The sequence below is a fragment of the Nonomuraea spiralis genome (assembly GCF_014648435.1).
GTDB classification, from domain to species: Bacteria; Actinomycetota; Actinomycetes; order Streptosporangiales; family Streptosporangiaceae; genus Nonomuraea; species Nonomuraea spiralis.
In genome coordinates this window covers 55,444-170,786 of the sequence record NZ_BMRC01000002.1, presented here as the reverse complement: position 1 = coordinate 170,786, position 115,343 = coordinate 55,444, and the positions used below count along the sequence as shown (strand labels likewise).

Annotated in this window: 98 protein-coding genes, 1 other RNA gene and 2 pseudogenes (2 of these 101 only partly in view); 58 read left to right on the top strand and 43 right to left on the bottom strand. The window is 71.9% G+C overall.

What is annotated here, in order from left to right; genetic code table 11:
* Window positions 1–916: the 3' portion of a sensor histidine kinase gene (locus IEZ27_RS04670; RefSeq protein ID WP_189646080.1), read on the top strand. It extends 287 nt beyond the left edge of the window; 916 of the gene's 1,203 nt are visible here — the last part of the coding sequence; the start codon falls outside the window, past its left edge; the stop codon is at window positions 914–916.
* A gap of 115 nt (window positions 917–1,031) precedes the next feature.
* Window positions 1,032–1,904 carry a D-alanyl-D-alanine carboxypeptidase family protein gene (locus IEZ27_RS04665; RefSeq protein WP_189646079.1) on the top strand — a complete coding sequence of 291 codons (873 nt, stop codon included), beginning with the start codon at window positions 1,032–1,034 and terminating at the stop codon, window positions 1,902–1,904.
* Between the two features lie 19 nt (window positions 1,905–1,923).
* On the opposite strand, the gene IEZ27_RS04660 is transcribed toward IEZ27_RS04665, so the two are convergent.
* From IEZ27_RS04660 to valS, 5 genes are all read right to left on the bottom strand, one after another.
* A complete protein-coding gene (locus tag IEZ27_RS04660; protein ID WP_229823258.1) occupies window positions 1,924–2,565 on the bottom strand; it encodes a DUF3710 domain-containing protein in 642 nt (213 codons plus the stop codon).
* 64 nt (window positions 2,566–2,629) lie between these two features.
* Entirely contained in the window at window positions 2,630–3,070 is a 441-nt protein-coding gene (dut, locus tag IEZ27_RS04655) for a dUTP diphosphatase (protein WP_189646078.1), read from the bottom strand.
* A complete protein-coding gene (locus IEZ27_RS04650) occupies window positions 3,067–3,621 on the bottom strand; it encodes a PaaI family thioesterase (protein WP_125646408.1) in 555 nt (184 codons plus the stop codon). The genes dut and IEZ27_RS04650 overlap by 4 nt, the downstream gene beginning before the upstream one ends.
* A gap of 11 nt (window positions 3,622–3,632) precedes the next feature.
* A complete protein-coding gene (locus IEZ27_RS04645; RefSeq protein WP_189646077.1) occupies window positions 3,633–4,877 on the bottom strand; it encodes an AI-2E family transporter in 1,245 nt (414 codons plus the stop codon).
* Between the two features lie 136 nt (window positions 4,878–5,013).
* Window positions 5,014–7,521 carry a valine--tRNA ligase gene (gene valS / locus IEZ27_RS04640; protein ID WP_379478596.1) on the bottom strand — a complete coding sequence of 836 codons (2,508 nt, stop codon included), beginning with the start codon at window positions 7,519–7,521 and terminating at the stop codon, window positions 5,014–5,016.
* 78 nt (window positions 7,522–7,599) lie between these two features.
* On the opposite strand from valS, the gene IEZ27_RS04635 reads away from it, so the two are divergent.
* On the top strand, window positions 7,600–7,884 hold the full coding sequence (locus tag IEZ27_RS04635) for a DUF4235 domain-containing protein (RefSeq protein WP_125646414.1): 285 nt from the start codon (window positions 7,600–7,602) through the stop codon (window positions 7,882–7,884).
* Here IEZ27_RS04635 and IEZ27_RS04630 read toward each other — a convergent pair.
* Genes IEZ27_RS04630 through IEZ27_RS04620 form a run of 3 tightly spaced genes read right to left on the bottom strand, consistent with a single transcriptional unit; the run spans window position 7,817 to window position 11,754 of the window.
* Entirely contained in the window at window positions 7,817–9,250 is a 1,434-nt protein-coding gene (locus tag IEZ27_RS04630) for an alpha,alpha-trehalose-phosphate synthase (UDP-forming) (RefSeq protein WP_189646075.1), read from the bottom strand. The two genes, IEZ27_RS04635 and IEZ27_RS04630, sit on opposite strands and share 68 nt — an antisense overlap.
* Before the next feature lie 9 nt (window positions 9,251–9,259).
* Complete coding sequence (locus tag IEZ27_RS04625; RefSeq protein ID WP_189646074.1) at window positions 9,260–10,810, bottom strand: FAD-dependent monooxygenase; 1,551 nt, start codon at window positions 10,808–10,810, stop codon at window positions 9,260–9,262.
* Complete coding sequence (locus tag IEZ27_RS04620; protein ID WP_189646073.1) at window positions 10,807–11,754, bottom strand: MBL fold metallo-hydrolase; 948 nt, start codon at window positions 11,752–11,754, stop codon at window positions 10,807–10,809. Before IEZ27_RS04620 ends, IEZ27_RS04625 begins: the two co-directional genes overlap by 4 nt.
* Window positions 11,755–11,929: 175 nt before the next feature.
* On the opposite strand from IEZ27_RS04620, the gene paaI reads away from it, so the two are divergent.
* Together paaI and paaK are read left to right on the top strand one after the other, a co-directional pair.
* Entirely contained in the window at window positions 11,930–12,298 is a 369-nt protein-coding gene (gene paaI / locus IEZ27_RS04615) for a hydroxyphenylacetyl-CoA thioesterase PaaI (protein ID WP_125646491.1), read from the top strand.
* Entirely contained in the window at window positions 12,295–13,593 is a 1,299-nt protein-coding gene (gene paaK / locus IEZ27_RS04610; RefSeq protein ID WP_189646072.1) for a phenylacetate--CoA ligase PaaK, read from the top strand. Before paaI ends, paaK begins: the two co-directional genes overlap by 4 nt.
* 34 nt (window positions 13,594–13,627) lie before the next feature.
* Here the strand turns inward: paaK and IEZ27_RS04605 are convergent, their stop codons facing one another.
* The 4 genes from IEZ27_RS04605 to IEZ27_RS04590 all read right to left on the bottom strand — a co-directional run bounded on the left by IEZ27_RS04605 (window position 13,628) and on the right by IEZ27_RS04590 (window position 17,123).
* Window positions 13,628–14,431, bottom strand: a complete 804-nt coding sequence (locus IEZ27_RS04605) for a hypothetical protein (RefSeq protein ID WP_229823256.1) — start codon at window positions 14,429–14,431, stop codon at window positions 13,628–13,630.
* Window positions 14,432–14,522: 91 nt separating this feature from the next.
* Window positions 14,523–14,822: a DUF4193 domain-containing protein gene (locus tag IEZ27_RS04600; RefSeq protein ID WP_020542847.1), complete on the bottom strand. Its 300-nt coding sequence runs from the start codon at window positions 14,820–14,822 to the stop codon at window positions 14,523–14,525.
* A gap of 340 nt (window positions 14,823–15,162) precedes the next feature.
* Window positions 15,163–16,431 (bottom strand): sensor histidine kinase, encoded by a 1,269-nt coding sequence (locus IEZ27_RS04595; RefSeq protein WP_125646495.1) that lies wholly within the window; start codon window positions 16,429–16,431, stop codon window positions 15,163–15,165.
* Between the two features lie 38 nt (window positions 16,432–16,469).
* Window positions 16,470–17,123, bottom strand: coding sequence for a response regulator transcription factor (locus tag IEZ27_RS04590; protein ID WP_125646423.1), 654 nt, complete (start codon window positions 17,121–17,123; stop codon window positions 16,470–16,472).
* 223 nt (window positions 17,124–17,346) lie between these two features.
* On the opposite strand from IEZ27_RS04590, the gene IEZ27_RS04585 reads away from it, so the two are divergent.
* Window positions 17,347–17,511 carry a hypothetical protein gene (locus IEZ27_RS04585; RefSeq protein ID WP_185845215.1) on the top strand — a complete coding sequence of 55 codons (165 nt, stop codon included), beginning with the start codon at window positions 17,347–17,349 and terminating at the stop codon, window positions 17,509–17,511.
* A 57-nt stretch (window positions 17,512–17,568) separates the two neighbouring features.
* On the opposite strand, the gene IEZ27_RS04580 is transcribed toward IEZ27_RS04585, so the two are convergent.
* Entirely contained in the window at window positions 17,569–18,357 is a 789-nt protein-coding gene (locus IEZ27_RS04580; RefSeq protein ID WP_189646071.1) for an inositol monophosphatase family protein, read from the bottom strand.
* On the bottom strand, window positions 18,357–20,333 hold the full coding sequence (locus tag IEZ27_RS04575; RefSeq protein WP_189646070.1) for a S9 family peptidase: 1,977 nt from the start codon (window positions 20,331–20,333) through the stop codon (window positions 18,357–18,359). Before IEZ27_RS04575 ends, IEZ27_RS04580 begins: the two co-directional genes overlap by 1 nt.
* Window positions 20,334–20,450: 117 nt before the next feature.
* Between IEZ27_RS04575 and IEZ27_RS04570 the strand changes: the two genes are divergently transcribed.
* On the top strand, window positions 20,451–21,410 hold the full coding sequence (locus IEZ27_RS04570; RefSeq protein ID WP_189646069.1) for a ferrochelatase: 960 nt from the start codon (window positions 20,451–20,453) through the stop codon (window positions 21,408–21,410).
* On the opposite strand, the gene IEZ27_RS04565 is transcribed toward IEZ27_RS04570, so the two are convergent.
* Window positions 21,401–22,585 (bottom strand): lytic transglycosylase domain-containing protein, encoded by a 1,185-nt coding sequence (locus IEZ27_RS04565; RefSeq protein WP_189646068.1) that lies wholly within the window; start codon window positions 22,583–22,585, stop codon window positions 21,401–21,403. The genes IEZ27_RS04570 and IEZ27_RS04565 overlap by 10 nt on opposite strands.
* A 92-nt stretch (window positions 22,586–22,677) precedes the next feature.
* On the opposite strand from IEZ27_RS04565, the gene IEZ27_RS04560 reads away from it, so the two are divergent.
* The 3 genes from IEZ27_RS04560 to IEZ27_RS04550 all read left to right on the top strand — a co-directional run bounded on the left by IEZ27_RS04560 (window position 22,678) and on the right by IEZ27_RS04550 (window position 25,980).
* On the top strand, window positions 22,678–23,880 hold the full coding sequence (locus IEZ27_RS04560) for an MFS transporter (protein WP_189646067.1): 1,203 nt from the start codon (window positions 22,678–22,680) through the stop codon (window positions 23,878–23,880).
* 100 nt (window positions 23,881–23,980) lie between these two features.
* A complete protein-coding gene (locus tag IEZ27_RS04555; RefSeq protein WP_229823253.1) occupies window positions 23,981–24,658 on the top strand; it encodes a polysaccharide deacetylase family protein in 678 nt (225 codons plus the stop codon).
* 44 nt (window positions 24,659–24,702) lie between these two features.
* On the top strand, window positions 24,703–25,980 hold the full coding sequence (locus IEZ27_RS04550; protein ID WP_189646065.1) for a D-arabinono-1,4-lactone oxidase: 1,278 nt from the start codon (window positions 24,703–24,705) through the stop codon (window positions 25,978–25,980).
* A gap of 34 nt (window positions 25,981–26,014) precedes the next feature.
* Here the strand turns inward: IEZ27_RS04550 and IEZ27_RS04545 are convergent, their stop codons facing one another.
* On the bottom strand, window positions 26,015–26,923 hold the full coding sequence (locus IEZ27_RS04545) for a hypothetical protein (RefSeq protein ID WP_189646064.1): 909 nt from the start codon (window positions 26,921–26,923) through the stop codon (window positions 26,015–26,017).
* Between the two features lie 112 nt (window positions 26,924–27,035).
* Here IEZ27_RS04545 and IEZ27_RS04540 point away from each other — a divergent pair, with 112 nt between their 5' ends.
* Together IEZ27_RS04540 and sepH are read left to right on the top strand one after the other, a co-directional pair.
* On the top strand, window positions 27,036–27,986 hold the full coding sequence (locus tag IEZ27_RS04540; protein ID WP_189646063.1) for a protease inhibitor I9 family protein: 951 nt from the start codon (window positions 27,036–27,038) through the stop codon (window positions 27,984–27,986).
* 161 nt (window positions 27,987–28,147) lie between these two features.
* Window positions 28,148–31,171, top strand: coding sequence for a septation protein SepH (gene sepH, locus IEZ27_RS53650; RefSeq protein WP_229823250.1), 3,024 nt, complete (start codon window positions 28,148–28,150; stop codon window positions 31,169–31,171).
* A 111-nt stretch (window positions 31,172–31,282) separates the two neighbouring features.
* On the opposite strand, the gene IEZ27_RS04530 is transcribed toward sepH, so the two are convergent.
* Both IEZ27_RS04530 and IEZ27_RS04525 read right to left on the bottom strand, forming a co-directional pair.
* Entirely contained in the window at window positions 31,283–32,836 is a 1,554-nt protein-coding gene (locus IEZ27_RS04530) for a PH domain-containing protein (RefSeq protein WP_229823249.1), read from the bottom strand.
* Complete coding sequence (locus IEZ27_RS04525) at window positions 32,833–33,354, bottom strand: PH domain-containing protein (protein WP_229823246.1); 522 nt, start codon at window positions 33,352–33,354, stop codon at window positions 32,833–32,835. Before IEZ27_RS04525 ends, IEZ27_RS04530 begins: the two co-directional genes overlap by 4 nt.
* 722 nt (window positions 33,355–34,076) lie before the next feature.
* Here IEZ27_RS04525 and IEZ27_RS04520 point away from each other — a divergent pair.
* From IEZ27_RS04520 to IEZ27_RS55805, 5 genes and pseudogenes are all read left to right on the top strand, one after another.
* Complete coding sequence (locus IEZ27_RS04520; RefSeq protein WP_185845216.1) at window positions 34,077–34,589, top strand: YbhB/YbcL family Raf kinase inhibitor-like protein; 513 nt, start codon at window positions 34,077–34,079, stop codon at window positions 34,587–34,589.
* 198 nt (window positions 34,590–34,787) lie between these two features.
* The gene (locus tag IEZ27_RS04515; RefSeq protein WP_189646062.1) at window positions 34,788–36,221 is read left to right on the top strand and encodes a hypothetical protein; all 1,434 of its coding nucleotides are present in this window, start codon (window positions 34,788–34,790) and stop codon (window positions 36,219–36,221) included.
* 80 nt (window positions 36,222–36,301) lie between these two features.
* On the top strand, window positions 36,302–38,515 hold the full coding sequence (locus tag IEZ27_RS04510) for a SulP family inorganic anion transporter (protein WP_189646061.1): 2,214 nt from the start codon (window positions 36,302–36,304) through the stop codon (window positions 38,513–38,515).
* A 33-nt stretch (window positions 38,516–38,548) separates the two neighbouring features.
* Window positions 38,549–39,565, top strand: a complete 1,017-nt coding sequence (locus IEZ27_RS04505) for an NAD-dependent epimerase/dehydratase family protein (protein ID WP_189646060.1) — start codon at window positions 38,549–38,551, stop codon at window positions 39,563–39,565.
* Between the two features lie 144 nt (window positions 39,566–39,709).
* A pseudogene (locus IEZ27_RS55805) lies at window positions 39,710–40,033 on the top strand (DUF7144 family membrane protein); the annotation flags it as partial.
* 89 nt (window positions 40,034–40,122) lie between these two features.
* Here IEZ27_RS55805 and rnpB read toward each other — a convergent pair.
* The 4 genes from rnpB to IEZ27_RS04485 all read right to left on the bottom strand — a co-directional run bounded on the left by rnpB (window position 40,123) and on the right by IEZ27_RS04485 (window position 43,446).
* Window positions 40,123–40,513, bottom strand: an RNA gene (gene rnpB / locus IEZ27_RS04500) — RNase P RNA component class A.
* Between the two features lie 145 nt (window positions 40,514–40,658).
* Window positions 40,659–41,906, bottom strand: coding sequence for a bifunctional RNase H/acid phosphatase (locus tag IEZ27_RS04495; protein ID WP_189646059.1), 1,248 nt, complete (start codon window positions 41,904–41,906; stop codon window positions 40,659–40,661).
* The gene (locus tag IEZ27_RS04490; RefSeq protein WP_189646058.1) at window positions 41,903–42,643 is read right to left on the bottom strand and encodes a zinc ribbon domain-containing protein; all 741 of its coding nucleotides are present in this window, start codon (window positions 42,641–42,643) and stop codon (window positions 41,903–41,905) included. The genes IEZ27_RS04495 and IEZ27_RS04490 overlap by 4 nt, the downstream gene beginning before the upstream one ends.
* A gap of 2 nt (window positions 42,644–42,645) precedes the next feature.
* A complete protein-coding gene (locus IEZ27_RS04485) occupies window positions 42,646–43,446 on the bottom strand; it encodes a Nif3-like dinuclear metal center hexameric protein (RefSeq protein WP_189646057.1) in 801 nt (266 codons plus the stop codon).
* A gap of 117 nt (window positions 43,447–43,563) precedes the next feature.
* Here IEZ27_RS04485 and IEZ27_RS04480 point away from each other — a divergent pair, with 117 nt between their 5' ends.
* The 10 genes and pseudogenes from IEZ27_RS04480 to IEZ27_RS04435 all read left to right on the top strand — a co-directional run bounded on the left by IEZ27_RS04480 (window position 43,564) and on the right by IEZ27_RS04435 (window position 54,147).
* A complete protein-coding gene (locus tag IEZ27_RS04480; protein WP_189646056.1) occupies window positions 43,564–45,027 on the top strand; it encodes a flavin-containing monooxygenase in 1,464 nt (487 codons plus the stop codon).
* Between the two features lie 75 nt (window positions 45,028–45,102).
* Window positions 45,103–46,131, top strand: a complete 1,029-nt coding sequence (locus IEZ27_RS04475; protein WP_189646055.1) for a dipeptidase — start codon at window positions 45,103–45,105, stop codon at window positions 46,129–46,131.
* A complete protein-coding gene (locus IEZ27_RS04470; RefSeq protein ID WP_189646054.1) occupies window positions 46,128–47,189 on the top strand; it encodes a M20 family metallopeptidase in 1,062 nt (353 codons plus the stop codon). Before IEZ27_RS04475 ends, IEZ27_RS04470 begins: the two co-directional genes overlap by 4 nt.
* A 134-nt stretch (window positions 47,190–47,323) precedes the next feature.
* Window positions 47,324–47,737, top strand: a complete 414-nt coding sequence (locus tag IEZ27_RS04465) for an SSI family serine proteinase inhibitor (protein WP_185845217.1) — start codon at window positions 47,324–47,326, stop codon at window positions 47,735–47,737.
* 76 nt (window positions 47,738–47,813) lie between these two features.
* Window positions 47,814–48,602: a GNAT family N-acetyltransferase gene (locus IEZ27_RS04460; protein WP_189646053.1), complete on the top strand. Its 789-nt coding sequence runs from the start codon at window positions 47,814–47,816 to the stop codon at window positions 48,600–48,602.
* 61 nt (window positions 48,603–48,663) lie between these two features.
* Window positions 48,664–50,100: an Nramp family divalent metal transporter gene (locus tag IEZ27_RS04455; RefSeq protein WP_189646052.1), complete on the top strand. Its 1,437-nt coding sequence runs from the start codon at window positions 48,664–48,666 to the stop codon at window positions 50,098–50,100.
* A 39-nt stretch (window positions 50,101–50,139) separates the two neighbouring features.
* A pseudogene (locus tag IEZ27_RS55450) lies at window positions 50,140–51,105 on the top strand (zinc-binding dehydrogenase); the annotation flags it as partial.
* Window positions 51,106–51,117: 12 nt separating this feature from the next.
* Window positions 51,118–52,011: an NADP-dependent oxidoreductase gene (locus IEZ27_RS55445; protein ID WP_189646477.1), complete on the top strand. Its 894-nt coding sequence runs from the start codon at window positions 51,118–51,120 to the stop codon at window positions 52,009–52,011.
* Between the two features lie 16 nt (window positions 52,012–52,027).
* Window positions 52,028–52,987: a helix-turn-helix transcriptional regulator gene (locus IEZ27_RS04440; RefSeq protein WP_125640187.1), complete on the top strand. Its 960-nt coding sequence runs from the start codon at window positions 52,028–52,030 to the stop codon at window positions 52,985–52,987.
* 35 nt (window positions 52,988–53,022) lie between these two features.
* Window positions 53,023–54,147, top strand: a complete 1,125-nt coding sequence (locus IEZ27_RS04435) for a C45 family autoproteolytic acyltransferase/hydolase (RefSeq protein WP_229823238.1) — start codon at window positions 53,023–53,025, stop codon at window positions 54,145–54,147.
* On the opposite strand, the gene IEZ27_RS04430 is transcribed toward IEZ27_RS04435, so the two are convergent.
* From IEZ27_RS04430 to IEZ27_RS04420, 3 genes are read right to left on the bottom strand one after another with little or no spacing between them, the layout of a single operon-like run.
* Window positions 54,108–55,616 carry an AMP-binding protein gene (locus IEZ27_RS04430; protein WP_189646051.1) on the bottom strand — a complete coding sequence of 503 codons (1,509 nt, stop codon included), beginning with the start codon at window positions 55,614–55,616 and terminating at the stop codon, window positions 54,108–54,110. The genes IEZ27_RS04435 and IEZ27_RS04430 overlap by 40 nt on opposite strands.
* The gene (locus IEZ27_RS04425) at window positions 55,617–56,660 is read right to left on the bottom strand and encodes an acyl-CoA dehydrogenase family protein (RefSeq protein ID WP_189646050.1); all 1,044 of its coding nucleotides are present in this window, start codon (window positions 56,658–56,660) and stop codon (window positions 55,617–55,619) included.
* Window positions 56,657–57,823, bottom strand: coding sequence for an acyl-CoA dehydrogenase family protein (locus IEZ27_RS04420; protein WP_189646049.1), 1,167 nt, complete (start codon window positions 57,821–57,823; stop codon window positions 56,657–56,659). Before IEZ27_RS04420 ends, IEZ27_RS04425 begins: the two co-directional genes overlap by 4 nt.
* Before the next feature lie 159 nt (window positions 57,824–57,982).
* On the opposite strand from IEZ27_RS04420, the gene IEZ27_RS04415 reads away from it, so the two are divergent.
* From IEZ27_RS04415 to IEZ27_RS04400, 4 genes are all read left to right on the top strand, one after another.
* Window positions 57,983–59,338, top strand: a complete 1,356-nt coding sequence (locus tag IEZ27_RS04415; protein WP_189646048.1) for a sensor histidine kinase — start codon at window positions 57,983–57,985, stop codon at window positions 59,336–59,338.
* Window positions 59,339–59,349: 11 nt separating this feature from the next.
* Entirely contained in the window at window positions 59,350–59,949 is a 600-nt protein-coding gene (locus IEZ27_RS04410; RefSeq protein ID WP_189646047.1) for a TetR/AcrR family transcriptional regulator, read from the top strand.
* 69 nt (window positions 59,950–60,018) lie between these two features.
* Entirely contained in the window at window positions 60,019–60,993 is a 975-nt protein-coding gene (locus IEZ27_RS04405; RefSeq protein ID WP_189646046.1) for an AurF N-oxygenase family protein, read from the top strand.
* Between the two features lie 41 nt (window positions 60,994–61,034).
* Window positions 61,035–61,832: an SDR family NAD(P)-dependent oxidoreductase gene (locus IEZ27_RS04400; RefSeq protein WP_189646045.1), complete on the top strand. Its 798-nt coding sequence runs from the start codon at window positions 61,035–61,037 to the stop codon at window positions 61,830–61,832.
* Window positions 61,833–61,907: 75 nt separating this feature from the next.
* Here IEZ27_RS04400 and IEZ27_RS04395 read toward each other — a convergent pair whose 3' ends face one another.
* Window positions 61,908–62,684 (bottom strand): class I SAM-dependent methyltransferase, encoded by a 777-nt coding sequence (locus IEZ27_RS04395; protein WP_189646044.1) that lies wholly within the window; start codon window positions 62,682–62,684, stop codon window positions 61,908–61,910.
* Between the two features lie 51 nt (window positions 62,685–62,735).
* Here IEZ27_RS04395 and IEZ27_RS04390 point away from each other — a divergent pair, with 51 nt between their 5' ends.
* Together IEZ27_RS04390 and IEZ27_RS04385 are read left to right on the top strand one after the other, a co-directional pair.
* On the top strand, window positions 62,736–63,416 hold the full coding sequence (locus IEZ27_RS04390; RefSeq protein WP_189646043.1) for a copper resistance CopC family protein: 681 nt from the start codon (window positions 62,736–62,738) through the stop codon (window positions 63,414–63,416).
* Window positions 63,413–64,462 (top strand): CopD family protein, encoded by a 1,050-nt coding sequence (locus tag IEZ27_RS04385; RefSeq protein WP_189646042.1) that lies wholly within the window; start codon window positions 63,413–63,415, stop codon window positions 64,460–64,462. The genes IEZ27_RS04390 and IEZ27_RS04385 overlap by 4 nt, the downstream gene beginning before the upstream one ends.
* Here the strand turns inward: IEZ27_RS04385 and IEZ27_RS04380 are convergent.
* From IEZ27_RS04380 to IEZ27_RS04370, 3 genes are read right to left on the bottom strand one after another with little or no spacing between them, the layout of a single operon-like run.
* Window positions 64,420–65,604 (bottom strand): hypothetical protein, encoded by a 1,185-nt coding sequence (locus tag IEZ27_RS04380; protein WP_229823236.1) that lies wholly within the window; start codon window positions 65,602–65,604, stop codon window positions 64,420–64,422. The two genes, IEZ27_RS04385 and IEZ27_RS04380, sit on opposite strands and share 43 nt — an antisense overlap.
* Before the next feature lie 43 nt (window positions 65,605–65,647).
* Entirely contained in the window at window positions 65,648–66,445 is a 798-nt protein-coding gene (locus IEZ27_RS04375) for a class I SAM-dependent methyltransferase (RefSeq protein ID WP_189646041.1), read from the bottom strand.
* Between the two features lie 10 nt (window positions 66,446–66,455).
* The gene (locus IEZ27_RS04370) at window positions 66,456–67,697 is read right to left on the bottom strand and encodes a cytochrome P450 (RefSeq protein WP_229823554.1); all 1,242 of its coding nucleotides are present in this window, start codon (window positions 67,695–67,697) and stop codon (window positions 66,456–66,458) included.
* Between the two features lie 202 nt (window positions 67,698–67,899).
* On the opposite strand from IEZ27_RS04370, the gene IEZ27_RS04365 reads away from it, so the two are divergent.
* From IEZ27_RS04365 to IEZ27_RS04355, 3 genes are read left to right on the top strand one after another with little or no spacing between them, the layout of a single operon-like run.
* Window positions 67,900–68,307, top strand: a complete 408-nt coding sequence (locus IEZ27_RS04365) for a PaaI family thioesterase (protein WP_229823234.1) — start codon at window positions 67,900–67,902, stop codon at window positions 68,305–68,307.
* Window positions 68,308–68,367: 60 nt separating this feature from the next.
* Complete coding sequence (locus IEZ27_RS04360) at window positions 68,368–71,025, top strand: alpha/beta fold hydrolase (RefSeq protein WP_189646038.1); 2,658 nt, start codon at window positions 68,368–68,370, stop codon at window positions 71,023–71,025.
* Window positions 71,022–71,870 carry an ABC transporter permease gene (locus tag IEZ27_RS04355; protein WP_189646037.1) on the top strand — a complete coding sequence of 283 codons (849 nt, stop codon included), beginning with the start codon at window positions 71,022–71,024 and terminating at the stop codon, window positions 71,868–71,870. Before IEZ27_RS04360 ends, IEZ27_RS04355 begins: the two co-directional genes overlap by 4 nt.
* Here IEZ27_RS04355 and IEZ27_RS04350 read toward each other — a convergent pair.
* Entirely contained in the window at window positions 71,863–72,369 is a 507-nt protein-coding gene (locus tag IEZ27_RS04350; protein WP_379478595.1) for a VOC family protein, read from the bottom strand. The two genes, IEZ27_RS04355 and IEZ27_RS04350, sit on opposite strands and share 8 nt — an antisense overlap.
* 882 nt (window positions 72,370–73,251) lie before the next feature.
* Here IEZ27_RS04350 and IEZ27_RS53640 point away from each other — a divergent pair.
* Both IEZ27_RS53640 and IEZ27_RS53635 read left to right on the top strand, forming a co-directional pair.
* Window positions 73,252–74,325, top strand: coding sequence for an ATP-binding protein (locus tag IEZ27_RS53640; RefSeq protein WP_229823233.1), 1,074 nt, complete (start codon window positions 73,252–73,254; stop codon window positions 74,323–74,325).
* Window positions 74,283–75,368, top strand: a complete 1,086-nt coding sequence (locus IEZ27_RS53635) for a tetratricopeptide repeat protein (protein ID WP_229823232.1) — start codon at window positions 74,283–74,285, stop codon at window positions 75,366–75,368. Before IEZ27_RS53640 ends, IEZ27_RS53635 begins: the two co-directional genes overlap by 43 nt.
* A 72-nt stretch (window positions 75,369–75,440) precedes the next feature.
* On the opposite strand, the gene IEZ27_RS04340 is transcribed toward IEZ27_RS53635, so the two are convergent.
* A complete protein-coding gene (locus tag IEZ27_RS04340; protein ID WP_125640140.1) occupies window positions 75,441–76,391 on the bottom strand; it encodes a terpene synthase family protein in 951 nt (316 codons plus the stop codon).
* 166 nt (window positions 76,392–76,557) lie between these two features.
* Complete coding sequence (locus IEZ27_RS04335; protein WP_229823231.1) at window positions 76,558–76,947, bottom strand: ankyrin repeat domain-containing protein; 390 nt, start codon at window positions 76,945–76,947, stop codon at window positions 76,558–76,560.
* Between the two features lie 86 nt (window positions 76,948–77,033).
* Here IEZ27_RS04335 and IEZ27_RS04330 point away from each other — a divergent pair, with 86 nt between their 5' ends.
* Both IEZ27_RS04330 and IEZ27_RS04325 read left to right on the top strand, forming a co-directional pair.
* Window positions 77,034–77,933, top strand: coding sequence for a proteasome assembly chaperone family protein (locus IEZ27_RS04330; protein ID WP_125640135.1), 900 nt, complete (start codon window positions 77,034–77,036; stop codon window positions 77,931–77,933).
* Window positions 77,934–77,986: 53 nt separating this feature from the next.
* Window positions 77,987–79,027, top strand: coding sequence for a Gfo/Idh/MocA family oxidoreductase (locus IEZ27_RS04325; RefSeq protein ID WP_189646036.1), 1,041 nt, complete (start codon window positions 77,987–77,989; stop codon window positions 79,025–79,027).
* A 21-nt stretch (window positions 79,028–79,048) separates the two neighbouring features.
* Here the strand turns inward: IEZ27_RS04325 and IEZ27_RS04320 are convergent, their stop codons facing one another.
* Window positions 79,049–79,840 (bottom strand): tyrosine-protein phosphatase, encoded by a 792-nt coding sequence (locus IEZ27_RS04320; protein ID WP_189646035.1) that lies wholly within the window; start codon window positions 79,838–79,840, stop codon window positions 79,049–79,051.
* Between the two features lie 64 nt (window positions 79,841–79,904).
* On the opposite strand from IEZ27_RS04320, the gene IEZ27_RS04315 reads away from it, so the two are divergent.
* A complete protein-coding gene (locus IEZ27_RS04315; protein WP_189646034.1) occupies window positions 79,905–80,852 on the top strand; it encodes a hypothetical protein in 948 nt (315 codons plus the stop codon).
* A 12-nt stretch (window positions 80,853–80,864) separates the two neighbouring features.
* On the opposite strand, the gene IEZ27_RS04310 is transcribed toward IEZ27_RS04315, so the two are convergent.
* Together IEZ27_RS04310 and IEZ27_RS04305 are read right to left on the bottom strand one after the other, a co-directional pair.
* Window positions 80,865–83,381: an ATP-binding protein gene (locus IEZ27_RS04310; protein WP_189646033.1), complete on the bottom strand. Its 2,517-nt coding sequence runs from the start codon at window positions 83,379–83,381 to the stop codon at window positions 80,865–80,867.
* Between the two features lie 72 nt (window positions 83,382–83,453).
* Entirely contained in the window at window positions 83,454–85,565 is a 2,112-nt protein-coding gene (locus IEZ27_RS04305; protein ID WP_229823229.1) for a M6 family metalloprotease domain-containing protein, read from the bottom strand.
* Window positions 85,566–85,675: 110 nt separating this feature from the next.
* Between IEZ27_RS04305 and IEZ27_RS04300 the strand changes: the two genes are divergently transcribed.
* Together IEZ27_RS04300 and IEZ27_RS04295 are read left to right on the top strand one after the other, a co-directional pair.
* Window positions 85,676–86,833 (top strand): PucR family transcriptional regulator, encoded by a 1,158-nt coding sequence (locus IEZ27_RS04300; protein WP_189646032.1) that lies wholly within the window; start codon window positions 85,676–85,678, stop codon window positions 86,831–86,833.
* A 60-nt stretch (window positions 86,834–86,893) separates the two neighbouring features.
* Window positions 86,894–87,913, top strand: a complete 1,020-nt coding sequence (locus tag IEZ27_RS04295) for an amidohydrolase family protein (protein ID WP_189646031.1) — start codon at window positions 86,894–86,896, stop codon at window positions 87,911–87,913.
* On the opposite strand, the gene IEZ27_RS04290 is transcribed toward IEZ27_RS04295, so the two are convergent.
* Window positions 87,906–88,325: a MarR family winged helix-turn-helix transcriptional regulator gene (locus IEZ27_RS04290; protein ID WP_189646030.1), complete on the bottom strand. Its 420-nt coding sequence runs from the start codon at window positions 88,323–88,325 to the stop codon at window positions 87,906–87,908. The two genes, IEZ27_RS04295 and IEZ27_RS04290, sit on opposite strands and share 8 nt — an antisense overlap.
* Window positions 88,326–88,396: 71 nt before the next feature.
* Between IEZ27_RS04290 and IEZ27_RS04285 the strand changes: the two genes are divergently transcribed.
* The 3 genes from IEZ27_RS04285 to IEZ27_RS04275 all read left to right on the top strand — a co-directional run bounded on the left by IEZ27_RS04285 (window position 88,397) and on the right by IEZ27_RS04275 (window position 92,189).
* Window positions 88,397–90,130, top strand: a complete 1,734-nt coding sequence (locus IEZ27_RS04285; RefSeq protein ID WP_308427255.1) for an ABC transporter ATP-binding protein — start codon at window positions 88,397–88,399, stop codon at window positions 90,128–90,130.
* A gap of 105 nt (window positions 90,131–90,235) precedes the next feature.
* Window positions 90,236–91,777 (top strand): gamma-glutamyltransferase family protein, encoded by a 1,542-nt coding sequence (locus IEZ27_RS04280; protein WP_189646028.1) that lies wholly within the window; start codon window positions 90,236–90,238, stop codon window positions 91,775–91,777.
* Between the two features lie 85 nt (window positions 91,778–91,862).
* The gene (locus IEZ27_RS04275; RefSeq protein ID WP_229823225.1) at window positions 91,863–92,189 is read left to right on the top strand and encodes a DUF5709 domain-containing protein; all 327 of its coding nucleotides are present in this window, start codon (window positions 91,863–91,865) and stop codon (window positions 92,187–92,189) included.
* A gap of 33 nt (window positions 92,190–92,222) precedes the next feature.
* Here the strand turns inward: IEZ27_RS04275 and IEZ27_RS04270 are convergent, their stop codons facing one another.
* From IEZ27_RS04270 to ppgK, 3 genes are all read right to left on the bottom strand, one after another.
* Window positions 92,223–92,876 (bottom strand): HAD family hydrolase, encoded by a 654-nt coding sequence (locus IEZ27_RS04270; RefSeq protein WP_189646027.1) that lies wholly within the window; start codon window positions 92,874–92,876, stop codon window positions 92,223–92,225.
* A gap of 34 nt (window positions 92,877–92,910) precedes the next feature.
* Window positions 92,911–96,783, bottom strand: coding sequence for an ATP-dependent RNA helicase HrpA (gene hrpA, locus IEZ27_RS04265; protein WP_189646026.1), 3,873 nt, complete (start codon window positions 96,781–96,783; stop codon window positions 92,911–92,913).
* 113 nt (window positions 96,784–96,896) lie between these two features.
* Window positions 96,897–97,625, bottom strand: a complete 729-nt coding sequence (ppgK, locus tag IEZ27_RS04260) for a polyphosphate--glucose phosphotransferase (protein ID WP_189646025.1) — start codon at window positions 97,623–97,625, stop codon at window positions 96,897–96,899.
* A 119-nt stretch (window positions 97,626–97,744) separates the two neighbouring features.
* On the opposite strand from ppgK, the gene IEZ27_RS04255 reads away from it, so the two are divergent.
* Together IEZ27_RS04255 and IEZ27_RS04250 are read left to right on the top strand one after the other, a co-directional pair.
* Window positions 97,745–98,866, top strand: a complete 1,122-nt coding sequence (locus IEZ27_RS04255) for a TIGR03118 family protein (protein ID WP_189646024.1) — start codon at window positions 97,745–97,747, stop codon at window positions 98,864–98,866.
* 234 nt (window positions 98,867–99,100) lie between these two features.
* Complete coding sequence (locus IEZ27_RS04250; protein ID WP_125640095.1) at window positions 99,101–99,463, top strand: hypothetical protein; 363 nt, start codon at window positions 99,101–99,103, stop codon at window positions 99,461–99,463.
* Window positions 99,464–99,514: 51 nt separating this feature from the next.
* Here IEZ27_RS04250 and IEZ27_RS04245 read toward each other — a convergent pair whose 3' ends face one another.
* Entirely contained in the window at window positions 99,515–100,093 is a 579-nt protein-coding gene (locus IEZ27_RS04245; RefSeq protein WP_229823224.1) for an HAD family hydrolase, read from the bottom strand.
* Window positions 100,094–100,219: 126 nt separating this feature from the next.
* Here IEZ27_RS04245 and IEZ27_RS04240 point away from each other — a divergent pair, with 126 nt between their 5' ends.
* Genes IEZ27_RS04240 through IEZ27_RS04225 form a run of 4 tightly spaced genes read left to right on the top strand, consistent with a single transcriptional unit; the run spans window position 100,220 to window position 104,670 of the window.
* The gene (locus IEZ27_RS04240) at window positions 100,220–101,038 is read left to right on the top strand and encodes a DUF4253 domain-containing protein (RefSeq protein WP_189646022.1); all 819 of its coding nucleotides are present in this window, start codon (window positions 100,220–100,222) and stop codon (window positions 101,036–101,038) included.
* 53 nt (window positions 101,039–101,091) lie between these two features.
* Window positions 101,092–102,609: a hypothetical protein gene (locus tag IEZ27_RS04235; protein WP_189646021.1), complete on the top strand. Its 1,518-nt coding sequence runs from the start codon at window positions 101,092–101,094 to the stop codon at window positions 102,607–102,609.
* Window positions 102,606–103,025, top strand: a complete 420-nt coding sequence (locus IEZ27_RS04230; RefSeq protein ID WP_189646020.1) for a hypothetical protein — start codon at window positions 102,606–102,608, stop codon at window positions 103,023–103,025. The genes IEZ27_RS04235 and IEZ27_RS04230 overlap by 4 nt, the downstream gene beginning before the upstream one ends.
* A 25-nt stretch (window positions 103,026–103,050) precedes the next feature.
* The gene (locus IEZ27_RS04225) at window positions 103,051–104,670 is read left to right on the top strand and encodes an MFS transporter (RefSeq protein WP_189646019.1); all 1,620 of its coding nucleotides are present in this window, start codon (window positions 103,051–103,053) and stop codon (window positions 104,668–104,670) included.
* Window positions 104,671–104,714: 44 nt separating this feature from the next.
* Here the strand turns inward: IEZ27_RS04225 and IEZ27_RS04220 are convergent, their stop codons facing one another.
* On the bottom strand, window positions 104,715–105,509 hold the full coding sequence (locus IEZ27_RS04220; RefSeq protein WP_189646018.1) for an SAM-dependent methyltransferase: 795 nt from the start codon (window positions 105,507–105,509) through the stop codon (window positions 104,715–104,717).
* Window positions 105,510–105,751: 242 nt separating this feature from the next.
* Window positions 105,752–107,008 carry a Scr1 family TA system antitoxin-like transcriptional regulator gene (locus tag IEZ27_RS04215; RefSeq protein ID WP_189646017.1) on the bottom strand — a complete coding sequence of 419 codons (1,257 nt, stop codon included), beginning with the start codon at window positions 107,006–107,008 and terminating at the stop codon, window positions 105,752–105,754.
* A 221-nt stretch (window positions 107,009–107,229) separates the two neighbouring features.
* On the opposite strand from IEZ27_RS04215, the gene IEZ27_RS04210 reads away from it, so the two are divergent.
* From IEZ27_RS04210 to IEZ27_RS04190, 5 genes are all read left to right on the top strand, one after another.
* The gene (locus IEZ27_RS04210; RefSeq protein ID WP_189646016.1) at window positions 107,230–107,970 is read left to right on the top strand and encodes a hypothetical protein; all 741 of its coding nucleotides are present in this window, start codon (window positions 107,230–107,232) and stop codon (window positions 107,968–107,970) included.
* 471 nt (window positions 107,971–108,441) lie between these two features.
* Window positions 108,442–108,642 (top strand): hypothetical protein, encoded by a 201-nt coding sequence (locus tag IEZ27_RS04205; protein WP_125640069.1) that lies wholly within the window; start codon window positions 108,442–108,444, stop codon window positions 108,640–108,642.
* 37 nt (window positions 108,643–108,679) lie between these two features.
* A complete protein-coding gene (locus IEZ27_RS04200) occupies window positions 108,680–109,420 on the top strand; it encodes a maleate cis-trans isomerase family protein (RefSeq protein WP_189646015.1) in 741 nt (246 codons plus the stop codon).
* Window positions 109,417–110,601 (top strand): FAD-dependent oxidoreductase, encoded by a 1,185-nt coding sequence (locus IEZ27_RS04195; RefSeq protein WP_189646014.1) that lies wholly within the window; start codon window positions 109,417–109,419, stop codon window positions 110,599–110,601. The genes IEZ27_RS04200 and IEZ27_RS04195 overlap by 4 nt, the downstream gene beginning before the upstream one ends.
* 70 nt (window positions 110,602–110,671) lie before the next feature.
* A complete protein-coding gene (locus IEZ27_RS04190) occupies window positions 110,672–112,420 on the top strand; it encodes an RNA polymerase sigma factor (protein WP_189646013.1) in 1,749 nt (582 codons plus the stop codon).
* Window positions 112,421–112,451: 31 nt separating this feature from the next.
* Here the strand turns inward: IEZ27_RS04190 and IEZ27_RS04185 are convergent, their stop codons facing one another.
* Complete coding sequence (locus tag IEZ27_RS04185) at window positions 112,452–114,374, bottom strand: Xaa-Pro dipeptidyl-peptidase (protein WP_189646012.1); 1,923 nt, start codon at window positions 114,372–114,374, stop codon at window positions 112,452–112,454.
* Between the two features lie 75 nt (window positions 114,375–114,449).
* Here IEZ27_RS04185 and IEZ27_RS04180 point away from each other — a divergent pair, with 75 nt between their 5' ends.
* On the top strand, window positions 114,450–115,343 hold the 5' portion of the coding sequence (locus IEZ27_RS04180; protein WP_189646011.1) for an ADP-ribosylglycohydrolase family protein. Its footprint extends 111 nt past the window's final position; the window shows 894 of its 1,005 coding nt (coding positions 1–894); the start codon lies at window positions 114,450–114,452; the stop codon falls past the right edge of the window.

Here is a 115,343-nt window from a genome sequence, read left to right as displayed (position 1 = left end):
GGCGGTGCAACCGTACGGGGACGACGGCACGCAGGCGGTGAGCACACAGATCTCGATGGGCTCGGAGCTGCGCGGCCTCTACGCGCTGGACCGGAACATGGCCAAGGCCGGGCTGCTCGCCCTGGCCGGGGTCGTGCCCGTGTCGGTGCTGGCGGCCGAGCTGCCCAACCGGCGGCTGCGGCGGGTCGCCCGTACCGCCCGCCGGATCGCCGGCGGCGACCTGGCGGCCCGCATCGGCGCGCGCGGCCGGGACGAGATCGCCGGGATCTCCGCCGCCGTGGACTCCATGGCCGCGAGCCTGCAACACCGGCTGCTGGCCGAGCAGCGTTTCACCGCCGACGTCGCCCACGACCTGCGGACCCCGCTGATGGGCCTGGTCGCCGTCGCCGAGCTGCTGGAGGAGGGCGAGACCGCCGATCTGGTACGCGACCGGGTGCGGGTGCTGCGCACGCTGGTGGAGGACCTGCTGGAGGTGTCCCGGCTGGACGCGGGCGCCGAGGTCGCCGAGCGCGTACGGGTGCCGCTGGCCGACCTGGCCGCGGAGTCGGCCGCCCGGGTGGGGGTGACGGCCCGGGTGCTGGCGGCGGGGACCCCGGTGGCCGAGACCGACCCCCGCCGCCTGGACCGCGTCCTGGCCAACCTGGTGCTGAACGCCCATCGGCACGGCGCGCAGCCGGTGGAGATCACGGTCGGGGACCGGCTGATCGAGGTCCGCGACCGGGGGCCCGGGTTCCCGCCGGAGTTGCTGGCCGAGGGGCCGAAGCGGTTCCGTACGGGGGCGGCCGAGCGGGGGCACGGCCATGGGCTGGGGCTGACGATCGCGCTGGGCCAGGCCCGGGTCATCGGCGCCGAGCTGACCCTGTCCAACGCCCCGGACGGCGGCGCCGTCGCAACGCTGCGCCTCCCGGCGGGCTGACAGCCGGCCGAGCGCGGACGGACGCGCCGGCTGATGCACGGCTGATACGCGGCCGAGCGCGGGCGGATACGCGGCCACGGCCGGGCGGACATGTCGGTAGCCGATCGTGTCCGGTATGCGACGTTCTTTCATGCTTCTGCTGCTGGTGAGCGTTCTGTCGGGCTGTGCGACCGTCCCGTCCGCCTCCGGGGGCGTGCCCCTGCCGTGGCCCGCCGAGGGGCAGGCGGCGGTCGAGGTCGAGGACGTCGGCAGCCTGGGCGTCAGCGGCGATCCCGCCCCGGTGCCGATCGCCAGCGTGACGAAGGTGATGACCGCCTACGTGATCCTGCGCCGCCACCCACTGCGACCGGGCGACGAGGGCCCCCCGATCACGGTGGACCGCATGGCCGCCGAGGAGTCCTACTCGCGGCTGGAGTCCACCGTGCCGCTCAGGGAGGGCCGGACCGTACGGCTGCGGCGGCTGCTGGAGCTGATGATGGTGCCGTCGGGCAACAACGTGGCCCGCCTCCTGGCCCGCTGGGACTCCGGCTCCCAGGAACGCTTCGTGACGCGGATGAACGACGCCGCGCGCCGCCTCGGCATGTCGGGCAGCACGTACACGGGCGCCAGCGGCAACGAGGACAGCACCGTCAGCACCGCCGCCGACCAGCTCAAACTGGCCAGGGAGGCGATGCGCGACCCGGTGCTGCGCGAGGTGGTGGCCCAGACGGACACGTCGGTCCCGGGCGAGGCCAGCCGGCTGCCCAACACCAACACCCTGCTGAACAGGCACGGCGTGATCGGCATCAAGACCGGCTCGGGCACCGCCGCGGGCGGCAACCTGATGTGGGCCTCCCGCGTACGGTGTCACCTCGTGCTCGGCGTGATCCTCGGCCAGGCCGCCCACACCAACCCCGCCGCGGCCAAGGCGGCGGCGCTGGAGGCGGGCGGCAGGATGAGCGCCGCGGTCGAACGATGGCTGACCGGACGCCCCGCGACCTGTGCCTGAGGCCCCGGACGCCGGTGAGTCAGCGGGTCTCGCTGATCTCCGGGCCGCGTTTGAAGGGGCTGAACGCCGGGCGTTCGTCCGGCTCGCCGGCGGCCTGCCGCTCGTGCGGACGGCTCAGCGTGATGGGCTCCTCGCGGGCCATCGGCTCGTCACCGCGTACGACCACGACGTCCTTGACGAAGTCGATGAACGCCCCGGAGACGCGCTCGTCGAGGGCGCCGGGGCCGGTGATGGCCGCCAGGAGGAACCAGCGCGGGCCGTCGACGCCGATGTAGCGGGCCGCCCTGACGTCGCCGTCGATGTTGACCTCGCCGGCCAGCTCGGTGCCGAACGGGCCCTGCCGCTCCTCAAGGGTCTTGGCCTGCGCCATGATCTTGGTCTTGACCTCGTCCCACAGGCCGGCCGTGCGCGGCGCGGCCAGGGCCTGGAGCTGCAGGGAGCTGTCCTCGTACAGGACGACGACGCCGACGTGCTGGTCGCCGAGCGAGGCCAGCCGTACGTCGAAGTCGGGGTTGTGCGGCAGCCGCAGGCCGCCGAGGTCGATCCTGTCGGTGTCAGGATGGGGCTCGTCGGCGTCCCACGGGCCGGACTCGTGGGTGGGGGCCGCGGGCTCCTGATCGGCCACCGCTTCCGGCTGCTCACGACGACGACGTCGGAACACGTTCCTCACTCTCCCTGTTCGCGGGGGCCGTGACCCCTGGCTGGCTTGCTTCGGGCCGGCTGCTTCAGCGGCCCGTCGATCCGAATCCGTTGGCGCCGCGCATCGAACCGGGCAGGCGTTCGACCTCGTGGAAGGCCGCGCGCTCGACCCGCTGGACGACGAGCTGGGCCACCCGGTCGCCCCGCCGGAGGCGGAACGGCTCCTTGGCGTCGGTGTTGATCAACGTCACTTTGATCTCGCCCCGGTAGCCGGCGTCGACCGTGCCGGGGGCGTTGACGAGCGTGACGCCGTGGCGGGCCGCCAGGCCGGAGCGCGGGTGCACGAACGCCGCGTAGCCGTCGGGCAGCGCGATCGCCACGCCGGTGCCGACCACGGCCCGCTCGCCCGGCAGCAGCTCGACGTCCTCGGCCGCGTAGAGATCGGCGCCGGCGTCGCCCGGGTGGGCGTACGACGGCACCGGCAGCCCGGTGTCGAGCCGCTGGATGAGGACCTCCACGTCGCTCAAGGGTTCACCTCGAAGTCCTGGTGTTCGGCGGCGATGGCCGCGAGATCGCCGTGCTTTGCGAAGTGTTCCATGCCCACCTCGATGAACAGCGCTGCCGCGCGGACGGCGACCGGCCCGTCGGGAGCGCCGACGCGCCCCTCAGCCTCAAGGTACGCCTTCCTGCCCGTGATCCCGTTGCACCAGGCGCGCAGGTGGAGTGTCGTGCCCACGGGAACGGGGAGGAGGTAGTCGGTCTCCAGCCGTGCCGTCACGTACGGCTTGTGGAACAGGTAGACGGACATTCCGATGACTTCGTCCATCGCGGCGGCCAGCACACCGCCGTGGGCGAGCATCGGCGCGCCCTGGTGGGCCTCCCCCACGGTGAACTCGGCCTCGACCGTGACGCCGTCGGGCGTGGCCGCCTTCAGGTGCAGGCCGGTCGGGTGGTCGTCGCCGCAGCCGAAGCAGCGGCTGTAGTGGGCGCCGAGGGAACTGCCCGCCGCCGGGGCGGCGGGATGGGCCGCGGGCGCCGAGGCGTCCGGCGGCGGTGTGGTGAGGGAGGAACGCGTCACGGGTGACGAGGTTACTCTCTGCCGCCCCCCGGCTCGCCCTCGACACCGGAACGGGACCACATGCCCTGCCCCACGGCCTCGCCCCCCGACGCCTCGCCCCGCCCGGACAGCGGCTCCCCGGACGGCGACCTCCCGGCGGTCGGCGGCTCCCCGGACGGCGGTTCCCCCGCGGGCGGGGGGTGTTCGGGCGGCGGCGGTAGTGCGGGCGGTTGGTGCCGCAACTCCGGCAGCGCCCGGTAGATCACCGCCGCCACCGGAACGGCCACGGCCGCCCCGGCGATGCCCGCCAGGATGCCGCCCACGGACAGCACCAGGATGATCGCCAGCGGGTGGAAGTTGAGCGCCCGTCCCACGATCAGCGGCTGGAGCACATGGTTCTCCAGCTGCTGCTCGACGATCAGGATCCCCAGGAAGATCAGCGCGTAGACCAGGCCCTTGGCGCCCAGGGTGACGAGGGTGGCCACGGTGCCGGCGAAGAAGATGCCGACGATGGGGATGAAGCTGGCGAAGAAGATCAGCACGGCCAGCGGCGCCCACAGCGGCACCCCCATGCCGGCCAGCACGATGCCCATGATCAGGCCGTGCACGGCCGCCACAGCCACGGTGCCCTGGACGTAATGGGACAACGTGGTCCAGGCCGCCCGCCCGGCCCGGTCGACGCGCGGCGACATCGAGCCGAAGGCGCGCAGGAACCATCCCCAGATCCGGTCGCCGTCCTTGAGCAGGAAGAACGTCACGAACAGGAGCAACACGATGGACGCGAGCACCTCGACCGCCACGGCGCTGGCCGACAACACCGTGCCGGTGATGGCGGTGCGCTGGGCGTTGACCATCGTGGCGATCTCGTCGACGTACCCGGTGATCTGGGCCTGTTTGAGGTGGAGCGGGCCGGTGATCAGCCACTCCTGGACCGATCGCGCGGTGGCCTGCACCTGCGTGACCAGGTTGGGGAACTCCTCGCTGGCCCGCGCCCCGACCAGCCAGCCGGTGCCGGCGAGCACGGCCAGCGCGACCAGCATGGTGATCCAGGTGGCGTAGATGGGCCGCAGGCCCGCCTTGCGCAGGCTCTTGGTCAGCGGGAACAGCAGCGCGGTCAGCAGCAGCGCGATCGCCACGGGCAGCGCCACGAAGGTGAGCCTGGCGATCGCCTGGACGAAGAAGTAGACGACCACGCCGACGAGGATCAGGCATCCGCACCAGGCGGCCATCTTGGCCAGCACGGGCGGTACGAGTGTGGTGGGGCGGTCGATCTGCACGTGTTCAAGACTGGCACGTCCGCGCCGGTGATGCGCGCCGATAACCGCGCGGGTGTGCGACGGGCCTGCTCAGAGCCCGATGGACGGACGGCGAGGCGCACTCCTCGTGCCTCGCCGTCCGCCCGGGGCCCGGGACTCAGCCCAGGTGCACCTCGACCGTCAGCACGTCGCCGCCGTGCAGGACGAACTCCTCGACGTTGCCCGCCGCGCACAGGTCGTCCTGGGCCTGCCGGACGAGGCCGGCCTCCGGCCCCGAGACCGTGAGCCTGGACACCTCGGCCCGCATCGACAGCTTGGCCTCGGACTTGGCCTTGCGCACCTGGCGCAGCACCTCGGAGGCCACGGCCAGCACCGCCGGGTCACCCGCGCCGCGCTCGGTCGCCGGCCAGGCCGCGCGGTGCACCGAGCCCTCGCGCCACCACGACCACACCTCTTCGGTCACGAACGGCAACACCGGCGCGAACAGCCTCAGCAGCGTGTCGAGCGCCTGCCGCAGCGCGGCGTGCGCCGAGGCGGCGGCCGGACCGGACTCGTACGCCCGCGCCTTGACCAGCTCCAGGTAGTCGTCGCAGAAGGACCAGAAGAAGCGTTCGACGGCCTCCAGCGCCCTGGTGTGGTCGTAGGACTCGTACGCCTGCGTGGCCTCGCGCGCCATGTCGGACAGGGCGGCCAGCATCGACAGGTCGACGGGCTCGGTGACCTCGCCCTCGCTGCCGGCCAGCCCGAGCACGAACTTCGAGGCGTTCAGGATCTTGATCGCCAGCCGCCGGCCGATCTTGAGCTGGCCCACGTCGAAGGTGGTGTCCACGCCGTAGCGGCCGTTGGCGGCCCAGTAGCGGACCGCGTCGGAGCCGTGCTGCTCCAGCAGGTCGAGCGGGGTGACCACGTTGCCCTTGGACTTGGACATCTTCTTGCGGTCGGGGTCGAGGATCCAGCCGGAGATCGCCACGTCGCTCCACGGCAGCTCGCCGGACTCCAGGTGGGAGCGCACCACCGTCGAGAACAACCAGGTACGGATGATCTCGTGCGCCTGCGGGCGCAGGTCGTAGGGGGACACGCGCCGGTAGAGGTCGTCGTCGGTCTCCCAGCGGCCCGCGATCTGCGGGGTCAGCGACGAGGTCGCCCAGGTGTCCATGACGTCGGGGTCGGCCATGAAGCCGCCGGGCACGCCCCGCTGCTCCTCGGTGTAGCCGGGCGGCACGTCGGAGGACGGGTCGATCGGCAACGAGTCCTCGGCCGGCAGGATCGGCGCGTCGTGGACCGGGTGACCGCTCTCGTCCAGCGGGTACCACACCGGGAACGGCACGCCGAAGAACCGCTGGCGCGAGATCAGCCAGTCGCTGGTCAGGCCCTCGACCCAGTTGTCGTAGCGCACCCGCATGTGCGGCGGGTGCCAGCGCAGCTCGCTGCCGCGCTCCAGCAGCCGGGCGCGCAGCGCCTGGTCGCGCCCGCCGTTGCGGATGTACCACTGGCGGGTGGTGACGATCTCCAGCGGCTTGTCGCCGCGCTCGTAGAACTTCACCGCGCGCTGCACCGGGCGCGGGTCACCGTCGAGGTCGCCGGACTCGCGCAGCAGCTCCACGATGCGCTCGCGGGCGCTGTGGACGGTCTTCCCGGCCAGCTCCTTGTACGGCTCGGGCTCCACGCCGTCGGGCGGCTCGGGCAACATCCGGCCGTCCCAGCCGATGACCGGCCGGGTGGGCAGGTGCAGCTCGCGCCACCAGGTGACGTCGGTGATGTCACCGAACGTACAGATCATCGCGATGCCGGACCCCTTGTCGGGCTCGGCCAGGTGGTGGGCCAGGATCGGCACCTCGACGCCGAACAGCGGCGTCAGCGCCGACGTGCCGAACAGCGGCTTGTAGCGCTCGTCGTCGGGGTGGGCGACCAGCGCGACGCAGGCCGGGATCAGCTCGGGCCTGGTCGTCTCGATCCAGACCGGCCCGCGCTCGCCGTAGAAGGAGATCCGGTGGAAGGCGCCGGGCCACTCGCGGTCCTCCAGCTCGGCCTGGGCCACGGCGGTGCGGTAGGTGACGTCCCACAGCGTGGGGGCCTCGGCGAGGTAGGCCTCGCCCCTGCCCAGGTTGCGCAGGAACGCCCGCTGCGACACCGCGCGCGACTCGTCGCTGATCGTGGTGTAGAGCAGGTCCCAGTCGACCGACAGGCCGACCCGCCGCCAGACCTCCTCGAACGCCTTCTCGTCGATGGCGGTGAGCTGGTGGCACAGCTCGACGAAGTTGCGCCGGGAAACGGAGATCTCACGTTTGCCCGGCTTGTCCGGTGGAACGAAGTCGGGATCGTACGGCAGCGACGGATCGCAGCGCACCCCGTAGACGTTCTGCACCCGTCGTTCGGTGGGCAGGCCGTTGTCGTCCCAGCCGATGGGGTAGAACACCGACTTGCCGATCATCCGCTGATAACGGGCCATGATGTCGGTGTGGGTGAAGGAGAAGACATGACCGACGTGGAGCGAACCGGACACGGTCGGCGGCGGCGTGTCGATCGAGTAGACCTGCTCGCGCGGCCTGGACCGGTCGAAACGGTAGGTGCCCTGCTCCTGCCAGCGAGCTACCCATACCTGCTCCAAGCCGTCAAGTGCGGGTTTTTCCGGCATGGATGCATGGCGTAGTCGCTGTTGAGTCATGCCTCCTTATGGTACGGCTTCGGGGGCCCGGCAAGCGTTAGAGACTAGTGTTCGTTACATAGGGGAAGGGAGTTCGGCATGGCGGAGGACAAGCCCGACATCGCCTGGCGGGTCATCGGCGGTCTGGTGGGCATGGCGACCGCTTGGGGGATGAGAAAGCTGCTCGGGTTCGTCTGGGTCAAGGCGACCGGCAAGGAGCCGCCCCTCGACGACGACTCGCCCGAGGTCAGCATGGGTGAGGCGATCGGTTACGCGATCCTCACCGGCGTCGGGATGTCCGTGGCGCAGATCGTGGTCAACCGGACCGCCAAGAAGCGCTACGACGCGTGGAAGTCTGTGAAGCAGGTGTCTCAAGGGCACTGAGGAACTCACTCGCCCAGCGGTCCACGTCGTAGGTGGCCACCCGGCGGCGCATCGTGCGCATCCGCCGGGCCAGCTCGTGCGGCGTGGCCCGCATGGCGGCGATCATCTGCCGCTTGACGTCCTCGATGTCGTACGGGTTGACCAGGTACGCCTGCCGCAGCTCGTCGGCGGACCCGGTGAACTCGCTCAGCACCAGCGCCCCTTGCAGGTCGTGGTGGCAGGAGACGTACTCCTTGGCCACCAGGTTCATGCCGTCGCGCAGGGGCGTGACGACCATGACGTCAGCCGCCAGGTAGAGCGCGGCCAGCTCGTCGTGGCCGTAGGACTGGTGGAAGTACTGGATCGGCTGCACGCCGATCTGGGCGTGCTCGCCGTTGATCCGGCCCACCTGGAGCTCGATGTCGTCGCGCAGCTTGCGGTACTCGTCCACACGCTCGCGGCTCGGGGTGGCGATCTGTACGAAGACCGCCTCGTTCGGGCGCAGGCTGCCGTCCTTGAGCAGCTCGCCGAACGCCTCCAGGCGCTGCCCGATGCCCTTGGTGTAGTCGAGCCGGTCCACGCCGAGCAGCACGTGCTCGGGGTCGCCCAGCTCGGCCCTGATCTCCTTGGCCCGCGCGACGACCTGCGGCTCGCGTACGAGTGAGTCGAGCTGCCCGAAGTCCACCGAGATCGGGAACGCCTGCGTGGTCACCACCCGGTCGTCGAGGAAGATCTCGTTCCCCTTGTACGGCAGCCCGAGCAGCCGCCGGCACAGCCTGCGGAAGTTCGAGGCGCCGCCGGGCAGCTGGAAGCCGACGAGGTCGGCGCCGAGCAGTCCCTCGACCAGCTCCCTGCGCCAGGGCAGCCGCCAGAACAGCTCGACCGGCGGGAACGGGATGTGCAGGAAGAACCCGATCCGCAGGTCGGGCCGGAGCCGGCGGAGCATCGCGGGCACGAGCTGGAGCTGGTAGTCCTGCACCCAGACGACGGCCCCCTCCTCGGCGGCCTCGGCCGCGGCCGCGGCGAAGCGCTCGTTGACCGATCGGTAGGTCTCCCACATCTCCCGTTCGAACACCGGCGGCGCCACCACGTCGTGGTAGAGCGGCCAGAGCGTGGCGTTGGAGAAACCCTCGTAGTAGAGCTCGACCTCCCGGGCGGACAGCGGGATCGGGATGAGGCTCATGCCGTCCTGCTCGAACGGCTCAAGCTGCTCGTCCGGAGCCCCGTGCCAACCGGCCCAGGCGCCGTGGCGGCGCTTCATCACGGGCGCGATGGCCGTCACGAGCCCTCCCGGGCTCCTGCGCCACGAGGCCGTTCCGTCTGGCCCGATCGCGCGATCGACCGGCAAGCGGTTCGCGACGATCAGAAACGAGCTACGGCCGGTCACGCAGTCCTCCTACGGCTCAGGTGGTGGAGAGCCGCAGGCGCGGCTCACGGCAGCCGCGACAGCGTCCGGCCCCGCGTGGGGAATGATCGCGGCGATGTGGGCATCTGGCCTGATCACCCATGCTTCGTCCGGCCGCGCACCGAGTCTTTCGGCGAGCGAGCCGGTCGCATCCATCTCCGTGAGCTCGCGGACGGCGAGCGGTGCCGTAATGACCTTGCCCAAGACCTGCACAAACAAACTCGAATCGCACATATCACCCAAAAGAACGAGGAAACCATCCCGGCAGATCTCCCGCAGCCGTCCCTTCGCCAACGGCACGTCCGGAAGGATCACGCCGGGGGCCGGTTCGCACAGCGCGCCCTTCGGCGGCCGGCCCTTGAACGGACGTTCCGGCTCGGGCGTGGTGAGCGGCGAGTCCACGTACCAGAAGGGCTCGGCGAAGCGGCCCGAGTCCACCTCGGCGACCAGCCCGCCCTCCAGCACCTCCCGCCGCCGGGCCCGGTCCCGGTCGGTCCTGGGCGCGAGGAAGCGCATGGTGGCGCCGGTGACCTCCAGGTTCTCCCGCGCCGCCGCGTGCCGCTCGGCGTGGTACGACTCCAGCAGCTCCGGCCCGGCCCAGCCGTTGAGCGTGAAAGCCAGCTTCCAGGCCGCGTTCTCGGCGTCGGGCACGCCGGAGTTGAGCCCCCGGGCCCCGAAGGGCGCCACCAGATGGGCGCAGTCGCCGGCCAGCAACACCCGCCCGACCCGCATCCGCGAGGCGATCCGCGAGTGGAACCGGTAGGTGCTATGCCAGATCACCTCATACGCCCGATCCCCCACAATTTGCCTGATATTTCGCGAAATATCGGCTTCTGTTGGGATGAAGTCCGGCGCGATCTGCCAGTCGATCCGGTACGTCCCGTTCGGGCAGGGATGGATGAGGACCTGGCGACCCGGGTTCCAGGCGGGGTCGAAGTAGAAGCGCCGCTCGTTCTCCCAGCCGGGCAGGTCGGCCTTGATGTCGCAGATCAGGAACTGGTCCTCGAACGCCTCGCCGTCGAAGGAGACGCCGATCGACCGGCGTACCTGCTGGGCCCGCGCACCGGCGCAGACCAGCACGTAGGGGGCGCGCAGCAGCCGTTGACCGCACTGGACCTCCACCCCCGCGGGGTCCTGCACCAGCCCGGTGACCTCGTGGTGCCAGCGCACCTCGATCAGCGGCTGGTCGGCGATGACCTCGTCGAGCAACTGCTCGGTACGGGCCTGGGAGATGTTCACGCACGGCGGCAGCGGGCCCTGGCCGTCGAAGGACCAGGAGAACAGCTCGCGCTCGCGGAAGTACGTGCGGGCGGTGGTCCAGGCCAGCCCCTCCTCCGCCACCCGCCCGGCGCCCGCCGCGGCCCAGATGTCCAGCACGTCGCGCTGCTGGCAGATCGACTTCGAGCCGCCGCCGTCGCGGGCCGGCCGCCGGTCGAGCACCAGGGTCCGGATGCCCCAGCGGGCCAGCAGCAGCGCGGCGGTCTGCCCGACCGGGCCCGCGCCGACCACGATGACCTGCGGCCCGGACTCCTCCGGTCTCATGACTGGAGCTCGTCCCAGACTTCGCGGTCGCGTTCGGCGGTCCAGATGCGCGGTCGTTCGACGCCGTGGAGCTCGTCCCAGAGGCGGGAGACGTTGAAGGGCAGGCAGTGCTCGAAGATGGGCCAGCCGCCGTAGCGCGGCCGCAGGGCCCGATGGACGCGTTCGAACGCCTCCTTCAGCCCGCTCGACGCGCCGACCTCGCGCAACATCACGGTGAGGAAGTCGCGGCTCTGGGCGATGGCCGCCTCGACCCCGGCCTTGCCGTGGGCCACCGCTCCCCTGCCGCCGATCAGTGTCTCGGCCCCGAACGAGGCGACGCGGTCGAGCGTGCCCGTCGCCCATTCGCGGTGGAAGGCGTCGCCGGTGTAGAGCGCGGCCTGCGACTCCACCAGGTCTCCGGCGAACATGATCCGCCGCTCGGGCAGCCAGGCCACCAGGTCGCCCTCGGTGTGGCCGCGTCCGCAGTGGGCCAGCACCAGGTCGCCCCTGCCGCCGCCCAGGTCGATGGTGAAGGTGTCGCTGAAGGTGGCCGTGGGCCAGGTCAGGCCGGGGATCGAGCCGGGGTCCTTGAACAGGCGGGGCATCCGGGCGTACTCGCTGGCCCAGTCCTGCTCGCCGCGCTCGGCGATCAGCTCGCGGGTCTTGTCGTGGGTCACGATGACGTCCGCGCCGAACGCCGAGGCGCCCAGCACCCTGACCGCGTGGTAGTGCGAGAGCACGAGGTAGCGGACGGGTTTGCCGGTGTGCTCGCGCAGGCGGGCCAGCCAGTCGCGGGCGGCTGCGGGGGTGGCCAGCGCCTCGAAGCAGACCAGGAAGTCCTCGCCCTCGATCGCGCCGACGTTGGGGTCGCCCTCCGCGGTGAGCGCGTAGACGCCTTCGGCCAGCACCTCCAGGGACTGCCGTTTCTCACCGAGATCCGCCGACGAGGCGAACGGCTTGATCATCGCTCCTCCTCACGCGCCGAGGTCCATCCCGCCACCAAACCAGGACATACCCCACAAACGGCTCTTCCAGCTGCGCACGCGCGTCCTCCCTTGACAGTGCTCGGCAGGACGGTGAAGTGTTTACCGAACATTCGGTCAGTAAGCAAGGGAGACCTGTGTGGACAGCGCGCGGCGCATGATGGACGCCGACACCGCCTCGGCCGCCCTGGGCATCGAGCTGGTGGAGCTGGCCGACGGCCGCGCGGTGTGCCGCATGACCGTGACCCCGCAGATGATCAACGGACACTCCCTCTGCCACGGCGGCTACGTCTTCCTGCTGGCCGACACCACCTTCGCCTGCGCGTGCAACACCCAGGGCCCGGTGACCGTGGCGGCCGGGGCCGAGATCACCTTCGTCGCCCCCGCCCACGAGGGCGACGTGCTGGTGGCCGAGGCGGCCGAGCGCACCCGGTACGGCCGCAGCGGCATCTACGACATCACCGTACGCGGGGCCGGCGGCCGGGTGGTCGCGGAGTTCCGCGGGCGCAGCAGGGAGCTGAGATGAGGCCCTTCCCGCCACCGTCCCCCGAGGAGCTCGACCCGGTCGAGCGTGTGTCCAGGGACGAGCTGATGGCCCTCCAGCTGGAGCGCCTGCGGTGGACGCTGTCCCACGCCTACGACAACGTCCCGCTCTACCGGCGCAAGTTCGACGAGCACGGGGTCCACCCCGCCGACTGCCGGAGCCTGGACGACCTCGCGCTCTTCCCGTTCACCACCAAGGAGGACCTGCGCGAGTCGTACCCGTTCGGGATGTTCGCGGTGCCGCGCGAGCGGGTGGCGCGCATCCACGCCTCCTCGGGCACCACGGGCCGGCCCACGGTCGTCGGGTACACGCAGGGCGACCTCGACGTCTGGGCGCAGGTGATGGCCCGCTCGATCCGCGCGTCGGGCGGCCGTCCCGGCGACGTGGTGCACGTGGCCTACGGCTACGGCCTGTTCACCGGCGGCCTCGGCGCCCACTACGGGGCCGAGCGGCTGGGCTGCACCGTCGTACCGGTCTCCGGCGGCATGACGGCCCGGCAGGTCCAGCTCATCACCGACTTCCGGCCCCGGGTCATCATGGTCACGCCGTCGTACCTGCTGGCGCTGCTGGACGAGTTCGCCGCCCAGGGCCTGGACCCGCGCGAGAGCTCGCTGGAGATCGGCATCTTCGGCGCCGAACCCTGGACCGAACGCATGCGCGCCGAGATCGAGGAACGCTTCGACCTGCACGCGGTCGACATCTACGGCCTGTCCGAGGTGATGGGCCCCGGCGTGGCCAACGAGTGCGTCGAGACCAAGGACGGCCTGCACGTCTGGGAGGACCACTTCTACCCCGAGACCGTCGACCCGTTCACCGGGCAGCCGGCGCCCGAGGGCGGCGAGCTGGTGTTCACCAGCCTCACCAAGGAGGCCATGCCCGTCGTGCGCTACCGCACCCGCGACCTGACCAGGCTGCTGCCCGGTACGGCCAGGCCCGCCTTCCGGCGGATGGAGAAGGTGACGGGCCGTACCGACGACATGATCATCCTGCGCGGCGTGAACGTCTTCCCGACCCAGATCGAGGAGCTGGTGCTGCGTGTGCCCGCCCTGTCCCCGCACTTCCAGCTCCACCTGACCCGCCCTGACCGGCTCGACGTGCTCACCGTCAGGGTCGAGGCGCGGCCCGGCGCGGGCGGCCGGGAGGAGGCGGGCCGCGAGCTGCGCCACGCGGTCAAGGCGAACGTCGGCGTGAGCGTCGAGGTCGAGGTGGTGGATCCCGAGACGCTGGAGCGGTCGGTCGGCAAGCTCAAGCGCGTGGTGGACCGGCGGCACGACTGACGGCACGGCCCCTCGGGCCACCCGTCGGCGCGGGCTACGGGCTCAGTTCGTCGGGGGAGTCGGACGACGGCAACGACGGGCCCTTGACGCGCAGGTCGGCGCGGATGGCCTGGCCGAGCTTCCCGGTCGCGACGCGGTTGAGCGCGCCGCCGGCGACGGCTCCCGTGAGGAACGGGCCGAACGTGGTCAGATGACGCCCGAGCGTACGCATGAGGCGGTTGCGCAGGGCGGTCTTGGTCGCCGCGCCGAGCGCGAGGGAGACGGACGCGGGGGCGAGGGGGTCGATCCCGCGCTGCCTGGCCCAGGCGGCGGTGAAGGCGACGGCCCGCTGAGTGCCGGTGCCCTGGACGCGGACGCCGTAGACCTCGTGCAGCTCGGCCAGCAGCTTGACCTCGATGGCGGCGACGACGATGGTCTCCGCGACGAGCTGCGCGGGGGCGGAGAGCAGGAGGGGTGGTGCGGCGAACTCGGCCGCCGCGAGTGCTCCGCCGATGGCGCCGACCGTCATCGTGGCCTTCTGCGCGGTGCGCACCAGGTCGTCGGCGAGTTGCTCGCCGGTCAGGCCGTGATGATGCTCGGACAGGGTGTGGAGGTCGCGGATGGGGATGCGGGGCGCGATGGTGAGGAAGACGTCGGCCAGCCAGCGGCCGCGGCCGACGCCGGTCTCGCGAGCCCTCTTCGCTCCCGTCGACAGGGATCTGGCTAGTCGGCCGAGCAGCCTGCGCCGCTCGGCCGGCTCGAGCTCACCTGGCTGGGTGAGCCTGCCAACGAGCTCGCCGACCTCCTTGTCGGGGTCGGCGATCCCGTTGTCAGTTTGCTGGTTGTCCTTCTCGGCCACGCGATGCCTCCGTCCGTCTTGGTCGCGACCGCTCAGGGTAGGCAGGCTCGGTTCCTTCGGTCCCTCACCCTGAGCTCCTTCGCCCCAGCGGTCAGGCGGCGCACTCCCGGCAGACCTGCTGGCCGTTCTTCTCGGAGGCCAGCTGGCTGCGGTGGTGCACCAGGAAGCAGCGCGAGCAGGTGAACTCGTCGGCCTGGCGGGGAATCACCCGCAGGGAGAGCTCTTCGTTCGACAGATCCGCACCGGGAAGCTCCAGCGACTCGGCGAGGTCGGTCTCGTCGATGTCGATGCTGCCGGACGACTTGTCGGTACGCCGCGCCTGGAGCTCTTGGAGGCTGTCCTCCCCCAGGTCGTCGTCTGTCTTACGCGGGCTGTCGTAGTCGGTAGCCATTGTGCTTACTCCATCCCCCTCATCTATATGTCTTCGCGCTCATCGCGCGTCTTCTAACGTCCGGGAGACCCGTCTTGTGCCCGTTCCGTCGGGGAGATTTTCCATCGGTACCCGGCGGGAACGAACAACGAACCTCCCAACACGTCAGGGCCTGCTGCCGTCGGCAATGGTTAGCCAAATATGGCGAAACCCACAGCCTTGGCGTCATGCGCCACCGTGTTCGACGGCACATCCAACCACATGTGCGGCGAGAACGAGACGCCCCCACTACATCAACACGCGGACGAACACGCCGGAACGCCACCCGCGGGCGCCCCTTGGCCGTCTCATGGCAGCTCGGTCAACGCCTCGGAAGCCGAATGGTCACCACAAGTCCTCCGCCATCCCGCGGCACAGCGGTCACATTTCCCCCGTGTGCCTGGACCACCGCACGGACGATGGACAGCCCGAGACCCGATCCCTTGGCCGATTCCACGCGGTCGGCGTGGAGCCTCCTGAACGGCTCGAACAGGCTGTTCACCTCGTACGCCGGGACGTGCTGCCCCGTGTTGGCCACCTGAACAACCAGCCCCCCGTCCGCCATTCCCGTTTGGATCCAGACTTTTCCGTTTTCGGGAAGGTTGTACTTCACGGCGTTCTCCAGCAGGTTGCTGACCGACCGCTCCAGGAGCACCGGGTCGCCCACGGTAGGCGCGCTGACCAGTTCGGCGACAACGCTCACCCCGTGTTCGGCGGCGAAGGGCGCGACCTGTTCCACGGCCGTCTGAGCGACTTCCTGAACGTCGAGCGGTTTGCGCACCGCGAGTTCGCGTTCGCTCCTGGCGAGCAACAACAGCCCCTCGATGAGCTTCTCGTTACGCGCGTTGACTTCCAGCAACGTGCGGCCGAGCGCTTTGAGGTCCTCGGACGCCTCGGGATCCGACAACGCGATCTCCAGGACGGTCCGGTTAATCGTCAACGGAGTACGCAATTCGTGGGAGGCGTTGGCCACGAATCTCCGCTGGGTGTCGAAGGCGACGTTGAGCCGGGTGAGCATGGCGTCGAAAGTGTCGGCCAGCTCCTTCAGCTCGTCGTTGGGGCCGTGCAGGGCGATGCGCTGGTGGGCGAGCGTGCTCTCCGAGAGCTTGCGCGCGGCGCTGGTCATCTGGGCGACCGGCCGCAGCGCGCGGTCGGCCACGAAGTAACCGATGATGAGCGCGAGGATGCCTACCCCGGCCAGCGCCATGTACGAGCTGCTGAACAGCGCGTCCCGCGCGCTGTTGATGGCCCGGCCCTTGGCCTGGGTCCACCGGTTCTGCATGATGGCGGCGTCGAGGGGGTCGAGGTCGTCGGTGATCAGGTCCGGCCAGGCTCCCTCGATGGCCCTGCCGACGATCGAGTAGACGACGAACAACAACACGGCCGCGGCGGCGAACACCAGGGCGCTGTAGGTGAGCGTGAGCCGCCACCGGATGCTGACCTTGGCGGGCAGCCCTTTGACACGATCCAGAGGGCTGAGGACGGGCGTCTCGGAGCCGGGCGGTGGCGGGCCGTCCCAGGCGGGCGGCCCGCTCGGTGGTGGCGCCTCCTGCACGCGCGTCGCCTTCCTGGCCGAATGGGGGCTGATCATCGGATGCGTCGGCCCCGCCCCGCGCTCTGGCCTGTCCGTCACAACTTGTACCCAACTCCGGGCACGGTCTCGATCACCTGAGGCTCGCCCAGCTTCTTCCGCAGCGTCATCATGGTCACCCTGACCACGTTCGTGAACGGGTCGATGTTCTCGTCCCATGCCTTGTCCAGCAGGTCCTCCTGGCTGACCACCGCGCCCTCGGCGCGCATCAGCTCCTCCAGGACCGCGAACTCCTTCTTGGTCAGCACGACCTCCTTGCCGTCGCGCTCGACCAGCCGCTTGCCCGGGTCGAGGCGGATCCCGGCCCGCTCCAGCACGGGCGGCAGGGCGGGCGCCGAACGCCGGCCGAGCGCGCGTACGCGGGCCACCAGCTCGATGAACACGAACGGCTTGGCCAGGTAGTCGTCGGCCCCGAGACCAAGCCCCTCCACCTTGTCGTCCACGTCGCCGGAGGCGGTCAGCATGAGGATCCGCGAGGCCGAGCGCTGCTCGACCAGCCTGCGGCACACCTCGTCGCCGTGCACGACCGGCAGGTCGCGGTCGAGCACGATCACGTCGTAGTCGATGTAGGAGGTGCGCTCAAGGGCGCCGCCGCCGTCGTAGGCCACGTCGACCGCCATGGCCTCGCGCCGCAGTCCGGTCGCGATCGCGTCGGCGAGCACCCGCTCATCCTCTACAACCAGCACTCGCACGCCTGGTACACCTCTTTCCGGTTCTGGTGCCTCATTCTGCCTACAGGCTCGATAAGCGCACGGTAAGGCATGTCCAGGGGTGGCCTGGGGAAGGGGCACGGAATTTCATGTTTCAGAGGGCGACAAGCCGGGGTATGCCGTCGGGACACCCATTGCCCGGACATCAGCTGGCAATGGGCTCATTACGCCCCAGCACAGATCAACCCCTGAGAGAGTAGGTGAGATGGGCGAGTTCACCACCACGATCGAACGCCGCCTCGACCAGGCTTACAAGGGCCTCCGCGAGGCCCGTAGCACCGGCGACGACTACCTCGCCGACACCCTCACCGCCGAGATCGAGGACCTGCGCCGCCTGGCCGACGATCACGGCATCCCGCTGCCGCGCTAGACGCGTGCGACGGCCGGGGCCCGTTCGGGCCCCGGCCGTCGCACGCGTACGGGCCGGTCAGGAGTCGCGTTCCGGGTCGAGCGGCACGAGCAGGTCGTGCAGTTCCTCGAACAGGCCGGGCGCGGCGCACAACGTGAACTCCGGGCCGACCGGCCGGCCGCGCAGGCCGCCGAGCCGGGCGCCCGACTCGGTCGCCACCAGCCCGGCCGCGGCGTAGTCCCACGGGTTGGTGCCGCGCTCGTAGTAGGCGTCCACACGACCGGCCGCCACCGAGCACAGGTCGATGGCGCACGAGCCGCCGCGCCGGACGTCGCGCACCCGCGGCAGCACCTCCGCCACGACCCGCCCCTGCACCGCGCGCCGCGACGCCGAGTAGCCGAACCCGGTCGCGACCAGCGCCCTGGCCAGCGGCACCCCGCTGTTGCAGCGCAGCCGCTCGCCGCCGAGCCAGGCGCCCTCGCCGAGCGCGGCGGTGAACACCTCGCCCCGCGCCGGCAGGTTGACGACCCCTGCGACGACCTGCCCGGCGACCTCGACGGCGATGGAGACCGCCCAGTCGGGCAGGCCGTACAGGAAGTTGACCGTGCCGTCGATCGGATCGACGATCCAGCGCACGCCGGACGCGCCCGGCGCCTCGCCGCCCTCCTCGCCGAGGAAGCGGTCGTCGGGACGGGCCGCCCGGACGCGCTCGCGGATCAGCTCCTCCGACGCCTTGTCCAGGATCGTGACCACGTCCGTGGGGCTGGACTTGGTCTCGACGTCCTCCGACATCGTGGGGCGTTTGGCCAGGATCATGTCACCCGCCTCGCGTGCGATGTCCTCGGCCAGCCGCAGGAAGTCGGTCATCAGGCCACCGAGTCCGGGCGCTTCCACTCCTCGCCGAGGACGTGCTTGGCCAGGAAGGCGAGCACCGTCTCGTACCAGGCGACGATGTTGCCCGGCTTGAGGATCCAGTGGTTCTCGTCGGGGAAGTACAGGAACTTCGACTCGACGTCGTTGCGCTGCAGGTCCCACCACAGGCGCAGGGCCTCGCCGATCGGCACCCGGTAGTCCTTGTCGCCGTGGATGACGAGCATCGGGGTGGTGATCTTGTCGAGGGCCACGTGCGGGGAGAGCTGCTCGTAGCGCTCGGAGCCGGGGCCGCCGAACTCGCGCTGCCAGAACACCGAGGAGTCGGTGGTGCCGGCGAACTGGTCGAGGTTCCACAGCGAGGCGTGGGTGACGATGGCCTGGTAGCGGTCGGTGTGCCCGGCCAGCCAGTTGGCCATGTAGCCGCCGAACGAGCCGCCCATCGCCGCGACGCGCTCGTGGTCGATGTCGTCCCTGGCCAGGGCGACGTCCACGATGGCGTCGAGGTCGGCCTGGGTGCGCGGGCCCCAGGCGCCCCAGCCGCGGTCGATCATCTCCTGGCCGTAGCCGGTGGACATGCAGGGGTCGGGCATGAGGACGGCGTACCCGCGCTGCGCCATGATCCACGACTGCCAGCGCCACTGCCAGTCGTTCCAGGAGCCGAGGGGGCCGCCGTGGATCCACAGCAGGAACGGCGCGGGACTGTCGGCCGAGGCGCCCTCGGGCAGTACGAGCCAGCCGCGCACGGTCGTGCCGTCGTCGGCGGTGGCCGAGATCTCGGTCAGCGTGCCGGGCACCTCGGGGCGCGGGGCGGGCGAGGGCAGGTCGGCGACCTCGCCGGTGGCCACGTCGATCCTGGCCGGGGCCGGGGCGAGGGCGATGTTGCTGCGCATGACGTACAGGAAGGCGCCGTCGGCGCTCGCGTTGAGCCCGAGGTAGGCGGCGTCGTCGCCGGTGAGCCTGGTGTGCTCGCCCTCCAGCGGGACGCGGAAGACCGGGCGGCGGCCCTGGTAGTCGGCGACGAGGTGGACGGCCGAGGAGTCGGGAGCCCATTCGACGTCCATCGGGAACAGGTCGTCCGCGTACCCGCGGCCCTCGCCGGTGGCCAGGTCGGCGATCCACAACTCGACCCGGGCGGGCACGTCCTTGCCGGTGATGCGCTCGCGCGCGCAGGCCACGCGGGTGCCGTCGGGCGAGACGGCGAGCGGGCCGCCGAAGTCGTGGGCCTCGTCGGTGAGCAGGGTGCGCCGCTGACCGGTGGCCACGTCGATGGCCACCAGGTCGGTACGGCTGTCGCCACCGGACAGGAACCTGCGCCAGGTGGCGATCACGGTGGTGCCGTCGGGGGTGAGCTCGAAGGTGACGTCGCGCAGCGCCTCGCCCGCGTCGGGGATCAGGTCGCGTACGTCCTCAAGGCGTTCGGCGCCGAGCCTGCCGGTGAACAGCCGGGTGCGGGCGGGGCCGAGGTCGTGGTCCCAGTAGCGGACCGGGTAGCCCTCGTGCAGGATCGCGCTGATCCCGGCGTCCTTGCGGGCCTTGCGCCGTTCCTCCTCGGTGGCCTCGTCGCCGTCGAGCACGTCGGAGGCGAACACCACCACGTCGCCGGCGACCCGTACCGTGCCGATGCCGCCGGGCCGGGCGGCGATCTGGCGGGCCTCGCCGCCCGCGCGGGGCAGCAGCCACAGCGCCGGCACCTCGTCGGTCGCGTCCTTGACGGTGGTGTCGGGACGCGCGGAGGTGAACAGCACGTCGCCCGCGCCGGTGAAGACGGCGGCCGTCTCCCCCTTGGCGGAACGCGTCAGCCGGTACGGCTCACCGTCGACGGGGATCGCCCAGAGCGCGGTGCCGTACGACTTGCCGTCGGGGTTGAGCGTCTGAACGGTCGAGATCAGGCGGGAGCCGTCAGGCGAGAGCTTCAGGGAGAGGAGCCGGGGAAGGGCAACATAGTCACGAATGTCATCGAATGCGCTCACTCGATCGAACCTACCTGGTCACCGCCCCGCCCGGGAGACGGCACGCGCGGCGCCCCTCCCCGATCCCCGGCGATCCCTCCCGGCGGGACCACCGGCCCTTCTGACTAGGCTTGACACGTGGCTGATTACGACGCTCTGCTCGTCCTGTCGTTCGGCGGTCCGGAGGGGCCCGACGACGTGCTGCCGTTCCTGGAGAACGTCGTGCGGGGCCGCGGCGTCCCGCGCGAACGGCTGCTGGCGGTGGCCGAGCACTACCAGGGCTTCGGCGGCGTCAGCCCGATCAACCAGCAGAACCGCGAGCTGGTCGAGGCGCTGCGCGAGGTCGTCGGCGTGCCGGTCTACTGGGGCAACCGCAACTGGCACCCGTTCGGCGAGGACACCGTGCGGCAGATGACGGCCGACGGCGTGCGCAAGGCGGCCGTCTTCGCCACCTCGGCGTTCGCCGGCTATTCGAGCTGCCGCCAGTACTACGAGGACATCGCCAGGATCTCCGTCGAGGGCGGCCCCGAGCTGGTCAAGATGCGGCACTTCGGCGACCATCCCGGGTTCGTCGCGGCGATGGCCGACCACACCCGCGACGCGCTGGCCCGGCTCGGCCGCGACGACGCCAGGCTGGTGTTCACCGCCCACAGCATCCCGGTCTCGATGGCCGAGACCGCCGGCCCCGCGGGCGGCCTGTACGAGTCCCAGATCCGCGGGAGCGCCGAGCTGGTCAGTCAGGCGCTCGGCCGCGACGAGCCGTGGGACCTGGTGTGGCAGTCGCGCAGCGGCCCGCCGCAGGTGCCGTGGCTGGAGCCCGACGTGTGCGACTTCCTGCGCAAGACGGACGCCGGGTCGGTCGTGCTGGTGCCGATCGGGTTCGTCTCCGACCACATGGAGGTCGTCTACGACCTCGACACCGAGGCCCGGCAGGTGGCCGCCGAGCTGGGCCTGCCGATGGAGCGCGCGGCCACGGCCGGCACCCATCCGGCGTTCGTGCGCATGGTCAGGGAGCTGATGGACGAGCCCGAACCCGTCCCGTGCCCGCTCACCTGCTGCCCGCGTCCCGTCCGGCCGGCGGCGCGGCCTCAGGCGTAGGTGCGGGCGTACGCCTCGGCGATGCTCATGACCTTGTTCACGTAGTCCCACGAGTGGTTGTAGAACCAGATCGCCTTGCGCAGCTTCTGGCCGCCCTTGCCCGCGCCGTTGGCGCACAGGTAGTTGGCCGCGCCGGGCACCGCGTCGTACGGGCTCCAGATGTCGGACTTGCCGTCGCCGTCGCCGTCCACGCCGTAGTGCTTCCAGGTGGCGGGCATGAACTGCATCGGGCCCAGGGCGCCCGCGCTGGAGGGGCCGTTGTTGCGGCCGTGCCCGCTCTCGACCTGGCCGATGGCCGCCAGCACCGTCCAGGACAGGCCGGGGCAGCGGGTGGCCGCGGCCTGGTAGAGCTCCAGGTAGCTGCCCGGCCGCCCGACGTTGACCTGCTGTTGCTGCTGCTGTTGCGGTTGTTGTTGCCGTTGCCGGGTACGGCTGGCCGCGTCGAGGACGACGACCTGCGCGCCCTTGCCGAGCAGCCGGCGCACCCCGGCCTCGCCGATCTTGCCCGGCTTGCCGTGCAGCAGCACCGCGACGCCCCGCGCGAAGCCGAGCGACCTGCCCACCTCGGTGCTGACCAGCCCGTCCACGCCGTTGAGCCCGAGCATGGCCGAGGCCGCGACCCTGAGCCTCGGGCCGCCGTCCACCTGGTACATCGCGCCGAGGATCATCCCGTACTTGCGCGTCGTGCCCGACTCGGCGACCAGCTCGCCCCTGGCCAGCGCGCTCCAGACGGCGGGCTGGTCGGCGACGGGCTGGGGCGTCCAGGAACGGAAGTCGGCGGGGTCCACGGCCAGCAGGTTCAGCGGCGTGCCGGCGACCTTGACCGCGCCCGCGTCCACGACGGCCGCCTTCTGCACGTACCTGAGCGCGCCGAGCGCGAGCCTGGTCCGCTTGGAGACCGTGCCCGGCGCGATCGCCAGCACGCGCGGCGGCGTCACGGTGACGCCGGGCCCACCCTGGCCGAAGTCCTTGACCGGCGCCGCCGTGGGTACGAGCTGGTCGAGACGGGGCGCCGCCTCCGGCGTCACCCGGGTGATCGGCCTGCGCACCGGCTCGTCGGCGGTCCTGACCAGGTCATCGCCCATGATCACGACGACTCCTCCGGCCGCGGCGGTGACCGCGAGCACGCCGAGGACCGTCAGCAGGACGGCGCGGAGAGAGGGAAGACCGGACATCAGGCACACGTTAACCCACTCACCGGAAATATCACTTGCCATCTGGACAGACGGTGCGCAATGGTTGGGTCGCAAAGTAAGGGGGAAACAGCGTGGTCGGGCCTTACCGGGGGTTGTTCAAGGGGCCCGGCGTCAAAGGATTCGTACTGGCCGGGTTCGTCGGCCGGATGCCGATGTCCATGCTCGGCATCGGCGTCGTCCTGCTGATCTCCACCATCACCGGCTCCTTCGCCACCGCGGGCGCGGTCGGCGCCACCACGAACGTGGCCTTCGCTGTCGCGGCGCCGCTGTCGGGGCGGCTGGTGGACAGGTTCGGCCAGAACCGGGTGATCGTCCCCTTCTCCGTGGTCAACGCGCTCGCGCTGGCATCGCTCATGCTCAGCGCCGCACTCCGGCTGCCCGAGTGGACCCTGTACGCCTCCGGCCTGCTGATCGGCGCGTCCTCGTTGTCCATCGGGTCGATGGTGCGGGCCCGCTGGTCCACCATCCACGGCGGCACTGGAACGTTGCACACCGCCTTCGCCTTCGAGTCCGTGGCCGACGAGGTGGTCTTCGTCACCGGCCCCGCGCTCGTCACGGTGCTGGCCACGGCGGTCAACCCGTACGCGGGGCTGGTCGTGGCGCTGATGTGCATGCTCGGCGGCTGCCTGGCCCTGGCCGCGCAGCGGCGTACGCAACCACCGGTGCAGACGGTCAGGACGGGCGGCGGCACACCCATCCTGATCCCCGGCATCGCCCTGCTGGCGTGCGTCTACCTCGGGCTCGGCGCGGTGTTCGGCTCGGTGGACCTGATCATGGTCGCCTTCGCCGAGGAGCACGGCGTGAAGGGCGCCGCCGGATTCCTGCTGGCGGCGTTCGCGGGCGGGTCGATGGTGTCGGGGTTGTGGTTCGGCTCGCGGGAGTGGCGGATCTCGTTGCGTGCCCGGTTCGTCCGCGCGCTGGGCGTGTTCGTGGTGGGCCTGGTGCCGATCCTGCTCGTGGACGACCCCTGGGTCATGGCCGCCGTGGCGTTCGTGGCCGGTCTGGCGATCTCGCCGACGCTCATCACCGGGTTCTCGCTCACCGAACGGCTCGTGCCGCCGTCCCTGCTCACGGAGGGTATGGCGTGGATCTCCACCTCGATCGGGTTCGGCGTGGCGATCGGCGCGTGGGCGGGCGGGCATCTGACCGACACGTTCGGGGCCTCCGACGCGTACGTGTTCTCTGTGGGCGCGGCGCTCCTGGCGGCGCTCGTGGGCGTCGGAGGTTCGGGTTTGCTGAGACTTCCGGGAGCGCCTTCACCCGCGCAGAGTTGATCCGCTACGGTCGGGAGTTATCCCTCGCAACACCCATCACACCGGAAGCTTTGCTATGTCCCGACAAATCACTTCACTTCTAGCTATCGCGGCAGTTTGCGTGACTCTGGCTCCCGTGCCCGCGTTCGCGCAGGCGCCGAAGGCGGCCGAGGTCGACTGCGAGCAGGTCAAGTGCATCGCGCTGACCTTCGACGACGGCCCCGGCAAGTACGCGGGCACGCTGCTCGACACGCTCAAGAAGTACGACGCCAAGGCGACGTTCTTCCTTGAGGGCCAGTACGTGAACAGCCGCCCGGCCTTCGTCAAGCGCATGGTGGCCGAGGGCCACGAGGTGGGCAACCACAGCTACAAGCACCCCGACTTCACCAAGATCGACGCCGGGGTCATCCGAAGCGAGATCAAGAAGACCCAGGACGCGGTCAAGAAGGCGTCGGGCGTCGAGCCCAAGCTGCTGCGTCCGCCGTACGGGCTGGCCGACATCCAGGTGTCCGACGTCGCGACCGAGTTCGGCATGCCCATGATCCTCTGGACGGCCGGCTCGCACGACTGGGATACCAAGAACGAGGAGGCCATCAAGAAGAAGGTCCTCGAGGTGGCCGAGCGCGACGGCATCATCCTCATGCACGACTGGGTCAAGCAGACCGTGGACGGCATGCCGTCCATCATCAAGTCCCTGCAGGCCAAGGGGTACCGTCTGGTGACGGTCTCGGACGTGATCAAGCGGCAGAACCTGCAGCCCGGTCAGATCTTCCCGGTTCCCGAAGGCTGGGAGAAGTGAGTATCGTTCACGTTTAATCGGAACGACGCTCGGAGGGGCGCCTCATGGTCTTCACTAACTGGGCCGGGAACCAGACGGGCGCCCCTGCCGAGGTGCGCACCCCCGCGAGCGTGGCGGACGTCGTCCAGGCCGTACGGGACGCCTCGGCCGCCGGACGCCGCCTGCGCATGGTCGGCACGGGCCACTCCTTCACCGGGGTGGCCCTCACCGACGGGATCATGTTGCGCCCCGAGGGCCTGGCCGGGATCAGGTCCGCCGGCGAGGACCGCGTGACCGTCCTGGCCGGCACGCCGCTGAAGGTGCTGAACGAACTGCTCGACCAGCGCGGCCTGGCCCTGGCCAACATGGGCGACATCACCGAGCAGACCGTCGCCGGCGCGATCCAGACCGGCACCCACGGCACCGGACGCGACAGCGGCGGCCTGGCCGACCAGGTCACCGAGCTGGAACTCGTGCTCGCCGACGGCTCGGTCGTCACGGCCGTGCCCGGCGAGGACCTGTTCGACGCGGCCAGGGTCGGCCTCGGGGCGCTCGGCGTGCTGACGGCCGTGACGTTCCGGGTGGAGCCCGCGTTCCTGCTGCGCAACCGGCGGCGCAGGATGACGCTCACCGACATCCTCGGCTCGCTCGACTCGCTGACCTCGGCCAACGAGCACCTCGACTTCTTCTGGCTGCCCCACACCGACGCCTGCCTGGTCAAGACCAACAACAGGGATGCGGGCCCGGCCAGGCCGCCGAGCCCGTTCAAGCACTGGCTGGACAACGTCTTCCTGGAGAACACCGTCTTCGGCGCGGCCTGCGCGGTCGGCGGGCGCCGTCCCGCGCTGATCCCGCGGATCAACGCGATCAGCGCGGCCGCGCTGGGCGACTCGGAGGCGGTGGACACCTCGTACAAGGTGTTCACGGCCCGCCGCGACGTGCGTTTCCTGGAGATGGAGTACGCCGTGCCACGCGAGCACCTGGCCCAGGCGCTGCGCGAGACCCGCGACCTGATCGACCGGATGGACTGGAAGATCACCTTCCCCGTCGAGGTCCGCGTCACGCCGCCCAGCGACGCCTGGCTGTCCACCGCGTACGGCCGCGACTCGGCCTACGTCGCCTGCCACATCTACCGCCCCACGCCCAACCCGGCCTACTTCGAGGGCGTGGAGGAGATCATGAACCGGCTGGAGGGCCGGCCGCACTGGGGCAAGATGCACACCCGGGACGCCGCGTACCTGCGCAAGGTCTACCCCCGCTTCGACGATTTCGTCGCGCTGCGAGACCGGCTGGACCCGCGCCGCGTGTTCACCAACGACTACCTCGACGTGGTGCTCGGCTAGCCGAGCACCACGTCGGCCGGTGCGCTGCCGGAGGCTACTGAGCCTCCGGTGTGACGGCCGGTTCGTCCGGCTGCTGCGTGGCCGGGGGGCCGCTCGACTGCTGCTCGCCCGGGTCGGGTCGCTCCTCCCCCTCGTCGGGCAGGGGCGTCTCGGGGGTGGGCTCGACGGTGTCCGTGGGCGTGGGCGTCGGCGTGACGCTCGGCTTCGGGTCGGGTGTGTGCGACGGCGGCGGCGTGCGCGGCGTGTCCGTCGGCGTCGGGGTGGGTGACTCCGCCGGCCCGGACGGCTCCTCCTCGCGGTCCTGCCGCTCGGGGCCCCGGTCCTGGACGGGTGCGCGCTGCCGCTGCTTCTGGGGTGCCTTCTTGCCGGTGACCTGCTCGTGCAGCGTCTGCTGGGCGACCGCCTGATAGGCGAGGATGCCGCCCATGCTGACCGCGAACACCAGCGCGGCCGCCACCGCCATCTTCAGCCACGGCAGCCTCCTGTGCGCGGCGGGCACGACGACCGGCATGACCAGCGTGTCCCGCCCGTCACCGCTCCCCACCGACCCGCCATGCGCGTCCGTCCTGCTGTCAGCCGCCGTGGGGACGGCGTGCGCGGCCGTCCTGTCACCCGGCGCGACGATGGTGTGCGGGGCCGTCTCGTCGGCGGCCCCGGCCGTGGCCGGCGTGGCGTTCGCGGCAGCCGCGAGCAGCCCCTGCCCCTCTTCCTGGTCCTCGTGCCACGCCGACAGCGTGTGCTGCTTGACCCGGTCGCCGGTGCGCTTGAGATAGTGCGTATAGACGGCACTGGCCACCGTGCTCGCGATGCTGACCACTGCCGCGCCGATCACCGTGCCCGCCACCCCGAGGTAGGAGGCGGCCACCGCGGCGGTGACGGCGGCGAGGGCGCTCCCGAGGATCTGTGGCACGCTCAGCTCGAACTTCCGCTGCTCGCCGGTCATCCCCCGGATCAGTCCCCTCTGGTTTGCGTTCGGTAAAGAGCTTCCTCGTGAATAGACGCGAGCGCGTGTCCCGTTGTTCCTGTGACCTGCGCGACAGGCATCCTCGTAACTCGTGCCCCGACGATTCGGCCTACCCTCCGTCTACCTCGCCGCGGCCGTGGCGACCGCCGCGACGACCGCCGTCCCGCTCGCCATGACGCCCGCCTCCGGCCTTGCCCTGCGCCCCTCGGCCTCCGAGCCCACCCGGCCCTACATCGTCACCGCCCGCAGTCGCGTGGACGCCCGGGACCTCGTCGCGGAGGTGAGATGGCGGGTACGGCGTTACTACACCGAGGCGCTGCCCGGATTCGCCACCTTCCTCACCGCCGGGGAGCTGGCCGAGCTCAGGTCCGATCGCCGGGTCCTGGCGATCGAGCCCGACCGCGAGATCCACGCCATGCCCGGCGGCGCGTCCGCCCCCTCCGACTCCGACGACACGGCCACCGGCGCGGGCACGACCGTGTACGTCGTCGACAGCGGCGTCGAGGTGACCCGCGCCGAGTTCGGCGACCGGGCCTGGCGTGCCTTCGACGCCACCGGCGGCACCGGACGCGACTGCGCGGGGCACGGCACGCGCGTGGCCAGGGACGTCGCCGAACGGGCGCCCGGAGCCAGGATCGCCTCGGTACGGGTGCTCGGCTGCTCGGGCTCGGGCTCGCTGGCCGACGTACTGGCCGGGCTCGACTGGATCCGGCGGCACGCGCGCGGCCCGTCCGTCGTCACGCTCGCCGCCGACGGGGCCGACTCGCCCGCGCTCGGCGCCGCCGTACGGTCGCTGGTGCGCTCGGGCGTGTTCGTCGTGGGCGCGGCCGACTCCGGCGTGTGCCAGGTCGCGTCCGGGGGGCAGGCGTTCTCGGCGGTCGCCCCGTACCTCGCCGCGGCCGCGGCGCGTCATCTCGAACATCGTCCCGCCGTCCCTCCGTCCCTTGTGGCGAGTTCGCTGAAGTGCACAACAACGCGCGCCGCGATTCGCCAGAATCCGTCGAGGAGCTCTAACCTCCTCATGCACAGCGGCGGGCATTGACGGAAATGGATTCCACAAATGTGACCGGCGTCACATCGCCCCCGGGGCTTCCCAGGAAGGCGATGTTCGGACATGCCGGGTACGGTGCTGGCAGGCAACCGGCACACGCGAGAGACTCAAGGGTCCGGGGGAAGAATGGCGACGCTGACGAAGGGACTCGCATGCAGGAGCTCCGACTCGTCGCGGTGAGTGAGGACGGCACCTATCTCGTGCTGGCTACTGCCGGGCGAGGTACGCGCTTCACCCTTCCCGTGGACGACCGGCTCCGTGCTGCCGTCCGCGGCAACTTCTCCCGTCTCGGCCAGTACGAGATCGAAGTGGAGAGCCCGTTGCGCCCCAAGGAGATCCAGGCACGCATCCGTGCCGGAGAGACAGCGGAAGAGATCGCCGCGACCGCCGGGATCCCGGTCGAGCGTGTCCGCTGGTTCGAGGGCCCGGTGCTGCAGGAGCGGGAGTACGTCGCCCAGCAGGCGCAACGTGTCGCCGTCCGCATGCCCGGGGAGACCGCTCCCGGTCCCACCCTCGGCGAGCTGGTGGCCGAGCGGCTGACCAGGCGCGGCGTACCCACCGACGAGATCGACTGGGACTCCGCCAAGCGCGACGACGGCCTGTGGCGGGTCAAGCTCGGCTACGTCTGGAACGGTCACACGCGCCACGCCGAATGGCTCTTCGACCCGCGCAAGCGCCACGTCTCCCCGCACGACGACGAGGCCATGCGCCTGTCGTCGGCCGACTTCGATCCCGATCCCGCCGTGGTGGAGGACACCACGGTCACGCCGTTCACGCCGCGTGTGGCCAAGCTGCAGCCGGTGCCGCCGCTCTCCTCCGACCCGCTGCCGTTCCCGTCCGTCGTACGCCGCGAGCCGGAGGAGCCGGCCGTCGGCTACACGCCGCCGCCGCGGTCCGCCGACAGCGGCGGCTACGGCCGGGGGGTGGACGTACCGGGGCGCGACGTGCCGTTCGACCGCCCGTCCCCGGCTCGCGAGTCCGCCCACCACGACACCTCCCGTACCGAGGGCTACCGCCCGGACGGCTTCCGCGGCACCGCCTCCCGCGACGACCTCTCCAGGGGGGACGCCCACCGCGGCGACTTCCCCCGCGAGGACACCCACCGCAACGACCCGTCCCGCGGCGACACCTACCGAGGCGACCCGTCCCGCGGCGACGCCCAGCGCGGCGACCTCTCCCGGGGGGACGCCCAGCGCGGCGATGGTACGCGCGCCGATGGTCACCGGGCCGAGAGCACCCGCGCCGAGGGCTACCGCGGCGAGAGCTCGCGCGCTGAGAACTATCGCGGCGAGACCGCGGCGCGTGAGAGCGGCTTCGGCCGTTCCACCGACGCCTCTTCCTCCCGCCGCGGCGGTACGTCGCCCTGGCTGCCCGACTTCAGCTCCAGCCGTTCCAACGAGCGCGACGACTCCATCTACGCACCGGCCACACCCGGCTCCCGCCCGCCGACCTCGCCCCCCGAGCCCACGGCAACCACCGAGCCCACCGCATACGCCAAGCCCGCGGCAACCACCGAGCCCACCACGTCCGCCGAGGCCGCCGCATCCGCTGTGGCGCCGGCCGCCAAGGCCCCGGCCGACCAGCCGACCGCCGCATCTCACGTGGACAACGCCCCGGCGACCGGCGCCGTACCAGCGCTCACGGACCGCGAGCCCGAGACCACCGCCACACCGCAGCCCCTCGACCAGCAGCCGACCTCGCCGGTCTCGCCTGCCCCGACCGCCTCGGCCGTCCAGCCGGAACGCCTGGCCGCCTCCGAGGCGCCGTCGGCGGCCGCGACGGCCGCGCCTGCCCATCCGTCCAGCACGCCCGAGACCGCCACCACCGGTTCTCCCGCCCACGTGGACGCCGCCTCCTCCGTCGACACGCAGGCCGTCACCGCGCCGACTGCTCCTGAGGCAGCCGGGACGGCCCACTCCACCGAGCCCGAGGCAAACAAGCCCACGACATCCGCGACGCCGGACGCCGCGAGCACCACCGCGACCGACGACACGAAGGCCGCCACAGCAGACGTCCCGAGGCCCGGCGCGGAAACCTCCCCCACCGCCGCCGTACCCACGACACCCGACGCAGGCACACCCGCGACGCCCGCCGCCGACGCGGCACCCGTCACAGCCGAGAAGCCGACTGCCGAGCAAGGGGCTTCCCAACCAGCCGCGCCGGAAGCGGCATCAAGCGCACCGGCCACCTCGGAGACCACGGCCACGACGTCCGCGTCCTCTGCGCCCACGCCTGCCACGTCGGATGTGACCGTCGCGTCCGACGTTCAGACGACTCCGGCCACAACGTCTCGGGACACACCGGAAGCCACGGCACCCGCCCAGGACACTCCCGACACCACGACACAAAGCGGGACGGCCGCGTCCGACACCTCGGCCGGCGAACCGACGCCCGCGGCAGCTGCTCAGGCCCCCGTCATGCCGTCGGATGCGGCAGCCGTCCAGGAGACGGAAGCGGCGCAGGAGGCCCCGGTCCCGGCGACGGCACCGGTCGCCTCAGCCGACCCGGCCGAAGCGACGAAGGCTTCGACCGAGGTGGCGGAGGCTCCGGAGGCGAGGACGGAAGCGCCGACGGCGGCAGCGGAGACGCCCGTGGCAGCCGACGCACCGACGGCCGCGGAGACAGCGGCCGCGGAGACGTCGGTGGTCGAGGCGAAGGCAGAGGCGGCAGCGGAAACGGCAGAGGCGGCAGCGGAAACGGCAGCGGCGGCGGATGCAGCGGCCGAGGTTCCGGTTGCGCAGAGCGGTCCCGGGTCAGAAGCGCGTGCCGAAGCGGCCGAAGCGGCCGAAAAGACCGCGGTCGCCGGGGAGCCCGAGAAGGCCGGGGAGCCCGAGGTGGCCGCGGTCGCCGAGGAGCCTGAGAAGGTCGAAGTGCCGGTGAAGGCCGAAGTGGCGGCGAGCGGGCAAGAGGCTGAGCAGGGTGAGGTGGCTGAGAGGAAGGCGCCCGCGCCCAAGCCGAAGCCCGGGCCGCCCAAGGGTGCTCCGCCGGTCCCGGCGGCCCGCCCCGGCAAGGACGACGCCAAGAACGACGCCAAGAACCCGGCCAAGGACGACGTCCCGGTGCCTTCCCCGCCGCCCGCTCCGGCCGCGCGTCAGGCACGCAAGGGTTCGCGTGGCCGCCGCGCCTCCGTACCGACGTGGGACGAGATCATGTTCGGCGCCCGCCGCCAGGACTGATCCCCAGCCTGGTCACCGTCCGAGGCCGCGCCCTTCTCATGGCTGAACAGCCGGAGGGCGCGGCCTCGGTCGTCGACAAGGACGAGGCGCCACCTCTGGGGATGAGGGAGGTCAGTCCGGGGCCGAGGTACGGGGGCGCCAGTACGGGGCCAGCCACTCCGGGGTCACCTCGGCCGGGAAGGCCGCCCCCTGGGCCTCGGAGACGTCCAGCGCGGCGTAACCGCCCTTGCCCGCGCCGACCCCCGCGATCAGCGTGAGCACCCCGGCCCGCCGCTGGAACCACGTCTGCCGGAGCCGCCAGCCCACCACGGCCCGGCGTTCGATCACCGCCTCGGCGCGGCGCAGCGAGCCCGACCGGACCGCCAGCCGGGCGCCGTCGTAGCCGTGTCCCAGGGAGGCGTACCGGTCGAGGCCCAGGAACACCCCCGCGCCCGCCAGGAGCAGCGCCAGGACCGTCAGGATCCACCAGAGCATCATTCCTGTGGCCCACGCCCCGGCCGCGCTCAGCGCGGCCAGGGCGAGCCAGGGGAAGACGGCCCGGAACAGACGGCGGTTGCGGGCGATAGGCGGGTGGGCACGCAGGGTGGAGCGGAAGGGGCCGACGGCTTCGGCGGTGACGCCGACCGCGACCTGGCGCGGTACGTCCGGCAGGAGCTGCCCGCGCGTCTCGGAGTCGCCGAGCCCGGTCACGATGGCCCAGACGCGTACGACCCCGGCCAGGCGTTCGGCGAGGCCGTCGACGATCTCGTAGCCGCGCACCCGGCGGGACTCCAGCGACACGCTGCGCCGGTTGATCAGCCCGCGCTCGGCGACGAGGTAGCCGTCGCGGCGGTTCAGCCTGAAGTCCCAGTTGAACACCGCGTACATCACGCCGCCGACGAACGGCATGGCGACGACCAGCAGCAGCGCCACGACGAGCAGCAGGTAGGGGTGCTCCCACAACCACTCCCCCGCGCTCCAGGCGGCGTCCTGGCCGAAGCCCAGGTCGTCGCCCCACTGGAAGGCCAGCCCCACCGCGCCCCCGGCGAGCGCGAACGGCGTCAGCAGGTACGCGCCGGACAACGGCCCGTACAGGAGCCACCGGCGTGGGACCGCGATGATCGGCCGGTCGGTGGGGACGTGGGGCTCGGCCTCGTGCTCGGCGGCCCTGACCTGGACGGCGCGGCGCAGCAGCACCGCCTTGAGCCGCTCGGCCTCGCCCACGGTGACGCCGTCGAGCGCGGCCTCCTCGTCGTCGCCGCTCGCGCCCGTATCGATCTTGAGTACGGCGAGCCCGAGTATCCGGTGCATCGGCGGCGTGGACACGTCGACCCCGCGCACCCGTTCCAGCGGGATGGTACGGATCGAGCGGCTGATCAACGAGCGCTTGGTCTCCAGGCGGTCGCCGACGATCTCGTACGTGAACGTGGCCCAGCGGATGACCGCGAACACGACGGTGCCGATGACGCCGAACGCCGCCCACGCGTACGACCTGGCCGAGAAGCCGCCCACGAACAGCACGCCGATCAGGGGCAGCAGCAGCGAGGGCAGCATGCGTACCGGATCGATGAGCAGCACCTTGGGGCTCAGCCGCCGGGGCGCGCCCGGCGGGGGCGGCGGCGGGAGCTGGGGCGGCGGAGGCGGGAGGGGTGCGGACGGGGGCGGAGGCGGGGGCGGCTGGGTCACGTGGCATCGTCCCTGAGCTGTTCGGCGCGGTGGGCGAGCCGTTCGGCGAGCCCCGCGGCCACCTCGAAGTCGAGGCCCTTGATGGTGGAGGAACCGGCGTGGGAGGCGGTACGGATCTCCAGCGTGGCCAGGCCGAGCAGCCGCTCCATCCACCCCTGGCCCTTGTCGACCGTCTGGATGCGGCTCACGGGCACGAACACCCACTCCCTGGTCAGGAACCCCGACCTGGCGTAGACGACGTCGTCCGACAGCTCCCAGCGGTGCACGGCGTAGCGGATGAACGGCTCGGCCGCCAGGAACGGCGTCAGCACCACCCCGACCACCAGCGGCAGCAGCCAGGAGTGCGCGGCGAACCACGGCGGCACCCATGACCAGCCGCTTCCGCCCACCCACCTGGACACCACGACCGACCCGCCCACGAAGAACACGAACGCGATCGCCGCCTGAAGCAGCCACAGGCGGCGGGCCTTGGGCGAGACTCGGTGCGCGGGGTCACGCAGTGGGCCTTTTGACGTCACAACACCCAGCTTAGGGCGCTCGGCCACAAGACGATCTGACGGAGTCGGGTGAAGATCGGCCACCCGCCCTGACGGAGGTGAGCCGGGATGGTCCGCGCCCTGACAAGCGCGGGTCAGAACGGGCCCCCCGCCCGGCGCGGCGGAGGGCGGGGGTCATCGCGTGCAGCGGAAGGGTAAAGATCGGCCGGGGAGCGCGGCGTGTCGGGGGGCCGGCCCGGCGCGTTCGGGTGCATGCTCGGTGGCGGCCGGCCGCAGGCTGTCGCGCTTGGCCACGTCGGCGGCGCCACGTTCGTGCCATCCAGGCCCGGCCAGCGCGTTACCGCACCACGCGCGAGAGGCCCTCACGAAGCGTGGCAGCCGCCGTCCGCCCGCATGGCACATCGGCCTCTTCCGGCGCACCTGAATTTTGCCTGCCGGACGCCGACCGAAACCGATGCCCGTTTTGTCCCATCTCCTTGCGCGCCGGCCCTCTGCCGTGCCGCCCCTGGAACGGGCAGGCCAGCAAGGTCACCGGGACACCGCACGGGAAAGCCCACGGGAGGGGCTCGTGTGGCCAACTTCACCCCTCGGATCCCGTGATTCTGGCCGGTTTCGGCTCCTTTACCGACGACCGACCATCGAGAAACGGTCTGCGCACCGCCGAGACCCGCGTAGCATCATCCGGCATGGGGCTGTGTAACGCGGCATCACGTGTGAGGCGAGCCGCTGTCAGTGTGACAGTGGTGGCTTTCGCGCTCACGCTGTCCGGCTGCGCCGCCCTCGGCATCGGAAGATCCCAGGCCAAGGAGATCGCGGAGATCAACGTCTCGAGTCCGGAGCTGCGCGACGGCATGCCGCTGCCGAGCCAGTACTCCTGCCGGGGCCGCCAGGGCAGCCCGCCGCTGCGCTGGTCCAGCGAGCCCTTGCCGAAGGCCAAGTCGATCGCGATCGTGGTCGACTCCCACACTCCCTCCGAATCGGCCGTGCACTGGGTGCTCTTCAACATCCCGGCGACCACGACCGAGCTGGGGCCGGGGGCCGCCGAGAGCCCGCCCGAGGGTTCCGGCCAGGCCAAGGTGACCAGCGGAAAGGCCGGCTACGAGCCGCCTTGCAGCGATCGGGGCACCTACCGCTTCACCGTCTACACGCTGAACGAGAAGGTCACGGTCACCGAGGGCGCCCTTCCCGAGATCCTCAAGGAGATCGCCGACCACACGATCGCCCGCGGCCGGCTGACGGCGGTGGACATCCAGTGACAGGTCGATCACAGCAGGTAGACCCGATGGACCAATTCTTTACGTAGGGTGTGACAACTCTCATAGTGGTCCGACACAATCAGATCCAATTGTTAGGCATTGGTGATCAAAGGGGGCAGATCGCGTCGATGGCCGCGCGATCTCACCGGTGCCAAGGGAGGCCATGGCTTTGAGGGTGGTGCAATGATCGCGGTCGTCGTGAGCTTGGTCGCTGTCGTGCTCCTCGTGCTCGTCGTCGTGGCACTGGGCATGCGTTCCATGAACCGCCGGGAGAGCTCTCTCCCTCCGGAACGGCTGAAGGAAATGGCCGAGAAGGAGGAGATGACGCACGCCCGGTCCACCGACGAGTTCGCCGCGCACGAACCGCGGATGGCCAATTTCAGCCCTGACTTCTCCCCGATCGACGAGGTGAAGCAGAAGCCGGTCCGTACGGGTCAGCGTGGCAGGCGTGGCGTCGACGAGTGGGGCAACCCGACCACCGACCACGAGGACGAGGAGTTCTGGGCGAACATCCGCAGCGACGCCGAGGAGGGCGGTTTCGGCGCCGGTGGCACCGTGGCGGCCCGGAAGGGCGCCTCCCGTCCCGTCGAGCGCGAGCAGCCCGCCCAGCGCCGTGAGCGCCCCGCTGAGCGTCCCGCCAAGCCCCAGCCCGTCGCCGCGGCCGACCCCAACGCCGCGACCATCCAGGCCCCCCTCCCCCAGCGCCAGCCCGCCGCCGCGGCGGCGAACCTCGCCGACCTGGTGGAGCCCGCCAAACGGCCCGTACCCGCCGCCCCCTCCGCCTCCGACATGGCCGACCAGCGCACGGTGACGTTCGCGGCGCCGACGCCCGACGTGCTGAGCATCCTCGGCGCGGGCGCGCAGCCCGTCGTACCGGCCTCGCGCCCCGAGCCGCAGCCGGCGAGCGGTTCCTACCCGGCCGTACCGGCCGCGGGCGGGTCGTTCCCCGCCGCCTCGCCGTCCTATCCGGCCGCCGCCGCGAGCGGGTCCTATCCCGGCGTCGCCTCCAGCGGGTCCTTCCCCGCCGCCCCGGTCACGCCCATCCACGGCGCCCCGACCAGCGACCCGTTCCCGGCCTACAACAACGCGGCCGATCCCCTGGAGACCACCTGGACGGGCGGCGCCCCCGCCGCGGCCACCTCCGGCTCCTGGCCCGCCGCCTCGCCCGACATCCTCGACGACCCCGCCCCCGCCTCCGGCTCCTACGGCGGCCAGGGCAGCTCCTGGCCCGCCTTCGCCGAGCAGCCCGCGACCACCCCCTCGGCCGCAGTGTCCTACCCCGTCTCCTACGAGGTGCGTTCCGGCTGGGCCGTGGCCGACGACTCGGGCACCCCGATCACCGGGCCCTCCCCGGCGGCCGGCACACCGACCGTCCCGGGCCGCGCGGTCTCGGCCTATGACGACGTGTTGTCGGCTCCGCCGGCGTCGTCCCAGCCGTCCTCGACGGCGTACGAGACCGGTGACTTCGCCGCCGGACCGGCCACCCCCGCCTGGCCCGAACCGCCGTCCGGCACGGCCAACTGGCCGACGTACGGCGGGCAGGCGCAGGGCTCGGCCGCCCCCGGCCAGGGCGACAACGGCGGCGGGCGCCGCCGGGCCCCCGAACAGGACTACAACGACTACTACCGGTGATCTCCGGCCCCTTACCGAATGAGTAAAACCCCCGCGACGGCCCCCTAAAGCGGGGGTGGCGCACCACTAGGGTTTCCGACATGGTCGGCGATACCCTCAGTAGCTGCTTGCGTACGCTACGGCATGATCTACCCGCTTCGCTCGTGGTCTTCCTCGTCGCAGTCCCCTTCTCCCTGGGCATCGCGATGGCCTCGGGCGCCCCGCTGGCCGCCGGGCTCGTCGCGGCCGTCGTCGGCGGGGTGGTGGCCGGTTCGCTGGGCGGCTCGGCCGTGCAGGTGAGCGGGCCGGCGGCCGGGTTGTCCCTGGTGGTCGTGGACCTCGTGCAGACGCACGGATGGCGGGCCACCTGCATGATCACGTTGCTGGCGGGCGTCGTCCAGCTCGTGCTCGGGGTGTTCAAGGCCGCCAGGGCGGCGCTGGCCGTCTCCCCCGCGGTCGTCCACGGCATGCTGGCCGGGGTGGGCGTGATCCTCGCGCTCGCCCAGCTCCACGTGGTCCTCGGCGGTCGGCCCCAGCGTTCGGCCCTGGCCAACCTGGTCGAGCTGCCCGGTCAGATCGCCGACCTGCACGGGCACAAGGTCGCGGTGGGCTTGCTCACGATCGTGGTGCTCGCGGTGTGGACGCGGCTGCCCAAGCCGATCAGGGCAGTGCCCGCGCCGCTGGCGGCGCTGCTGGCGGCGGCGGGCGTCGCCTGGGCGTTCGGCTGGGACGTCACCCGCGTCGACCTGTCCGGCGGCTTCTCCGAGTGGGGCTTCCCGGTGTTGCCGTCCGCCGACTGGCACACGATCGTGGGCGCGGTGCTGCTGGTGGCGATGCTGGCCAGCGTCGAGTCGCTGCTGTGCTCGGTGGCCGCCGACGGCATGCACACCGGCCGCCGTTCCGATCTCGACCAGGAGCTGACCGGCCAGGGCGTGGCCAACATGGTGTCCGGGGCGCTCGGCGGGCTGCCGATCGCGGGCGGCATCGTACGGACGACGGCGAACGTGCGGGCGGGCGGGCGCACCCGCTCGTCGTCGATCCTGCACGGGGTGTGGGTGCTGGTGTTCGCGCTGGGGTTCGGCTGGGCGATCCGGCTGATCCCGCTGGAGGCGCTGGCCGCGCTGCTGGTGTTCACCGGCGTGCAGATGGTCAGCGTCGCGCGTGTCAGGAGGGTGCACGGGCACCGCGAGGTGCCGGTCTACGCGGTGACGCTGGCGGCCGTGATCCTGCTGGGCCTGGCCGAGGGGGTGCTGGCCGGCCTGGCGCTGGCGGCGCTGCTGGCGCTGCGCCGGCTGACCTGGGTGACCGTGCGCAAGCGCGAGGAGCAGGACGGCCGGCTGTACGTGACGATCACCGGCTCGCTGACGTTCCTCGGCGTGCCCCGGCTCACGCACGAGCTGCGCTCGATCCCCGTGGGCGCGGCGGTCGACCTCGATCTCAACATCGACTTCATGGACAACGGGGCCTTCGAGGCCATCCACTCCTGGCGGCTGGACCACGAGCGGATGGGCGGCACGGTCGACATCGACGAGCTGCACGACGAGTGGTACGCGCTGGCGGCCAGCGGGGGGCGCACGTACACCGCGAAGTCGCAGCCCAAGGCGCCGGACCGCTGGTGGATGCCGTGGGCCCAGCGGCAGCCGCGCCCGGAGAACCGCACGATCCCGGACGAGGGCGGCTCGGCCCCGTCGGAATGCCAGCTCGCGGCCGGGGCACGCGAGTTCCACCGTCGTACGGCCCCGCTGGTACGGCCGATCTTCACCGAGCTGGCCCGCAAGCAGCAGCCGACCCATCTGTTCATCACGTGCGCCGACTCCAGGATCGTGCCCAGCCTGATCACCGCGAGCGGCCCCGGCGACCTGTTCACCGTGCGCAACATCGGCAACCTGGTGCCGCGCAGGGGGTCCGAGCCGCACGACGACTCGGTGGTGGCCGCGATCGAGTACGCCACGCAGGTGCTCGGCGTGCACACGATCACGGTGTGCGGCCATTCGGGCTGCGGGGCGATGGCCGGGGTGCTCAGCGCGGGCGTCCAGGCGGGCAGCCTCCCGGGGCTGCGGCGCTGGCTGCGGCACGGGGACCACAGCCTGGCCAGGTTCATCGAGACCGAGGGCGACCGGCTGCACAACGGGGCCCTCGACGTGTTGTGCCGGGTGAACGTGCAGCAGCAGCTGGAGAACCTGCGCACGTACCGGAAGGTGGACGAGCAGGTCAGGGCGGGCACGCTGGAGCTGGTGGGCCTGTACTTCGACATCGGGTCGGCACGGGTGCACATGGTGCCGCCGCTGCGTTCTTCGCTCTCCGTGAAGTTGTGAGCCCGCGCCCGGCCGGGCGCCGAAGATGGGCTCATGAAGATTTTGCTCATCGGCGGCACGGGGTTCCTGGGGCGCGCCATGGTGGTGGAGGCGTTGGCGCGGGGCCATGAGGTCACGACGTTCAACAGGGGGCGGAGCGGCGACGACGTGCCGGGCGTCGAGGTCGTGCGGGGCGACCGCGAGTCGGCCGCCGACCTGGAGCGGCTGGCCGACGGGCGGTCGTGGGACTTCGTGGTGGACACGTCCGGATACGTGCCGCGGGTGGTCGGCGAGTCGGTGCGGGCGCTGTCGGGCAGGGCGGCGACGTACGCGTTCGTCTCCAGCGTCTCGGCCCTCGACGGGTTCCCCGCCAAGGCCGCCACCGAGGAGACCGGGGGCTGGCCGTGCGCTCCCGACGCCGGTCCCGGCGACGGTGACTACGGCGTGCTGAAGGCCGGGTGCGAGCGGGCGGTCGAGCAGGGCTTCGACGGCAACACGTTGATCATCCAGCCGGGGCTGATCCTCGGGCCGCACGAGAACGTGGCCAGGCTGCCCTGGTGGCTGACCCGCATCGCCCGGGGCGGCAGGGTGCTGGCGCCGGGCGATCCCGCCCAGCCGATGCAGCTGGTCGACGCGCACGACGTGGCCATCTTCACCCTCGACCAGGCCGAGCGCGGTGTCTCCGACCGGTTCGCGGTGACCGGCCCGGCCGGTAACACGACCTACGGCGAGTGGCTGGAGTTGTGCAGGCAGGTCACCGGGTCCGACGCGGAGTTCGTGTGGATGGACGCGGAGTTCCTGGTGGCGCAGGAGGCCGGGGCGTTCGTGGAGCTGCCGCTGTGGGGCGGGCCGGCGTCGCCGGAGATCGACAACTTCTGGAGTGTGCCGACGGCCAAGGCGGAGGCGGCGGGGCTGCGGTCGCGTCCCGTCGCGGAGACCGTGCGCGACACGTGGGCCTGGCTGCGGGAGATCCCGGAGGAGCGGCGTTCGTTCGGGCGCACCACGGTCCACGGGATGGCCCCGGAGAAGGAGGCCGCCATCCTCGCGGCCTGGGACGCCCGTCCGGCCTGACCCCGCCGGGCCGGGTTCCGGGAGGGGCGGTGGCTTCGAGGCTTTCGCCCCTCGTCCGGGCCCAGGACGAACCGGAGGAATACACCCGTTCAAGAGGGGCAGGTGACAGCCGGTGTACGTGAACTCACGGGGGAGGGTTCGACGATGACGTACCAGAGCAAGCCCGTCACGGGCTGGGTGGGCTGGGTATGGTTCGCCGGCATGCTCATGATCATGGCTGGGGTGTTCAACTTCATCACCGGCCTCTACGCGGTGTTCAACAGCGGGCTGTTCGTCCGCACGCCGTCCCGGCTGCTGTTCTTCAACGTCGGCACATGGGGCTGGATCCATCTGCTGTTCGGGGTCGTCCTGTTCCTGGTCGGACTCGCGGTGACCGTGGGTCAGACCTGGGCGCGCGTCCTGGCGGTGATCCTCGTCATGCTCAACGCGATGACGCAGCTCACCTGGATCGCGGTCAACCCGTGGTGGTCGCTCGCGGTCATCGCGGTGGACGTACTCGTGCTGTACGCCCTGATCGTGCACGGCCGCGAGGCCCAGGAGATGTTCAGAGGAGAAGAGAGACGAGCCGGCCTGTAGGCCGGGTTCTGTCCTTCGCGAACGAAGGGGCGACCATCCATCTAGGGCCGCCGTTGCCGGCGGCCTCAAGCGGTCTACCCGCGCGGCTCGGGCGGGCAGCCCTCGAACGTCGCGCGCGGAACGCTCCGGAGAGCGTCCCTTCTTGACCTTGCTCCGGGTGGGGTTTACCTAGCCGCCCACGTCACCGTGGGCGCTGGTGGTCTCTTACACCACCCTTTCACCCTCACCCCCCACCGAGGCGGGGGGCGGTCTGCTTTCTGTGGCACTGTCCCGCGGGTCACCCCGGGTCGGCGTTACCGACCACCCTGCCCTGTGGAGCCCGGACCTTCCTCGGCGGGCCCGGAGGCCCGACGCGGCCGCCCGGCCGACTCGTCTTCAGGGAAGATTACCAAACCTCAAGCCGTTCCCAACCGAGACGCAAGATCGATTGGATGGAATGGGCACGTCACCGCTCTGAGGGGGGCGGCGGCAGCAGAGGCCGTGCCGGGATGTTCTGGCGGCTCCCGGCACGGCCCTCTCAACGCAGATGCCCTGTGTCGTTGAACGACTTCACCACGGCGGGGCCGTCGGCGTAGTACTCGATCAGCGACAGGCAGGCCAGGTCGAGGTGCATCCGGTAGAGGGCGCCCAAGGGCGCGGTGAGGGCCTCGCGCACCATCATCTTGATGGGCGTCACGTGGGAGACCACAAGCACGGTCTTGCCCTCGTAGCGCTCCACCAGCCGCTCTCTCACCGCCTCGACGCGGTGGGCCGCCGAGGCGAAGCTCTCGCCGCCGGGCGGGGCGGCGTCGGGACCGGCCAGCCAGGCGGTCAGCTCGGCGGGCCACTGACGCTGCACCTCGGTGAACGTGTGGCCCTCCCAGGCGCCGAAATCGGCTTCCCTGAGGTCGTCGTCCACCTCGACGTCGAGGCCCGTACGCCGGCCCACCGCCGCGGCGGTCTGCCGGGCCCGCCTGAGCGGCGAGGAGACGATCACATCCAGCCGGTACGGCTCCCGCGACAACCGCGCGGCGGCCGCCTCCGCCTGGGCCAGCCCGTTGGCGGTGAGCTCGGCGTCGCCCAGGCCGGAGAACCTGCGCTCGATCGACAGCGGCGTCTCGCCATGCCTGAGCAGCAGCAACGAGGTGGCCACGCGGGTGGGCGGCGCCCACCCGGTGCCCTTGGCCCGCTGCTGGGCGGCGGCCACGGAGGCCGTGGGGGCGGACAGTTCGGCGATCTCGCCCGCGTCGAGGAGGTCGGTCTGCTCGGCGAGCGGGGGCGCCGGCGTGACCGAGCCGGCCAGGGATCCGGCCAGCGCGGCGCCCCCGGGGGCGCCCGTGTCGTGCGCGCCGCCCGCCTTCCAGGTCAGGCCCTTGGCCGCGGCGTCCATGGCCTCGTTGGCCAGCCGGTCGGCGTGTTTGTTGTGCTCACGCGGGATCCAGGTCCACTCGGTCACCCGCAGCCGCCTGGCCAGCGCACCGGCCTCCAGGGCGAGCGGCCGCAGCCCTTCGTTCTTGATCTTCCAGCGGCCGGCCATCTGCTCGACGACCAGCTTGGAGTCCATCCGCACGGCCACCTCGGCGCCCTCGCCGCCCAGCCCGAGCACGGCGGACAGCCCGGCGATCAGCCCCCGGTACTCGGCCACGTTGTTGGTCGCGACGCCGATCGCCTCGGCGGTCTCGGCCACCACCTGGCCGTCGGCGGAATCCCGGACGACCGCGCCGTAGCCCGCCGGGCCCGGGTTGCCGCGGGAGCCGCCGTCGGCCTCGATGACGTACGACGTCACAGGCCGGACTCCGGGGTGCGGACCAGGATCCGCCGGCATTCCTCGCAACGCAGGACCTCGTCGTGGGGGGCGCCCTTGATCGAGTTCATCTCGGCGATGGACAGGGCCACCTTGCAGCCCTGGCACCGGCCGCCGCGCAGCATGGCGGCGCCCACGACGTACTGATCCTTGAGCTTCTCGTAGAGCTTCAGCAGGTCGGCGGGGATCTCGCCGGCGACGCCGGAGCGGCGGCCCTGGACCTCGCCCGCCTCCTTGTCGATCTCCTTCAGCGCGGCGTCGCGGCGGTCCTCGGCGGCGGCGCGGGCGGTGGCCACCTCGTCACGCTGGGAGACCAGGTCGGTGGCCTTGCCGTCGGCCGCCTCCCGGCGCTCCATGATCTCCAGCACGACCTCCTCCAGATCGCCCTGCCGACGCTGCAGCGAGATGATCTCGGACTGGAGGCTCGCCAGGTCGCGCGGCGAGGTCACGGCACCGGAGTCGAGGCGCTTCTGGTCGCGGTCGGCGCGGGTGCGCACGGCGTCGACGTCGTTCTCGGCCTTGGTCTGCTCACGCGCGAGGTCGCCCGACTCGGTCTCGGCCTCGATGACCTGCGTGACGAGCCTGGCCAGGCGCTTGGACTGCTCGTCGATCTCCGCCAGCTCGGGCAAGGTGCGCCGGCGGTGGGCCAGCCGGTCGATCACGGAGTCGAGCTCTGCCAGGTCGAGCAGTCGCTTCTGGGCCTCAGGGGCTGCTTTCATGATCAATATCCTCTTGTCCAAGCATCGGTGACCGTGGCGGAGACGCGCGTTTCAACGGTAACGCCACTGGAGTGCAGGATGGACGCCGCGCTGTCGAGCCAGGGCCACTCGGTGGCCCAGTGGGCGGCGTCGATCAGGGCCGGGCCGCCCGACTCGACGAACTCGCTGGCCGGGTGGTGGCGCAGGTCCGCGGTGAGGAACACGTCGACGGCCGCCGCCTTGGCCGTGGCGAGCAGCGAGTCGCCCGCGCCTCCGCTGACCGCGACGCGCGTGACGGGACGCGCGAGGTCGCCCGCCACGCGCAGGCCGCCGGAGGTGCGCGGCAGCCCCTTGGCCGCCCGCGCGGCGAACTCGCCGAGCGTCGTGGGCTCGGGCAGCTCGCCGACGCGGCCCAGGCCGCGCCAGGGGTCGTCGGGGAAGGGCTGGAGCGGTACGAGGTCGCCGGTCAGGCCCACGGCCCTGGCCAGGGCGTCGGACACGCCGGGATTGGCGGTGTCGGCGTTGGTGTGGGCGGTGTAGAGGGCGACGTCGTGCTTGATCAGCCGGTGGATCAGGCGGCCCTTGGGGGTCGTCGCGGCCACGCTCGTTGTGCCGCGCAGGTAGAGCGGGTGGTGGGTGACGATCAGGTCGGCGCCCCAGTCGAGGGCCTCCTCGGCGACGACCGCGACCGGGTCGACGGCGAACAGCACCTTGTGCACCCGTTCGGCGGGGTCGCCGCAGACCAGCCCCACCGCGTCCCAGGACTCGGCCCGGGCGGGCGGGTAGGCCGCCTCGAGCACCTCGATCACGTCAGTCAGCGTCACAGCAGCCACCTGCGCAGACTACCGGCCCGCGGGAGGGCGGCGCGGGGCGTGGCGAGGGGTGTCGTCAGAACCGCGTTCGGCGTACTGTAAGTGGATCCTGACTTCGCGGAGGACGGCATGGCACCAAGCGTCGCGATCATCGGAGCGGGCTTCGGCGGCCTGTGCATGGCGATCCGGCTGCGGCGGGCCGGCGTCGGGTCCTTCACGGTCTTCGAGAAGGCCGGCGACCTCGGCGGCACGTGGCGCGACAACAGTTATCCGGGCGCGGGCTGCGACATCCCCTCGCACCTGTACTCCTACTCGTTCGAGAAGTACGCGAGCTGGACCCGCCGCTACCCAGCCCAACCCGAAATCCTGGGCTATCTAGAACACTGCGCCGATAAATACGATGTCAGGCGAAAAATCCGCTTCGGCGCGGAAGTGCGGCGAGCGGTCTTCGACGGCCGCCGATGGCAGGTGACCAGCGTCCACGACGGCGCCGAACGTACCGAGGCGTTCGACGTGGTCGTCATGAGCGTGGGCCAGCTCAACCGCCCCCATCTTCCCGAGATCCCCGGCATGTCCGACTTCGAGGGCGTCTCGTTCCACTCGGCCCGCTGGGACCACGGCCACGACCTCACCGGCCGCCGCGTCGCCGTGATCGGCAGCGGCTCGTCGGCCGCCCAGCTCATCCCGCCCGTCGCCGAACGGGCCGCGCACCTCGACGTCTTCCAGCGCACGCCCAACTGGGTGATCCCCAAGCCCGACGCCACGTTCGGCCCGCTCGCCAGGCTGGCCTTCCACTACGTCCCCGGCCTCCAGCGGGCCTACCGCGAGTGGATCTACCGGTACGCCGAGGCCACCCTCTACCCGGCCCTGGCCGAGGGCTGGAGCGCCGCCCTGCTCAGGAAGCGTGCCCTGGCCCACCTGAACGCCCAGGTCCCCGACCCGGCCCTGCGGGCCAGGCTGACGCCCGGCTACCCGCCCGGCTGCAAGCGCGTCGTCATCGACAGCGCCTTCTACCCGGCGCTGACCAGGCCCGACGTGGACGTCGTCACCGACCCGATCGTACGGATCAGGCCGAAGGGCGTGGAGACCACCGAGGGCCTGCGCGAGGCCGACACGATCGTGTACGCCACCGGCTTCCGGAGCACGGAGTTCCTGGCCCCGATCGAGGTCACCGGCCTCGGCGGCCGGTCGCTGGCCGCCGAGTGGAGCGGCGGGGCGTACGCCTACCTCGGCATCTCGGTGCCGGACTTCCCCAACATGTTCCTGCTCTACGGCCCCAACACCAACCTCGGGCACAACTCCATCGTCCACATGATCGAGTGCCAGGTGAACCACGTCATGGCGTGCCTGCCCCGGGTGGCGGCGGAGGGCCCGATCGAGGTGCGGCCCGAGGCGATGGCGGCCTGGAACCGGCAGCTCGACGCCGCCATGGCCCGCATGGTGTGGGGCGAGGGTTGCCGGAGTTGGTACAAGACGGCCGAGGGGCGGGTCACGAACAACTGGCCCGGCCGCACGACGCTCTACCGGCGACTGACCGCCAGATCGCCGCGCGGGGCGTACCGGACGGTCGCGGCGTCGCCGTCTTCGGCGTAATGGACAAGAAGCCGGCCGAAAATCTCACTCGGGGCGCATTGGTGCAGGTCCGGCCCGCGCGATAGCGTCCATCGCATGACGCTTCCCCTGCATCGGCGTGCCGTCGTGGCCGACACCCACAATGATCTGCTCATGGCGGTCTCCGCCCGGCCGCCCCAGCAGTGGGCCTCCTTCTTCCGTGAGCGCTGGCTGCCCCAGCTCGTGGAGGGCGGGGTCGATCTGCAGGTCCTGCCGGTCTTCATCGACGACCAGTACCGGCCCGAGGGCGCGCTGCGGCAGACCCTGCGGATGATCGAGTGCGGCCATGTGATCGCGGAGGGCAATCCCGACGCCGTCCGGCTGTGCCTCGACGCCTCGGCGATCGACGCGGCGCTGGAGGAGGGCAAGATCGCCCTGGTGCTCGCGCTGGAGAGCATGCCGGGGCTCGACGAGAGCGTGGAGCTGATCTCGACCGTCCACCGGCTGGGGGTGCGGGTGGCCTCGATCGCGCACTTCGGCCGTACGCCGCTGGCCGACGGCAGCGCCGAGGACGCCACGGGCAGCGGCCTGACCAGCCGCGGCGTGGCCGCCCTGCGTGAGATGGAGCGCCTCGGCATGGTGTTCGACATCTCGCACCTCGGCGCGTCGGGCGTGGCCCACGTGCTGGAGCTGGCCACCAAGCCGGTGATGGCGACCCACTCCGCGGCCCGCGCGCTGCGCGACCACCACCGCAACCTCACCGACGACCAGCTCCGCGCGGTCGCCGCCACAGGCGGCGTCGTCTGCGTCAACTTCTTCGCGCCCTTCCTGGCCGAGCGCACCGAGGACATGACGCTCGACCGCCTGCTCGACCACATCGAGCACGTCGCGCAGGTGGCCGGCATCGACCACGTGGGGCTCGGCCCCGACTTCATCCGCGAGGTCATGGACGACCTGACGCCTCCGTGCTGCGAGGACGTCCAGCCCCGCGACGTCGATCCCAAGGCGTCGATCCCCGGCCTGGAGGGGCCCTCGGGGCTGCCCATGGTCACCGAGGGCCTGCTCGCCCGCGGCCTGCCGGAGAAGGACGTCACCAAGATCATCGGCGGGAACGTGCACCGGTTCCTCGGAGAGCGGCTGGCATGATCGAGGATCTGGAGGAGCTGGTCCTGTGCGAGTCGTTCTCGCGTGACCTGGAGGCCGTGGCCCGCAGCGCCGAGGTCGTGGCCGAGATGGGCGCCCGCCATCTGGGGACGCGGCCGGAGTTCCTGGTGATCGACGGCGTCACCCATCTGCGCTGGACGTTCGGCACGCCGCGGGTGCTGCTGCTCGGCCACCACGACACCGTCTGGCCGATCGGCACCCTGGCCACCCACCCGTGGTCGGTCGTCGACGGGGTGGCGCGCGGGCCGGGCGTGTTCGACATGAAGGCCGGGCTGGTGCAGACCTTCCACGCACTGGCCGGGCTCGGCTCGCTCGACGGCGTCACGCTGCTGATCACCGGTGACGAGGAGCTGGGTTCGATCACCTCCGCGCCGCTGATCGCGGACACCGCGCGCGGGCTGGCCGCCACGTTCGTCATGGAGGCCAGCGCCGACGGCGGCGCGCTGAAGACGTCCCGCAAGGGCACGTCCATGTACACGCTGCGGGTGCGCGGCAAGGCCGCGCACGCCGGGCTGGAGCCGGAGAAGGGCGCGAACGCGGGCGTCGAGCTGGCGCACCAGATCCTGGCCATCGCCGCGCTCGGGGCGGGCGACACCACGGTCACCCCGACGGTGTTGCAGGGCGGGACCACACTCAACACCGTGCCGGCCGAGGCGCGGGTGGGCGTGGACGTACGGGCGAGCACGGTGGCCGAGCAGGAACGCGTGGACGCCGCGATGCGCGCGCTGGCCCCGGCGGTGCCCGGCACGCGGCTGGAGGTCGAAGGGGGCCCCAACCGGCCGCCACTCGAAGCCGCGATGTCGGCCTCCCTCTACGCCCTGGCGCAGGACCTGGCCGAGCGGCTGGACGTGGGCCCGCTGACCTGCGCGGCGGTCGGCGGCGCCTCCGACGGGAACTTCACGGCGGGGGCCGGCTGCCCGACGCTCGACGGCCTGGGGGCCGTGGGCGGCGGCGCGCACGCCGACCACGAGCACGTCGTGGTCGCCGAGATGCCGCGCCGGACCGCCCTGCTCCGCGCCCTCGTGGAGGCGGTGCGCTGACCCCGGCGGCACGCCCCCGCGGCGGACAGCATTCTGTCACTCCTTCACCAGTGGTACCTGTACGGTGACTCCTTGTAGTCATGTGTGGTGCGTCGCCCCTCCTCGGGGCACGCCCGTTGACCAGGGAGGTTCCCATGACATTCATGCTGACCGCCACTCGCCGGACGACCGCGCTCGCCCTGTGCGCGGCCGCCGCGCTCGCCGTCCCGTTCTGGGCGGCTCCGGCCGGCGCCGCCGTCGCCGACGAGCCCGGCGTGCTGCTGTTCATCACCGTCACACCCAGCCAAGGCGGCGGCGCGTACTCGATGAGACTCACCTGCGACCCCGACGGCGGCACGCACCCGCGCCCCCGCTCGGCCTGCGAGGCGCTGCACGAGGTCGACGGCGAGATCAAGGACCTCGACGTCGACCCCGGCGCGTGCCCGCGCAACTACAGCCCGGTCGACGTTCGCGTCAAGGGCCACTGGTACGGCCGCACGACGTCGTACGCCAAGAAGTTCTCCAACGACTGCGAGATGGAACGCACACTCGGACCGCTGGTGAAATGAGCCCCGGCCGTTCCTGACACGCCTGTCCGCGCTCCGCGGGCAGGCGTTTCGCCGTCGGGCGTGCATAAATGGTGGCATGACGAGCCGGGAGGAGGCCGCCGTGGCGGCGGCCAAGAGTGGTGTGGTGATCCGCGAGTTGCACGAGATCGGCGAGTTCACGCAGGTCTACCGGCTCTTCGAGGAGATCTGGCGGCCTGATCCGGGCAACGCGCCCGTCTCGGTCGAGATGATGATCGGGTTCGCCCACACCGGCAACTACGTGGCCGGGGCGTACGAGGGCGAGGTGCTGGTGGGGGCCTCGGTGGGCTACCGCGCGGCGGGCGGCTCGCTGCACTCCCACGTGACGGGGGCGGCGATCGGCCGCGGCATCGGCTACGCGCTGAAGCTGCACCAGCGGGCCTGGTGCCTGGGACGCGGGCTGGATCGCATCACCTGGACGTTCGACCCGCTGGTCCGCCGCAACGCCCGCTTCAACCTGGTCAAGCTGGGCGCCCGCCCCGAGGAGTACCTGCGCGACTTCTACGGCGTGATGGCCGACGCGATCAACGAGGGCGACTCCTCCGACCGCCTGCTGGCGGTGTGGCCGCTGGACGAACGGCCGGTCGAGGCACGCTCGGAGCCGGCGGAGGGCCGCGTCCGGGTGCTGGAGGAGGCCGGCCCCGGCCCGGTCGAGCGGCCCGCCGACGCGGACGTGGTGCTGGTGGGCACGCCGCACGACGTCGAACGGCTGCGCCGGGAGGATCCGGCGGCGGCCAGGGCCTGGCGGGCCGCGGTACGGAAGGTGCTCGGGGGGCTCATGGAGGCCGGCGGGCGGGTGGACGGGTTCACCGACCGGGGCGACTACGTGGTGAGCCTGACAGGCTAGTTCACCGCGGTCACGGATCTGCGTAACGTGACGGTACGGGAAGCCGAACAAGGAGATCCGCATGACGGGTTTCACCCCCACCGTCCCCGCGCGAGTCCTGCCGTCCGTCACCGTCCGCGACCTGCCCGAGCCTCCCCGTTCGACCTGGCGGGTCATCGGCCCTGGGCTGGTCGGCGCGGGGGTGGGGCTGGCGTCCGGCGAGTTCATCCTCTGGCCGTACATCGCCTCCCAGGTGGGGCTGGTGTTCGTCTGGGGGGCGGCGGTCGGCATCGTCACCCAGTGGTTCCTGAACATGGAGATCGAGCGGTACACACTGGCCACCGGCGAGACCGCGCTGACCGGGTTCAGCCGGATGTGGAAGCACTGGGGGCTGGTCTTCGTCCTGATGACGCTGGCCTCGAACCTCTGGCCGGGCTGGGTGACCACGTCCGCGACGATGGTGACGTACCTGACCGGGTCCGGGGCGGGGGGCGTGCGGTGGATCGCGGCCGGCATGCTCCTCGTGATCGCGCTGGGCCTGACGCTGGCGCCGGTGATCTACACGGCCCTCGAACGGGTGATCTTCGTGAAGATCGCTCTGGTGGCCACGCTGGCCGTGGTCGCGATCCTGTTCGCGATCAACGCCGAGAGCTGGGTCGAGCTGGGCAAGGGGCTGACCGTCGGCGCCCGCTTCCCTGCCGGGGAGCTCGGGATCGCCGTGATCATGGGCGCCGTCGCGTACGCCGGGGCGGGCGGCGGCCAGAACCTGTGCCAGAGCAACTGGATCCGCGACAAGGGCTTCGGCATGGGTTCGTACGTCCCGCGCCTGGTCAGCCCGGTCACCGGCCAGGAGGAGGCGGCCGCCTCGACCGGGTTCCAGTTCGCGCCGACCGCGGACAACCTGGCGCGCTGGCGGCGGTGGTGGCGTTTCGCCAACGCCGAGCAGGGCGCCACGTTCGCGCTGGTGTCGTTCCTGACGATCGGGCTGATGTCGATGCTGGCCTACTCCACCGTGTTCGGGCGGCCGGAGATGGCGGGGCGGAACGACATCGGCTTCCTGAAGGTCGAGGGCGAGGTGCTGCGGGGCATGGTCGGTCCCTGGTTCGGGGTGCTGTTCTGGCTGGTCGGCGCGCTGGCGCTGTTCGCCTCGGCCATGGGCATCGTCGACTACACCTCGCGGCTGGCCTCGGACACGATCAAGACGGTCTACCTGCGCGACCGGTCCGTCTCGGTGAACCGGGTCTACTTCCTCACCGTCTGGGCGATGACGCTGGCCGGGATCGCGATCCTGCTGCTCGGGTTCGACCAGCCGCTGATCCTGCTGGTGTTCTCGGCGTGCTTCGCGGCGGTGATGATGTTCGTGTACTCGATCCTGCTGATCGTGCTCAACCGGCGGGCGCTGCCGGACGCGATCAAGGTGAGGTCGTACCGGCTGGGGGCGCTGGTCTGGTCGGTGGCGTTCTTCGGCACGCTGACCGTCCTGGTGGTCGTGCAGCAGGTGCAGAAGATGACCGGGTGAGTTGACCTCAAGTGGACTTGAGGTAGGACACTCGGCGGCATGGATGTCGTCGAGGTGACGCGGTTCGGTGGTCCTGAGGTGCTGCGGGTCAGGCGGGTGGACGATCCCGTCGCCGGGCCGGGGCAGGTGGTGGTCGGCGTCTCAGTGGCCGACGTGATGTCGCTGGACGCGCAGTTGCGTGCCGGGTGGGGGCAGGAGTGGTTTCCCCTCCGGCCGCCGTTCGTGCCGGGGACCGGGGTGGCCGGGCGGGTGTTGTCCGCCGGTGACGGGGTGGACCCGGCCTGGGTGGGACGGCGGGTCGCGGCCCTGGTGTCGTCCGGGTACGCCGAGCGGGTCGCGGTGGGCGTGGACACGCTCGTACCGGTGCCCGACGGGGTGAGCTCGTGGCTGGCGGCGGCGCTGCTCCAGGTCGGCCCGGCGGCGATCAGCCTGGTGGACGCGGCGGAGCTCAAGCCGAGGGCGCGGGTGCTGGTCACGGGGGCCGGCGGGGGGCTGGGCCTGCCGATCGTCCGGCTCGCGCGGGCGGCCGGCGCCCGGGTGACGGCCGCCGCCCACGGCCCGGCCAAGCGGGAGGCGGCGCTGGCGGCGGGCGCGGCCGAGGTGGTCGACTACCCGGCGCTGCGCGACCCGGGCTCCTGGTCCGCCCCGCCGCCGACGGGCGCGGAGGCCGGCGACGCGTTGGCGTTCGACGTGGTGTTCGACGGGGTCGGCGGGCAGGTGGGGGCCGACGCGTTCGCGTCGCTCGGCGCGGGTGGCGTGTTCTTCGCCTACGGGGTGCCGAGCGGTTCGACGGCCCTGGTGGACCCGGCGGAGGCGGCGCGGCGGGGCGTACGGCTGGTCGGCATGGAACAGGTGCAGTTCGCCCCCGAGGAGTTCCGGCGTCTGGCCGGGCGGGCCCTGGACATGGCGGCCGCGGGCGAGCTGACGACCGTCGTGGGCCTGGCCGTACCGCTCGACCGGGCCCGCGACGCGCACGCCGCGCTGGAGGCCCGCGAGCTGGTCGGCAAGGCGGTCCTGCTGGTCACCGCCCAGGCCGTGCGCTACCACGAGCACGGCGGCCCGGAGGTGCTGGAGCTGGCGGAGGTGCCGCTGCCCCAGCCTGGCCCCGGGCAGGTACGGGTGGCGGTCCGGGCGGCCGGGGTCAACGCCCTGGACTGGAAGCTGCGCGCCGGGTTCCACAGCCCGCCGCCGGACGGCCCCCAGGGCGTCGGGATCGAGCTGGCCGGCACGGTCGACGCGCTCGGCCCCGGCGTGACCGGCCTGGAGGTGGACCAGGCGGTGTTCGGGCAGGTCGCGCCGGGGGCGGCGGCCACGTACGCGCTGGCCGAGGCCGCTTCCCTGCGGCCCAAGCCGGAGCACCTGTCGTTCGTGGAGGCGGCCGCGCTGCCCGTGGCGCTGGAGACCGCCAACCGCGCCCTGGACGAGCTGGGCCTGCGCGCGGGCCGGACGCTGCTGATCCACGCGGTCGCCGGCGGCGTCGGCCTGGCCGCGGCGCAGCTCGCGCTGGCCCGCGGCGCCAAGGTGATCGGCACGGCCAGCGCAGGCCACCACGCCTTCCTGCGCGACCTCGGCGTCGTCCCCGTCACCTACGGGGACGGGCTGGAGGAGCGTCTGCCGGGGCCGGTCGACCTGGTGCTGGACGCCTCCGGGCGCGGCGAGGTCGAGCTGTCGGTCCGGCTCACCGGCGACCCGGGCAAAGTGCTCACCATCGCCGACCCCGTCGGCGCGGGCAGGCACGGCGTGCGGTTCTCGACGGGCAGCGGCGGGCCGTTCCCGGTGGACGTGCTGCCGCGTGTCCCGGTCGCGGAGGTGTTCCCGCTGGAGCGCGTGGCCGACGCCCACAGGCGCAGCCAGGACGGCCATTTCCTCGGCAAGCTCGTCCTGGACGCGGAAACGTCCTTGCCGCGATAGCGGGCAGACTGGGCGGATGCTGGAAACCTCCGCCCGCCTGCTCAAGCTGCTCTCGCTGCTCCAGGCGCACCGCGACTGGAGCGGCCCGGAGCTGGCCACCCGGCTGCGGGTCTCCACCCGGACGATCCGCAACGACGTCGAACGCCTGCGCTCGCTCGGCTACCCCGTGCACGCCACGCCCGGGGTGGCCGGCGGCTACCGGCTCGGCGCGGGGGCGGCGCTGCCTCCGCTGCTGCTCGACGACGAGGAGGCCGTGGCGGTCGCGGTCGGGCTCGGCCGGGCCGCGGGCGGCGGCGTGGAGGGCATCGAGGAGACCTCGGTACGCGCGCTGGCCAAGCTGGAGCAGGTCCTGCCCGCCCGGCTGCGGCGCAGGGTGCACGCGCTGAACGCCTACACCGTGCAGATCCAGGGGCCGGGCGCGGCGCCGGTCCGGCCCGAGGCGCTGACCGCGATCGCGAACGCCGCCCGCGACCACGAGCGCCTGCGCTTCGACTACACGGGCCACGACGGCTCGACGGCGGTGCGGAACGTGGAGCCGTACCGGCTGGCGCACCGGCGGGGGCGCTGGTACCTGGTGGGCTACGACGTCGAGCGCGACGACTGGCGCACGTTCCGGGTGGACCGGATGACGCCGCGGACGCCGACCGGCCCCCGGTTCACGCCGCGCGAGCTGCCCGGCGACGGCGACGTGGCCGCGTACGTGGAGAAGGGCGTCAGCACGGCGATGTGGCGCCACCGCGCGACGGTGCTGCTGCACGCGCCCGCCGAGCGGATCACCGCGCTGCGGCCCGGCCTGGAGGTCGAGCCGGCCGGCGAGGACGCCTGCCTGCTCAGGCTGGGCGGCGACGACCTCAACGGGATGGCGGTGTGGATCGGCTTCCTCGGCGTGGACTTCGAGGTGCTCGACCCGCCCGAGCTGGCCGAGACGATCCTCGGGCTGTCGGAACGCTACCAGCGGGCGGTCAGCGGACGGTAGGAGCCCGGTCAGCGGACGACGGCAGTCTCGACGGCATGAAGAAGAACATGACCTGCGTCGCGGGCGGCAAGGACGACTTCCAGCTCGTCACGCACCTCACCCTCACCGGCGGCCAGTTCGAGATCGGCCGCGCGCTGGCCGAGGAGGCCCGCCGGCTCGGCTGGTCGCCCCAGCGCGCCGACCCTGCCGTGATCAGGGCGAGGATGACCTGGTTCGAACGGAACTGGCCGCAGCACCACGCCCGCATGGACGGCGCGGCGGCGGCCCTCGGCCTCGACCCCGACCAGGACGAGCTGGCCCTCGACGGCTGGAACTACGTGCCCGTGGGCGGCGCCTGCTCGGCCCTGTGGTGCCCGCCGTCCGCCTCCGCCGACGGGCACGGGCGGGTGGGCCGCAACTACGACTTCTTCCTCCACACCACCAGCCAGATCACGGGACAACCGCCCCAGCCGGGTGAGCTGCCCATGGCCTCCCGGCCGTACGTGATCACCACCGTGCCCGACGACGGGCTCGCCTCGACCGTCATCACCATGAACGGCCTCGACGGCTGCATCGACGGGATCAACGAGGCCGGCCTGGCCGTCATGCTGCTGATCGCCGACACCGAGACCGCCACCCCGCCGCGGCTGGACGTCCCGCAGGTCGGGCTCGGCAGCCTGCAACTGCCCCGGTTCCTCATGGACACCTGCGAGACCGCGGCCCAGGCCAGGCAGGCGCTGCTGGGGGCCAAGCAGTACGACCTCGGCCTGCCGCTGCACTACCTGGTCGCCGACGCGCACGGCCAGGCGTTCGTGTGGGAGCGCGGCAGGGACGGCAGCGAGCACGTCGTCGAGTTCGGCGACGGCCCGCTGTGCGTCACCAACCACCTGCTGCACCGCCACCCCGACCCGATGGCCCTGCCCGCCGACACCCCGGAGAGCCTCGGCACGTACAGCAGGCTGCGCACCCTGTACGAGCGCAGCAAGGGCGCCACCATGTCCACCGGCGACCTGCGGGACAGCCTGCGCGCGGTCCGGCCGGAGGAGGGTCCCGCCCAGCCGTTCCGCACGCTGTGGACCACGGTCTTCGACACCGCCGACCGTACCCTGGCCACCCGCTTCTACCTGGGCGACGGGCGGGACTACAGCGAGGAGCTGGTCTTCCCCGCCTCCGCGAGGTAGCCCTCGCGCACCTTCGAGCGTGACAGCTTGCCGGTGGGCGTACGCGGGAGCCGGTCGCGGTACTCGACGACCTTCGGGTGCTTGAACCTGGCGATCCGCGGCCCGCAGTGTTCGAGCAGCTCGGCGGTGAGCGCGGGGCCCGGCTCGACGCCCTCGGCGGGCTGCACGAGGGCGACGACGTTGTGGCCCCACTCCTCGTCGGGCACGCCGATGACGGCCACGTCGGCCACCGCGGGATGCTCCAGCAGCGCGGCCTCGATCTCGGCGGGGTAGATGTTCACGCCACCGGAGACGATCAGGTCGGTGCGCCGGTCGCACAGGAACAGGTAGCCGTCCTCGTCGAGGTAGCCGATGTCGCCGGGGGTGTACCAGTCGCCCAGCATGCTGGCGGCCGTCTTGGCCGGGTCCTTGCGGTACTCGAAGGAGCCCATGGACGACTTGACGTAGATCATGCCGGGCTCGCCCGGTGGCAGGTCCGCGCCGTTCTCGTCGCAGATCCTGGCCTCGAACGTCGGCGCGGGGCGGCCCACCGTGCCGGGCCTGGCCAGCCAGTCGAGGGGTTTGACGGAGAAGGCGATGGCGGACTCGGTCGAGCCGTAGTACTCGTACAGCACCGGGCCCCACCAGTCCATGATCGCCTGTTTGACGGCGACCGGGCAGGCGGCGGCGGTGTGGATGACCTGGCGCAGGCTCGACACGTCGTACTTGGCCCGGACGTCCTCGGGGAGCTGGAGCATCCGGTGGAACATGGTCGGCACCATCATGGCGTTGGAGACGTGGTGGCGTTCGATCAGCTCCAGGATGTCGACCGGGTCGAACCTGGGCGTGATCACCACGGTGTGCCCGAGGTGCAGCGCGAACTGGGTGTGGGCACACGGCGCCGAGTGGTACATCGGCGAGGTCACCAGGTGCACGGCGTCGCCCGGCGTGAGGTCGACGACCTCGCCGAGGAACCAGACGTACAGCGGCACGATGGCCTCCGGCTCGGCGTCGGGCAGCCTGCGCTGCACGCCCTTGGGGAAGCCGGTGGTGCCGGAGGTGTACCACATGACCGCCCCGGCCGTACGTTCGGCGGGCGCCTCGACCGGCTGCCCCTCGGCCAGCCCGGACGTGCCGATCTCCCCGCCGGGCACGGCGTGCGCCGCGTCGGTGACCACGATCCCGGCGTCGCAGTCGGACAGGATGTAGGCCACCTCGGCCTCGGTGAGATGCCAGTTGATCGGCACGTAGTAGAGGCCGATCTGACCGGTCGCCATGAGCATGACGACGGCGTCGATGCCGTTGGGCAACACGCCCGCGACCACGTCGCCCTTGCCGAGCCCCCGGGCCCGCAGGCCGTGGGACACCTGGTTGACCCTGGCCAGCAGGTCGCCGTACGTGGTCTCGGAGCCGTCGGTGTCGATCACGGCGACGCGGCCCGGGTCGGCGGCGGCGATGGCGTAGAAGCCGGGAAGGCCGCTGATGTCCATCTACAACTCCAGGAGTTCGGCGAGACGGGCCCGGTGGATGCGGGGCGGGCCGAGCAGCACCTCGTCGGCCTTGGCCCGCTTGTAGAACAGGTGCGCGTCGTGCTCCCAGGTGAAACCGATGCCGCCGTGCAGGAGCAGGTGGTCGCGGGCGACCTCGAAGCAGGCGCGGCCCACGTACGCCTGGGCCAGGGCGGCGGCGCCGGGCAGCTCGCCGGGCGACTCGTCGGCGGCCCAGGCGGCGTACCTGACGATCGACTCGGCCTGTTCGAGTTTGCCGTGCATGTCGGCGAGCTTGTGCTTGACCCCCTGGTAGGAGCCGATGTAGCGGCCGAAGGCGACGCGGATCTTGGCGTAGGCGACGATGGCGTCCAGCGAGGCGCGCAGCACGCCCAGTTGCTCGGCGGCGAGCGCGACGCACAGCCGGTCGCCGATGCCGCTGCCCGCGGGCGGCCGGCCGAGCACCCGGGCGGGGGCATGTTCCAGGGTCACCCGCGCCTGGCCGCGCGTCAGGTCGAGCGTCTCCAGCGGGGTCCGCGTGACGCCGGGACCGGCCAGGTCGACGGCCACCAGCACCACGCCGCCAGGTCCGGGGGCGGGGTCGGGCGCGGGCGCGAGCAGCACGCCGGCCTCCGCGCCGGACAACACCCGCGGCAGCGTGCCGGTGACGGACGTGCCGTCGAAGGCGAGGTCCTGCTCGGGCTGGACGAGCGTGGCGGCGACTCGGCCCTCGGCGATGCCGCCCAGCAGCTCCTTGTCGGGCACCTGGGTGAGCGCGAGCGCGGCGAACTGGGTGGCGAGGAAGGGGCCGGGCAGCAGCGCGGCGCCGGTCTCCTCCAGGGCGACGGCGAGGTCGGCGAGCCCGGCCCCGGCGCCGCCGTACTCCTCGGGGACGATCAGGCCGGACAGGCCGAGCTCGCCGTTGAGCCGGGCGTACACCTGCGGGTCGTAGCCCTCGCGGGCCTTGCGGAGCGGCGCGGCGGCGCGCAGGAATCCGCGTACGGCCTCGCGGAGCTGCTGCTGTTCCTGGCTGAGTACGAGCTTCACCCCTGCGTCCCCACCTTCAGGTCCTTGAACGGCACGGTCTTGTCCATCCTCGGCTCCGGCGGCAGGCCGAGCACGCGGTCGCCGACGATGTTGCGCATGATCTCGTTGGTGCCGCCGCCCAGCGACATGCCGGGGGCCAGGGAGATCGCCCGGGACAGCGGGTGGTCGCCGACCACGGACTCGGGGCCGGTCAGCCGCGTGGCGAGGTCGGCCTGGAACATGGTCAGCTCGGCCAGCAGCAGCTTGGCGGCGCTGCCGCGGGCACCGGGGAAGATACCGGCCCTGGTCTCCTGGGCCAGGCGCTGGTTGAACAGCGCCAGGGCGCGGGTGCGGATGTGCAGTTCGACGAGCTGGTCGCGGACCAGCGGGTCATCGGTGTCGAGCGTCTCGCGCAGCGCCTCGAAGGTGGCCGGGTTGTCCTTCTGGCCGCCCATGCCGACACCGGCGGAGATCGACAGCCGCTCGTGCAGCAGGGTGGTGACGGCCACGCTCCAGCCGTCGTCGACCTCGCCCACCCGGTGCTCGTCGGGGATCGTCACGTTGTCGAAGAAGATCTCGTTGAAGTTGGCCCTGCCGGACATGTCCTTGAGCGGCCTGACCGTCACGCCCGGGTGGTGCATGTCCACCACGAACATGGTCAGGCCCCGGTGCTTGGGCACCTCGACGTCGGTACGGGCCAGCAGCAGGCCCCAGTCGGCGTGGTGGGCGACCGAGGTCCAGACCTTCTGGCCGTTGACGACCCAGGTGTCGCCGTCGCGTACGGCGCGGGTCTGGAGGCTGGCCACGTCGCTCCCGGCGCCCGGCTCGGAGAACAGCTGGCACCAGACCTCCTCCCCGCGCAGCAGCGGCCGGACGAAACGCTCGCGCTGCGCGTCGGTGCCCCGGTCCACCAGTGTCGGCCCGGTCATCCCGAGACCGATGGAGAAGACGTACGTGGGGAGGGTGTGGTCACGGGCCTCGGCGGCGAAGGCGCGCTCCTCGGCCTGCGTCAGGCCCTGGCCGCCCCACTGCCGTGGCCAGGTGATGCCGGAGTAGCCGGCGTCGTAGAGCCTGGCCATGAACTCCTTGGCGCGGGCGAGGGCGTCGGCCCCGGACTGATCGTCGGCCGGGACGTTGTCCCGCAGCCACTCAGCTGCGGCACGCCGATACTCTGCAAGGTCCACATCGACTCCTTGGCATCAGTGTTCACTTACTCTAGTCAGGTCGCGGCGGCCCGCATAGAGCAATGCTCTGGAGCGCGTTTCGGGCGTGTTTGCCGCTGAATCTCCACTAATTAGGGCCACCCCCGCCACCTGTGATCACCTGGTTCCGGGGGGGATGGCGTGAACGTGTTCAGGCGCTGGTCCGTACGGCGGCGGCTGACGCTGGCCGCCCTGCTGTGCGCGCTGGCCGGTTACGGCGCCACCGCGCTGTTCCTCACGCCGATCGTGCGCACGATGGTCACCGGTTTCGTCACCGAGGAGGCCGCGCGCGCCGCGCGCCGCATCGCCTTCGCCGTCGAGCGGGACGCCCCCGCCCGGCTGCGGCCCCTGTCCGCCGTCGAGGGCACCGACCTCGTCCAGGTCGTGGACGAGAGCGGCCGGATCCGGCAGTCCAGCGCCCGCCTGACCGGGCAGCCGCCGCTCACCTCCAGCGCGGCCGCCGGCGAGGACGTCCGCCTCGACACCGAGACCTGCACGAACCGCGTGCCCGGCGTCCGCTGCCTGATCACCGTGGGCTTCCGCGCCTACGTCGGCGGCACACGCTGGATGGTCTACGCCTACACCCCCGAACTCCCCTGGTACATCAGCCCCGCGTACGCGCTGACGGCCGCGCTCGGGGTGCTGCTGCTCTCCGCCCTCACGGCCTTCGTGGCCTGGCTGGCCGTACGCAAGGCGCTGGCCCCGGTCTCGGCGATCAAGGACGAACTGGCCGAGATCACCGCCACCGACCTCGGACGCCGGGTACCCAGGGGGGCGCACCGGGACGAGCTGGACGACCTCGCCCGTACCGTGAACGACACGCTCGACCGGCTCGAACACGCGGTGGAGCAGCAGCGCAGGTTCGCCTCCGACGCCTCCCACGACCTGCGCAGCCCGGTCGCGGCCATGCGGACGCAGGTCGAGGAGGCGATGCTCGCCCCCGAGGAGACCGACTGGCTCGGGACCGGCGAGCGGTTGCTCGGCAGCCTCGACCACCTCCAGAGCATCGTCGCCGACCTGCTGACCCTGGCCAGGCTGGAGGCCGGCGTGCCCGCCCTGCGCGAGCCGGTCGACCTCTCGGGGCTGGTGACCGACGAGCTGCGCCGCCGCCGGGAGGGCAAGCGGGTGGAGGCGCGCCTGCGCCTGGGCGTGGTGGTCGAGGGCGACGCGCTGCGGCTGTCCCGGCTGCTGGCGAACCTGCTCGACAACGCCGAGAGACACGCGGATACCATGATCACTGTGACTGTGGGTGAACAGGATGGGCAGGCGGTGCTGGAGGTGCTCGACGACGGCGCGGGCATCGTCCCCGACCAGCGCGAGGCCGTCTTCCGGCGGTTCACCCGGCTGGCCGCCTCGCGCCGCCGCGACGCCGGCGGCACCGGGCTCGGCCTGTCCATCGCCCGCGAGATCGCCGAGGCCCACGGGGGGACGCTCACCATCGAGCCTTCCGAACGCGGCGCCCGGTTTGTCCTACAAATACCGTTGATCAGTAGTTAGAGTTACTCGCTGTGACACCCGATTTCAGCCGATTAAGGCGCGAAGACCTCCTCAAGACGGCCTGCGAAGTGATCGCCGAGCAGGGGTTCGGGCACACCAGGACCCTCGACATCGCCCGGGCGGCGGGCGTCAGCCAGGCGTTGCTCTTCTATCACTTCGACACCAAGGACCGGCTGTTCGCGCAGGCGTTCGGCCATGCCGCCAGGCTGCACCTGGAGGCGCTGGCCTACATCGAGGACTCCGCGGCCGGCCCACTCGAACGGCTGCGGGCCCTGCTCAGGCGCTGTTCGCCGGCCACGCCCTCCGACGAGTGGCGGTTGTGGATCGACGCCTGGGCCGAGGCGATGCGCAGCTCCGAGCTGGAGGAGATCTCCCGGCGCATCGACGCGTGCGGCCGCTCGCTGCTGCGCTCGATCATCGAGGACGGCCTGCGCATGGGCGCGTTCGCCTGCGGCGACCCGGAGGACGCGGTCTGGCGGATCTTCGCGCTCATCGACGGCCTGGCGCTCCAGACGCACGTGCATCCCAAGGTGCTCTCCCGCCGCCGCGCCGCCACCCTCCTCCGTACGGCCGTCGCCGCCGAGCTGGGGGTGGCCGCCGAGAACCTGTGACCCGGGTCACTCTTCCGCGCCTATTGGATACTTCGTACAATTACTGGCGCGAGGAGAGGAGCACCCGCGATGACAACCGCACCGAGCTCTACCACCGCCGCGAACGACGAGAGGGCCGCCACCCGCGCCGCCTACGAAGCGGTCGTCGAACGCCTCTCGAAGGCGTCGGTCGACAAACACTGGGAGCCCTACCGCGACATCCCGTGGGACGACCCGGAGTTCCTGGTGGACCAGGCCGACCCGCGCTGGGAGTTGCCCGAGGTCGACAAACTGGGCGGCCACCCCTGGTACCGCACCCGCTCCCCCGAGGTACGCGCCAGGATCGGCCTGTGGCGGGTCGCCACCGCCATGAAGATCGGCCTGCAGTTCGAGAACCTGCTCAAACGCGGCCTGCTCAACTACGCCTACCGCCTGCCGAACGGCTCACCCGAGTTCCGGTACGTCTACCACGAGACCATCGAAGAGGGACATCACGGGATGATGTTCCAGGAGTTCGTGAACCGTACGAAGCTCCCCGTACGCGGCATGCCGGGCCCGCTGTCGCTGGTCGCCCAGGTCGCGCCGTGGATCCCGCTGATCTCCACCGAGCTGTTCTTCGTCTTCGTCCTGGGTGGCGAGGACCCGATCGACCACGTGCAGCGTAAGGTGCTGAAGGACGGCCAGGTCCACCACCCGCTGGAAGAGACCATCATGCGCATCCACATCGCGGAGGAGGCCAGGCACATCTCCTTCGCCCGCCACTACCTCCGCGACCGGGTGCCGCGCATGCCCCGCCACCGCCGGATGTTGCTGAGCGTGGTCTCGCCGGTCGTGCTCGGGGTGATGGCCCGCATCATGCTCGCGCCGCCCGGCCCGATGATCAGGCACTTCCGCATCCCGCCCGGCGTCGTGGCCGCGATCTACCGCGACAACCCGGCCGCCCGGCAGGAGATCCGCGACTCGGTCGGCCGGACGCGCGCGCTGTGCGCCGAGATCGGGCTGGTCAACGCCGTCAGCAGGAAGGTCTGGCAGGCCATGGGGATATGGGCGGAGCCTCGCCGGTGACGGCCCCCCGGTCCACAGGGAAGAGCACGGGAAAGTCCCGCGTGAGGACCGCCGTGGTGACCGGGGGCGCCTCCGGGATCGGCCGCGCGGTCGCGCGGGAGCTGCGGCGCAGGGGCGTGGCGGTCACGATCGCCGACGTGGACGAGACGGCGGGCAAGCAGGTGGCCGCCGACTTCGGGCTGGAGTTCGCCCGCCTCGACGTCACCGACGCCGGGGCCGTGGCCGCGCTGGTCACGCGGGTGAGGGCCGAGCGCGGGCGGCTCGACTTCATGTTCAACAACGCGGGCATCGCCGTCGGCGGCCGTACCCGTGAGCTGTCGCTCGACCACTGGGACCGGACGATCGACGTGAACCTGCGCGGCGTCGTCCACGGTGTGCGCGCCGCCTACCCGATCATGGCCGACCAGGGGTTCGGGCACATCGTCAACACCGCCTCGCTGGCGGGGCTGCTGCCGGCGCCGCTGATGTTGCCGTACACGGCGACCAAGCACGCCGTCGTCGGGCTCTCGCTGGCGTTGCGGGCCGAGGCGGCGGCGTACGGGGTGCGGGTGAGCGTGGTGTGCCCGGGGTTCACCGACACGCCGCTGCTCGACCACGCCAACCCCGGGCTGCCCCCGACCGAGCTGGCCGCGAACGCGAGAAGCGCGGCGGTGCGGGCGCAGGGGCGGCTCTACCCGGTGGACGCCCTGGCCGACGACATCCTGCGCGGGGTGGCGCGGAACAAGGCGCTGATCGTGGCGCCCGCCTCGGGGCGGGCCGCCTGGCGCGTGGCCCGGCTGTGGCCCGCGGCGGCCGTACGGGTGGCGGGTCTGGCGATCAGGCGCCTTCCCGGACGATGAGGTCACGGGCGGAGAAGCCGCGGGTGACCGGAACACCCGCGGCACAGGCAGCGGTCACCGGCCGTACGGTGCCGCTCAGGCGGCCCGGCTCGGGGCGGGGCGCCGGGCGAGGATGACCTCGGTCGTCGTCACCAGTTCCCAGCGTCCGGACGGGTCGGCGGCCAGCAGGGCGGCCCTGGCCGCCTCGACGAACGCGGGCAGCCGGTCGCCGAGCCTGGCCGGGGCCGTGTAGGAGTAGGAGAGCTGCAGGCCGAGCAGGGCGTCGAGGTCGTAGGCGAGGCGCTGCTCGTACCGGCCGGACTCCAGGTCGGAGAAGGGCGAGCGGGCCAGCACGTCGTGATGGTGCTCGCCGGTGTGCTGGAAGGAGCCCGCGGCCGTCCAGGTGCCGACGCCGAACTCCTCGCGTACCCGGCGCATGACCGGCTCCCACGGCTCCTCGCCCGGGTCGCGCGTGGGGCCGACCAGGGCGACGACGCCTCCCGGCGGCAGCAGTTCGTCCAGGTCGGCGAGCACCGCCCGCCGGTCCATCCAGTGGAAGGACCGGCCCATCACCACGTGGCCGAACGGCGGCAACTCGCGCAGCGTCGTCGAGTCGCCGCGCAGCCAGCGGAGGCCGGGCGCGCCCGCCGCCAGCCGCCGGCCCTCGGCCAGCATCTCCTCGTCGGGGTCGACGGCCAGGACCTCGCGTACCCGCCTGGCCAGCGGGATCGCGATCGTCCCCGGGCCGCAGCCGAGGTCGAGGACGACGCCGTCCGCGCCGAACGCACGGGCCAGGTGGTCGATGGCCGGATCGCCGTGTCCGGCCCGGTACTTGGCGTAGTACGGCGCCGCGCCGCCGAAGAGGTCCGTCATGGATGGGACCATATACAGGTTCCAGACTCGTTCGATGGAAGGTTTTGATCGGTGAGGCGGCTACTCACGGTCCTGTTGCTCGCGTGCGCCGCGGTCGGGTTCGCCCTTCCCGCGCAGGCGCACAACGTGCTGGTCGGCAGCGATCCGAAGGACGGCGCCGCGCTGTCCGCCTCGCCCGCGCGGGTGACGCTGGTGTTCGACCAGGCCGTGCGGCAGGGGTACGCGCAGGTGGGCGTGACGGGGGCCGACGGCTCCTCCTACGCCGACGGGACGGCCGAGGTGTCGGCCGAACGGGTCTCGGTCAAGGTCAAACCGCTGCCCGCGGGCGGCTCGTACGTGGTGGGCTACCGGATCCTGTCGTCCGACGGCCATCCGGTGACCGGCAGCATCAGCTTCAGCCTGGCCGCCTCCGCCACCGGGGTCTCGGCCGGCCAGAACGGCCAGACGGGGCAGACAGGGCAGACGGGGCAGACAGGGCAGACGGGGCAGAGCGACCAGGGGTCCAGCGCGGAGGCGGCCGAGGCGGCGGCCAACGGCGGGGCCGGCATGGCGGTCGTGTGGATCGTGGCCGCCCTGCTGCTCCTGGCCGCCGGCACCGCCGTCGCCCTCCGCCGCTCCACCCCCGCGCCCGCCGCGGAGGTCGAGGCCGGCGCGGAGGCCGAGGCCGGCGCGGAGGCCGAGGCGGCGGACGTCGAGGCCAGGGCGCGGCCCTCGGAGGGGACCCGGACGTGACCGCGACCGTTTCCTCCCGTTCCGGCGCCTCTCGTTCCGGTCAGCGGGCCGTCGGCGGGCGACTCGTCGCCGGGGCGTTCGTCGTGTGCGGGATCGTGTCCGCCGTGGCGGCGTCCACGCTCACGGCGCAGGAGTCCGTGCCGGGCATCCCCATGCCGGGGCCGGTCGTCGCCTACGGGCTTCCCGTCGTCAGGGTGCTGCTCGACCTCGCCGCCGTCGCCGTGGTCGGCCTCAGCCTCGTGCCCAAGCTGCTCGGCTTCGACGCCCCCGGCGCCACCGAGCCGGTCCTGCGCCGGGTGCGCCCGCTCGCCGTGCTGGCGGCCTGGACGTGGGCGATCTGCGCGCTGCTCACCATCGTGTTCCAGACGGCCGAGCTCAACCCGGGCCGCGTGCCCACGTTCGGCATGATCGCCTCCTACGTCGAGGACGTCGGCACCGGGCAGGGGCTGCTGTTCAGCGCGGCGTGCGCGCTGGCGGCGGCGGGCATCGGGCTGATGGCGGTGCGGTTCGGCGAGAAGGTGCCCGCGGAGCTGCGGATCATCGTGGCGCTGTTCGGGCTGCTGCCCATCCCGGTCACCGGGCACGCGGTCAACTCCGTGTGGCACGACCCCATCATGATCTCGATGGAGATCCACGTGATGGGCGCGGCGGCCTGGGCGGGCGGCCTGGCGGCCACGGCCGTGTTCGTCGCGCCGCACCCGGGCCTGCTGGCCGTGGCGCTGCCGAAGTTCTCCAGGATGGCCACCGTCTGCCTGCTCCTGGTCTCCCTGTCAGGGTTGATCACCGGGCTGGGCACGATGGCGCTCACGCCCGGCGTCGAACTCCCGGACGCGATCGTGACCAGCAATTACGGCATCCTCGTGGTGATCAAGACGGCGCTGGTGGCGCTGCTGGTGCCGCTGGCCGCCCACATCCGCTTCCGCCTGCTGCCGGTCATCCGCCGCGGCGGGGCCACCGCCCTGGTGAGCTGGACGGCGGCCGAGGTGGGCGTGATGGGGCTGGCCTACGGCGTGGCGGTGGCGATCACCCGGGCCTCGATCGGCTGAGCCCGGCGCTCGCGCCGCCCGGCGACCCACTCGGCGGCCAGCCAGACGGCCAGCAGGCCGAGTCCGGCCCAGAGGGCCGACGACGTGACCAGGGGCGGGGATCCGTACAGGCCGGTCTGGCCCTTGATCGCGCCGTAGACCGAGCCCATGACCGCGCTCTGGACGACCAGCGCGCCGTAGGCGCCGGCCGTCACCGCGGCCACGCCCACGACGGCGCGTACGGCCGGTACGCGCACCAGGAACGCGAGGTCCACCAGCAGCCCGGCCACCACGAAGAAGAACGGCACCGCCGACGGCGGGAAACCGCCGAAGGTGAGCAGCGGCCAGATCAGCGTGCGGAACCCCACGTACGCGCCCGCCACCAGCGTCGCCGCGCCGAACCGGCCGATCATCAGCCGGGCCGCCACCAGCACCGACAACACCGCCACCACGGCGTAGACCGGGTAGAGGTAGTCGGGCACGGGCAGGGTGAACCCGCTCATCATGACCCGGTCGATCGGCCGGCCCATCTGGTCGGCGGCGAAGCGCAGCAGGATCGGCTCGGCGTAGGTCGCGTGGTTGTCCCAGGCGCCCAGCGAGAGCACGCCGTACTCCTGGTGCTGCTCGGGGAAGTGCATGTTCTCCAGGAAGAACGCGAAGAACGCGCCCAGCACGACCGTGCGCTCCCGGCCGGGGGGCGCACCCATGAACCAGCCGCGGATCACCCCCGCGATCATGAAGAACGTTCCAACGTAGAGCATGATGTGCGACGGGCTCCACGAGGTGATGTCGAGCCCGTTGACGCGGTGGTTGATCAGGTCGAGCGGCACCGCGACCAGGAAGATCCCGGTGCCCCACTGGATGAGCCGGAGCGCCGCCTTGTCCACCCCGTAGCCGGTGTAGCCGTGGACCACGGTCAGGACGACGACGAGCGCGGTGCCGGCGGAGTTGAGCAGGTGGGGCGGGGCGAGGTCGTCGCGCAGCCACTTGAAGTGCCACGAGACGTCCCACGCCGAGCCGAGGAGCTTGAGCGTGAGCGCCACCAGCCATCCGAAGTAGAGCACCCGGAACAGGTCTTGCGGCGTCTCGCGCCCCGCCTGGCCTCTGGTCCAGTACGGCAAGGCCCACGCTGCGGCCTTCTTGAACGATGCTGGTGACTTCACGGCGCAAATCTTACGGTCATCCAGCCCATCGGTCTCAGATGTACTATTTGTACGGCTTTGTCGCTCGCAGTGAATACATGAGCGGCATCCGCGGCGCCCCCTCCGGGAGCCGGTACGCCGAACCGTCGGCGACCAGCGTGGCGAAGCGCGGGAACAGCGTGTGGTCGTGCTCGTGCAGGAAGTCCAGCCGCAGCCCGGCCGCCGCCACCGCGCTGACGACCTCGCCGAGGCCGTGCTGGAACTGCACGGAGGTCGGGTGGTCGAGCTCGCCGCTGCCGGTGTAGCTGTGGACGTCCTCCCAGACGTGGGGGCCGCGCGCGAAGTAGTCATAGGTGACGGTCGTACCGGTCTCGTCGTCGAGGACGTCGGCGACAGGGTGGAACTCGGCCAGGTAGAGGAAACCGCCCGGGGCCAGCAGCGAGGCCACCGTGGCCGCCCAGCGGGCCAGGTCGGGCAGCCAGACCAGGGCGCCGACCCCGGTGTAGACGATGTCGTACGTCCGGCCGCCCAGCGCCCGCGCGGCGTCATAGACGTCGGCGGTGACGAACGTGGCCGGGATCCCGCAGTCCGCCGCGATCGCCCTGGCCTCCTCGACGGCCGCCTCGGAGAAGTCGAGCCCGGTCACCTCCGCGCCGCGCCTGGCCCAGGCCAGGGTGTCGAGGCCGAAGTGACACTGCAGGTGCGCGAGCCGGCGTCCGGCCACCTCGCCGACCTCGGCCAGCTCGAACGGCCGCAGCGGGTCGTGCCCCTTCCTGAACCCCTCGACGTCGTAGAAGTCGCTGCCGACGTGGACGGGGACCCGCGCGTTCCAGTTGGCCCTGTTGATCTCCAGGTAGTCCATGCGGGCGAGCCTAGAGGAGGCGTCGGGCCAGGCGTACCGGGAGGTGTTTGAGCCCGTTCTGGAAGTTAGAGGTCAGGCGTACCGGGGTTCCGGCGGGCTCGACGTCCCAGGCGAGCAGCTCGCCGAAGACCGCGCGGAGCTGGACGCGGGCGAGGTGGGCGCCGAGGCAGAAGTGCGGGCCGAAACCGAAGCTGACGTGGTCGTTGGGGGTACGGGCGACGTCGAAGCGGTCGGGGTCGGCGAAGACGGCGGGGTCGCGGTTGGCCGAGGCGTGGTAGACGACCACCTTCTCGCCCGCCTGGACGCGCCGGCCGCCGAGCGTGAGGTCGCGGGTGGCCGTACGGCGGAAGTCCATCACCGGGGGCCAGTAGCGCAACATCTCCTCGACCGCGGACTCCAGCAGCGACGGGTCGGCGCGCAGCCGTTCCAGCTCGGCGGGGTGCTCCAGCAGGGTGAGCAGGCCGCCGGGGATGCCGTTGCGCAGGGTCTCGTTGCCGGCGACGGCGAACAGGAAGAACATGTTCTCGAACTCGGCCTCGGTCAGGCCGCCCTCTCGCATCGCCGACATGACGGACTCGCGCGGGGTGTCGGCCAAGGTGTGGGCATAGGCGAACATGTCGGCCAGCGCGGCCCTGGACCTGGGGTTCATGCCCGGCTTGAGCTCGGGACGGGCGGCGACCGCCAGACGGCCCACGGGGGTCAGGGACTCGACCTCGGCCGTGGACAGGCCGGCGTAGTCGTCGTCCTGGTAGCCGATCACGCGGGAGGCCCAGTCGTACAGCAGCCGCCTGTCCTGCTCGGGCACGCCCATCACGTGGGCCAGCGTCCAGACGGGCAGGTCGGCGGCCACCTCGACGAAGTCGCACTCGCCCGCCGCGAGCAGCGCCGCCACCCGGTCCCTGATCGTGCGTTCCAGGGCGCGGACGGCGCGCGGTGTGAAGGCGGCGGCCACGATCCGGCGCAGCCTGGAGTGGTCCGGCGGGTCCATGTTGAGCATCATCGACCGGACGAACTCCAGGTCGGCGGGCGTGTCGGGGTCGCGGATCTGGGTGGCGCCGAGGTGCGAGGAGAAGTCCTCGGGGCTGCGCAGCACGCGCTTGACGTCGGCGTGCCGGAACACCGCCCAGTATCCGGGCCCCTCCCGCCACGGGCCGACGGCCGGCTCAGGGATCCAGCAGACGGGACTCTCCCGGCGAAGCCGGGCGTACAGGTCATAGGGGACGGCCGCCGCATAGGTGGACGGCAAAAACACCCCCACCACATCACCACGCCCCTGCCCAGTCCGCTCCCCCGCAGGCCCTCCGCCCGTCTCCCCGGCCCGCCCCTTCGAAGGACCTTCGCCCCGTACGCCGGTGGGGGCTTGCGTGGGGTGGTTCGTTCGCTCCCCCGCCGGCTTGTCCACAGGACGCTCGCTCCGCTCCTCCGCCATGCCCACCAGCGTGCATGATGAGCGCGTGACTCCAGAAGACGCAGAGGCGATTCTCCGGCAATACTTCGCTCCCTGGATCCAGGAGCTCGGGCTGCGGGTCGAGGAGGTGGGCGAGCGCCATGCCGTCGTCCGGCTCCCCTGGTCCGGCGCCCTGGCCAGGGAAGGCGGCGGGCTGTGCGGCCAGGCGATGATGGCCGCCGCCGACACCGCCACGGTCATCGCGATCTCCTCGGCCAGAGGCGGGTTCGTGCCGATGACGACCGTGCAGCAGTCGACCACGTTCCAGCGGCCGGTGATGGGCCGCGACGTGCTGCTCGACGTACGCATCACCAAGCTCGGCCGCTCCCTGGCCTTCTCGGAGGTCACGCTGACCCCCGAAGGCGACGGCGACCCGGCCGCGCACTCCTCGACGGTCTACGCGATCCTCGGCTGATGCCCGCCCCGCGACGGCCGTCTCAGGGATCTCTCAGGTGCGGAAAGTAGGCTCACCGGCATGAAACGTGTGGCCGCGCTGGTCGCGGTGCTCGCCGTCATCGGGGTGACGACGTGGCTGGTGTGGCCGTCCCCTTCGGAGGCGCGCGGTCAGGACCAGCGGATCACGGTCGTCGACGGGCCGTCCGACGACCAGCGGGTGGAGCTCGACGCCACCTTCTTCCCGCCGGCGGGCGGCGGGAAGGCGCCCGCCGTGCTGGTCGCCCACGGGTTCGGCGGCAGCAAGCAGAGCGTCCGCCAGCAGGCCGCCCGTCTGGCCCAGGACGGCTACGCCGTGCTGACCTGGTCCGCGCGCGGCTTCGGCCGTTCGACGGGAGAGATCGCACTCAACTCCCCCGACTACGAGGTCAAGGACGTCAAGCAGCTCGTCGACTGGCTGGCCGGGCGGCCCGAGGTCCAGCTCGACGCGACCGGCGACCCGCGCGTGGGCATCACGGGCGGCTCGTACGGCGGCGCCATCGCCCTGATGACCGCCGCGTACGACCAGCGCATCGACGCGATCGTCCCCCAGATCACCTGGGCCGACCTCGCCGACGCCCTCTTCCCCAACGCCGCCGCCCAGCCCGCCACCGGCGGGTCCGCCACCGGGCAGGGTGCGCAGAGCGCCGCCGCCGCGCCGGCCGCCATCGGCCAGGGCGTTGGCGACGGCGTCTTCAAGCGCATGTGGGCGGGCATCTTCTTCGGCCAGGGCGTCTCCCTCGACACCTTCGCCGACCGGTCCCGCCGCGAGGCCGCCGCTCCGCTGACCGCCCAGCAGGCCAGATGCGGCCGCTTCCTACCGGCGATCTGCGACATCTACCAGCAGGTCGCCGAGGACGGCCGGCCGACGCCCGAGGCGATCGCGCTGCTGCGCAGGTCCAGCCCGGTCACCGTGGCCGGCCGGATCAAGGCGCCCACCCTGCTGCTCCAGGGTCAGCGCGACTCCCTCTTCCCCATCGCCCACGCCGACGCCAACGCCAACGCCATCGCCGCGGCCGGCACGCCGGTCAGCATGGCCTGGTTCGACGGCGGCCACGACGGCGGCAACGGCGAGGCCGACTGGCTCTACGACCAGTCCTCCGCCTGGTTCGGCCGCTACCTCAAGCGCGAGGCGGCGCCCGCCGTGGGCGCGTTCACGGTCACCCGTGACGGCGGCCGCGACCCCGGCACCCGCCAGCGCATCAGGCTCCACCCCGAGGCGTCCTCCTACCCCGGCCTGGCCGGCACCGACACCACCACGGTGCGGCTCACCGGCCCCGAGCAGAACATCGTCAACCCGCCCGGCGGCGCCCCCGCCTCGATCTCGACCGTTCCCGGTGTCGGCGGCCTGCTGGCCGGCCAGAGCGGCGGCGCGGGCGTGTCCATCGACATGCCCGGCCAGAGCGCCGCGTTCGAGTCGGCGTCGCTCACCGCGCCGCTCCAGCTCACCGGCAGTCCCACGGTCACGGTCAAGGTGGCGGGCAAGGGCCAGGCGACGCTGTTCGCCAAGCTCTACGACGTGGCCGACACCATCCAGCCGGCCGCGTTGCCCGCGGGGCTGGTGGCGCCGTTCCGGGTCACGATCCCCGAGGGCTCGGGCGTCGCGGAGGCCACGGTCACCCTGCCGGCCGTCGACCACCGGTTCGCCGCGGGCCACCGGCTGCGGCTGGTGGTGACCACGACGGACATGGGGTTCGCGACCCCCACCGAGGCCGCCGCGTTCCGGGTCTCCCTGGCCTCTCCCGCGCTGGCCGTCCCCACGGTCCGCACGCTGGCCGCGCCGCCGAGCGGGGTGGCCTGGTGGGTGTGGGCGATGCCCCTGGCCGCCGTGCTCGCCGCCGCCGTCCTGCTGGCCACGGGCCGTACCTCCGGTCGTGGTGTCCCCCGCGCCTCCACCCGTGGTGGCGTGGTGGCGGCGCCGGACGCGGGCGAGGCCCAGGTGCCGGAGGCGGCGGGCGGCCGGGACGTGCCGTTGGAGATCGTCGGGCTGACCAAGGCGTACCGCAACGGCGAACGGGCCGTCGACGGGCTGTCGTTCCGGGTCGAGCAGGGCCAGGTGCTCGGCCTCCTCGGCCCCAACGGCGCCGGCAAGACGACCACGATGCGGATGATGATGGGCCTCATCCTCCCCGACGCCGGCGAGATCCGGATCTTCGGCGACCCCGTCACCCCGGGCGCGCCCGTGCTGTCCAGGCTCGGCTCGTTCGTGGAGGGCCCGGGCTTCCTGCCCCACCTGTCCGGCCGCGACAACATCGAGCTCTACTGGGCCGCCACCGGCCGTCCCGCCGCCGACGCCCACTTCGAGGAGGCGCTGGAGATCGCGGGCCTCGGCAAGGCGCTCGACCGTGCCGTGCGCACGTACTCGCAGGGCATGCGCCAGCGGCTGGCCATCGCGCAGGCCATGCTCGGCCTGCCCGACCTGCTGGTGCTCGACGAGCCCACCAACGGCCTCGACCCACCCCAGATCAGGGAGATGCGCGAGGTGCTCAAGCGCTACGCGCGCGACGGCCGTACCGTGATCGTCTCCAGCCACATGCTGGCCGAGGTGGAGCAGACCTGCAGCCACGTGGTCGTCATGCACCGCGGGCGGCTGGTCTCGACCGGGCCGGTCTCGCGGCTGCTGAGCTCGGCGGCCGGCAACGGGCACAGCGGGCCGCGCCTGGAAGACGTGTTCCTCGACCTCATCGGAGACAGATCATGACCGCCGCGCCGGGCTACGCGCCGCGCCGTACGCTGCCGCTGCGCGTGGAGATCGTCAGGCAGTTCAAGCGGCGGCGGACGCTGGTCATGTTCGGGCTGCTGCTGGCGCTGCCGTGGGTGCTGGTGATCGCGTTCCAGTTCGGGCCGCAGTCCGGCGGCCAGGGGCAGTCGTCGTTGCGGATCAGCGACCTGGCGACCGCGAGCGGCCTGAACTTCGCGGCGTTCGCCCTGTCGGTGTCGGCGAGTTTCCTGCTGGTGGTGGCGGTCGCGCTGTTCTGCGGCGACACGGTGGCCAGCGAGGCCGGCTGGTCGTCGTTGCGTTACCTGCTGGCCGCGCCGGTCCCCCGTAACCGCCTGCTGCGGCAGAAGCTCGTCGTCGCGCTCGGCTTCTCGGCCACGGCGGTGATCTGCCTGCCGCTGATGGCGTTGCTGGCCGGCACGGTCGCGTTCGGCTGGCACGACATCCAGGTGCCGGGCACCGGGGAGACGATCCCGGCGCTCGACGTGCTGCCCCGCTTCGGCATCGTGATCGGTTACGCCCTGGTCAGCCAGCTCGTGGTGGCCGCCCTGGCGTTCCTCGTCTCCACGGTGACCGACTCGCCGCTCGGCGCGGTGGGCGGGGCGGTGGGCCTGTGGATCGTGTGCACCATTTTGCAGGCGGTGGAGGCGCTGGGGATGCTGCGCGAGTTCCTGCCGACGTTCTGGAACAACGCGTGGCTGGACGCCCTTGCCCCCGAGCTCGACTGGAGCGGGATGGCCAAGGGCGCCTCGGTGTCGATCACCTACGCCGCGATCCTGATCGCCGTGGCCTTCCGCAGGTTCTTGCGCAAGGACGTGGTCAGCTGACGCCCTTGGCGGCGTCCTCCAGGCCCTTGATGTCGATCTTCTGCATGCCCAGCATCGCCTGCACGACCCGCTGGGCGGCGGCCGGGTCCGGCACGCTCATCAGCTCCTGGAGGGCCCGGGGGACGATCTGCCACGACAGGCCGTACCGGTCCTTCAGCCAACCGCACTGCGACTCCTCGCCGCCGTCGGTGAGCTTGGCCCACAGGTCGTCGACCTCCTCCTGGGAGGTGCAGTCGACGTAGAGGGAGATCGCCTCGGTGAAGGTGAACTGCGGGCCGCCGTTCAGGGCGAGGTAACGCTGGCCGGCCAGCTCGAACGACACCATCATGGCCTGCCCGACGGGCCCGCGGCCACCCTCGCCGTAGCGCTGGACGTCCAGGATGCGGGAGTCGGCGAACAGCGAGGTGTAGAACTCGGCGGCCTCCTCGGCCTGGTTGTCGAACCACAGGTATGTCGTGATCTTCTGCATGTCGCCGGTCGTCCTTTCGAGACGTGTCACGGGGACCGGGTCCGTACCCCGTCCCCCTTGTTCGTCAACGCGTCGAACGAGGGGCGGGGGGATCGACACACACACTCAAGAATTTTCCAGAAGTTTCAGGCACCCGCTTGAGGACCCCACCGACCAGGGCAAAGGCCGAAGCAGAGCCCTGGGGCGGGGGCGGGGGCGGGCGAAGGGGCCGGGCGAGGGCCCGGGACACGCATCAGACGGGCGCGCGCCGTCCGAAGGGCGGGGCGCAGGGGCGAGTGCCAGGGTGAACCGATCGGCGTCGGGGTGCCGGGGCTGAGGTGTCTCGGTCGGCCGATCATGCCGATGGCCATCCCCTGGGCATCCCCGCCGTCGGCACGGCGCCCGTCGTGTGGGTGTGCTGGAGCTGCCCCCACGAGGACCGCCGGTGGCGCGTCAGCTGTACGTCGAGACGGGGAAGCCGAGCACCAGCGCCAAAGACTGGCTCATGGCGTGGCCGAGGGTGAGGAGGGGTCGGTACAGCTGCCCAGGGCCGAGGTGTGGGGCAGGGGAACGGCGGGGTGTGGAGAGCGGGGAAACGGCTGGGGTGGAAATGAGGGGCTGGAGGGGCCGTTTCGGAGGTGACGGGGGGATGGCGAAAGGGTGCGGCCGGTTGGGTACGGCCGCGTTACGGCTGGTCAGGCCCAGTGGGGAGGCTTGTTGTCGAGGTAGAAGGCGTCGGGGTCGGCCTCGCGCCAGTCGCCCCACCCGAGGTCCGTGTCGTCCGAAGTCTGCTCCGGGAGAAATTCGTCCACGGAAAACATGCTACCTAGACGTACAAACCAACACCGGTCGTCTTCGCGGCTCCACGGACAGCCCACGCGACCGGCGGTACGATGCCAAGGCAGGTGTCGCCGATCCCCCGTGAGGCTGCGCATGTCCACCCCTACAGGCTGGCGGAGAGAAGGCAATCTACCGGCGGAGCTCACCAGCTTCGTGGGGCGGACCCGGTTACTCGCCAACCTCAAGCGCCATCTGGCCGAGTCCCGGTTGGTGACCGTCACCGGCATCGGCGGTGTGGGCAAGTCTCGCACGGTGCTGCGGCTGGCGCACCAGGTTCGTTCGCAGTATCCCGACGGCGTGTGGTTCGCCGACCTGGCCCGGTTGCAGGACGCGGGCATGGTCAAGCACACGATCGCCTCGGCGCTCGGCATCGCCGACCAGTCCTCGCGGGCGGAGTCGGAGTCGCTGTCGGAGTGGGTGGGCGACCGCGACATGCTGCTCATCATCGACACCTGCGAACACCTCGTGCAGGGTTGCGCCGAGCTGGTCCACGAGCTGCTGGAGGCCGCGCCCAACCTGAAGGTGCTGGCCACCAGCCGCCAGTCGCTCCACCTGCCCTACGAGCAGGTGGTCCCGGTCCCGCCGCTGCTGGTGCCGGGTGACGACCCGGCGGAGAGCCTGTTCACCAACGAGTCCGTCCAGTTGTTCGCGCTGCGCGCCGGGGCGGTCGTGCCCGACTTCCAGCTCGACGAGGACAACATCACAGCGGTGGCCGAGCTGTGCCGCAGGCTCGACGGCATCCCGCTGGCGATCGAGCTGGCGGCGGTGCGGCTGCGCGCGCTGTCGGTGGAGCAGATCCTCGGGCTGCTGGCCGACCGGTTCAGCCTGCTGGCCGGCGCGAGCCGTACGGCGCTGCCCCGCCACCAGACGCTGCGGGCGGCCATCGGCTGGAGTCACGAGCTGTGCGAGCCCGCCGAGCGGCTGCTGTGGGCGCGGTTGTCGGTGTTCGCCGGCGACTTCGAGCTCGACGCGGCCAGGTTCGTCTGCTCCGACGGGCGGCTGCCGTCGGAGGACATCACCGACCTGGTGACCGGGCTGGTGGAGAAGTCGATCCTGCTGATCAGGAGCAACCACGCCGGCGTGCGCTACAAGCTGATCGACACCCTGGCCGAGTACGGCGAGGAGTGGCTCGACAGCTCGACAAGCTCGGCCAGGCCCAGCAGATGAAGCAGCGCCACCTGGAGTACTACCTGAGCCTGGCCCAGCGCAGCGAGGACGCGTGGTCGGGCCCGCGGCAGATCTACTGGTTCGTACGCATGCGGCAGGAGCACGACAACGTGCGGGTCGCGCTGGAGCACGCGCTGTCCTCGCCGGCCCGCAGCGCGTCGGCGCTCACGTTGTTGTCGTCGTTGTGGTTCATGTGGGTGTGCTGCGGTTTCGTCCGGGAGGGCCGGCTCTACCTCGAACGCGCGCTGGAGGCCAACCCCTCGCCGACCAAGGAGCGCTGCAAGGCCCTGTGGGTGTTGTCGTACGTGCGCAGCGCGCAGGGTGACAGCGCCGGGGCGTTGTCGGCGGCCGAGCAGTGCAGCACCGAGGCCGTCCGGGTGGGCGACTCCAAAGCGGTGATCCTGGCCTCGAAGATGCAGGGCACGGCGGCGCTGCTGCAGGGCGACGTGCAGAAGGCCAGCGCGCTGCTGGGCGTGGCGATCGAGTTCAACACCGACAACAAGGAGCTCAACCCGGGTCTGCTGCCCGCGATCGTGGAGCTGTCGCTGGTGTTGTCGGCGCAGGGTGAGCTGTTCGAGGCCGAGTCGCTGCTGCAGGACTGCCTGCAGGTGTGCCGCGAGCGCGGGGAGTTGTGGGTCAGCTCGTACGCCCAGTGGGCGATGTCGCGCACCAGGCTCGCGACCGGCAGGTCGGACGAGGCGCTGCACAGCGCCCGCGAGGGCCTGCGGATCAAGCGGCACTTCCACGACACACTCGGGACACTGCTGGTCCTGGAGACGACGGCGCGCATCCTCATCTCGCTCAGGCAGGCGCCCACGGCGGCCAAGCTGCTGGGCGCGTTGCAGCAGAACTGGCGGACGGCGGGTCTGCCGCAGATGGGCGCGCCGTTCCTGACCGACGATCACGACGCGTGCGTCGAGGACTGCAAGTCGATGATGGGCGACCTGGCCTACAAGAACGCCTTCGAGAACGGCGCCCGGCTCGACCTCGACGAGGCGTCCACGCTCGCGCTCGGCGACCTGGACGCCCCGGCCGAGGACTGACCTCAGGGCCTTGACGGCCCAGGGCCGGCGGGCCCCCAGGGCTCAGACTGCCCAGGGCTCCGGCCCCCGGGCTCAGACCGCCCGGGGCCACTGGCCTCCGGTGTCGGACCGCATGGGCCAGCGCGTGCCGTCCGGCCAGGCGTGCACGTAGCGCGCGCTGCCCAGCGAGAACTCGATGTGCCCCCGTACCCAGTGCTCAAGGCCGCGGACGTAGGTGCGGACCGGCAGCGGGGCCCAGCTCTCCAGCGCCGCCCGCCGGTCGAGGAACGCGGCGATCGCCTGGTTGTGCATCTCGGAGACCTCCAGCAGGGCTTCCTGGAGGGTGAGGTCCTTATGGGTGGCCAGCACGGTGACGAGATTGTGCCGGGCTTTGTCGTTGTCGCGCTCCTTGGCGTAGGAGAGAAGGTCGTTGTCCCAGCCGATGAGGTCGCAGGCCAGGTCCGACAACATGCGTACGTCGGGGTGGTGCCATTCCTCGGCTTCGAGGCGGTAGCCGCCGCCGCCGTCGATGAGGGCGAAGCAGGTGTAGGTGGCTCCGGTGATGCGGCGCATCAGGACGTAGTCCTGCGGCGTGGGGATCAGGTCGACCTCGCGGTTGGCGGCCTCCCAGATCTGGGCGAACAGGTACTCCTTGACCGTGATGCGCCACCGGTCCACCTGGGCGGGCGTGGAGGCGTCCATGATGCGGTGGAGGAGTTCGTTCAGGGCGACTCCGAAGGGGTCCTTCTCGTCGGGCTCCCTGCGGCCGTCCAGGATCTCCAGGAGCGGCGGCAGGGCGCGGGCGAGCGCCGAGGCTCGGTGGCCCATCAGCTCGCCCTCGCAGAACGCGTCGTCGAACGCGAAGAGCCAGTTGTACCAGTCGTTGATCAGCCGGAGGCTGTCTCGTGGGACGTCGGGGTTGGTACGTGCCGCGAGCAGGCCGATCTTGGAGCGCCGGAAGTGTTCGATGGTGTCGGCGCCCTTGAGCATGTTTGAGGCGGCCAGCCATGCGTGGCTCTCCGCGTCGACCTCCGCGGCGTGCACGTTGATCTCGTTCGGGAACGGGCACGGGAGCGGAGGGATGTGGAGTGGTCGCCTACCGAAGGAATGCGCAGAAGTAGCCACTCCTTCAGCATGACGATCGACTGTTCAGAAGGCCACACTCGACAACTTGGAGCCCTTTAATGCCTTTTTCACACTTTGGATCCCTCTAAGTGAACCATTGGATAAACTGGTCATTTTCGACCATTCGGGCTGTGTCCAATGCCGACGGAGTGCCCGCCCGCGGATCCGCCCCCGCCTCCGGCAGCGCTCTGACCACGTCCGACTCCTTCTTGAACACGGCCCCGGCGAGCGGCGTCTGCCCGCGGTCGTTCGCGCGGTCGGGGTCGGCCCCGGACGCGACGAGCATCCGTACGGTCTCGGCGTGGCCGTGATAGGCCGCGAGCATCAGCAAAGTGTCACCTTTGCTGTTGGACAAATTAACCGGAACGCCAGCTTCCACGTAGGCGCGCAGTGCCTCGGTGTCGCCCGCCCTGGCCAGGTCGAACATCCTGGTGGCGAACGCTTCCAGCTCCGGATCCCCGTCCATCTGTCCCATTGCGCCTCGATAGGGTGCCCTGCACGGAATCGATCCGACTCGCCATAGGTTCTGGGGAAGAGTACCTAGGGAAAGGCTGTCCAACCGTGTTCGACCCGAAGGATCTCTACAGGCTCGCAGACGACGCGCCCGAGCTGACCGATCCGGTGTTGCTGTACCACTTCGACGGTTTTGTCGACGCGGGCGGCGCCGGACGCCTCGCGCTGGGCCACCTGCTGGCCGAGCTGGAGCACCGGGTCGTGGCGACGTTCGACGTGGACCGGTTGCTCGACTACCGGTCCCGGCGGCCCATCATGACCTTCGACACCGACCGCTGGGTCGAGTGTGAGACCCCCGAGCTGGCCGTCCATGTCGCCAACGACGCCACGGGCACGCCGTTCCTGTTGATGAGCGGCCCGGAGCCCGACCGGGAGTGGGAGCTGTTCACCCGCGCGGTGGCCGAACTGGTGGAACGGTTGCGGGTGAGCAAGATCGTGACGATGCACGGCATCCCGATGGCGGTGCCGCACACCCGCCCGCTCGGCATCACCATGCACGCCAGCCGCCCCGAGCTGATCAACTCGCAGACCAGCGCCTTCGGCCGGGTCCAGGTGCCGGGGAGCGCGGCGGCGCTGCTGGAGCTGCGGCTCGGCGCGCAGGGGCGCGACGCGGTCGGGTACGCGGTGCACGTGCCGCACTACCTGTCGCAGGCGGAGTACCCCACGGCGGCGGTGACCGCGCTGGAGGCGGTGACGCGGGGCACCGGCCTGGTGTTCCCGATGGAGGGGCTGCACGACGCGGCCCACCGTACGACGGCGGAGATCGAGGAGCAGATCCAGGCGTCCTCGGAGTTGTCGACCGCCATCAGCGGGCTGGAGCAGCAGTACGACGCGTTCGCCGGCGGGTCGGAGCGGGAGAACCTGATGGCCGAGACGACCCCGATGCCCACGGGCGACGAGCTGGCCGCCCAGTTCGAACGTTTCCTCGCCGAACGCGACGACGAATGACTCCCGTCCGGCCGCTCCCGGTCCCGCCGGGGGCGACCGGATAGCCTGGCCGGATGAGCGAGATCCGGGTCGGCCTGATCGGATACGGCACCGCGGGCGCGTACTTCCACGCCCCGCTGATCCACGCCACCCCCGGCCTGCGGCTGGCCGCGGTCGTGACCCGCGATCCGGCACGGCAGGCCGAGGTGGCCGCCAGATACGGCGCCGCCGGCGTGGCGGACGTACGGGAGTTGTGGGGGCGCAGCGACCTCGTGGTGGTCGCCTCGCCCAACCGGACCCACGTGAGCATGGCCGCCGCCGCGATCGCCGAGGGCCTGCCCGTGGTCGTGGACAAGCCGGTGGCCCGTACCGCCGAGGAGGCCCGCGAGCTGGTCCGGCTGGCCGAGGCGGCCGGCGTCATGCTGACCGTGTTCCAGAACCGGCGCTGGGACGGCGACTTCCGCACGGTCCGCCGGCTGATCGCCGAGGGACGGCTGGGCGACGTGCTGCGGTACGAGTCGCGCTTCGAACGCTGGCGGCCGGTGCCGAAGGGCGGCTGGCGGGAGACCGGCGGCGCGGAGGAGATCGGCGGCCTGCTGTACGACCTGGGCAGCCATCTGATCGACCAGGCGCTGCAACTGTTCGGCCCGGCGCACGAGGTCTACTGCGAGAGCGACGTACGGCGGGCGGGCGTGGCCTCCGACGACGACACGTTCGTCGCGCTGAGGCACGCGGGCGGGGTGCGCTCCCATCTGTGGGCCGGCTCGCTGGCGGCACAATCCGGTCCGCGGCTGCGGGTGCTCGGCTCGGCGGGGGCGTTCGTCAAGTACGGCATGGACGTGCAGGAGGAACGCCTGCGCGCCGGCCTGACGCCGGACTCGCCCGGGTTCGGCGAGGACGAGGAGAGCCGCTGGGGGCTGCTCGGCGCCGACGGCGACGCCCGGCCCGTTCCCACGGAGCCGGGCGCGTACCTGGACTTCTACCGGGAGGTGGAACGCGCCCTGCGTGAGGGCGCGCCACCCCCGGTCGAGCCGCGAGGCGCGATCGACACGCTCGCCGTCATCGAGGCCGCCCACCTGTCGGCCACCCAGCGCATGGTCGTCCACCTGGGCTGACCGCGAGGGGCGAGCGAGGGTTCAGTCGCGCAGGCGGGCGTTCAGCGCGGCGGTGTCGGCCTCGGTCCAGCCGTGGCCGTGCAGCCAGCCCATCGGGCCGTCGAAGCGGTCGTCCAGCACCGACAGGAACTGCTCGATGTAGCGGGCCCGGGGCCGGTGGTCGTCCGCCGGGCGGGAGTCGAGGTCGTCCCGGTAGGTGGAGCTCGCGCGCAGGCGCTTGAGTATCAGCTCCAGCCGCTCGCCCGTCGCCACGTAGTCGTCCACGATCGCCGCGCGGGTGGCTCCCGCGACTTCCAGCGCCAGGGCCGACAGCACGCCGGTGCGGTCCTTGCCCGCCGCGCAGTGCACCAGCGCGGCCCCGTCGTCGCGGGCCATGGTGCGCAGGGCCGCCACGACGGCGTCCGGACGGTCGCGCAGGTAGCCGAAGTAGAAGCCGGTCACGCGGAGGTCCTCGTCGATGATCCGTTCCTGCCAGGGCAGCACGCGGTCGCCGTCGATGGAGCCGGCCTCGACGTCGGTGTGCCGGCCGCCCTCCGCGAACAGCGTCAGGTGGTGGTGGGTCACCTCCGGCGCGAGGGTCAGCGGGCCGGGCCCCTCCAGGGAGACCTCGGGGGTCGAGCGCAGGTCCACGACGTGGCGCAGGTTCAGCTCGCTCACCAGGAGCGACACGTCCGCCGGGGTGAGGCCCTGCAGGTTGTCGGCTCGGAAGATCCGGCCGCGGCGGGTGAGCCCGCCGTCGCGGGTGGGAAGTCCGCCCAGGTCACGTACGTTGACGGCGCCTTCCAGATCGATCCATCTTGTCATCTCATTCATCAGCTCGACCCTATATGTCCTCCAATCATGAGCGAATTCCTTGTTCATAACGCAGCATGAACGTATGGATCCACGAGCGCTGCCACCCCGGCTGGTGATCGATCCATCGCTGCCCCCGGAGGTCTCGGTCGAGTTGCGGTCGAGCCCGCACATCCTCCGTATGGCCCGTTCCGGCAAGCGGATGGACCCCAGCTTCAGTCCTGTCCTGCTCTTCGCGCTTCCGGCTCTGCTGTTGATGGTCTGGATCGTGACCGATCGTCCCGAGGTCGCCCTCATCTCCGGCATCGGCATGGGACTGATCGCCCTCATCCGGTGGATGGCGCTGGACAGCTCCCACCGGATCGTCAAACGAAGACTGCGCCTGGCCAACACCCACGCCGACCGTTTCATCCTTCCCGAGGACCTGGACCGTCCCTGCCAGATGTTGTTGCGCCGCGCCCAGGACGCGGCCGAGGCCGTCCTGAACTCCAAGGTCCACAAGGCCGGGCTGATCGACTCGGTGGAGAACCAGGTGTCGCTGCCGGAGGAGATCTGGCAGATCGCCCACCGGCTGCGGCGGTTGTCATCCATGCACGCCGAGCACGGCCGGCTCATCCCCCGCGAGCTGCCGCCGGGCATGGAGGACGCGTTCAAGCCGTACACCAGCGCCCTCGACACCGCCTGGACGTCGCTCTCGCACCGCGTACGCCACCTGGAGAAGTACGCCAAGCAGGTGCTCAAGGCGGACAAGGTGTTCCACGCGCACAGACGCCTGGAGGCGCTGGCCGCCAAGACCCCCGAGTACCAGCAGCTCCTCGCCGACACCGTACGGGACGAGCTGGCGCACGAGCGCATCAGGGAACTGGCCGACCAGGCCGCGCACGTCCGCAAGTTGTTCGAGGAGAGCGTCATGCAGGCCAGGCAGGCGGCCGGCGAACTGCTGAGAACGCCCTTCAGCGACACGTACGGCACCGGCGCGATCGGCCGCCAGGCCACGACCGGCCCGCAGCGGCACCCCTCACGAGACTCCTGACCACCGGGACGATCAGGGCCTGGCCTGGCGCAGGAGCTCAAGGGTGCGGCGCATGCCCGCCTCGTTCCCCAGGCTGCGGTAGATCTCCCTGGCCTGCTCCAGCGGCTCGACCGCCGCGCCGTGGCCGCCCGCGTCGAGGTGCGCCTCGCCGAGGTAGCGCAGGCTCCTGGCCATCCACCAGCGGTCCTCCAGCTCCTGGAACCCGTGTACGGCCCGGCGCAGCTCGTGCTCGGACTCCTCGATCCGCCCGAGCCTGGCCAGCGCCCGCCCGGCCGAGACCGCGTTGCGGGCCACCCCCCACGAGTCGCCGAGCGCCACGAAGATCTCCTCGGCCCGGCGCACGTACCCCAGCTCCCGCGCCCCGCCCGCCGGGTCGCCCACCTCGCCGGCGGCGCGCAGGCAGCGGGCCTCCTCCCACAACTCGCCGCGCTGCCTGAACATCTCGGCCGCCCGGTCGAGGCTGAGCCCGGCCTTGGTGAACAGGGCGGCGGCGGCCCGGTGGTCGCCGGCCCGCCGCTCGCCGCGCGCCTGGGCGGCCAGCACCTCGCCGTACGCGCGCAGCGTCTGGGCCTCGGAGTAGCGGTTGCCCGCCCGTTCGAAGATGTCCAGGGCGTCTTCGAGCAGCTCGCGGGCCTCCTCGGGACGCCGTTCCGCCATGCGCATCTCGGCCAGGTTGCGCTGGGTGCGGGCCATCCACCACAGGTCGTCCTCGCCCTTGAACGCGGTAATCGCCCCGATCAGGTAGTCCTGGGCGCGGTCGAGGTGCCCGTCGCTGAACAACGTCATGCCGATCGTGCGCATGGCCCTGGCCGCCCACCAGGTCTCGCCGAGCTCGCCGAAGATCTCCAGCGCCCGTTCGGCCTCGCGCAGCGCGCGGTCGCGCAGGCCCATGCCGCCCCGTACGGCGGCGCTGTCCAGCAGCGCGATGGCCAGCGCGCGCCGGTCACCGGTACGCCGCGCCGCCTCGCAGCCGATGTCGGCGACCGCCGCCCAGTCGGCCCAGTAGGCCCGCAGCGAGTGGCACAGCGAGCAGAACGCCCTGGTCAGCCCCCATGTCAGCTCCCAGAGCCGGAGCTGCGCGGCCAGGTTGATCATGCCGAGCAGCGTGAGCCGTTCGGCGTTGAGCCAGTCGCCCGCGCCGAGCTGGCCCTCCGCGCTGGCCCGGCGCCCGCCCTTGCTCCAGTCCTGGGGCCAGCGGTTCTGGGCGGCCTCCTCGGCCCGGCGGCGGTAGCCGTGCAGGACACGTTCGACGGCGGACCTGCGGCGTTCCTCCTCGTCCTGTCCGGCCAGCTCGGCGGCGAACACCCGGACGAGGTCGTGCAGGCGGTAGCGCATCGTGCCGGTCTGGTCGGTGCCGGAGCACTCGGCGAGCTGGGCGTCGATCAGGGCTTCGAGCTGGTCGGCGCCGTCGAGGCCGGAGATGTCGAGCAGCTCCCCGGCCACCCACCCGGGCACGTCGGGCGCGGGCAGCGCGCTGAGCAGGCGCAGCAGGCGGCGCTGGATCCCGGTGCAGTCGTCGTAGCTGAGCTGCACGGAGGCCCGTACGCTCTTGTCCACGCCGTTGGCCACCTGGAGCTGGTCGAGGCGGCGGCGTTCGTCGGCCAGCCGCCCGGCCATCTCGCGCAGGGTCCACTGCTCACGGGTGGCCAGGCGTCCGCCGCAGATGTTGATCGCCAGCGGCAGGTGGTCGCACAGCCGGACGATCTTCTTGGCCGACTCCAGGTCGTCGACGACCCGCCCGCCGCCGGCCAGCCGGGCCAGCAGTTCCACGCCGTGCGCCTCGGTGAACACGCCGAGCCGCGTGTCGTGCGTGCCGTCCAGGAACAGCGGGGCGCGCGAGGTGACCAGCACCGCGCAGCCGGGCTCGGCCGGGATCAGCGGTTTGACCTGGGCGGCGTCGTGGGCGTTGTCCAGGCCGATGAGGATCCTGCGGCCCTTGGTCCAGGTGAGCCAGAGCGTGCGCAGCTCGTCGAGGCCGCCGGGGTCGGTGGCCAGGCGCACGCCCAGGCCGCGCAGGAAGCCGATCAGCACCTCGTCGGGGCGTACGGGGGCGTCGACGCCGCCGCGCAGGTCGGCGTAGAGGCGGCCGTCGGGGAACCAGTTCGCGACCTCCTGCCCGAACCTCGTCACCAGCGCCGACTTGCCGACGCCGCCGCGGCCGTACACGGAGACGACCAGGGGCGGTGACAGGGCGGTGGACCTGCGGCGGGCGGCGAAGACCTCGCGCAGGGCGGCGAGGGAGTCGGCGCGCCCGGTGAAGTGCTCGGGCACGGGCGGCCACTGGTCGGGCGGCAGGGCGCCGGGCTCGACCGGCGCGCGGCGCCGGGGCCTGGTCTCGGTGGTGGCCCAGGTGGTCACCCCGACGAGCAGCGCCGCCGCGAGTGTCACCCCGACCTTGGCGGCCGGCGGGATGTCCCATTCCAGCGAGGCGGCCAGCACGCTCGCCGCGGCGGCGGCGAGCCCGGCCGAGACGGGCGCCGCCCAGGCTGCCCGCTTACGTCGTGGCTTGTCCGGTAAGTTCCCCGTCACCGAACACCCCCTTCCCGGGGGTGATTCAAGCGGATGGGGCACGGCCCACGCCAGCCGTACCCCATCTTCGCGCTACAGACCGATCACGTGACAGGTGGCCGTGGCGGTCTTGGTCGGATCGCTCTCCGAGGTGGCGGTGAGCTTGACGCGGGCCAGGCGGTCGCCGCCGGACGCGCGCACGGCGTTGACCGTCACCGGCGCCTGCTTGCCGAAGGCCACGGAGGCCAGGGCGTTGGGCAGCTGGGCGCTCCAGCCCTTGCCCTGCACCTCGGCCGTGAGCCGGTAGACGTCGGAGTTGAGGTAGGCGCTGACGTCCTCGGGGTGCTGCCCCTGGGCGGGCGCCGCCTTGCCGGTGTTGAACAGCGGGAAGGTGCAGGTGGAGATGTTCTTGCCGGTGGGGACTCCGGCCCCGGGCAGCACGCGGACGCCGCGCTTCTGCGGGCCCGCGCCGTCGAGCGAGCGGATGGCGACGGTGTAGGAGAGCTCGCCGTCACGGTTGCGCTTGAGGTCGGTGACGTAGAAGTGCAGGCGGTTGGCCTGGTCCTCGTACTCGTACTCGCTGCCGGAGTCGGTGCCGACGTGGAAGAGGGCGTCGGAGAGCTGGCGGAAGTCACCGACGGTGATCGGCACCTTGGTCCCGTCGGGCATCACGTAGTCGGTCATGCCGATGTCCTGCGGGTTGGCGTCGATCACCCACTCGAACGGCGCCCGGTCCTCGTTCTTGGTCTTGGCCAGGAGCACGCCGGAGTCGGGGGTGAAGGAGTCGGAGCCCATGCGGTCCACGACCTCGACCGTGTAGTTCTGGTAGCCGCCGCGGTCGCACAGCGGGTCGGTCGTGGCGCAGGTGCTCTTGTCGCCGGGGGCGTCGAAGGAGATGTTGACGCCCGACAACTCGTTCTGCCCCGGCTGTACGGCGCGGGCCAGGACCTTGGCCGTCACCAGGCCCGACTCGTCGAGGGCCTCACGCGACAGGCGCAGGACGTTCTGCTCGTCGACCATGCCCAGCTTGAGCTTGTTGCGCAGCATGTGCTGGGCGCCCATGGACGCGCCCGCCGTGGGCGGGATCAGCCAGCGGGAGTGCGGGCCGCCGGGGCCGTTGAAGCTGCCGCGGCTGAGCATCTCCCAGATGCCGGTGTACGCCCGGATCGGCGGCACCCCGTACGGGTTGTTGTAGTTGTCCAGCACGCCGAGGATGTGGCTGAACTCGTGGGCGTAGACGGCCATGCCGGAACTCTCGGCCTGGACGGAGTCGACGCCGATGTTGGCGTTGGGCCAGAAGTTGGAGGCCGCCTGCCAGGAGGACCAGTCGACGTAACGGGTCTTCAGCCAGTTGGGCAGGGCCGGGTCCGGCGGGCCCCACTCGTCGGGCACGTCCTCCTTGGTCGGGAACTTCATCATCCCGAACTCCTGCCAGGTGGACGACTCGTCCTGGCCGGCGCTGAGGTAGAAGATGAAGTCGTACTGCTTGGCGACGTCCTCGCCGACGGCGTTGATCCAGGCGTTGTGGCCGTCGGTGCGCAGGTTCTTGTTGCACGTGTCGCCCGCCGGGCAGCCGGAGGTGCCGTTGAAGCCGGGCTCCAGGGCGTACTCGTGGTCCTTGCCCGGCATCGTGTACGGGCCGAACCCGGTCAGCTCGACGCCGTACCGGCCGCCGGAGTCCTCCATCCAGTACTCGTGGATGGTGTGGCCCTTGTTGAGGGTGTTCGGCGTGTTGAGGAAGTCCTGGTAGAACTTGGCCACCTGGTCACGCGGGACGTCGTGGGCCTCGGCGCTCGGGTTCGCGTAGATCGTCGAGCCCTTGGGCTGGGTGACGACGAACGCCTGGTTGGGGTAGTCGAGCAGCACCAGCGCGCCCTTGAACGTGCGCTTGGAGCCCTTGACGGCCGGGTCGTTCCACTTCGTGCCGGGCGGCTTCTTGTAGTCCGCCCACGTCATGTGGTCCGGGTTCTCCCAGTTCTGCGGGTCGAGGGGCGTGAGGCCACCGGGAGGACGGGCGCGCAGCGCCTGCGCGTCGGCCGATTCGTCCTGCTGCCAGGGCTGGGTCTGCGGCCAGTGGTTCTGCCGCCACGGGTACTCAGGATCAACAGTGGGGGGTGCTGCGGAAGCAGGGGTCGCCATCAGGCTCACCGGGATCAGCACGATGGCCGCCAGCAAACCCTTCAGCAGCTTCTTCGGGGCGTTCACGGATCGACGTTATAGACGATATTGACGGAGATCACCGATCAGCTGTAGGGAAGACGTGTAGCAAGGCTTCCGACATTTGTCGAAATATCCAGCTTGACCTAGGTGGGCCTGTGGCGGATCTCCAGCGGATCGTGGACGACCTCGCCGCCCGTCTCGGGCGCCCCCTGCTCCTGGAGGACCGCGTCCAGCGCGTGATCGCCTACAGCGAGCAGAACGGCGCCATGGACGACATCCGCCGCGACTCCATCCTGCGCCGGCACACCACCGCCGAGGTGCGCGAGTGGCTGCGCGCGGCGGGCGTGCACGAGGCGCAGGCGCCCCTGCGCACGGCCGGGGCACCGCACCTGGGCCTGCTGCCGCGCGTGTGCGTCCCGTTGCGGCACACCGACGGCCTGCTCGGCTTCCTGTGGTTCATCGACTCCGGTCCGGCCATGTCCGACGTGCAGGTGGCCGAGGCCGCCGCGGCCGTCCCGGGGCTGGCGCTCGCGCTGTTCCACGAGAGCCTGGCGACCGGGCTGGCCTCGCACCGGGAGCTGGAGGCGGTCACCGGGCTGCTGCGCGGCGAGCGGGACGCGGCCAGGCGGCTCATCGAGGCCGGCGCGTTCCCGCAGGCGCAGCCGGTCACCGTGCTGGTGGCCCGGCCGCGTTCGACCGAGCCCGACGACGCGCTGCGCCTGGCGCTCGAACAGGGGCTGCTGGCCCTGCGGCGGCGGCTGAGCGGGCATCATCCGCTGCACCTGGTGCGCTACGACCACGCCGTGCTGCTCACCGCCGGGCCGCCGGTCCCGCCCGACGAGCTGCACGCGGCCATGCCGGTGCCGGTGGTCGTGGGCATCGGGCGTACGCGGTGCGAGCTGGCGCAGGCCGCGGACTCGTACGCGGAGGCCAGGCACGCGGCCGAGGTGACCGCGCGGGTGCCGGGGCTCGGGCGGTCGGCGGAATGGGCGCGGCTCGGTGTCTACCGGATGCTCACCCAGCTCTCGGACCAGGAGGTGCATCCCGGGCTCGACGGGCTGCTGGCCGACGAGCAGTACCTGCCGCTGCTGGAGACGCTGGAGACGTACCTGGACCTGGCGGGCAGCGCGGTGGCGACGTCCCGGGCGCTGCGGCTGCACCGTACCTCGCTGTACTACCGGCTGCAGCGGGTGGAGGAGCTGGCGCGTACGGACCTGAAGGACGGCGGCGAGCGGCTGGCGCTGCACCTCAGCCTGAAACTGGCCCGGCTGTCCGGCCGCTACCAACCCCGGGACGCCCGCGGCGGCGACTGATTGCCTTCCCCGCCATCGCTCGCGTTTAATGCCAAAAGGGAAAATCCGACGGGAGCGCCGATGGCGGGTGCGAAGCGTGCTGTGCCGGTTCTGGGCAGGCGCGCGCCCGCGCCCGTCGTGGCCCACTCCGCTCCCCTGGTGCTGCCGGTCTGCGCCGCGCCCGTCCGCGACGGGACGGTGGTGATCAGGGGCGAGCGGGTGCTCCAGGTGGGCTCGCGGGACGAGCTGCTGTCCTGCTTCCCCGTCACGCGGGAGATCCGCTGGCCGGGCCTGATCGTGGCCGGGCTGGTGGACGCCTGCTCCGCGCCCGCGCCGCCCGGCCCCGGGGTGACGACGCGGACCACCGTGCTGACCGGCCCCGCCGACCTCACGAGCCTGCCCGGCGTCTCGTACGTCGAGGTGTCCAGCGCCTCCGAGCAGGAGTGGGAGGACCACGACCGGGACGCGCTGATCACCGCCCTGCGCGAGGTGGACCGGCCGTGCCCGGTCGGGATCGCGGCCCGCACCCGCGACCCGCAGGTGCTGGAGGACGTGGCCGTGCTGGCCAGGACGTTCGGCCTGCGGCTGCTGGCCGGGCTGGACCGGCACTCGCCCATGGCCCTCGACGAGGCGGGCGTGCTCGGCCCGCACTGCCACGTGGCCTGCGCCCGGCCGCTCGACCCCGGCGAACGCAAGCTGCTGCGGCTGCGCCGGAGCGTGGTCGCCCTCTGCCCGCCGGGGCAGACGCGGGCCGCCGACGTGCTGGCCCTGCTGGAGGAGGGCAACCGCCTGGCCCTGGGCACCCGCGATCCGGCGGGCGGCGGGCCGGGCGACCTGCTCGGGCTCGCGGCCGTCGTCCGGGAGCGGGCACGGGAGCTCGGGCTGCGCGTACGGGGCCTGGACCGCCGGCTGGTCGAGGCCGCGACACTGGGCGGAGCGCGAGCCCTGGGCCTGGACGCCGGGCCGGGCCGGATCGGCTCGCTCGGGCCGGGCAGCCGGGCCGACTTCGCCGTCTTCGACACCCGGGGACGCTACCCGTACTCGGCCCTGATGGGCCGCCCGCCCTGCCTCGGCACGGTGACCGGCGGCACGCTCACCTGAACTGGGCGTCCACGGCGCTCAGCAGGTCGCTGAGCTGGTCCCGCTGGTCCTGCGACAACACCGCGAACAGGCTCTCGCCAGCCTCCCTGCGCGCCTCCCGCGCCCGTTCGGCCATGGCCCGGCCCGCGTCGGTGAGCACGACGAGCGTCGAGCGCCGGTTGGCCGGATCGACCTCCCTGCGCACCAGCCCGGACTCCTCCAGCGCGTCCACGACGGGCGTCAGCGAGCGCGGCACGATCCGCAGCTCGTCGGCCAGCTGCACCATGCGCAGCGGCCGGTCGGCGGCGCCGAGGGCGCGCAGTGCCCGCGCCTGACCCGGATTGAGCCCGAGCGGCACCAGCCGGTGGACGTATCCGTGGCGCAGACGCCTGCTGACCAGGTGCAAGAGCTCGGCGAGCTCCTTCTCTCCCATGCCGGCAAGTTTAGCCGGAACAATTATGAGTTAACCTCTGTTTGAGTGGACATCCGAAAGGAGGCCCCATATTGGCCGACGAACCACGCGCGCCGCTGCGGCGCATCATCGGACTCTTCACCCCCTACCGCGGCCGGCTGGCCCTGGTGGGCTCGTTCATCCTCCTGTCGTCCCTGGTCGGGCTGGCCTCGCCGTTCCTGCTGCGCGAGGTGCTGGACGTGGCGATCCCGTCCCGCGACGCGCTGCTGCTCACGCTGCTGGCGCTGGGCATGATCGCGGTCGCGGTCACCACGAGCGTCTTCGACGTGCTGCAGACGCTCATCTCCACCACCGTGGGCCAGCGGGTGATGCACGACCTGCGCATCTCGGTCTACTCCCACCTCCAGCGCATGTCGCTGGCCTTCTTCACCCGTACGAAGACGGGCGAGGTGCAGTCGCGCATCGCCAACGACATCGGCGGCATGCAGTCGGTGGTCACCTCCACCGCCACCTCGATCATCTCCAACCTCACCACCGTGATCGCCACGATCGTGGCCATGCTCGCCCTCGACTGGCGGCTGACCGTGATCTCGCTGCTGCTGCTGCCGGTGTTCGTGTGGATCAGCCGGAAGGTCGGCGCCGAGCGCAAGCGCATCACCGCCGACCGCCAGCGCAAGCTCGCCGTGATCTCCTCGATGGTCCAGGAGTCGTTGTCGATCAGCGGCGTGCTGCTGGGCCGGACCATGGGCCGCTCCCCCGAGCTGACCGAACGGTTCGGCCGGGCCTCCGACGAGCTGGCCGAGCTGGGCGTACGGACGAGCATGGCCGGGCGGTGGCGGCAGTCGTCGATCCAGATCATCATGGCCGCGATGCCCGCGCTGGTCTACTGGGCCGTCGGGTACACCGGCATCATCTCCGTCGGCACCCTCGTGGCCTTCACCACGCTCCAGGCGGGCCTGTTCCGGCCGACGGTGTCGCTGCTGCGGCTCGGCGTCGAGGTGCAGAGCTCGCTGGCGCTGTTCGGCCGCATCTTCGAGTACCTGGACCTGTCGGTGGACATCCACCCCGGCGCCCGCACCCTGGAACGGGTACGCGGCGAGGTGCGCTTCGAGGGCGTCGACTTCGCCTACGAGGACGAACGCACCCTCGACGCCGTCGACGTCACCGTCCCCGCGGGCACGACGCTGGCCATCGTGGGCGAGACCGGCTCGGGCAAGACCACCCTCAGCTACCTCCTCCCCCGCCTGTACGACGTGACCGGCGGCCGGGTGACCATCGACGGCGTGGACGTACGCGACCTGACGTTCGAGACGCTGAGCGAGGTGGTCGGGGTGGTCTCGCAGGAGACGTACCTGTTCCACGCCACGATCGCGGACAACCTGCGTTTCGCCCGTCCGTCGGCCACCGACGAGGAGCTGGAGGCGGCGGCGCGGGCCGCGCGCATCCACGACCACATCGCCTCGCTGCCCGACGGCTACGACACGATGGTGGGCGAGCGCGGCTACCGGTTCTCCGGCGGCGAGAAGCAGCGCCTGGCCATCGCCCGTACGCTGCTGCGCAACCCGCCGGTGCTGATCCTCGACGAGGCCACCAGCGCCCTGGACACCCAGACCGAGCGAGCCGTGCAGGAGGCCCTGGACACGCTGGCGCGGGGGCGTACCACGATCACGATCGCCCACCGGCTGTCGACCGTCCGCGACGCCGACCAGATCGTCGTGCTCGACCGCGGGAAGGTCGTCGAGCGCGGCACGCACGACGAGCTCATGACCCTCGGCGGCCACTACGCCGCCCTGGTCGACCGGGACCGCCCCCTGGAACTGGTCTGAACTCCCCGTTCACCCCGTTCAAGGCCAGGACCCGTTCTGCCGCCCCGCCCCCTTCCGCCCCCGGCTGGAGAACGCCTGACCCCGGGACGGGCTTAGTCTCTTCACGTGCACAACACCAGATACGCGCCCAACGGCATGGTGTGCAGCGTCGACCACCTGGCCTCGGCCGCCGGGGTGGCCGCGCTGGACCGCGGCGGTTCCGCCGCCGACGCGGCGATCGCGGCCAACGCCGTGCTCGCCGTGGTCGCGCCCCACATGTGCGGGCTCGGCGGCGACCTGTTCGCGCTCGTCCACGACGGCTCGGTGACCGCCCTGAACGCCTCCGGCCGGGCCGGGTCCGGCGCCGACCCCGCCAGGCTGCGCGCCGAGGGCCGCACCCGCATGCCGCACCTGCACGACATCAGGTCCGTGCCGGTGCCCGGCTGCGTCGACGGGTGGCTCGCCCTGCACGCCCGGCACGGCCGCCTGCCCATGACCGAGTTGCTGCGGCCGGCGATCGGGCTGGCCCGCGACGGCTTCCCCGCCTCCCCGCTGATGGTCGCGGGCGCGCGTACGGCGGCCGGACGGCCGGGCGGCGGCGACTTCGCCGGGGTCCGCGCGGCCGGCGACCGGGTGACCCGCCCCGGGGTGGCCCGCGCGCTGCAGGCCGTGGCCGACGGCGGCCGGGACGGCTTCTATCTCGGCGAGTTCGGGCAGGGCCTGATCGAGCTGGGCGACGGCGAGTACACCGCCGCCGACCTGGCCGCCCCCACGGCCGACTGGGTCGAGCCGCTGCGCGTGCGCGCCTTCGGCCACGACGTCTGGTCGATGCCGCCCAACTCTCAGGGCTACCTGCTGCTGATGTCCCTGGCCATCCTCGACGGGCTCGGCCTGCCCGGCTCGCCCCGCCATCCGGCCTGGGCCCACCTGCTGGCCGAGGCCGCGCGGGCCGCCGGGCACGACCGGCCCGCCCTGCTGCACGAGGACGCCAAGGACCTGCTCGACCCCGGCGAGATCGCCCGCCGCCGGGCCCTGGTCCAGCCCGCCGGACGGCTGCGTGTGCCCGTCCCTGCCTCGGACGGCGACACGACGTACCTGTGCGCGGTGGACGGCGACGGCATGGGCGTGTCGCTGATCCAGTCGAACGCGTCCGGGTTCGGCGGCATGCTCTTCGAGCCGCGTACCGGGATCAACCTCCACAACCGCGGCATCGGCTTCTCGCTGCGCCCCGGCCACCCGGCCGAGTACGGCCCCGGCCGCCGCCCGCCGCACACCCTGGCCCCCGCCCTGATCACCCGCCCCGGCGGCGCGCTCAGGACGGTCGTGGGCACGATGGGCGGCGACGCGCAACCGCAGATCCTGGCCCAGATCATCACCCGCCTGCTGCACCACGGCGAGGAGCCCGGCCAGGCGCTCGCCGCGCCGCGCTGGCGGCTGGCCGGCGGCGGCACCGGGTTCGACACCTGGGACGCCCCCGACGACGTCGTGCTCGACCTGGAAGAGGGCACGACCTGGGCCGACGGCCTGGCCGCGCTCGGCCACCCGGTGCGGACGCTGCCGTACGGGGGCTCCTTCGGCCACGCCCATCTCGTCGACGTCCGCCCGGACGGGATGCTGGCGGGCGCCGCGGACCCGCGTTCCCTCGTCGGAGCCGCGCTCGGCCGTTAGCTCATGGACAAGGATGAGCTACAAGTCCCCCTAAAGCAGGCCAAGTGCGAGGATTTCGGTCCGTACGGTGGGTAGAGGGCGCAGTATGAGCGAACTACCTCCGGACCGATTCGGCATGGCCGACGAGCAGGACATCGAGGTCAGGGAGTGGACCGACGACCTCGGCCTGCACCACGAGGTCAAAGAGGACGACCCTCAGCACGAGGCCACGCTCGACGAACGGCTGCGCCAGGAGCTGCCCGACCGCCTGCGCCGCGGCCCACGCGCGGAGCACCGGCTGACCGAGCCCGACGAGGGCGCCCACCCCGACACCGAGGACGAGGCCATCGGCGTCGACTGGGACGCCGACCGGGAGGACCTGTCGGCCGAGGAGCGCGCGCTGCGCATCGACCCCGACGAGGACCTCAGCTGACCCGTACGGGCCCGGAAAAGCCTGCGGGAAGCCTCAGGTGAGGCTCCGCAGGGCGGGCAGCAGCGCGTGCAGGTCGTCGACGATCACGTCGGCGGCCTTCGCCTGCGGACGTTCGGCGTGCAGGAAGCCCCAGGGGCCGCGGCGCAGCAACGCCGTGCGCATTCCCGCCCTGGCCGCCGGGAGCACGTCGTTGTCGAGCCGGTCGCCGACGTAGAGGATCTCGGCGGGCTCGCGGCCCGCCACCGAGGCCACCTTGGCGAAGAACTCCGGGGCGGGCTTGGACAACCCCCAGCCCTCGGAGGTGTGCACCGAGTCCACCGGCAGGTCCATCGCCACCAGGGCGTCGAAGGCGCGGCGGGGCTGGTTGCCGGCGATGATCACCTGGTAGCCGGCCGCGCGCAGGGCCGCCAGCGCCTCCCGGACGTCGGGATAGAGGTCGCCGTCGTCGAAGTGGTTGCGCAGCCCGGTGGGGTCGTCGCGCTCCCAGGCCGCGGCCTCGGCCTCCACGTCGAGGCCGGGGCGGACGAGCTCGAACGCCTCCCGGTGGGAGCGGTCCAGCGCCGCCATGCCGCCCAGCGCGCCCATGAGCACGAACCTGCTCACGCCCAGCCGTTCGGCCCAGCGCGACCAGATGCGGGTCTCGTCGATGAGCGTCTCGCCGACGTCGAGCACCACAGCCCTGACCATCACTCCCCCTGTTCGTACGTGCGCCGCCCCGAGCTCAGGGCCGCAGCTTCTCCATCGTCTTGGTGATGCGCTTCTCCGACACGGGCGTGGGGGTGCCGAGGGTCTGGGCGAAGAAGCTGACCCGCAGCTCCTCGATCATCCAGCGGACCTCCCTCACGTCGGGGTCGCCCCGGCGGGCCGGGTGCAGGTGTTCCAGCAGGTCCTGGTAGTCGTCCTCGATCTTGTGCACGCGGTCCATCCATTCCTCGTCCCGCCAGGGCTCCTCCGGGAGCTTGATGAGACGGCGCTCGATGGCCCGCAGGTAGCGCAGCACGTCGGGCAGGCGGCGGGTGCCGGTGGCGGTGACGAACCCCTTGTGGACGAGCTTGCCGAGCTGCTCGCGTACGTCCTCGGTCGAGGCGCCGGCGCGCAGGCCGTCGAGGCGGGTGCCCACGGCGTGCCAGACGCTCAGGATCTGCTCGACCTTGGCCAGCACGTCGGCCGCCGTGTCGTGCAGCTCGGCCCGGACGTGCTGGTAGAGCCGGTCGAAGCCGACCGGGTCCCAGGCCGGGCCGCCGAGGTCGAGCATCAGCTTGTCGACGGCCGCGTTGACCACGTCGTCGAACAGCGCCACGGCCCCGCCGTGGGGGCTGCGGGACAGGGCCAGCTTGGCCTGGTTGGACAGGCCGCCGAGCAGGGACCTGGCCGGGTTGGTGACGTTGAGCAGGAGCAGGCGGCGGGTGCCGGGCCAGTGGGCGCGGCGCTGCTCGGCCGCCGTCTCGAAGATCTTGACCGAGACCGAGTCGCCCGCGTCGACGAGCGCCGGGTAGCCCTTCATCCGGCCCTGCTCGAAGACCTTGGGCAGGGTGCCGAAGCTCCAGGTGCGCTGGCCGGTGCGCTCCAGGTCGTCGCCGGCCTCCGACAGGGTTTTGCGCAGGCGCGGCGCGAGGCGGCGCTTGAGCGCGTCGAGGTCTTTGTCCTCGGCGACCGTGCGCTTGCGTTCGTCGATCACCCGGTAGGTGATGCGCAGGTGGTCGGGCACCTGGTCGAGCTGCCACGCCTCGTGCGGCACGCGGACGCCGGTCAGCCGCAGCAGCTCGCGTTCCACGGCCTCCAGCAGCGGCTCACCGCCCTGCCTGACGCCGTCCAGCACCTGCTTGGCGTAGTTGGGGGCGGGCACGAAGTTGCGGCGCAGGTGTTTGGGCAGCGACCTGATCAACGCGGTGATCAGGTCTTCGCGCAGGCCCGGGATCTGCCAGTCGAAACCGTCGGAGTTGACCTGGTTGAGCACCTGCAACGGCACATGGACGGTCACACCGTCGGCGTCGGCGCCCGGCTCGAACTGGTAGGTCAGCCGCATCCGCTGGCCGAGCTGCTTCCAGGTGTCGGGGTAGTCGCGGGCGCTGACGTCGGCGCCCTCGTTGACCAGCATCTCCGGCGAGAACGTGAGCAGCTCGGGCTGCTCCTGCCCGGCCTGCTTCCACCAGGAGTCGAAATGCCTGGCCGAGACGACGTCGGCGGGGACACGCTGGTCGTAGAAGTCGTACAGGGCCTCGTCGTCGACCATGATGTCGCGGCGGCGGGCCCGGTTCTCCAGCTCCTCGACCTCTTCGAGCAGCCGCCGGTTGTCCTTGAGGAAGCGGTGGTGGGTGTCCCAGTCGCCCTCGACCAGGGCGTGCCGGATGAACAGCTCGCGCGACAGGTCGGGGTCGATGCGCCCGTAGTTGACCTTGCGGCCGACCACGAGCGGGACGCCGTAGAGGGTGACCTTCTCCAGGGCGATCACCGCGCCCTGGTTCTTCTCCCAGTGGGGCTCGGAGTAGGTGCGTTTGACCAGGTGTTGCGCCAGCGGCTCGACCCAGTCGGGCTCGATCTTGGCGTTGACCCGGGCCCACAGGCGCGAGGTCTCGACCAGCTCGGCCGACATCAGCCACTGCGGCTGCTTCCTGGCCAGGGCCGAGCCCGGGAAGACGGCGAAGCGGGCGTTGCGCGCGCCGATGTACTCCTGGATGGGCCGCCGCCCGTCGGCGGCGCGCTGCTTGTCCATGACGTCCTTGACGCCGATGTGCGACAGCAGCCCGGCCAGCAGCGACACGTGCACCTGGTAGGGGTCGGCCACCCCGCTGCCGGGCTGGGCGCCGAGGGCCTGGCGGACCTGGCTGTAGATGTCCTGCCACTCGCGGACCCGCAGGTAGTTGAGGAACTCGGCCTTGCACAACCGCCGGAACGCGCTGGAGGACAACTCCTTCTGCTTCTCGCGCAGGTAGTTCCACAGGTTGAGGTAGGTCAGGAAGTCGGAATCGGGGTCGGCGAAGCGCCGGTGCTTCTCGTCGGCCTGCTGCTGCTTGTCCGACGGGCGCTCGCGCGGGTCCTGGATGGACAGCGCGGCGGCGATCACCATGACCTCGCGCAGGCAGCCGTTCTTGTCGGCCTCCAGCACCATGCGGCCGAGCCGCGGGTCGACCGGCAGGGTCGCCAGCTTGCGGCCGACGCCGGTGAGCTTGCCCTGGGCGTCGAACGCGCCCAGCTCGTGGAGCAGGTTGACGCCGTCCTTGACCTGGCGGCGGTCGGGCGGCTCGACGAACGGGAACGCCTCGATGTCGCCCAGCCCGATCGAGGTCATCTGCAGGATGACCGAGGCCAGGTTGGTACGCAGGATCTCCGGGTCGGTGAACTCCGGCCGGGCGAGGAAGTCCTCCTCCTCGTAGAGCCGGATGCAGATGCCGTCGGAGGTACGGCCCGAACGGCCCTTGCGCTGGTTGGCGCTGGCCTGCGAGACGGGCTCGATGGGCAGGCGCTGCACCTTGGTGCGGTGGCTGTAGCGGGAGATGCGGGCGTAACCCGGGTCGACGACGTACTTGATGCCGGGGACGGTCAGCGAGGTCTCGGCCACGTTGGTGGCCAGGACGACGCGGCGGCCGGTGTGGCGCTGGAAGACGCGGTGCTGCTCGGCGGCGCTCAGCCGGGCGTAGAGCGGCAGGATCTCGGTGTTGCGGAAGTCGGCCTTGACCAGCGCGTCGGCGGCGTCGCGGATCTCCCGCTCGCCGGACAGGAAGACCAGGATGTCGCCGGGGCCCTCGGTGACCAGCTCGCGGCAGGCGTCGACGATGCCCTGCGTCTGGTCGTCGTCCTCCTCCAGCGGGCGGTAGCGGACCTCGACCGGGTAGGTGCGCCCGGACACCTCGATGATCGGCGCGTCGTCGAAGTGGCGGGAGAAACGTTCGGGGTCGATGGTGGCGCTGGTGATGACGACCTTGAGGTCGGGGCGCTGCGGGAGGAGCTGTTTCAGGTAGCCGAGGATGAAGTCGATGTTGAGGCTGCGTTCGTGGGCCTCGTCGATGATCAGGGTGTCGTACTGGTCGAGCAGGCGGTCGTTCTGCAGCTCGGCCAGCAGGATGCCGTCGGTCATCAGCTTGACCAGGGTGCGCTCGCCGGCCTGGTCGGTGAAGCGGACCTTGTAGCCGACCACCTCGCCGAGGTCGGTGCCGAGCTCCTCGGCGATGCGCTCGGCGACGGTACGGGCGGCGATGCGGCGGGGCTGGGTGTGGCCGATGAGCCCGCGTACGCCGCGCCCGAGTTCGAGGCAGATCTTGGGGATCTGGGTGGTCTTGCCGGACCCGGTCTCGCCCGCGATGATCACGACCTGGTGGTCGCGGATGGCGGCCAGGATGTCGTCCCTGCGCTGCGAGACCGGAAGGTTCTCCGGATATCGCACCTCAGGTACGGCCTCGCGCCGCCGCACCAGCCGCTGCTCGGCCCGTTCCACGTCGGCGAGGATCTCGGTGACGATCTTGTCCCGGGCCTCGCGGGAGCGGACCCGGCGCATGCCGTCGAGCCTGCGCCGCAGCCGCCGCTGGTCGCGCGGCATGAGCTCGGGCAGGCGGGACTGGAGGTCGGCGAGCGGAGAGGACAACGAAGGTGTTCCCATACTGCTTTCAGGATATTTGAGCCCCGTGGCCCCGGAGCCAACGGCCCATGGTGCCCCACGTGGGCCGCCTCCCGCATCCCAATATCGCGGCGCCGCCCCCGCCGCCGCGGCCCCTACTTCGCCGACCGGGTGGCGGCGTGGCGGGCGGCGCCGATGATGCCGGCCTCGTTCTGCAGGGCGGCGGGCACCACGGGCGTGTCGATGGTGACGTGCGGCAGGAACTTGTCGGCCTTCTTGCTGACGCCCCCGCCGATGACGATCAGGGCCGGCGAGAACAACATCTCCACGTGCTTGAGGTAGGTCTCCACCCGTTCGGCCCACTTCTCCCAGCTCAGGTCGTGCTCCTCGCGGGCCCGCGCGGACGCGCGGTCCTCGGCGTCCTTGCCGTGCAGCTCCAGGTGGCCGAGCTCAGTGTTGCACACGAGTGTGCCGTCGGTGAACAGCGCGCTGCCGATGCCCGTGCCGAAGGTCAGGATCAGCACGGTCCCGCCCCGGTCGCGGCCGTGGCCGAAGGTCATCTCGGCGATGCCCGCGGCGTCGGCGTCGTTCAGCACCGTCGCCCCGCCGAACAACTCGGCGGCGTCGACGCCGATCCACGAATGGTGGACGTTGGCCGCCGTCCGCACGACGCCGTCCACGACCACGCCGGGGAAGGTGATGCCGACCGGGCCGTCCCACTCGAAGTGCTTGACGATCCGGCCCACCACCTCGGCCACCCCTTCGGGCTTGGCCGGCTGGGGCGTGGCGATGCGCAGCCGCTCCTGGACGAGCTCCCCGGCCTCGGTGTCCACCGGGGCGCCCTTGATCCCCGAACCGCCGATGTCGATGCCCAACACGTTCATGCCTCTCCTTCTCCCCCTCCCCGGACGGGAAAACTCGCCCGCCGAGATTTCCGGCCCGGCTGAACCCGTTCCGCGCCCTTCGCGTATCTCGCGTCACAAGCGCTAACTAGGAGGCAAGGATGCGGCTCCGCATCATCACACTCTGCGCTGTCGCGGTCGTTCTGGGCGCGACTCTCACCACCCCCGCGCACGCGACCACCAGGACCCGTTTCGACGTCATCAACCTTGTGTCGGACGTCAAGGGCAAGGCCCCCGTGACCGACCCCAAGGTCGTCAACCCGTGGGGCCTGGCCATGGGCAAGACACTGTGGGTCTCCAACACGGGCACCGGCACCGCCACCGTCTACTCCGGCACGGGCAAGAAGGAGAAGACCGAGGTGTGGATCCCGGGCGGCTCCCCGACCGGCCAGGTGTTCAACCCGGGTGACGGCTTCACCGTGAAGGGCAAACCGGCCACGTTCATCTTCTGCAGCCCGAGCGGCGCGATCACCGGCTGGAACGCCGAGGCGGACCCGTCCAACGCGGTCATCGCCGCGTTCACCCGCGGCGCCGACTACAAGGGCCTGGAGCTCGTACGCACCGGCGACGGCGACTTCCTGCTGGCCGCCGACTTCGCGCACGGGCGCGTCCACGCCTTCGACGAGAACTTCCGGCGCATCCGCCTGGCCGGCTGGCAGTTCCAGGACTCGCAGGTGCCCCGCGGCTACAACGCCTACAACGTGGCCGTCGTCAACGGCAGCGTGTGGGTGTCGTACGCGCTGCGCGACCGTACCACCGGCAAGCCCGTCTTCGGCGCCGGCAAGGGCTTCGTGAGCCGGTTCAACGCCGACGGCCGCCTGACCGGCCGCGTCTCCAGAGTCGGGCTCAACGCCCCCTGGGCCATGACCGCCGCCCCGCGCGGCTGGGGCCAGTACGCCGGCGCCCTGCTGGTCGGCAACTTCGGCGACGGCACCGTGCACGCGTACAAGGGCAACCGCCACCTGGGCGCGATCACCGCCTCCAACGGCCGGCCGGTCGTGCTCCCCGGACTGTGGGACCTCGAACCCGGCACCGCGGCCACCGGCGGCGTGAACACGCTGTGGTTCTCGGCCGGCATCGACGGCGCCAAGCACGGCCTGATCGGGATGATCGCCCCCACCGGCACCCGGCCGACCTCCTCGGCCGCCCCCGCGAGCACGCCCGCTCCCACGCGCGGCACTCCGAAGTCGCAGTCGCCCTACGGCGGCAGTGGCGGCTACTGACCGGGGGCTTCTCGGACGTTCCCGGCGCGGCCGGCGCGGGCCGCGCCGGGAACCGCCGGTTTTCCCGGCGAAAACTTCAGCAAGATATGGACACGGAATGCGACGGAGCAGATACTCATCGTGTCAGTACCCTCATCCCTGCTGCCACGCCTCCCCCTTCAGCACCGCATACGCCGGCGTGCGCCGTGCTGCCCGGAAACCCGTGTCTGTCAGGGAACAGGACAAGGAGAGACCATGCGTTCCAAGAAGTCTCTGTTCCTTTCCGTCGCCGCCCTAGCCACCGCGGCCAGCGTGACGGCCACCGTCGTCGCCCTCCAGGGCGCCAGCCCGGTCTCGGCGGCCAGCCGCCAGGCGGCCCTGCCGCCCGGTTACCAGCTCGTCACCCTGCCCAACGCCAACGTCCCCAACTTCCAACGCCGCACGCTCTACTGCCCGGGGTCCAAGCACGTCCTCGGGGGCGGCGGCGAGGCCCGCGGCAACGGCGCGATCCTGGTCGGGTCGTTCCCCACCGACGACGCGCGCGGCTGGATCGTCCTCGGCCGCCAGATCGGCTACAACGACGTCGGCATCAGTGTCTTCGCGATCTGCGCCGACTGACCTTTCATCGGCCCCGCCCCTCGGACGGGCGGGGCCGGTGCCCTTCGAGAGCTAACCGAGGACGGCCGCCAGGTCGGCGACGGTGCGGTAGTGAACGCCCGTCATGCCGAGTTCCCTGGCGGCTTCCACGTTCGGCAGCCGGTCGTCGACGAACAGGCAGCGCGCGGGCTCGGCCCCGGCCCGTTCGGCGGCGATCTCGTAGATGCGCGGGTCGGGCTTGGCCACCCCCACCCTGGCGCTGCTGACCAGGTCGTCGGCGAAATAGGTGAGCCCCAGCCGGTCGAGGTGCTCCTCCACGGTGTCCATGGCGTTGGTCACGATGATCACCGGCACGTACTGCTGGGCCTTGGCCAGCAGTGCCCTGACCTCCTCGTCCACCCAGAACGGCACCGCCCCGAACTCGGCCACCGCCTGTCGGGCCCGCTCGTCGCCGCCGAGGGCGACCGCGACGGCCTCCAGCCATTCCCGTTCGGTCATCCGGCCCAGCGTGGCGGGCATGATCAGCTCGGGGGCGAAGGCCGTGGCCATGAGCGGCAGGCCGTACCGGGCCTCGATCTCGGCCTGGAGGGTGTGGTCGAAAAGGCGCAGCACGCCATCGAGATCGGTGAGAACCGCGTCAAAGGGGAGCACAGCCACCATTCTGCCGCGAAGCACCGCATCCGCTGCTCCGAGAACGTTTCGCGTGCCACCAAAGCCCCCGGGCGACCGGCGGCACTACCATCTCCGAGACGGGATTCGGCATCGGAATGGTAGGGCATGGACGATCACCAGCTGCCACCTGAGTTGTGCCAGCTGTTCGCCGACGGCGGCGGGGGGCGCGGCCTGCCGCCGGGCCTGCCCGCGGGCGACGTGGTCTGGCCCGATCCCGCCTACACCCGGCAGATCGTGCCGGCGCGGCCGGCGTTCTGGATGAGCGACGAGCCCGCCGCGGGCGAGGACTGGTCGCTCATGCGGACCTGGCACCGGCACAGCGGCCTGTGGCCGGTCCTGCTCGACGAGTCCGCCCAGCCGTGGGCGATCGGGCAGATCGTGCCGGACGACCCGATGCTGATCGGCCACTTCACCGCCGAGGGATTCATGACCGAGGTGTGGCAGGAGTGGGTGTCGCAGATGCCGCGCGACGCGCTGGCCGAGTTAGAGCCGTTCGGCGGGCTCTGTCCCGGCCTCGCGCCGCCGGGCGTGCCGCGTGCCGAGCCCGGCGACGTGGCCGACTGGCTGGCCCGCGAGCTGGCGCCCAAGGGCATGCCGCTCGGGCTGGTCGCGGCCGGCAGGGGGGCCGACGCGCTCGCGGTCATGGGCTGGCAGGGCGCGTTGCACCACAACGAGTGGATGGTGCCGATGGCGGCCGTCGTACGGAGCTGGGAGGACCGGTTCGGGGCGCGGGTGGTGAGCGTCGGGTTCAACACGCTCGACCTGAGCGTGGCCGCGCCGCCCGCCGACATCGAGCACGCCCTGCACGTCGCCGCCGAGCACTGGACGTTCTGCCCGGACAACGTCGTGCAGGGACCGGGCGACCTCCAGGGGTACGCCGAACAGATCCTCGGCGCGTACGCGTGGTCGTTCTGGTGGGACTGAATCCCCGGTTTCTACGCTACTTTTGACCGGCGACAGGGAGGCGCGATCACAGAATGACACGGGGAGATCTCACTCCGGAGCTCCTGCATTCCTCGTCCTGGACGGACTGGCTGGTGCAGTCGGCGGGCATCCCCGTGCACGACGTGCCGCTGGTGTCGGTGGGGGGCGGGCTCGGCTCGTTCACGCTGGTCGACGTGCTGCGCATCCGGGGCGTGCCGATCCCCGCCCTGCGCGTGCTCTCCACCAGCGACACCCCGTGGCAGACGTGGGAGTACCTGACGCGCGTCTCGCAGTTGCCCGCGCACGAGCGCATCCGCTCCGACGCCGGGGCCCGCCCCGACAACATCTGGGGTTTCCCCTCCTACGCCGTCCAGGAGGCGTGGCAGGACGGCTCGTTCGGGCCGATCCTCCAGGTGCTCGCCGAGCCGCTGTTCACCGACTTCTACAGCCCGCGCGCCGGGCTGGTCACGCAGACCGTACGACGCGAGGCCGACCGCATCGGCTACTGGCACATGCTGGCCAAGGGCCAGGTGCGCATGGTCAGGAAGCGGCTGGGCGGCGGGTACTTCACCGTGCTCACCCCGCCGCCGGGCAGCTCGCCGACCAAGCGGGTGGTGCTGCGCTCGCAGTACGTCCACCTGGCCGTCGGCTACCCGGGGCTGAAGTTCCTCGACGACCTCCAGGAGTTCCGGCAGGCGCAGGGCGAGCGGTACCGGGTGGTCAACGCGTACGAGCCGCACGAGCACGTCTACGACCAGTTGCGCAAGCGGCCCGGCGTGGTGGTCGTCCGCGGCGCCGGGATCGTGGCCTCGCGGGTGCTCCAGCGCCTGATGGACGACCGGGAGCGCTACGGCCTGCACACCCAGATCGTGCACCTGTTCCGCACGTACGTGGCCGGCCCGCACGGCCCCGGCGTGTTCATGCGGCGCAAGGGCGGCGACGGCTGGGCCTACCAGGCGTTCACGATGCCCAAGTCGGCCTTCGGCGGCCAGCTCAAGGCCCAGTTCAGAAGAGCCTCGCCCGAGCAGCGGGCCAGGATCTCCGCGACGGTCGCCGGCACCACCACGCCGAAGCTGGCCCGCTGGCAGGAGCAGATGCGCAGGGGCCGGCAGGGCAACTGGTACCACCCGACGCAGGCCGTGGTCGACCGCATCGAACGGGCCCCAGACGGCCGCCTGGTCACCCACACGCGCAGCGTCGACGCCGCCCCCATGCAGTACGCGTCCGACTTCATCATCGACTGCACCGGCCTGGAGGCCGACATGCCGGAGCACCGGGTCCTCGACGACCTGCTCAAGCACGGCGGCGCCCAGCCCAACAAGGCCGGCCGGCTGCGGGTCGGCCCGAACTTCGAGGTGCTCGGCGCCGAGAGCGAGGGCGGCGTCCTGTACGCCTCCGGCGCCGCCACGGCCGGCAACCACTTCCTGGCCGTGGACAGCTTCCTCGGCATGCAGACCGCGGCGCTCGACATCGCCGCCGACCTGACCAGGCGCGGGTTCTGCAAGGGGCTCGGGCCGATGCGGTCCACCGCCCAGTGGCTGAGGTGGGCGGCCAACAGGAGGCCCGCTTGATCCCCACGCTGGCCGGGCGGTTGCAGACCCGGCTGTTCACGCTGGCCACCGTGGGGGCGGTGCTGACCGCGCTGATCACCCTGGTGTTGCCGATGTCCTTCAAGGACGCCTATCTCGTGCTGCTGGCCGTCGCCGTCGTGGGCGCCGGCTGGGAGTTGCTGTACCACCTGCTGATGCAGTTCCGCTGGGACAAGGACTGGCCGACGCTGTTCGGGCTGGTCACGGCCGTGCCCGAGGGGCTGTTGATGTGGGTGCTGCTGGACCGCGGGCTCGTTCCAGGGGTTGGGGGCCCGGTCCGGGCGTGGGCGTTCGCGGTGATGTTCGCGTTCGTCTGGCTCGGCCAATGGTTGTTCGTGAACGGGCCGATGCGGGTGTTGTTCGTCGACTGGCGGCTGCGCGGCGGCCGCCTGCTCTGATCACGGATCTGATCACGGAGGGGCAATGGGGGGCGTCGAGCTGGCTCGACCTCTGTACTTCTGGCTCGGGTTCCTGGCCACGGTGGCCGGGGTCGTGCTGCATCTGCCGATGTACCTGCACGGGGCCGACATGCACTACCGCCTGGCGGGCATGCCGATGGACCTGCCGATGGCGATCGGCATGGCGCTGATCGTGGCCGGGCTGGCCGTCACCGCGTACGGGCTGATCCCGCCCGGCGCGCTGACCGCCAGACCGGCGGCCGAGGTGCGGGTGCGCGCATTGGACGACGCACGGATGCGACCGGCCCACATCGGGCTCATCGTGGTCATGTCGGTCGCGGTGATCATCGATGCGATGAAGCCGATCACGCTCGGCTTCGTCGCCCCCGGCATGGCCAAGGAGTACGGGCTGAAGTCCGCGCTCAACCCGGCCGGCGAGCTGCCCGTGGCGCTGCTGCCGCTGGCGGGGCTCACCGGGACGGTGCTCGGCTCGCTGTTGTGGGGCTGGATGGGCGACAAGATCGGGCGCAAGCCGTCGATCCTGTTCGCCGGGGTGTTGTTCATCGGCACCGCGATCTGCGGCGTCATGCCGGACTTCGAATGGAACCTGGCCATGTGCGTGGCCATGGGGCTGGGCGCGGGCGGCATGTTGCCGATCACGTTCTCGCTGCTGGCCGAGACGATCCCGGCGCGGCACAAGGGCTGGGTGATGGTGCTCATCGGCGGCAACCTGGCCGTCGCGTACCTGGCGGCGAGCTGGTTGTCGGCGTCGCTGGCGCCGACGTTCTCCTGGCGGGTGTTGTGGCTGGTCGGGCTGCCGACCGGGGTGTTCCTCATCCTGCTCAACCGTTTCATCCCCGAGTCGCCGCGCTTCCTGCTCGCGCACGGCCGCGACGCCGAGGCCCGCGCGGTCCTGGCCAGGTACGGCGCCGCCGTCACCCCCCAGGACGCCGCCGAGGACGCGGCGCGGGACGTCGAGCGGGTGGAGGACGAGCACGCGGGCGGCTACTCGCGGCTGTTCCGCCGCCCGTTCACCGGGCTCACGGTCGCCGTCGTGGTCCTGGGGCTGAGCATCGGCCTGGTCACATACGGCTTCCAGCTCTGGATCCCGTCGAACCTGCAGAAGCTGGGCCTGGACCAGCAGACGGCCGACCGGGCGCTGCGCGACTCGACGTTGCTGGGCCTGCCGCTGATCTTCATCTCGGCCGCCATGTACGGCCTGTGGAGCGCGAAGAAGACGATCGTCACGCTGTCCGCGCTGGTCGGGGCGGCGCTGGCGGTGCTGGCCTTCTCCGGGGAGACGCTGGCTCAGGACCGTACCTGGTTGTACCTGCTGCTGGCCGGGCCGATCGTGGGGACGGCGACGATCGCGGCGGTGCTGGCCGCGTACAGCTCGGAGATCTATCCGACCCGGGTGCGCTCGCGCGGCTCGGGGTTGTCGGCGGGGATGGGCAAGGCCGGCGGCGTGGCGGTGACCGCCGTGCTCGTGGGCGGCGCCGCGGCGCCGTCGATCGGCACGACCGCGCTGCTCGGGGCGATCCCGCTCATCCTGGCCGTGGTGGCGGTGCTGGCCTTCGGGGTCGAGCCGTCGAAGGGCGCGGCCGACGATCCGGCCACGCCCGCCCCGGCCACCACCGGGGCCTGACGCTCACGGACCGCGCGCCGGGGCCTTGACGGGGGCCCCGGCGTTCACGGGATGCGCGCCACGGCGCCGTACGTGCCCGACGAGCTCGGCCGGTCGGCGCAGGCGGCGTCGGGGTCGCCGGGCCGCCACTCGGGGACCCACACCAGCCCCGGATCGACCAGCACCAGACCGTCGAGCAGCGCCGCCACCTCTTCCCTGCCGCGGATCGCGTGTCCGGGCAGCGTCATGGCCAGCAGGTCGCGGATCGCGGGCAGCAGCTCGCCGGGCACGCCGTCGAACGTGGTCTGCAGGAGCGTCAGGTAACTGTCGTCCGGCGCCACCTGGCGGAGCCGCTTGATCACGTAGTGGGCGTACTCGTCGTCGTTCAGGCTGTGGGTGGACAGGAGCAGCACGGCCATGGGGCGGTCCCAGTCGAGGAAGCCGCGCAGCACCCGGTCGTCGAGTACCGCGTCGATCTCGCGTAGATCGCCCTCGACCACGCGGACCAGATCGGTGGTCGGCTCGATGGTGGCCCGCGCGCCGGCCAGCACCATCGGGTCGTTCTCCACATAGACCACCCGGGCGGGCGCGCCGCCGAGGCCGTCCATGGCCACGTCGTGCAATTGGCCGCCCGCGGGCAGACCGCTGGGCACACCACTTCCCACAATGACGAACTGGTCCACGCCTTCGGCCGCCAGATGACGCACCACGCGGACCAAGAACTGAAGGACCGCCCGTGCCGCGGTGGTCGTCACGGAGGCGGCCAGGTCATATCGGCGTACCGCGTCACGGTCCGCCGAGAAATTGTTCTTCCCGCCCGCGGCCGCGTCGAGCACACGGGTGATACTCGCTCGGGTCATCTCCAGCTTCGCCAAGTTTCGGATGGCACGCTGACGCATTGAGTGTTGCCCCTTTCCCCTCGCCCACATTCTCGGGAAAAGCTGATCCTTTCGGACCCCACTCGATGACCCAGACCATATGATCCTCGTTGCGCGCCGGAAGACAACAGGAAAAGCATGAATTCTCTGGAAATATGCGTTACCGGAATGGCGCACTGATCATTTACCGGCCGCTCGACCGGTGGCTGACTAGGCAGGAAAGATCATTTTCCGATCGAGCGCGAGAGGCGTTCGCGGTGGAACTCCAGCACCTCGTACGTCTCCTCGCGCGTGGTGGTCGTCACCGACAACTTCGTGAACGCCTGGTGGTAGGTCTCGACCTCGGCGGCGTCGGTGATCAGCTCGTCGGACTCGATGCCGTGGGCGCAGGCCACGTCGGGCTCGAACGCCTCGGCGAAGCGCCACAACGTGAACGGGCCGGTGCGCGGCACGTAAGCGGGGTCGTCGAGGGGCACGACGTGCAGTGAGACGTTGGGCCGCTTGGCGTGGTCGATCAGCAGGTCGAGCTGGCGGAGCTGGACGTGCGGGCCGACGATCGAGCGCAGCAGCACGGCCTCGTCGATCACCGCCCACAACACCGTGCCACTGGCCGCCGCCAGCGCCTCCTGGCGGGCCATGACCAGCGCCAGGGCCTCCTCCACCGACGACTGGCCGAGCGTGGCCGGGCCGGTCACGGTGAGCGCGGCCCGCGCGTAGTCCTCGGTCTGCAACATCGGCGGCACGAACTGGGTGTGGTACGTGCGGATCACCGTGGCCCGCTGCTCCAGCGCGTACGCGGCGGACAGCCAGACGGGCACCGACTGGGCGTCGTACCAGGCGGTCTCGCGCTCGCCCCTGGCCAGCGAGAGGACGTACTCGCGGATGGGCGGGGCGGCGACGCCGTAGAGGCCGAGCAGGCGCTCGACCGTGATCGGCGCGGGCGCGATGCGGCCCTCCTCGATGGCGGGGATCGCGGCGGCGCCCTTGCCGAGCGCGACCTCGACCTGCTCGACCGAGAGCTGCGCGCCGGCGCGCAGGCCGTAAAGCCGCTTGCCGAGCGCCCGGCGCTGCGAGCCGTTGAGCGGCGTGGCGGCGTCGGGGATCTCGGGGGCCGGCTCGGGCTCGCCGGACAGGTCCTCGGCCCGGCGCGCGAGCTCGACCACGCCCCGCAGGACGGACAGCGAGCCCTCGGACAGCCCGGAGGCGGACAGGCCGATCGAGGCCGCCCGCAGTTGCAGGTCCTCGACCGCGCCGGACTCGTAGTGCTCGTCGCCGACCAGCCAGCCCACGCTCACCTGAAGGCAGGAGGCCAGCGCCCGGAGCACCTGAAGGGTCGGGTTGGTCTGCTTGCCCGTGCGCAACTGGCTGACGTAGGCGCGCGTGATGGGGATGCCCGCCTCGGTGAGGGCGGAGGCGACCTGGGCACCCGTGAAGCCGCGCTTGGTCAGCGCGAGATCGAGCCGTTCGGCGAAGTTCGCCACGGCGCACCTCCTACCGCCCGTGAACTTTTCCAGCCTAAGGTACGAGACCCCCACTGTCCCCTGCCACGCCGGCAAGCTCTGCCCGGCGGGTAGGTATCAACTTATTCGCAAAGTGTGAGTTGACATAGCCCCTCTTTCCAGCACAGTATCGGAGCGCGTGGTAACTGAGGCTTAACAGCCCGGACGATTCGCAAGAGTCTCCGGCGAGGAGGTGGCCGGACGTGACCATCGGTTCCCCCGACAGCTCCCGCTTCCTGGAGGATCCGGTCTCCCGGGGTCAGGAGCAGGTCGTCCGGCGCATCTGCGCGCGTGTCGCCGGGCCGCTGACGGGCCGTGACATCAATGTCGCCGGGCTGCCGCTCGGCGGGGTCGAGATCTGGCTGGACAACCCGCGCCACCGCTGGCGCCTCTACCACGGCATGGCCCGCGAGCTGCGGCTGGCGGGCTGGCACACCGAGCCCGGTCCAGACCGGCTGCTGCTGCTCGGCTGGAGCCCGGTCTGCCTGAGCCACCGCGCCAGGATGCTGGGCGCGGCCCTGTCCGGACGGCTGGCCGACTTCGACCGTACGTCGTTCGCGGCCGTCATGATCGCCACCCGGCTGCGGCACGAAGGGCTGCCCGCCGCCAGGCTGCCCGCCGAGGTGGTGTCCCGCTGCCGCGACACGCTGCGCTGGCCCGCCCGGCTGGCCGATCTCGACGGCCTCGAACGCCGGTCCACGCTGGAGCCGATCCGGCTCAGGCTGGCCCAGGTGGCCGGGCTGGAGTCGAAGGTGAGCCGGCGCTGCGCCGAACACCTCGCGCTGGCCTCCAGGGTCGCGCGCACGGTGGCCGGCGGCGTGCCGCCCGCCCGTTCCCGCGCTTCCGGGCCCCGCGCGGGGCTGACGGAGCGCATGGTCTGCGTGAGCGTGCCCAACCGGGCGTCCGCCGCGCCGGCCGCGCTCGACCCGGGGGCGGCGCGATGACGCCGATCCCCCTCCCCCGGCGCCGGGCCTCGCCGCCCGCCGGCCCGCCCGCACCTCGTGCGGCTCCGGTGGCGGCCCTCATACGGCCGGCTCCGGCACCACCCCATCCCTCCGGCACCGTGCGTCACGTGCTCGACAAAGTCGGCGCGGTGCTGCCGGCCAGCGCGGTAGCGGCTGGCGTGCTGGCCAACTCAAGGGGTGGTGCCTGGGGCCGGCTTTCCTCGCGGTCGCCCGCCTGCGCTCAGGCGGCGGCCACCGCGATCGCGGCGTCCGGCGTGCCCGCCGCCGCGATCGATGCCACCGGCGCGGGGGCGCCGCCGGGCGGGACGATCGGCGTGACGGGCGCCACTGCTCTGATCGACCGCCCCCCGCTGGGGCAGGCGCCCGCGCGCGCCCCCGTGCCGGTGGCAACGACGTCCGCGGGCCGGTTCCGGCCCGCGTCAAGCAGATCCGCGACCGACAGGAGTGATCATGCTCACCGACGAGGTGTCCAGGCGGCAGCCGCACGAGGTGCACGCGCGGGGCGCGCGTCCCTCGCCCCCGGAGCCCAGGAGCGAGGGCCGGGACGATCCGGCGCCCGTCCAGGCCCCGGCGCGCACCGTCCACCGGCTGCGCCGGATCCGGCAGGTGTCCGTCCAGGCCATCGGCGAGATCGATCAGGCGCTGGCCTGAACGCCATGCCGAAAGTCCTCGATCCCGGGGGTGTGGAATGAGCCGCGGCCGGGTGGGCGTGATCGTCGCCCCCGCCAACCCCTCGGCGGAGCCCGAGCTGACCCGCCTGCTCGGCTCGCGCGCCGACATGCACGTCACCCGCTTCCCCGTGCACCGGAACGTGTCGCTCGCCGAACGGCTGGAGAGCTACAACCACGCCCTGCCCGGCATGGTCTGCGCGTTCGACGGCCTGCCGCTCGACGCCCTGGTCATGGCGTGCAGCGAGTCGCGCTACCTGCTGGGCCCCGACGACGACGCCGACCAGTGCGCGCGGTTGTCGGCCTCGACCGGCGTGCCGTTCGCCTCCTCCACGCAGGCGACCAGGGAGGCGGTCGAGCACGTCGGCGTGAGCGACATCGTGCTGGTCTCGCCGTACCAGCCGTGGCTGACGGAGCTGGCCGAGCGGTTCTGGAAGACGGCGGGGCTCAACGTCACGCAGGTCGTACAGGTGCGGGCGGCCAAGGGCGGCTACTCCTCGTACGCGGTCACCCCGGCCGAGCTGATCACCCAGGTCGAGCGGGCCGAGGTGCCGGGCGACGCGGTGTTGCTGTTCACCGGCACCGGCATGGCCACGCTGCCCGTGCTCGGGCCGCTCAGCGCCGGCAACGACCGCACGCTGCTCACCTCCAACCTCTGCACCGCCTGGTGGGCCCTGTCGCACGCCATCGGCGAGCCCGTCACCCTCACCCGCCTGCCCTACCGCCGCCACCTGGCGGAGCAGGGGAGGCGCCCCGCATGAACGGCGTCATCGTGGTCGGAGCCGGCCCGGCGGGGCTGACCGCGGCGCTCTCGCTGGCCAGGGCGGGGATTTCGGTCACCGTGCTGGAGCGGGAGAGCGAGCTCGCCGTGCAGGCGCGGGCCTGCACCTTCCATCCGGCCACGCTCGACCTGCTCGACGAACTGGGCGTGGCCTCGCAACTCGTCGCCAAGGGTCGCGTGGTCGACCGGGTGCAGTGGCGCGACCGGTCGGGGATCGTGCTGGCCGAGATGGACATGAACCGGCTCAACGGCCTGACCAAACACCCGTTCAGGATCCACGCCGACCAGGCCGCGCTCACGCCGCTGCTGCTCGCGGCGCTGTCGGCCTACCCCGACGTCGACGTACGCTTCGGCACCCGCGTCGACGGGGTCTCCGAGGGCGGCACCGGCATCCGGGTCCGTGTCGGCCACACGTGGGCGCGGGCCCGGTACATGATCGCCGCCGACGGCGGCCACAGCACCGTACGCGGCTCGCTCGGGTTGCCCTTCCCCAGGTCGGCCTACCCGATGCAGGCGCTACGGGTGTTCACCGACTCGCCGCTCGACCGGCTGCTGCCGAGCCTGGCGCCGCTCACGTACGTCCGCGACGTGCAGCAGTCGTGCACGCTGCTCGCGCTGCCCGACCACTGGCGGATCATCTTCAAGATCCCCTGTGACGCCACCGAGCCGCTGTCGTCGCCGAACGTCTCGATGCTGGTCCGCCGCGCCCTGCCGGGGGCCAGCGGGCCCATCCACGTGACCGGCGCCGACCGGTTCGGGTTGTCCAGGGGCGTACTGACCTCCTACCGGTGCGGACGGGTGTTGTTCGTCGGCGACGCGGCGCACCTGACCTCCACGGTCGGCGGCCTCAACATGAACGCCGGCATCCACGACGCCGTCGAGGTCGGCCAGGTGATCGCGGCCGTGCTCGGCGGTTTCGCGCCGCCGACCGCGCTGGAGGCGTGGGCGTGGCGGCGGCGGGCCGTGCTGCTGCAACGGGTGATCCCGCGCGGCGAGACGCGGCCGGCCGGCGTGCGCGAGCGCGACAGCGCCCGGCTCGCCGCGGCGATGGCCGGGCTGCGCGCCATCGCCGGCGACCCCGAGGCCACCCGCGCCTACCTGGCGCAGGCCTCGCTGCTCGACACCGTACCCGGCTCCGCAGGCGGAGCCCGGCCCCGCTGAGACCCTTGAGGAGGTGTGACACCGGATGTGGCGAACGCTCTCGGACGAAGCTCGCCAGGCCATACGCGAGATGTGCGACACGCATGGCTCCCGCCTCTACGACTACTGCCGCACCGAGCTGGCCGCGGGCGACGCCGAGCAGGCCGTCGCCGGCACGCTGGTGTCCGCCCACCTCTACGCGGACCGGCTGCCCGACCCGGCCCTGCACACGCCCTGGCTCTACGCCCTGGCGCGGGCCCACCGGGCGTTCGTGGCCAAACCGGCCAGCATCGGCTCGTGGTCGCGTCCCGGGCGGATGTCGGAGCTGCTGCCCGAGGCCCTGCTCTCCCTCGACCGCCCGCTGCGCGAGCTGCTCGACCTGTCCCTGCGCCACGGCCTGTCCGACACCGAGCTGGCCACGGTCTTCAGCCTGAGCCCGGACGAGATCCGGTCCGTCGTGGCGCGGGCCTCCGACGGGCTGGAGGGGTGGTTCGCCGCGATCATCGCCGCGCGCGGCCGTACCGGATGTCCTGATCTGACCACTCGGGTGGCGGCCTGGGTCACCTCGCCGGGCCGCCGGGCCCGCGCCCGGATCAGCCGCCACATCCAGGGCTGCGCCGCCTGCCGGGCCGCGCCCAGGACGATGTCGGCCGCCGCGCTGCTGCGCCGGCTGCCGATCGCGGCACTGCCCGGCACACTGCCCAACCGGCTCGCCTCGGCCCAGCCGCTGCCCGGAGAGAGACCTCTCTGGCGGGCGGACGGCTTCCCCGTGCTGGCACGCACCCTGGTGGAGCCCCTCGCGGCCCCGCCGGGCGTGGAGGCAACGCCGATGCCCCCGGTCGCCGACCCCACGACGGCGACACCGGGAAAGCCCTGGTCGGCGGCGGGCGCGGCTGCCGCCGACCAGGAGCATCCCGGGCGTACGGCGCGCGGGCGGCACCCGTTCACGGCGACGAGCCGTACCCGGGCCTTCCGCGGCGGGGTGCAGGGCGACAAGCTCGTCTACGGCGACCGCGCCGAGAGCGGCCTCAGCGGCACCGTGGTCAACGGTTCGGTCAACGGCACGGCCGGCGACGGCGACGCACCCCCCGGCGCCATGATCATCCGGTACGGCGGCCTCGGCTGGAACGGCGAGTCCGGCGACCTCGACCGGCTGCCCGGCGAGGCGCAACCCTGGCAGGAGTTCTGGCGGGAGCAGCCCGAGGAGCCCGAGACCGAGACCGAGGCCCCGATCCGTACGGTGGCCAGGCTGGGCCTGCTCCTCGGCGTGGGGCTGCTGGTGGTGGGCCTGGTGTGGGCCGTGCTCAACGCCCGCGACCATCCCGCGACGGTCACCAAGGCGGTCACCAAGGCGGCCGCGCAGTCGAGTGTCCCGGCCGAGAGCCCGACGCGGTGGGCGGCCCCCGTGGGCGCGGCCGCCGGCTCCGACCTGACGTCCCTGGACAGGAAGGCCGACCTGCCGAAACCGGCGCCGCCCACGGCCCGCCTGTCGCCGCGGTCGGCCTCGCTGGGCTCCGGGCGCTCCGGGGCCTTCTCCCTGTCGTGCACGGGCACCTGCCGGGTCGTCTCGGCCGTCGGCTCGCGCGGCATCGTCGTCGACGGCACGACGTTCCGCGTCACGGACCCGCGCTCGCGCCCCGCCTGCCCGGGCGCGCCGGACGTGCGCCGCGGCCGGATCACGATCGTGTGGTCGGGCCGGGCCACCGGCGACGGCCTGCGCACCGGCGGCACGGTGACCGCCGGCGGCACGCTCACCCTCAAGGTGGGCTGGACCATCGCCAGGGACAAGGGTGTGCGGCGGCTCGACTCCGGCGGCGTCCACTGGAGCAACTGCGGGTGAGGCCCCGGACCGGCCGGGGCCTCACGCCCTGTCAGAAGAACTGGAACCCGGGCTCGGGCTCCGGCAGGTCGAGCTGTTGCGGTCCCCTGAACCGCGACAGGTCCTTCGGCACGTCGGCCAGCGGCGTCCCGAGCACGAGCGGCACGGCGACGCTGCTCCTGGCCAGGTCGACGGTCACGTTCGCGCCGGTGCCCTCCTCACTGGTGTAGGTGGTGTCGGTCCCGGCCAGCACCAGGCCGATCCGGTGGCCCTTCCTGAAGGTGTAGTCCTGCGGCAGCGTCAGCCACTTGACGGTCCCGTACGTGCCGGCGGGCAGCGGCGTGGCCTGGCTGAGCGAGTCGCGATTCTGGACGTCGATCCAGCCGCGGGCGACGATCTCCAGCGGGCGGGTGGCCACGTTCGTGGTGACCTTCTTGTAGCAGGCGTCGTCGGCCGCGGTGCTCTCGCCGTGGCAGTCCTCCTCGGTGAGCGTGGTGATGCCCTGGCCGCGCCGCCAGTCGACGCGGGTGTCCTCGCCGAAGTCGACGAGCAGGGCGGTCAGGTTGGCGGTCGGTTTGTCGAGTTTGACCCGCAGGTCGGCCGTCGGGGCGCCGGACAGGCGCAGGTCGAGCGGGAGCGCGCCGGTGGTGAAGGCCGCGCGGCCCGGCTGCGCCGTGCCGACGTCGGCCACCATCTCGGTCTCGCTCAGCGCGAGGTCGGTGAAGGTGGCGGTGCTGTTCCTGGGGGCCTTGAGCAGGCCGAGCGAGCCGTCGGGCGCGGGCCGCAGCACGGCCTTGAGCGCGTACGGGGCCGGCCAGTCGCGCTGGGTGATCCACTGTGTCGGGCCGAGCTGCACGTCGGCGCGGGGCTCGTTCGTGATCCCGTTGCGCACGCCGTGCAGCCAGTAGTCGAACCAGCGGTGCAGGGTGTCCACCCACAGGTCCCTGCGGCCCTCGAAGTCGAACGGGTCCACGTGCTGGTACTGGCCGACCCAGATCTTGCGCGGCACGTCGCGCTGCGCCAGGGCCTGCCACCAGGCGGAGAAGTTGTCCGGCCGGACGTTGAGGTCGTTGACCGTGTGCACGACGAAGACGCTGGCCTTGACCTTGGAGGCGTCGCCGAGCAGGCCCTTGATGTAGTCGCGCTCGTTCCAGAAGGCGTTGTAGTTGCCGGTGTCGTCGCCGTCCTCGGCGTCCATGCGGTCGCGAACCGCCTGGCACTTGGCCTCGGGGTCGGTGTCGACGTAGTTGGTCAGCCAGGAGGCGTAGTCGTAGTTGTAGACGACGCCGTTCGAGCGCTGGTACTTGTACCAGGAGCTGATGGCCGAGATGGGCACGATCGTCTTCAGGCCCTCGACGCCGGTGGCGGCCACGGCGTTGGCCAGGGTGCCGTCGTACGACTTGCCGATCATGGCGGCCTTGCCGGTGGTCCAGTCGGCCACGGCCGGGGTGCCGTCGGCCCTGAACGCCTTGGCGCGGCCGTTCAGCCAGTCGATGACCGCCTTGCCGCCCAGCACGTCGGCCTTGCCGCCCATGTCGGGGCAGCCGTCGGACCTGGTGGTGCCGAGCATGTCCACGTTGAGGACGGCGTAGCCGCGCGGGACGAAGTAGTTGTCGTAGAACAGCGGGAACTTCGTGACATTTCCGGAGGCGTCGTATTGCTTGCGCTCGCCCTCGTTGCCGCGCCCGGAGTTGTCGTAGTACGGACTCTCGTCGATGATCACGGGCACCTTGAGACCGGGACCGGACTCCTTGGGACGGATGATGTCCACCCTGACCTTGTCGAGCGCGCCGTCGAGGTCGCTGTCCACGGTGGACTCGACGTACACGTGCTCGCGGACGGCGTCGGCGTAGGAGAAGACCGGCTGCGTACGGCCGTTCTCGACAGTTATCTTGGGACCGGCAGCGGCCTGTGCCGGGGTCGCGATCGCCAAGGTGAGGGCGACGGCGAAGAGGGCCGGGCGTAATTGTGGCACGCGTGACCTCCGTGACGGGTGTCGTAATTTCCTCCGCAATCTCTCATTCGCCCCCGGAGCTGACAAGATCCCACTATGGACGTACAGGACCGGGTCCGTGGCTGTCTGCTCGGCGGCGCGATCGGTGACGCGCTGGGGGCGCCGATCGAGTTCCAGTCGCTGCGGGAGATCCGTAAGCATCACGGCCAAGAAGGCATTTCCGGATATGTCGCCACCTGGCGGGGAACGACCGGGCTCGTCACTGATGACACGCAGATGACCCTGTTCACGATCGAGGGCCTGACCCGCCGTACGGATGCGGACGGGGTGGCGGTCACTGACGTGCGGGAGGCGTACCTGCGGTGGCTCGACACCCAGGAGCACAAGGCGCCCCCGCCGGCCGACCGCCCGTACCGGACGGGGGCGCTGCGCGAGGAGGGCTGGCTGTACTCCCGCCGTGCCCCGGGCAACGCCTGCCTGTCCGGGTTGCACCACCCCTTCCCGGGCCCGTCGCCGCTCGGCACGCCCGGCCCGGTGAACCCCGGCTCCAAGGGCTGCGGGACGGTCATGCGCTCGGCGCCGTTCGGCCTGACCGCCCCGTACGACCCCCGGGCCGCGTTCGAGTTGTCGGCGGCCTGCGCCCAGATCACCCACGGACACCCGACCGGCTACCTGGCCGCGGGCGCGTTCGCCGCGATCGTCGCCCGCCTGATGACCGGCGAACCGCTGGAGACGGCCGTCCACCACGCCCTGGACCTGCTGGCCGGCCATCCGCGGCACGAGGAGACGTCCGACGCCCTGCGCGCGGCGCTGGCGCTGGCCGCCGGCGGCGAGCCCACCCCCGAGCGGATCGAGTCGCTGGGCGGCGCGTGGGTGGCCGAGGAGGCGCTGGCCATCGGCGTCTACTGCGCCCTGGCCGAGCCGTCGCCCGAGCGGGCGCTGCTGCTGTCGGTCAACCACTCGGGCGACAGCGACTCGACCGGCTCGGTC

Bases quoted from the DNA above. Each gene is read 5' to 3' on its own strand.
- IEZ27_RS04665 (WP_189646079.1), top strand. From the start codon at position 1,032: ATGCGACGTTCTTTCATGCTTCTGCTGCTGGTGAGCGTTCTGTCGGGC.
- valS (WP_379478596.1), bottom strand. From the start codon at position 7,521: ATGACTCAACAGCGACTACGCCATGCATCCATGCCGGAAAAACCCGCA.
- IEZ27_RS04635 (WP_125646414.1), top strand. From the start codon at position 7,600: ATGGCGGAGGACAAGCCCGACATCGCCTGGCGGGTCATCGGCGGTCTG.
- IEZ27_RS04625 (WP_189646074.1), bottom strand. From the start codon at position 10,810: ATGAGACCGGAGGAGTCCGGGCCGCAGGTCATCGTGGTCGGCGCGGGC.
- IEZ27_RS04620 (WP_189646073.1), bottom strand. From the start codon at position 11,754: ATGATCAAGCCGTTCGCCTCGTCGGCGGATCTCGGTGAGAAACGGCAG.
- paaI (WP_125646491.1), top strand. From the start codon at position 11,930: ATGATGGACGCCGACACCGCCTCGGCCGCCCTGGGCATCGAGCTGGTG.
- paaK (WP_189646072.1), top strand. From the start codon at position 12,295: ATGAGGCCCTTCCCGCCACCGTCCCCCGAGGAGCTCGACCCGGTCGAG.
- IEZ27_RS04600 (WP_020542847.1), bottom strand. From the start codon at position 14,822: ATGGCTACCGACTACGACAGCCCGCGTAAGACAGACGACGACCTGGGG.
- IEZ27_RS04595 (WP_125646495.1), bottom strand. From the start codon at position 16,431: ATGATCAGCCCCCATTCGGCCAGGAAGGCGACGCGCGTGCAGGAGGCG.
- IEZ27_RS04585 (WP_185845215.1), top strand. From the start codon at position 17,347: ATGGGCGAGTTCACCACCACGATCGAACGCCGCCTCGACCAGGCTTAC.
- IEZ27_RS04580 (WP_189646071.1), bottom strand. From the start codon at position 18,357: ATGACCGACTTCCTGCGGCTGGCCGAGGACATCGCACGCGAGGCGGGT.
- IEZ27_RS04565 (WP_189646068.1), bottom strand. From the start codon at position 22,585: ATGTCCGGTCTTCCCTCTCTCCGCGCCGTCCTGCTGACGGTCCTCGGC.
- IEZ27_RS04550 (WP_189646065.1), top strand. From the start codon at position 24,703: ATGGTCTTCACTAACTGGGCCGGGAACCAGACGGGCGCCCCTGCCGAG.
- IEZ27_RS04545 (WP_189646064.1), bottom strand. From the start codon at position 26,923: ATGACCGGCGAGCAGCGGAAGTTCGAGCTGAGCGTGCCACAGATCCTC.
- sepH (WP_229823250.1), top strand. From the start codon at position 28,148: ATGCAGGAGCTCCGACTCGTCGCGGTGAGTGAGGACGGCACCTATCTC.
- IEZ27_RS04510 (WP_189646061.1), top strand. From the start codon at position 36,302: ATGGTCGGCGATACCCTCAGTAGCTGCTTGCGTACGCTACGGCATGAT.
- IEZ27_RS04505 (WP_189646060.1), top strand. From the start codon at position 38,549: ATGAAGATTTTGCTCATCGGCGGCACGGGGTTCCTGGGGCGCGCCATG.
- IEZ27_RS04490 (WP_189646058.1), bottom strand. From the start codon at position 42,643: ATGAAAGCAGCCCCTGAGGCCCAGAAGCGACTGCTCGACCTGGCAGAG.
- IEZ27_RS04480 (WP_189646056.1), top strand. From the start codon at position 43,564: ATGGCACCAAGCGTCGCGATCATCGGAGCGGGCTTCGGCGGCCTGTGC.
- IEZ27_RS04475 (WP_189646055.1), top strand. From the start codon at position 45,103: ATGACGCTTCCCCTGCATCGGCGTGCCGTCGTGGCCGACACCCACAAT.
- IEZ27_RS04470 (WP_189646054.1), top strand. From the start codon at position 46,128: ATGATCGAGGATCTGGAGGAGCTGGTCCTGTGCGAGTCGTTCTCGCGT.
- IEZ27_RS04465 (WP_185845217.1), top strand. From the start codon at position 47,324: ATGACATTCATGCTGACCGCCACTCGCCGGACGACCGCGCTCGCCCTG.
- IEZ27_RS04460 (WP_189646053.1), top strand. From the start codon at position 47,814: ATGACGAGCCGGGAGGAGGCCGCCGTGGCGGCGGCCAAGAGTGGTGTG.
- IEZ27_RS04455 (WP_189646052.1), top strand. From the start codon at position 48,664: ATGACGGGTTTCACCCCCACCGTCCCCGCGCGAGTCCTGCCGTCCGTC.
- IEZ27_RS04440 (WP_125640187.1), top strand. From the start codon at position 52,028: ATGCTGGAAACCTCCGCCCGCCTGCTCAAGCTGCTCTCGCTGCTCCAG.
- IEZ27_RS04435 (WP_229823238.1), top strand. From the start codon at position 53,023: ATGAAGAAGAACATGACCTGCGTCGCGGGCGGCAAGGACGACTTCCAG.
- IEZ27_RS04430 (WP_189646051.1), bottom strand. From the start codon at position 55,616: ATGGACATCAGCGGCCTTCCCGGCTTCTACGCCATCGCCGCCGCCGAC.
- IEZ27_RS04405 (WP_189646046.1), top strand. From the start codon at position 60,019: ATGACAACCGCACCGAGCTCTACCACCGCCGCGAACGACGAGAGGGCC.
- IEZ27_RS04395 (WP_189646044.1), bottom strand. From the start codon at position 62,684: ATGACGGACCTCTTCGGCGGCGCGGCGCCGTACTACGCCAAGTACCGG.
- IEZ27_RS04375 (WP_189646041.1), bottom strand. From the start codon at position 66,445: ATGGACTACCTGGAGATCAACAGGGCCAACTGGAACGCGCGGGTCCCC.
- IEZ27_RS04360 (WP_189646038.1), top strand. From the start codon at position 68,368: ATGAAACGTGTGGCCGCGCTGGTCGCGGTGCTCGCCGTCATCGGGGTG.
- IEZ27_RS04355 (WP_189646037.1), top strand. From the start codon at position 71,022: ATGACCGCCGCGCCGGGCTACGCGCCGCGCCGTACGCTGCCGCTGCGC.
- IEZ27_RS53640 (WP_229823233.1), top strand. From the start codon at position 73,252: ATGTCCACCCCTACAGGCTGGCGGAGAGAAGGCAATCTACCGGCGGAG.
- IEZ27_RS04335 (WP_229823231.1), bottom strand. From the start codon at position 76,947: ATGGGACAGATGGACGGGGATCCGGAGCTGGAAGCGTTCGCCACCAGG.
- IEZ27_RS04325 (WP_189646036.1), top strand. From the start codon at position 77,987: ATGAGCGAGATCCGGGTCGGCCTGATCGGATACGGCACCGCGGGCGCG.
- IEZ27_RS04320 (WP_189646035.1), bottom strand. From the start codon at position 79,840: ATGAATGAGATGACAAGATGGATCGATCTGGAAGGCGCCGTCAACGTA.
- IEZ27_RS04315 (WP_189646034.1), top strand. From the start codon at position 79,905: ATGGATCCACGAGCGCTGCCACCCCGGCTGGTGATCGATCCATCGCTG.
- IEZ27_RS04295 (WP_189646031.1), top strand. From the start codon at position 86,894: ATGGCGGGTGCGAAGCGTGCTGTGCCGGTTCTGGGCAGGCGCGCGCCC.
- IEZ27_RS04290 (WP_189646030.1), bottom strand. From the start codon at position 88,325: ATGGGAGAGAAGGAGCTCGCCGAGCTCTTGCACCTGGTCAGCAGGCGT.
- IEZ27_RS04275 (WP_229823225.1), top strand. From the start codon at position 91,863: ATGAGCGAACTACCTCCGGACCGATTCGGCATGGCCGACGAGCAGGAC.
- IEZ27_RS04270 (WP_189646027.1), bottom strand. From the start codon at position 92,876: ATGGTCAGGGCTGTGGTGCTCGACGTCGGCGAGACGCTCATCGACGAG.
- hrpA (WP_189646026.1), bottom strand. From the start codon at position 96,783: ATGGGAACACCTTCGTTGTCCTCTCCGCTCGCCGACCTCCAGTCCCGC.
- ppgK (WP_189646025.1), bottom strand. From the start codon at position 97,625: ATGAACGTGTTGGGCATCGACATCGGCGGTTCGGGGATCAAGGGCGCC.
- IEZ27_RS04255 (WP_189646024.1), top strand. From the start codon at position 97,745: ATGCGGCTCCGCATCATCACACTCTGCGCTGTCGCGGTCGTTCTGGGC.
- IEZ27_RS04250 (WP_125640095.1), top strand. From the start codon at position 99,101: ATGCGTTCCAAGAAGTCTCTGTTCCTTTCCGTCGCCGCCCTAGCCACC.
- IEZ27_RS04240 (WP_189646022.1), top strand. From the start codon at position 100,220: ATGGACGATCACCAGCTGCCACCTGAGTTGTGCCAGCTGTTCGCCGAC.
- IEZ27_RS04235 (WP_189646021.1), top strand. From the start codon at position 101,092: ATGACACGGGGAGATCTCACTCCGGAGCTCCTGCATTCCTCGTCCTGG.
- IEZ27_RS04225 (WP_189646019.1), top strand. From the start codon at position 103,051: ATGGGGGGCGTCGAGCTGGCTCGACCTCTGTACTTCTGGCTCGGGTTC.
- IEZ27_RS04220 (WP_189646018.1), bottom strand. From the start codon at position 105,509: ATGACCCGAGCGAGTATCACCCGTGTGCTCGACGCGGCCGCGGGCGGG.
- IEZ27_RS04205 (WP_125640069.1), top strand. From the start codon at position 108,442: ATGCTCACCGACGAGGTGTCCAGGCGGCAGCCGCACGAGGTGCACGCG.
- IEZ27_RS04200 (WP_189646015.1), top strand. From the start codon at position 108,680: ATGAGCCGCGGCCGGGTGGGCGTGATCGTCGCCCCCGCCAACCCCTCG.
- IEZ27_RS04195 (WP_189646014.1), top strand. From the start codon at position 109,417: ATGAACGGCGTCATCGTGGTCGGAGCCGGCCCGGCGGGGCTGACCGCG.
- IEZ27_RS04190 (WP_189646013.1), top strand. From the start codon at position 110,672: ATGTGCGACACGCATGGCTCCCGCCTCTACGACTACTGCCGCACCGAG.